General features: G+C 47.2%; 105 protein-coding genes, 4 pseudogenes and 2 riboswitches. Of the genes and pseudogenes, 35 read left to right on the top strand and 74 right to left on the bottom strand.

Annotation, left to right across the window (positions count from 1 at the left end):
* From VB077_RS10225 to nifV, 20 genes and pseudogenes are all read right to left on the bottom strand, one after another.
* Positions 1-413, bottom strand: a pseudogene (locus VB077_RS10225) (type II secretion system protein E); the annotation flags it as partial.
* Positions 410-1,222: an AAA family ATPase gene (locus VB077_RS10220; RefSeq protein WP_323415124.1), complete on the bottom strand. Its 813-nt coding sequence runs from the start codon at positions 1,220-1,222 to the stop codon at positions 410-412. The pseudogene VB077_RS10225 and the gene VB077_RS10220, both read right to left, overlap by 4 nt.
* Complete coding sequence (cpaB, locus tag VB077_RS10215) at positions 1,223-2,047, bottom strand: Flp pilus assembly protein CpaB (protein ID WP_323415123.1); 825 nt, start codon at positions 2,045-2,047, stop codon at positions 1,223-1,225.
* 13 nt (positions 2,048-2,060) lie between these two features.
* Complete coding sequence (locus VB077_RS10210) at positions 2,061-2,504, bottom strand: prepilin peptidase (protein ID WP_323415122.1); 444 nt, start codon at positions 2,502-2,504, stop codon at positions 2,061-2,063.
* On the bottom strand, positions 2,494-2,724 hold the full coding sequence (locus VB077_RS10205) for a DUF6133 family protein (RefSeq protein WP_323415121.1): 231 nt from the start codon (positions 2,722-2,724) through the stop codon (positions 2,494-2,496). Before VB077_RS10205 ends, VB077_RS10210 begins: the two co-directional genes overlap by 11 nt.
* A 47-nt stretch (positions 2,725-2,771) precedes the next feature.
* Positions 2,772-3,101: a hypothetical protein gene (locus tag VB077_RS10200; RefSeq protein ID WP_323415120.1), complete on the bottom strand. Its 330-nt coding sequence runs from the start codon at positions 3,099-3,101 to the stop codon at positions 2,772-2,774.
* A 175-nt stretch (positions 3,102-3,276) separates the two neighbouring features.
* Positions 3,277-3,834: a YodL domain-containing protein gene (locus VB077_RS10195; RefSeq protein ID WP_323415119.1), complete on the bottom strand. Its 558-nt coding sequence runs from the start codon at positions 3,832-3,834 to the stop codon at positions 3,277-3,279.
* Positions 3,835-3,867: 33 nt separating this feature from the next.
* Positions 3,868-7,941, bottom strand: a complete 4,074-nt coding sequence (locus VB077_RS10190) for an S-layer homology domain-containing protein (RefSeq protein ID WP_323415118.1) — start codon at positions 7,939-7,941, stop codon at positions 3,868-3,870.
* 82 nt (positions 7,942-8,023) lie between these two features.
* Positions 8,024-8,611 carry a hypothetical protein gene (locus VB077_RS10185; RefSeq protein ID WP_323415117.1) on the bottom strand — a complete coding sequence of 196 codons (588 nt, stop codon included), beginning with the start codon at positions 8,609-8,611 and terminating at the stop codon, positions 8,024-8,026.
* Positions 8,604-8,900, bottom strand: coding sequence for an AbrB family transcriptional regulator (locus VB077_RS10180; RefSeq protein WP_323415116.1), 297 nt, complete (start codon positions 8,898-8,900; stop codon positions 8,604-8,606). Before VB077_RS10180 ends, VB077_RS10185 begins: the two co-directional genes overlap by 8 nt.
* Entirely contained in the window at positions 8,897-9,355 is a 459-nt protein-coding gene (locus tag VB077_RS10175) for a hypothetical protein (RefSeq protein ID WP_323415115.1), read from the bottom strand. Before VB077_RS10175 ends, VB077_RS10180 begins: the two co-directional genes overlap by 4 nt.
* Positions 9,356-9,393: 38 nt before the next feature.
* Entirely contained in the window at positions 9,394-10,329 is a 936-nt protein-coding gene (locus VB077_RS10170) for a DNA adenine methylase (RefSeq protein WP_323415114.1), read from the bottom strand.
* A gap of 4 nt (positions 10,330-10,333) precedes the next feature.
* Entirely contained in the window at positions 10,334-10,537 is a 204-nt protein-coding gene (locus tag VB077_RS10165) for a hypothetical protein (RefSeq protein ID WP_323415113.1), read from the bottom strand.
* A 172-nt stretch (positions 10,538-10,709) separates the two neighbouring features.
* Entirely contained in the window at positions 10,710-11,216 is a 507-nt protein-coding gene (locus tag VB077_RS10160; protein WP_323415112.1) for a hypothetical protein, read from the bottom strand.
* 359 nt (positions 11,217-11,575) lie between these two features.
* Entirely contained in the window at positions 11,576-12,265 is a 690-nt protein-coding gene (locus VB077_RS10155) for a hypothetical protein (RefSeq protein WP_323415111.1), read from the bottom strand.
* 281 nt (positions 12,266-12,546) lie between these two features.
* Entirely contained in the window at positions 12,547-13,914 is a 1,368-nt protein-coding gene (gene rlmD / locus VB077_RS10150; RefSeq protein WP_323415110.1) for a 23S rRNA (uracil(1939)-C(5))-methyltransferase RlmD, read from the bottom strand.
* Positions 13,915-14,105: 191 nt separating this feature from the next.
* Positions 14,106-14,813: a CPBP family intramembrane glutamic endopeptidase gene (locus tag VB077_RS10145; protein ID WP_323415109.1), complete on the bottom strand. Its 708-nt coding sequence runs from the start codon at positions 14,811-14,813 to the stop codon at positions 14,106-14,108.
* Between the two features lie 134 nt (positions 14,814-14,947).
* Complete coding sequence (locus VB077_RS10140; protein WP_323415108.1) at positions 14,948-16,117, bottom strand: aminotransferase class V-fold PLP-dependent enzyme; 1,170 nt, start codon at positions 16,115-16,117, stop codon at positions 14,948-14,950.
* Positions 16,118-16,332: 215 nt separating this feature from the next.
* Positions 16,333-17,139 carry a formate dehydrogenase accessory sulfurtransferase FdhD gene (gene fdhD, locus VB077_RS10135; protein WP_323415107.1) on the bottom strand — a complete coding sequence of 269 codons (807 nt, stop codon included), beginning with the start codon at positions 17,137-17,139 and terminating at the stop codon, positions 16,333-16,335.
* Between the two features lie 182 nt (positions 17,140-17,321).
* Positions 17,322-18,455, bottom strand: coding sequence for a homocitrate synthase (gene nifV, locus VB077_RS10130; RefSeq protein ID WP_323415106.1), 1,134 nt, complete (start codon positions 18,453-18,455; stop codon positions 17,322-17,324).
* A 392-nt stretch (positions 18,456-18,847) separates the two neighbouring features.
* Between nifV and VB077_RS10125 the strand changes: the two genes are divergently transcribed.
* The 7 genes from VB077_RS10125 to VB077_RS10095 all read left to right on the top strand — a co-directional run bounded on the left by VB077_RS10125 (position 18,848) and on the right by VB077_RS10095 (position 26,637).
* Positions 18,848-19,660, top strand: coding sequence for a methyltetrahydrofolate cobalamin methyltransferase (locus VB077_RS10125; protein ID WP_323415105.1), 813 nt, complete (start codon positions 18,848-18,850; stop codon positions 19,658-19,660).
* A 49-nt stretch (positions 19,661-19,709) separates the two neighbouring features.
* Entirely contained in the window at positions 19,710-20,348 is a 639-nt protein-coding gene (locus VB077_RS10120) for a cobalamin B12-binding domain-containing protein (RefSeq protein WP_323415104.1), read from the top strand.
* Between the two features lies 1 nt (position 20,349).
* Complete coding sequence (locus tag VB077_RS10115) at positions 20,350-21,711, top strand: uroporphyrinogen decarboxylase family protein (RefSeq protein WP_323415103.1); 1,362 nt, start codon at positions 20,350-20,352, stop codon at positions 21,709-21,711.
* Positions 21,712-21,854: 143 nt separating this feature from the next.
* Positions 21,855-23,249, top strand: coding sequence for an MFS transporter (locus VB077_RS10110; RefSeq protein WP_323415102.1), 1,395 nt, complete (start codon positions 21,855-21,857; stop codon positions 23,247-23,249).
* A 147-nt stretch (positions 23,250-23,396) separates the two neighbouring features.
* On the top strand, positions 23,397-24,077 hold the full coding sequence (locus VB077_RS10105; protein ID WP_323415101.1) for a cobalamin B12-binding domain-containing protein: 681 nt from the start codon (positions 23,397-23,399) through the stop codon (positions 24,075-24,077).
* Positions 24,070-24,780 (top strand): GntR family transcriptional regulator, encoded by a 711-nt coding sequence (locus tag VB077_RS10100; protein ID WP_323415100.1) that lies wholly within the window; start codon positions 24,070-24,072, stop codon positions 24,778-24,780. The genes VB077_RS10105 and VB077_RS10100 overlap by 8 nt, the downstream gene beginning before the upstream one ends.
* Before the next feature lie 72 nt (positions 24,781-24,852).
* On the top strand, positions 24,853-26,637 hold the full coding sequence (locus tag VB077_RS10095; RefSeq protein ID WP_323415099.1) for an ASKHA domain-containing protein: 1,785 nt from the start codon (positions 24,853-24,855) through the stop codon (positions 26,635-26,637).
* A gap of 98 nt (positions 26,638-26,735) precedes the next feature.
* Here VB077_RS10095 and gatB read toward each other — a convergent pair whose 3' ends face one another.
* The 6 genes from gatB to pcrA form a co-directional block, all read right to left on the bottom strand.
* On the bottom strand, positions 26,736-28,190 hold the full coding sequence (gene gatB, locus VB077_RS10090) for an Asp-tRNA(Asn)/Glu-tRNA(Gln) amidotransferase subunit GatB (RefSeq protein ID WP_323415098.1): 1,455 nt from the start codon (positions 28,188-28,190) through the stop codon (positions 26,736-26,738).
* A 1-nt stretch (position 28,191) separates the two neighbouring features.
* Positions 28,192-29,667: an Asp-tRNA(Asn)/Glu-tRNA(Gln) amidotransferase subunit GatA gene (gene gatA / locus VB077_RS10085; protein WP_323415097.1), complete on the bottom strand. Its 1,476-nt coding sequence runs from the start codon at positions 29,665-29,667 to the stop codon at positions 28,192-28,194.
* An 81-nt stretch (positions 29,668-29,748) separates the two neighbouring features.
* Positions 29,749-30,033: an Asp-tRNA(Asn)/Glu-tRNA(Gln) amidotransferase subunit GatC gene (gene gatC / locus VB077_RS10080; protein ID WP_323415096.1), complete on the bottom strand. Its 285-nt coding sequence runs from the start codon at positions 30,031-30,033 to the stop codon at positions 29,749-29,751.
* A 109-nt stretch (positions 30,034-30,142) separates the two neighbouring features.
* On the bottom strand, positions 30,143-32,146 hold the full coding sequence (gene ligA / locus VB077_RS10075) for an NAD-dependent DNA ligase LigA (RefSeq protein ID WP_323415095.1): 2,004 nt from the start codon (positions 32,144-32,146) through the stop codon (positions 30,143-30,145).
* A gap of 36 nt (positions 32,147-32,182) precedes the next feature.
* A complete protein-coding gene (locus VB077_RS10070; RefSeq protein ID WP_323415094.1) occupies positions 32,183-33,817 on the bottom strand; it encodes a putative manganese-dependent inorganic diphosphatase in 1,635 nt (544 codons plus the stop codon).
* A 31-nt stretch (positions 33,818-33,848) separates the two neighbouring features.
* Positions 33,849-36,128: a DNA helicase PcrA gene (gene pcrA, locus VB077_RS10065; RefSeq protein WP_323415093.1), complete on the bottom strand. Its 2,280-nt coding sequence runs from the start codon at positions 36,126-36,128 to the stop codon at positions 33,849-33,851.
* Between the two features lie 198 nt (positions 36,129-36,326).
* Between pcrA and VB077_RS10060 the strand changes: the two genes are divergently transcribed.
* Both VB077_RS10060 and VB077_RS10055 read left to right on the top strand, forming a co-directional pair.
* Positions 36,327-36,971 (top strand): C40 family peptidase, encoded by a 645-nt coding sequence (locus tag VB077_RS10060; protein ID WP_323415092.1) that lies wholly within the window; start codon positions 36,327-36,329, stop codon positions 36,969-36,971.
* An 80-nt stretch (positions 36,972-37,051) separates the two neighbouring features.
* Positions 37,052-38,836 (top strand): carbon starvation protein A, encoded by a 1,785-nt coding sequence (locus VB077_RS10055; RefSeq protein WP_323415091.1) that lies wholly within the window; start codon positions 37,052-37,054, stop codon positions 38,834-38,836.
* 34 nt (positions 38,837-38,870) lie between these two features.
* Here the strand turns inward: VB077_RS10055 and VB077_RS16625 are convergent.
* The 7 genes and pseudogenes from VB077_RS16625 to VB077_RS10030 all read right to left on the bottom strand — a co-directional run.
* A pseudogene (locus VB077_RS16625) lies at positions 38,871-39,185 on the bottom strand (CZB domain-containing protein); the annotation flags it as partial.
* Positions 39,186-39,452: 267 nt separating this feature from the next.
* Positions 39,453-39,881, bottom strand: a pseudogene (locus tag VB077_RS16620) (methyl-accepting chemotaxis protein); the annotation flags it as partial.
* A gap of 306 nt (positions 39,882-40,187) precedes the next feature.
* Positions 40,188-40,922: pseudogene (locus VB077_RS16615) on the bottom strand (HAMP domain-containing protein); the annotation flags it as partial.
* A gap of 25 nt (positions 40,923-40,947) precedes the next feature.
* The gene (locus VB077_RS10045) at positions 40,948-41,250 is read right to left on the bottom strand and encodes an STAS domain-containing protein (RefSeq protein WP_323415089.1); all 303 of its coding nucleotides are present in this window, start codon (positions 41,248-41,250) and stop codon (positions 40,948-40,950) included.
* A 28-nt stretch (positions 41,251-41,278) separates the two neighbouring features.
* The gene (locus VB077_RS10040; protein ID WP_323415088.1) at positions 41,279-41,716 is read right to left on the bottom strand and encodes an ATP-binding protein; all 438 of its coding nucleotides are present in this window, start codon (positions 41,714-41,716) and stop codon (positions 41,279-41,281) included.
* 17 nt (positions 41,717-41,733) lie between these two features.
* A complete protein-coding gene (locus VB077_RS10035; RefSeq protein WP_323415087.1) occupies positions 41,734-42,834 on the bottom strand; it encodes a SpoIIE family protein phosphatase in 1,101 nt (366 codons plus the stop codon).
* 120 nt (positions 42,835-42,954) lie between these two features.
* A complete protein-coding gene (locus VB077_RS10030; protein ID WP_323415086.1) occupies positions 42,955-43,206 on the bottom strand; it encodes a hypothetical protein in 252 nt (83 codons plus the stop codon).
* 164 nt (positions 43,207-43,370) lie between these two features.
* Between VB077_RS10030 and VB077_RS10025 the strand changes: the two genes are divergently transcribed.
* A complete protein-coding gene (locus VB077_RS10025) occupies positions 43,371-45,491 on the top strand; it encodes a TaqI-like C-terminal specificity domain-containing protein (RefSeq protein ID WP_323415085.1) in 2,121 nt (706 codons plus the stop codon).
* A 20-nt stretch (positions 45,492-45,511) separates the two neighbouring features.
* Here VB077_RS10025 and hisIE read toward each other — a convergent pair whose 3' ends face one another.
* From hisIE to VB077_RS09975, 10 genes are all read right to left on the bottom strand, one after another.
* Positions 45,512-46,228 (bottom strand): bifunctional phosphoribosyl-AMP cyclohydrolase/phosphoribosyl-ATP diphosphatase HisIE, encoded by a 717-nt coding sequence (gene hisIE / locus VB077_RS10020; protein WP_323415084.1) that lies wholly within the window; start codon positions 46,226-46,228, stop codon positions 45,512-45,514.
* A 21-nt stretch (positions 46,229-46,249) separates the two neighbouring features.
* Complete coding sequence (hisF, locus tag VB077_RS10015; RefSeq protein ID WP_323415083.1) at positions 46,250-47,008, bottom strand: imidazole glycerol phosphate synthase subunit HisF; 759 nt, start codon at positions 47,006-47,008, stop codon at positions 46,250-46,252.
* A 5-nt stretch (positions 47,009-47,013) separates the two neighbouring features.
* Entirely contained in the window at positions 47,014-47,745 is a 732-nt protein-coding gene (hisA, locus tag VB077_RS10010; RefSeq protein ID WP_323415082.1) for a 1-(5-phosphoribosyl)-5-[(5-phosphoribosylamino)methylideneamino]imidazole-4-carboxamide isomerase, read from the bottom strand.
* Positions 47,723-48,352: an imidazole glycerol phosphate synthase subunit HisH gene (gene hisH, locus VB077_RS10005; RefSeq protein WP_323415081.1), complete on the bottom strand. Its 630-nt coding sequence runs from the start codon at positions 48,350-48,352 to the stop codon at positions 47,723-47,725. The genes hisA and hisH overlap by 23 nt, the downstream gene beginning before the upstream one ends.
* Positions 48,353-48,441: 89 nt before the next feature.
* Complete coding sequence (gene hisB, locus VB077_RS10000; RefSeq protein ID WP_323415134.1) at positions 48,442-49,032, bottom strand: imidazoleglycerol-phosphate dehydratase HisB; 591 nt, start codon at positions 49,030-49,032, stop codon at positions 48,442-48,444.
* Positions 49,033-49,046: 14 nt separating this feature from the next.
* Complete coding sequence (hisD, locus tag VB077_RS09995) at positions 49,047-50,324, bottom strand: histidinol dehydrogenase (RefSeq protein ID WP_323415080.1); 1,278 nt, start codon at positions 50,322-50,324, stop codon at positions 49,047-49,049.
* Between the two features lie 20 nt (positions 50,325-50,344).
* The gene (gene hisG, locus VB077_RS09990; RefSeq protein ID WP_323415079.1) at positions 50,345-51,013 is read right to left on the bottom strand and encodes an ATP phosphoribosyltransferase; all 669 of its coding nucleotides are present in this window, start codon (positions 51,011-51,013) and stop codon (positions 50,345-50,347) included.
* Between the two features lie 227 nt (positions 51,014-51,240).
* Complete coding sequence (locus VB077_RS09985) at positions 51,241-52,320, bottom strand: 6-phosphofructokinase (protein WP_323415078.1); 1,080 nt, start codon at positions 52,318-52,320, stop codon at positions 51,241-51,243.
* 24 nt (positions 52,321-52,344) lie between these two features.
* Entirely contained in the window at positions 52,345-53,493 is a 1,149-nt protein-coding gene (gene hisZ / locus VB077_RS09980; protein ID WP_323415077.1) for an ATP phosphoribosyltransferase regulatory subunit, read from the bottom strand.
* Positions 53,493-53,858 carry a YerC/YecD family TrpR-related protein gene (locus tag VB077_RS09975; RefSeq protein ID WP_323415076.1) on the bottom strand — a complete coding sequence of 122 codons (366 nt, stop codon included), beginning with the start codon at positions 53,856-53,858 and terminating at the stop codon, positions 53,493-53,495. The genes hisZ and VB077_RS09975 overlap by 1 nt, the downstream gene beginning before the upstream one ends.
* A gap of 157 nt (positions 53,859-54,015) precedes the next feature.
* A riboswitch (SAM riboswitch) is annotated at positions 54,016-54,114 on the top strand.
* A 68-nt stretch (positions 54,115-54,182) separates the two neighbouring features.
* Here VB077_RS09975 and VB077_RS09970 point away from each other — a divergent pair.
* The 4 genes from VB077_RS09970 to VB077_RS09955 all read left to right on the top strand — a co-directional run bounded on the left by VB077_RS09970 (position 54,183) and on the right by VB077_RS09955 (position 57,799).
* Positions 54,183-55,208: a methionine ABC transporter ATP-binding protein gene (locus tag VB077_RS09970; protein WP_323415075.1), complete on the top strand. Its 1,026-nt coding sequence runs from the start codon at positions 54,183-54,185 to the stop codon at positions 55,206-55,208.
* On the top strand, positions 55,198-55,887 hold the full coding sequence (locus VB077_RS09965) for a methionine ABC transporter permease (RefSeq protein ID WP_323415074.1): 690 nt from the start codon (positions 55,198-55,200) through the stop codon (positions 55,885-55,887). Before VB077_RS09970 ends, VB077_RS09965 begins: the two co-directional genes overlap by 11 nt.
* 139 nt (positions 55,888-56,026) lie before the next feature.
* Complete coding sequence (locus VB077_RS09960) at positions 56,027-56,878, top strand: MetQ/NlpA family ABC transporter substrate-binding protein (protein ID WP_323415073.1); 852 nt, start codon at positions 56,027-56,029, stop codon at positions 56,876-56,878.
* A 219-nt stretch (positions 56,879-57,097) separates the two neighbouring features.
* The gene (locus VB077_RS09955) at positions 57,098-57,799 is read left to right on the top strand and encodes a hypothetical protein (protein ID WP_323415072.1); all 702 of its coding nucleotides are present in this window, start codon (positions 57,098-57,100) and stop codon (positions 57,797-57,799) included.
* Between the two features lie 6 nt (positions 57,800-57,805).
* Here the strand turns inward: VB077_RS09955 and VB077_RS09950 are convergent, their stop codons facing one another.
* The 5 genes from VB077_RS09950 to VB077_RS09930 form a co-directional block, all read right to left on the bottom strand.
* Positions 57,806-59,032 carry an MFS transporter gene (locus tag VB077_RS09950; RefSeq protein WP_323415071.1) on the bottom strand — a complete coding sequence of 409 codons (1,227 nt, stop codon included), beginning with the start codon at positions 59,030-59,032 and terminating at the stop codon, positions 57,806-57,808.
* 33 nt (positions 59,033-59,065) lie between these two features.
* Entirely contained in the window at positions 59,066-59,608 is a 543-nt protein-coding gene (locus VB077_RS09945) for a Chromate resistance protein ChrB (protein ID WP_323415070.1), read from the bottom strand.
* Positions 59,609-59,822: 214 nt separating this feature from the next.
* Positions 59,823-60,752 carry a 3'-5' exoribonuclease YhaM family protein gene (locus VB077_RS09940; RefSeq protein ID WP_323415069.1) on the bottom strand — a complete coding sequence of 310 codons (930 nt, stop codon included), beginning with the start codon at positions 60,750-60,752 and terminating at the stop codon, positions 59,823-59,825.
* Between the two features lie 95 nt (positions 60,753-60,847).
* A complete protein-coding gene (locus VB077_RS09935) occupies positions 60,848-61,831 on the bottom strand; it encodes a helix-turn-helix transcriptional regulator (protein ID WP_323415068.1) in 984 nt (327 codons plus the stop codon).
* Positions 61,809-63,011: a WYL domain-containing protein gene (locus tag VB077_RS09930; protein WP_323415067.1), complete on the bottom strand. Its 1,203-nt coding sequence runs from the start codon at positions 63,009-63,011 to the stop codon at positions 61,809-61,811. The genes VB077_RS09935 and VB077_RS09930 overlap by 23 nt, the downstream gene beginning before the upstream one ends.
* A gap of 42 nt (positions 63,012-63,053) precedes the next feature.
* Here VB077_RS09930 and VB077_RS09925 point away from each other — a divergent pair, with 42 nt between their 5' ends.
* Positions 63,054-63,377: a CC/Se motif family (seleno)protein gene (locus VB077_RS09925; protein ID WP_323415066.1), complete on the top strand. Its 324-nt coding sequence runs from the start codon at positions 63,054-63,056 to the stop codon at positions 63,375-63,377.
* A 97-nt stretch (positions 63,378-63,474) separates the two neighbouring features.
* On the opposite strand, the gene VB077_RS09920 is transcribed toward VB077_RS09925, so the two are convergent.
* The 17 genes from VB077_RS09920 to VB077_RS09840 all read right to left on the bottom strand — a co-directional run bounded on the left by VB077_RS09920 (position 63,475) and on the right by VB077_RS09840 (position 79,921).
* On the bottom strand, positions 63,475-64,029 hold the full coding sequence (locus VB077_RS09920) for a manganese catalase family protein (RefSeq protein ID WP_323415065.1): 555 nt from the start codon (positions 64,027-64,029) through the stop codon (positions 63,475-63,477).
* Positions 64,030-64,240: 211 nt separating this feature from the next.
* Positions 64,241-64,738, bottom strand: a complete 498-nt coding sequence (locus VB077_RS09915) for a DUF4829 domain-containing protein (RefSeq protein WP_323415064.1) — start codon at positions 64,736-64,738, stop codon at positions 64,241-64,243.
* Positions 64,739-64,868: 130 nt separating this feature from the next.
* Positions 64,869-65,165 (bottom strand): hypothetical protein, encoded by a 297-nt coding sequence (locus VB077_RS09910; protein ID WP_323415063.1) that lies wholly within the window; start codon positions 65,163-65,165, stop codon positions 64,869-64,871.
* A gap of 67 nt (positions 65,166-65,232) precedes the next feature.
* Entirely contained in the window at positions 65,233-65,475 is a 243-nt protein-coding gene (locus VB077_RS09905) for a hypothetical protein (protein WP_323415062.1), read from the bottom strand.
* A gap of 12 nt (positions 65,476-65,487) precedes the next feature.
* Entirely contained in the window at positions 65,488-66,309 is an 822-nt protein-coding gene (locus tag VB077_RS09900; RefSeq protein WP_323415061.1) for a transposase, read from the bottom strand.
* Positions 66,310-66,465: 156 nt separating this feature from the next.
* On the bottom strand, positions 66,466-66,858 hold the full coding sequence (locus VB077_RS09895) for an amidase domain-containing protein (RefSeq protein WP_323415060.1): 393 nt from the start codon (positions 66,856-66,858) through the stop codon (positions 66,466-66,468).
* A gap of 558 nt (positions 66,859-67,416) precedes the next feature.
* Positions 67,417-68,679 carry a phosphoribosylamine--glycine ligase gene (purD, locus tag VB077_RS09890; protein ID WP_323415133.1) on the bottom strand — a complete coding sequence of 421 codons (1,263 nt, stop codon included), beginning with the start codon at positions 68,677-68,679 and terminating at the stop codon, positions 67,417-67,419.
* 35 nt (positions 68,680-68,714) lie between these two features.
* Positions 68,715-70,274 (bottom strand): bifunctional phosphoribosylaminoimidazolecarboxamide formyltransferase/IMP cyclohydrolase, encoded by a 1,560-nt coding sequence (purH, locus tag VB077_RS09885; RefSeq protein ID WP_323415132.1) that lies wholly within the window; start codon positions 70,272-70,274, stop codon positions 68,715-68,717.
* A 28-nt stretch (positions 70,275-70,302) separates the two neighbouring features.
* Positions 70,303-70,890, bottom strand: coding sequence for a phosphoribosylglycinamide formyltransferase (gene purN / locus VB077_RS09880; RefSeq protein WP_323415059.1), 588 nt, complete (start codon positions 70,888-70,890; stop codon positions 70,303-70,305).
* Positions 70,887-71,903 (bottom strand): phosphoribosylformylglycinamidine cyclo-ligase, encoded by a 1,017-nt coding sequence (gene purM, locus VB077_RS09875; protein WP_323415058.1) that lies wholly within the window; start codon positions 71,901-71,903, stop codon positions 70,887-70,889. Before purM ends, purN begins: the two co-directional genes overlap by 4 nt.
* A 28-nt stretch (positions 71,904-71,931) precedes the next feature.
* Positions 71,932-73,338 carry an amidophosphoribosyltransferase gene (purF, locus tag VB077_RS09870; RefSeq protein ID WP_323415057.1) on the bottom strand — a complete coding sequence of 469 codons (1,407 nt, stop codon included), beginning with the start codon at positions 73,336-73,338 and terminating at the stop codon, positions 71,932-71,934.
* 38 nt (positions 73,339-73,376) lie between these two features.
* Positions 73,377-74,090: a phosphoribosylaminoimidazolesuccinocarboxamide synthase gene (gene purC, locus VB077_RS09865; RefSeq protein ID WP_323415056.1), complete on the bottom strand. Its 714-nt coding sequence runs from the start codon at positions 74,088-74,090 to the stop codon at positions 73,377-73,379.
* A 29-nt stretch (positions 74,091-74,119) separates the two neighbouring features.
* Positions 74,120-75,415, bottom strand: a complete 1,296-nt coding sequence (gene purB, locus VB077_RS09860; protein WP_323415055.1) for an adenylosuccinate lyase — start codon at positions 75,413-75,415, stop codon at positions 74,120-74,122.
* 60 nt (positions 75,416-75,475) lie between these two features.
* Positions 75,476-75,967: a 5-(carboxyamino)imidazole ribonucleotide mutase gene (gene purE / locus VB077_RS09855; protein WP_323415054.1), complete on the bottom strand. Its 492-nt coding sequence runs from the start codon at positions 75,965-75,967 to the stop codon at positions 75,476-75,478.
* A 205-nt stretch (positions 75,968-76,172) separates the two neighbouring features.
* Positions 76,173-76,274: riboswitch (purine riboswitch) on the bottom strand.
* Between the two features lie 112 nt (positions 76,275-76,386).
* Positions 76,387-77,718, bottom strand: a complete 1,332-nt coding sequence (locus tag VB077_RS09850; protein ID WP_323415053.1) for an ATP-binding protein — start codon at positions 77,716-77,718, stop codon at positions 76,387-76,389.
* A 425-nt stretch (positions 77,719-78,143) separates the two neighbouring features.
* On the bottom strand, positions 78,144-78,566 hold the full coding sequence (locus VB077_RS09845) for a hypothetical protein (protein ID WP_323415052.1): 423 nt from the start codon (positions 78,564-78,566) through the stop codon (positions 78,144-78,146).
* A gap of 389 nt (positions 78,567-78,955) precedes the next feature.
* Positions 78,956-79,921 carry a potassium channel family protein gene (locus tag VB077_RS09840; protein ID WP_323415051.1) on the bottom strand — a complete coding sequence of 322 codons (966 nt, stop codon included), beginning with the start codon at positions 79,919-79,921 and terminating at the stop codon, positions 78,956-78,958.
* A gap of 136 nt (positions 79,922-80,057) precedes the next feature.
* Here VB077_RS09840 and VB077_RS09835 point away from each other — a divergent pair, with 136 nt between their 5' ends.
* Both VB077_RS09835 and VB077_RS09830 read left to right on the top strand, forming a co-directional pair.
* The gene (locus VB077_RS09835; protein WP_323415131.1) at positions 80,058-80,168 is read left to right on the top strand and encodes a MerR family DNA-binding transcriptional regulator; all 111 of its coding nucleotides are present in this window, start codon (positions 80,058-80,060) and stop codon (positions 80,166-80,168) included.
* 12 nt (positions 80,169-80,180) lie between these two features.
* Positions 80,181-80,675 carry a MerR family transcriptional regulator gene (locus VB077_RS09830; protein ID WP_323415050.1) on the top strand — a complete coding sequence of 165 codons (495 nt, stop codon included), beginning with the start codon at positions 80,181-80,183 and terminating at the stop codon, positions 80,673-80,675.
* Positions 80,676-80,764: 89 nt separating this feature from the next.
* Here the strand turns inward: VB077_RS09830 and VB077_RS09825 are convergent, their stop codons facing one another.
* The 9 genes from VB077_RS09825 to VB077_RS09785 all read right to left on the bottom strand — a co-directional run bounded on the left by VB077_RS09825 (position 80,765) and on the right by VB077_RS09785 (position 87,366).
* A complete protein-coding gene (locus VB077_RS09825) occupies positions 80,765-81,193 on the bottom strand; it encodes a VOC family protein (RefSeq protein WP_323415049.1) in 429 nt (142 codons plus the stop codon).
* A 333-nt stretch (positions 81,194-81,526) separates the two neighbouring features.
* Positions 81,527-82,027, bottom strand: coding sequence for a GNAT family N-acetyltransferase (locus VB077_RS09820; protein WP_323415048.1), 501 nt, complete (start codon positions 82,025-82,027; stop codon positions 81,527-81,529).
* A 499-nt stretch (positions 82,028-82,526) separates the two neighbouring features.
* Positions 82,527-82,814, bottom strand: coding sequence for a type II toxin-antitoxin system Phd/YefM family antitoxin (locus tag VB077_RS09815; RefSeq protein WP_323415047.1), 288 nt, complete (start codon positions 82,812-82,814; stop codon positions 82,527-82,529).
* 92 nt (positions 82,815-82,906) lie between these two features.
* Complete coding sequence (locus VB077_RS09810) at positions 82,907-84,028, bottom strand: hypothetical protein (protein ID WP_323415046.1); 1,122 nt, start codon at positions 84,026-84,028, stop codon at positions 82,907-82,909.
* Positions 84,029-84,640: 612 nt separating this feature from the next.
* On the bottom strand, positions 84,641-85,726 hold the full coding sequence (locus tag VB077_RS09805; RefSeq protein WP_323415045.1) for a site-specific integrase: 1,086 nt from the start codon (positions 85,724-85,726) through the stop codon (positions 84,641-84,643).
* 80 nt (positions 85,727-85,806) lie between these two features.
* A complete protein-coding gene (locus VB077_RS09800) occupies positions 85,807-86,049 on the bottom strand; it encodes a TM2 domain-containing protein (RefSeq protein ID WP_323415044.1) in 243 nt (80 codons plus the stop codon).
* A gap of 27 nt (positions 86,050-86,076) precedes the next feature.
* A complete protein-coding gene (locus VB077_RS09795) occupies positions 86,077-86,694 on the bottom strand; it encodes a hypothetical protein (RefSeq protein WP_323415043.1) in 618 nt (205 codons plus the stop codon).
* Positions 86,695-86,706: 12 nt separating this feature from the next.
* Positions 86,707-86,931 carry a hypothetical protein gene (locus VB077_RS09790; protein WP_323415042.1) on the bottom strand — a complete coding sequence of 75 codons (225 nt, stop codon included), beginning with the start codon at positions 86,929-86,931 and terminating at the stop codon, positions 86,707-86,709.
* Positions 86,932-86,958: 27 nt separating this feature from the next.
* Positions 86,959-87,366: a helix-turn-helix domain-containing protein gene (locus tag VB077_RS09785; protein ID WP_323415041.1), complete on the bottom strand. Its 408-nt coding sequence runs from the start codon at positions 87,364-87,366 to the stop codon at positions 86,959-86,961.
* 164 nt (positions 87,367-87,530) lie between these two features.
* Here VB077_RS09785 and VB077_RS09780 point away from each other — a divergent pair, with 164 nt between their 5' ends.
* The 18 genes from VB077_RS09780 (at position 87,531) to VB077_RS09695 (ending at position 101,388) form a co-directional block, all read left to right on the top strand.
* Complete coding sequence (locus VB077_RS09780) at positions 87,531-87,743, top strand: DUF3873 family protein (protein WP_323415040.1); 213 nt, start codon at positions 87,531-87,533, stop codon at positions 87,741-87,743.
* Between the two features lie 3 nt (positions 87,744-87,746).
* On the top strand, positions 87,747-87,971 hold the full coding sequence (locus tag VB077_RS09775) for a hypothetical protein (RefSeq protein WP_323415039.1): 225 nt from the start codon (positions 87,747-87,749) through the stop codon (positions 87,969-87,971).
* Between the two features lie 409 nt (positions 87,972-88,380).
* Positions 88,381-88,662, top strand: coding sequence for a hypothetical protein (locus VB077_RS09770; protein WP_323415038.1), 282 nt, complete (start codon positions 88,381-88,383; stop codon positions 88,660-88,662).
* A gap of 252 nt (positions 88,663-88,914) precedes the next feature.
* Complete coding sequence (locus VB077_RS09765; protein ID WP_323415037.1) at positions 88,915-89,706, top strand: DUF6273 domain-containing protein; 792 nt, start codon at positions 88,915-88,917, stop codon at positions 89,704-89,706.
* Positions 89,707-89,831: 125 nt separating this feature from the next.
* On the top strand, positions 89,832-90,401 hold the full coding sequence (locus VB077_RS09760; protein WP_323415036.1) for a hypothetical protein: 570 nt from the start codon (positions 89,832-89,834) through the stop codon (positions 90,399-90,401).
* Positions 90,401-91,411 (top strand): hypothetical protein, encoded by a 1,011-nt coding sequence (locus VB077_RS09755; protein WP_323415035.1) that lies wholly within the window; start codon positions 90,401-90,403, stop codon positions 91,409-91,411. The genes VB077_RS09760 and VB077_RS09755 overlap by 1 nt, the downstream gene beginning before the upstream one ends.
* Position 91,412: 1 nt before the next feature.
* Entirely contained in the window at positions 91,413-91,727 is a 315-nt protein-coding gene (locus VB077_RS09750; protein ID WP_323415034.1) for a hypothetical protein, read from the top strand.
* The gene (locus VB077_RS09745; protein ID WP_323415033.1) at positions 91,724-95,518 is read left to right on the top strand and encodes a metallophosphoesterase; all 3,795 of its coding nucleotides are present in this window, start codon (positions 91,724-91,726) and stop codon (positions 95,516-95,518) included. Before VB077_RS09750 ends, VB077_RS09745 begins: the two co-directional genes overlap by 4 nt.
* A 17-nt stretch (positions 95,519-95,535) precedes the next feature.
* Positions 95,536-96,327, top strand: coding sequence for a DUF6291 domain-containing protein (locus VB077_RS09740; protein WP_323415032.1), 792 nt, complete (start codon positions 95,536-95,538; stop codon positions 96,325-96,327).
* Positions 96,212-97,264 carry an ATP-binding protein gene (locus VB077_RS09735; RefSeq protein WP_323415031.1) on the top strand — a complete coding sequence of 351 codons (1,053 nt, stop codon included), beginning with the start codon at positions 96,212-96,214 and terminating at the stop codon, positions 97,262-97,264. Before VB077_RS09740 ends, VB077_RS09735 begins: the two co-directional genes overlap by 116 nt.
* On the top strand, positions 97,261-97,836 hold the full coding sequence (locus VB077_RS09730) for a hypothetical protein (RefSeq protein ID WP_323415030.1): 576 nt from the start codon (positions 97,261-97,263) through the stop codon (positions 97,834-97,836). Before VB077_RS09735 ends, VB077_RS09730 begins: the two co-directional genes overlap by 4 nt.
* A complete protein-coding gene (locus VB077_RS09725) occupies positions 97,833-98,780 on the top strand; it encodes a site-specific DNA-methyltransferase (RefSeq protein WP_323415029.1) in 948 nt (315 codons plus the stop codon). Before VB077_RS09730 ends, VB077_RS09725 begins: the two co-directional genes overlap by 4 nt.
* Positions 98,768-99,463, top strand: a complete 696-nt coding sequence (locus VB077_RS09720) for a hypothetical protein (protein WP_323415028.1) — start codon at positions 98,768-98,770, stop codon at positions 99,461-99,463. The genes VB077_RS09725 and VB077_RS09720 overlap by 13 nt, the downstream gene beginning before the upstream one ends.
* Positions 99,460-99,843: a hypothetical protein gene (locus tag VB077_RS09715; RefSeq protein ID WP_323415027.1), complete on the top strand. Its 384-nt coding sequence runs from the start codon at positions 99,460-99,462 to the stop codon at positions 99,841-99,843. Before VB077_RS09720 ends, VB077_RS09715 begins: the two co-directional genes overlap by 4 nt.
* Positions 99,844-99,858: 15 nt before the next feature.
* Positions 99,859-100,212, top strand: a complete 354-nt coding sequence (locus tag VB077_RS09710; protein WP_323415026.1) for an HNH endonuclease signature motif containing protein — start codon at positions 99,859-99,861, stop codon at positions 100,210-100,212.
* Entirely contained in the window at positions 100,209-100,547 is a 339-nt protein-coding gene (locus tag VB077_RS09705) for a hypothetical protein (RefSeq protein ID WP_323415025.1), read from the top strand. The genes VB077_RS09710 and VB077_RS09705 overlap by 4 nt, the downstream gene beginning before the upstream one ends.
* Before the next feature lie 14 nt (positions 100,548-100,561).
* Positions 100,562-101,005, top strand: coding sequence for a hypothetical protein (locus VB077_RS09700; RefSeq protein ID WP_323415024.1), 444 nt, complete (start codon positions 100,562-100,564; stop codon positions 101,003-101,005).
* Between the two features lie 2 nt (positions 101,006-101,007).
* A complete protein-coding gene (locus tag VB077_RS09695; protein WP_323415023.1) occupies positions 101,008-101,388 on the top strand; it encodes an ABC transporter ATPase in 381 nt (126 codons plus the stop codon).
* Positions 101,389-101,390 lie beyond the last annotated feature (2 nt).

Genomic DNA, 101,390 nt, shown 5'->3' with positions numbered 1-101,390 from the left:
CCGCTGCTGTACTGCACCTCAATATCATTCCAGGCGTTGACGTCAATTTCCTCAATTCCGGCTCCGAAGATATATTTTGTCAGGAACGAAAACTCCGCCATCTCGGTGTACAGGGCATCTACCAGCTGCTCTTGTGACATGCAGCTAACTGCAATTCGGTAATCCTGAACATACTTGGTGATATACCGTTTGATCTGCGCCTTGACTTCCTCCGTACCGCCGTCGGTAATCAGCGCGGCATATTTGCTGGAGATGTATTCCTGCACCTCATGAAGCACAGGGCCGAACTCCCTGGAATCCCCATCTGATGAAAAAAACAGGCTTTGATTTCCTGTCATGCTGACTATATTTGGTTGATCACTTATCTGCGGTATGATATTGAATGCATCACGCTCATGGGTTTTCCTGCTCATACGCCGAACACCTCCTTTGATATTTTCGCAATCTCTTTTCTGAATAGGCGGCTGTCCTTGAGCATCAGTTCTCCCAGCAGGTTCCCCGAAAGAGCCAGATTCTCCAGCTCGTCTGAATGGGGAAGCCTGAAAGCTACGCCACCCAGCACCTGCTCAATATGCTCTCCGGCCTGATTTGATTTGATGTTGGAAGCCACCTTGTACTGCTTGTCGGCGTCCCATTTCTGATCCTTCAGGAGCGGAAGCTGACTGGATAGGTAGCTGACAGACTTTAGATCACAGTTCACCAGTCGGAGAACCGAATCAGCCTCCAGCAGCGAAACCGCCGACAGGATGTCGTGGGCGATGGCGCTGCCGCAGTCGATAATGATATACGGCGCAATGTCCCTCAGATGGTCAATCAGCTCGACTGCCAGCTCCTGGGAGTACGGCGGGTAAGTAAACACATTCTCACCCTTAAGCATGCCGATGATGGTCAGGTGATCCAGCTTCTTGTGAGTGACACAGTTCTGCTTAATGAGCAGATCCGTCACATGAGTGGCGGCGAGGATGCTGCCGAGGGATCGCTCGCACTCGAGATCGCCGGGCGGACAGATGCAGGGTAGCATAGGCGCGGTCATATCGCACAGCAGCAAGGCAACGTTCTTTTTCTGATCCGCCAGATATTTGGCAAGGCGCACACTCACAGTGGTCTTTCCGCTGCCGGGGCTACCCCAAACCGCCAGCACCTGCACATCCTGTTCTGGTTCCTCCGGCACAGGCTCCTGATGCTTACGGGAGAAGATGCTCCCTTTTATAAGGTTAAGCATTTATTCTCCCTCGCTTTCCGGTGCGGTGTTTATAGGCTCAGAGGCAGTACCCTGCGGTATCGGCTGCATAGCTTGCCCCTTTTGCTCCGCAGGCTTCGGATACAGGGCTTCTATCACCTTGTCCTGAGGATCGGTGAATTTAGTGCCGTTTTCCTTGGAACCCCTGTAAACAAGGGATAGATGGAGCTTGCCGTCCGCCTCCAGCTCCGCGAGGATTTTCGCCTGCTCCGGTGAAACCAGCAGGGTGACGGTGGCAGGAAGCTGCTTTTCGTCGTCATCCTCAGTCTGCTCACCGGTGTCAGTATCGAAGCCCGTGCTGGCGGTCACGCCGATGACCTCCACATAGGTCAGCTCCGGCGGGATTACGGTGGAGCCCTGCTTTTTATAGTCAGGCGCGATGACCGACACGATGTCGCCAGAGATCAGCTTACCGGACAAACCTCCGGCAAAGTTTTTGATGCTCACGGAGATAGCCTGCTTATCGCCGCTTAAGTTATACAGGTAGGCGTTCTCCGATGCCGGTGTATCCGACAGCTTTGCCGAGAGAATATAGTCGCCGGGCACCAGATCCGCTACAGCATATTTGCCGAGGACACTGTCCTGCTGCTTTATGACATCCTCCGGCAGGTTGTATTCCCCTACCTCCACGGTCTGAAACATATCCTTGGTAATGGCATCTCCGGCTTTAATTTCCTTGACTACCCGGACAACGCTTGCTTTCTGTGAAACGCTCTGATTAAACAGGGGCGTGAGCGCAAAGCAGATGACTAAAGAAAGCACGATGCAGATTACACCCAGCACCGTGCGGTTTTTTAGAAAGCTCATAAAATGTTCCTCCTTATAATAAAAAGTAGGCTGCAAGGCAGCCGAGTGAAAGAAAGGGCGCGAGAGGATATGACTTTCGAGCATCCCTCCCGCACAGCTTTTGGATTATTGTATTGACTGCATGTAAAACCAAAAGGGTGGTTAAGCCAATGACGGCGGCCGCTATGCTTTTGCTAAAGCCAAGCACCAGCCCTGCCGTCGCCATGAGCTTGATATCCCCACCGCCCATGCCGCCCAGAGCAAGGGCGGCAAGAAAAAATAGCGCAGAGGCGAAAAGCCCGGCCAGCTTCACCGATTCAAAGGCAAGCAGCCCGGTCATGGCAACTCCCAGGCATAGGCTGTCGGGGATGATCTGCTTTCGGATGTCGAAGACAGAGGCCGCTAACAGCAGAACAGCAAAAAAGCCACCCTGTACAAGCGGCATCAACTGAATCAAAGCGTCCAGCTTAGCCCCCATAGTTGAACATATCCTGTATGCGCTGCTTAAGCGTGGGGAGAACTGTTTCGCCGAACAGGGCGTAGAGTCCGCCGAGAACGAGGGCACCGATGACTACTGATATCAGAATTTTAATTGCGGTATCCACGAAGCCTTCCCCGCACTGGGAGCGGAGAAGGGTCTGAGCCATGATGACTTTTTCCGTGATCTTAGCGTTTACCTTGTTTACGGACTTTTTCATTGTGATTTACCTCCAAATTCATATTTTTATTAATAATGTAAAACGATCTACATACCGCCCATGAGCAAGGAGCCGCTTTGCTCCTGCACTTCTTCCAAAGCGGGTTTGTCGGCTACTGCGCTTTGCTCAAGGGGTTTTTGTTTGTCCGGTTTATCTTCCCTCCTTCTTTGCTGCTGCTTATAGGTAAAGGCGGGTGGAATGCCTTCCAGGTTTTTGCACCGCTTGACCTTGTATCTTTCATTGTCCTCTTTGTAGAGGTAATACCAATCCTCATCGAAGCTGTATACTCCCGCCACACCTGTAGCCATTCCATCCCTGTAAATAAGCTGATACTTAAAAAGAGGATTGGGATCGCACTCTACTCTGATCAGATCCAATTTCAGCTCGACTTCCTTCGTGTTTATCACCTCCGTTTGGGCAGCAAAAAACACCGGTGGTTTATGCCGGTGTTAAGTTCCCCGTGAAATTTATCCATTTTGTATTCCTGTGCTTCATCCGCATGAAGAAAGCCCTGGAATTAAAAAACAGGCTTCCGGCTGCAGATGATGTGTCTTACAGACTCATTGTCGGACCTTGGTAGAACTCCTGCTCCGGAGGCTGGAAGGAAATTTCCTTAAAGCCGAAGCGGTCCACATAGTGAAAGGTGCTGCCCGAACTGTCATACAGCTCCACCACATCCGACATGGAGAGGCTATGCCCCTCATAGCCGGTCGGGTGGCTGAGGTTGAATTTGGCGAAGAGTTCATCCAGATTGTTCGTTTCCACTTCTCCGTCATAGACCGCCTGGTAGTTATTTGGGTCAGGCTCTCCAAAACGCTCAAGAAGCTCGTCATACCCGATGAATTTCATCATGACGTCCGCTTCCGGCTTGAGCTGCCAGATGCGGCAGCTTTTGAGGAGCCGACCGCCGCTTTCCGGGTCAATATTACCTTTTGCCAATCCTTCATGGACGCCGTCTCTCCACTCCGCCTCCAATCCCTGCTTTGCAAGATACGATTGGAGCTGCTCGGTTTTAAACAGCGGATCGACTATAGCCTTACCCTTTTCGATATAACCCGCCTTGTTACCGTAGTATTGGATGAGCTTGCCTCTGATCTGAACAGCGTTCATAGAACCTCCTTTCCCGGCATTGGGCTTGCCGTATTATTCAAAATAGAAGTTGACGGAATAAGTGATGTTCGACTTGTTGTACATACAGTCGTGGTTGGTGTAATAGTAGAACTCCAGCTGGCTGTAGATGCCCGGCGACAGACTGCGGCTGAAGGTGATGCCATTGGTGGTTGTGCCGTAGTCCAGCTGGTCCCACCGTCCTGTCAGCTTGTTATAGCCGCGCACTCTGCCATAGTCGTTGCCGGAATGTCCGGAAACGGGCGGCACTGTAAATGTATAGCTGGTAATAGTCGCCCCTGCAATTCCTTGTTCAAGAATCACCGATTCAGGGCCAGTCAGCGTCATGCCGCCGCCTCTGTTCGGATCGGCCACAAAGAATACAATAGCTGTCCAGGGCGATTCGGCTCCATTGGAGTCAACAGCTTTCACGCGGACAACATTTTTGCCCAACGGATAGGAAGTGCTGGTCTGTGCAGGACGGCCTTCCCAAACATAGGTGATTGCATCGCCATCAGGATCGGAACTGGATGCTGTGATGGTGATTGCTACGCCGGGAGCGATGCTGTTGCCGTCAGGGGTACGGGTAATCACCGGCGTTGTGGGAGCAGAGTTCGCTACAGTAAAGGTGATATCCGTCCAGTCGGAATACATCCCCCATACGTCCTTTGCCCTGACCTTTACGGTATGGGTACCCACGGGATAATAGCTGTCTGCTGTTCTGCCGGAGTATTCAAGAGTTACGGAATCTCCGTCCGAATCGCTGGCAGAGGCCGAAAGGTTGACCAACAGCTTGCCGTTTTGCGCTGTCCTTGTAACCGTTGCGCTTCCGGTGGGTTTGTTCGGCGCGGTGTTGGTGATGGTGATGCTCTGGGAATAGGTAAAGGTTCTGCCTTCACTGTCTGTCGTGCTTGCGGTCAGGACATAGCTGCCGGGCACGCTGATAGAAATGGTGCCGCCACTGTTTGACAAGGTTCCGGAATAGGACGCCGTGCTTCCGTCTTTGGTCAGCGACCATACAAGGCTTCTGCCCTCCAGTCCGGATACGGCCGGCAGGGACACATTAATATTGCCGCCGATGTGAATAGAGGACGGGACGGTGAACGGGAAGCTGGCGATCGGCTTGACTGTTGCTGTGTTGGAAGCAAAGGTGAATTCCCTGCCGTTCACATCCGTCGCCTCGGCGATCAGCTTCACAGCCATGGTTTTATTCGTGCTGATTTCAACATTGCCGCCGTCTGCTCCGACCGAGCCTGTCGCATATTGATCATAAGGTTTTGGCTGACCGCCATCCACAGAAAGAAGCCAAGCTATTTTAGTTACGTCAAGCTCAGCGCCGGATGCAGTCACAGCAATGGAATCCCCGCTGTAGCTGAAAGACGGGAGTTCGATGGACATCTGCGGGATGGGATAAACCGTGAAGCTTCTGCTCCGGACAAAGGTTCGGCCGGTAGGATCCGTCATGGTCAGGGCCAGCTCGTACTGTCCCTTTCCAAGGAAGGTAAGGATGCCGCCAGCTTTAGTCAAAGTACCTGCTGCATACTCGGAGTAAGGTTCAGCACCGCCGTCATCCTTGATAACAATCCAGCTTGCGGTGAGGTTTTCCAGATCCGTTCCGCTGACGCTGACTGTTCCGGCTTCACCCACGTACCAAACTTGCGGCAGTTCGAGAGAAATTGACGGGATCGGGCAGACCGTAGTGGAAACACTGTAGGAGAACTCCCTGCCCAGCGCGTCCGTCATGGAGGCGGTTAAGGTGTAATCTCCGGTTTGCGTGAAGCGAATTTTCCCGCCGTAGGCATTGAGGCTTCCCTCCATAACGTCGGAAAGCTCAGCCGTCTTGCCGTCTTTGGTGAGTGTCCATTCCACCGGCAGCACGTTGTTGTTGCCGCGAGTCCTTAAATCAATGATGCGGTCGGTATGCGTGGCTTCCGGGAGCTCAAAGGAAATGCTCAGCACCGCCAGGACTTCAATCCTTCCGCCGTTCTCGAACAGGAATACCCGCCCTGTTTCGTCGGTGATTCTTGCGATCAGTTCGTAGGTTCCGGCATGCTTGAAGCGTATGGAGCCGCCGCTGTTGCCCAGTGAGCCGTCGATATATGTGTCCCAATCTTGGAATCCGAAGCCGTTCTCCAACAGCCACTCCACATTCAGCCCATTAAGCTCCGAGGTTTCCGTAAGCACCTTGACAGCAGTATCGGTGTGTGCGGTTTCCGGCAGAGTATAGGAGATGCTCGGAACCGGATAGACCTTGACCGGTGCGGTGTAACTGTAGGTTCTTCCTGCGGGATCGGTGAAGGCTGCTTTAAGAACATACTCTCCTTTATTAATGAAGCGAATGTAGCCGCCCTCGTTGGTCAGCTCGCCCTGAAACGCATCGGCAAGGGCAACGTCCTTGCCGTCCTTCATCAGCGACCACTGAATTACGGCGTTGCCGAGGTTTTCAAAGCGGGTTTCCACACGGACAGTTTTATCGGTATGGGTGATTTCCGGTACATAGAAGCCGATAGAACCTACCGGATAAATCGTAATTGTCTTGGAGGCTTCAAAGGCTCTGCCGGTTTCATCGGTGAGCGTTCCGGTGAGCATATATACGCCCTTGTCCTTGAAGCGGATGGTACCGCCTTCATCTGTGAGGCTGCCTTCTGCTTCATCAGCGAGCACTGCTGCTTCACCATTCTTGGCAAGGTTCCAAGTCACGCTTAGTCCATCAGATTCTATCAGCACAGTTTTGACTTCAAGAGTTTTATCCGTATGAGAAGCTGCCGGCAGGTCAATGGAAATTCCGATCACAGGATAGACCCTGGTACTTTCACTATGAGTGAAAACACGTCCGGTATCGTCGGTTATGGATGCTGTCAGTGTATATTCACCCTTGTTCCTGAACACGAAGGTGCCGCCCTCATTCCCGAGCGTTCCTTCCAAAATGTCAGCAGGCTGGACGGTTTCACCATCCTTCGCTGCTGTCCATGTAATGTCGTGACCGTAGAGCTTATCCAAAAGGAAAGTAAGCGTTATTGATTTGTCTGTACGGGTGGTTTCAGGCAGGTCAAAGCTCAGGTCAATAACCGGATATACCTTGATCTGCTTGGACAGTTCAGTTTCTTTTCCTCTGGCGTTCTTGGCTATGGCGGTCAGCGTATACTGCCCGTCCTCCTTAAATTGAATGGTGCCGCCCTCCAGACCGAGACTGCCGCTGACTGCGTCCACCAGCTCCATAGGCTGCTGGGAGCCGTCGACGGCTGTTTTAGTCAGCGTCCAGGTGTAGCTTTTCATGTACTTCCAGATGGGCATCACCTTAATTTCGCTGTCGGTATGAGAAGTTTCAGGAAGCTCAAACCGCACCTGTGCAGGCGGGTAATATGAGCCGCCACCCGAACCGCCTCCCAGATTGCCTGGCGTTGGCGTTGGCGTAGGAGTCGGTGTAGGAGTTGGGGCTGGCTTACCTTCACCCGGATTCGCCGGTGCGGGCACTGGCTGCTGCGTGGGGTCAGGCACAGGACTCGGTGTCGGTGCGCCCGGAGTCTGTGATGGTGCAGCTGGCGTTGGTTCAGTCGGCTTCGGCGTGACCTTGTCGATCATATCCTCTGCGTCGCCCTTGGTAACCGGATCGTTGGGATGGATTTTATTGTCATCCGTATCCCCGATGATTCCATCCTCGCGGCCGATGATGACAAAGCCCTTGTCCTTATCCTTTATGTCCGCCTGATCTTTATAACCGCTGTGCCCCTCAGTGTTTTCCGCTTCCTCGTCCTTGCCCTCCGCTCTCACCAGCATCTTGATGATTTCTGCGCGGGTGATGGGATCATCTGGGCGGAAGCCGTCAGGGTAATCGGCAGGGTCGATAATTCCTGCGTTAATAAGCGCCTCAATGTTTTTCTCCGACCAGTGGCCGTCGATGTCAGAAAAGCTGGGCGGGTCTTTTTCCGTGTTTGAGCTATCTAGCGGAATATCCCTCACCAGGATGGCGGCAAATTCTCCGCGTGTGATGATTTCGCCTTGGCCAATGAACTTTTCCGGGTGCAGGCGGTACGCTGTGTAGATACCGCCGCACACCAGGAGAAGGAGAACAATGGCAAGTATGCCGATGAGTTTTTCTTTCTGTTTCATGGTTTTTCAGTCCTTTCTTTAAATTTTTTTAACGAAAAAACCGGAATCACAATCTGACTCCGGTCTTAAGTCCTTATTATTTTCATAGCTTCAGCTCCATTCCGCCCTGCTCCTGCTGCCCTTTGAAGAAGGTTTCCAAGACCTCCGGCGACGGATGAATAAGCTTTCCGTCAATCATTTCAAATACGCAGAAGTCATCCCGGTCGCAGATCATCACACGGTGCTGGTAGTCCTTCTGCATCTCGATGTAGTCCTGCACCTCCTTAGTGCTGCACAGCCACACGCCGGAGGTATATCTTCCATCCGGCAGAAAGCAATAGCCGCTGTACTGAGGCTCATGGCTTTTCAGATCCAACGCATCAGCCGGACGGATCTGCGAGAGCTGGAGCCGGGCGTGGTCAGACAGAATCTCCGGCTTTGCAATGCCAAGCACGTCGCTTCTGTTCCAGCGGACTTTCTCTCCGTCCGCAAGTGAAACTGTGAAAACGGACCGTCCGATGGGATTGGGATTGCTGCCGTTTCCTCCAGTGCAGTAGCATAGCTGATGCTTTGCGTTCCGATGTTCTGCAGACAAGGAGGAAGTCCGGAGTAAAATAACTTTGCCGTTGATGGGCATGTCATATCCGGTTTGCAAACAGTCCTCTTGTGTGAATAACTCTTTCTCAGTCAAGGCGAATCGGCCCCTTTCTTTTTTCGATTATGTCCAGCAGCTTTGCGGCGATGGATATCAATGTTTCCTCCGGCATATCGCGGATGGCGGCACGCACAAATGCTTCTACAGCCTCCGGAGACTGGTCGCCGATCTCAATAAGATCAACCTTTTTTGCCGTTATGACACCCTGCAGGATTCCGAGGCGCACGATATCTCCATGCTCCATTTCGGCAGCAGTACGAAGTGCCTTTGGAATCAATACACGCCCCTTGTCATCTACGATTTTATAAATGGGCTTTGTTTTCATACGAAGTATCCCTCCTTTCTCATAACGTCACGAACGGTGCTGGGGTCTATGCCAAGATCCTCGAAGAGCCCACGCAGCTCGTCCGGCAGACGATCAAGGATATCCGACGGAACGATGACAATGGCACCCTCGGCACTAATTACATCCAAGTCGCTGTCTAATGGGATGTCCGCAGACTCCAGCAGTTCGTGGGGTATATGCAGTTCGTCCTCCGGAAGCTCATAATCCAGAGAGAATTTCTCATCATCCTTCTGCAATTCAAAGAGAGGGACGGCAATCTCCACTCCCTGGGATGTGATAAGAACCAGAGGGCAGTGGTGATTTACTTCCTCCTGTACCATCATGGTGTAGCATATCTCATCCCCAGGCTTCAGCCCAGCATTGCCTACGGCTTCTGAAGAAAGGACAATCTGGCCATTTTTGTCTACATAAGACTTGATTTTAATGATTTTCATTAGGTTGTTCCTCCTTTTTATTAACCCCCGTGATGGGGTTATAGTTGTGGGTCAAGTAACAGTTCGGAGTCGAAGAGATTCATCTGGGACGGCATGTCCTGCAGCCTCTCGCCGGTGTCGTAGTTAGAGATCAGGACTTCAGCATATTCGCTGCCGTTGTCATAGCGCTGGGCAAGGTTGTTGATTCGGCTGACCGCTTCAATGTTAAAGACCTTGTACAGCTCTCGAATGAATTCGCAGTCGTTATAGCTGACTAACCATTTACCCTGGCAGGATGCAAGAGTGTCCCGCAAACGGTAGTGATCGTCTTTCTTAAATTCCACGGCGTAGTGCCCTTCCGTCTGATAATATGGCGGGTCGCAATAGATGAAGGCATTTTCACGGTCATACTGCTTAATCAGAGCTTCAAAGTCCTTGTTCTCAATGACCGTATCCTTGAGCCTCCGGCTGCCTTGCCAGAGAAGGTGAAAGGTTTTCCGGATATCGAAGGGCTGGCATCCGTAGCTGGTGCAGCCGCTTCCGTAGCTTAACCGGATGAGACGGTAAAAGGCAGCGGCGCGTTTGACATCGTTCATCTGAGCATTTTCAAGAAGGACCGGCTTGATTTCTTCAAACTGCGGTTCGCTGAGAACCCTTTGTGCGATATCCAGTTCCTCTTGCAGATACTCGTTTGTGAATTCCTCCTTCTCCAGATATTTTTTTAGGACATTAAATTCATCCCGTCCATTTAGCGGAAAGAAATTCAGCTCCTTAAGCAGAGCAAAGGGGCGGTCGCGGACGCAGCGGAACAGATTTGCCAGGTCGGAATTAAAATCGTTGTAGACCTCCATAGCGGCGTCCGGAGACCGTCCGAACAGCACCCAGCCTCCGCCGCCGAAGACCTCAATGTACCGTCCGAATTCCTTAGGCATACGCTGATAGATCATATCCCGCAGAGCCTTTTTGCCGCCCACCCAACTGATAATGCTGTTCAATATATCACCTCCCTTTGCCCCGGCGGCTGATTTTCTCAACGTCGGTTCTCATGCAGGAGCCGTCGGTACTCCAGCAGATAAAGCCGACGCTGGGATAAGGACAGCCGACACAGCGAGCGGTATCTTCAGGCAGAGGCAGGGAATGCTTTGCAGGTGGAGCGTTTTCTTCGGCCCCCGTTTTTTCTTTTGGTGTTACATCATGCTTCATGGTTCAGCTCCTTTCTTTAGAAAAACAAAAAAGGCGCTGCCTTTTTGTAAAGACAACGCCTTCTCGTTCTTTTATTTAGTTGTATTGCTCACAGCAATCTGCTGCAACAAAAAAAGCGCCCTCCAGCTTCATAAGAAACCAAAGAGCGCTATTTGTCCGTTCACTAATTTCTTCATCCCATCACCTGACCTCCGTATCCGAGATCAGGTGAGCTGTTTTTCATATCCTGCTCAAGCTTAAGGGAGTAATTTTCATGATTCCAAAAGCTGACGTAAATCTCTCCGTCAGAAGTTTTGATAGGACGTTGCTCGAACCCTTCGCCGTAACCATCAGAGTTTTGCCCACACACATAATCTATAAGCACAGCAACTTCTTCGCCGGAAAGAGACTCCTTTAGCCCGGCGGTCATGACTCCCCACAGCTCTCCGTCGACGATTTCCACCGAGGGGTAAAGGCTATACACCTTTTCATTTAGAACTTCGTCGTGAATATACTCAGCAAGACCACTGTTATTTTCGAAGTGCCGGTTCTCTTTTGCAATAGCAGCGAGGATTGCATCCTCATAATCTACAGCCTCTGCGGGTGTAATTTCCATCGGATTGTCCTCCAGTCCATATTCACCCTGGGAGTAGGTTATGATCTTCAACGGGAAAAAGATACGCATTGTTTCGTTTGCCATTTTGATTTCCTCCATTCTTTTTTGCGCTACCCAGGCAATAAAAAAAGAGACTATGTTTCTCAAAAAAGAAAAATGTAGCCTCATGTACTTCTGCCTGGCGGCAGCTTTATAAAATTGTATTGGGGTTATATAAAACTAAAGGCATCAAGATTTATCATCCCAATGCCTTTAGTTTCACATTTAAAGAATCTTACGCACTAACGGCCTGCATACAAAAATTCTTTTTCACTTATATATCTCTTATCTTAGTGAAGTAGATTTGCTGAGCAACCCGTTACGAATACTACCCTTGTATGCTTTGTTCTACGCCGTGGAAACCACTATTCAGAGAGCGGTAGTATGTCGTTCCCAGAAAAAGCTTACACATTCCACTTCCTCCCATTTAAATGCAATTCCAATTCCATTTCTAAATCATGGTTTTGGGTCAGTTCGAATACTCTTGACTCAATGCAATCTATGGATTGCGGCTTTATGCGGCCTTTAGTATTATTGATAGACAAGCAAAATTCTTTGATGATCGCATTCTCTATATATGTTGTTACTTTTTTCGCTTGCTCACCATTTTGTATGCTGTCAATTTTGTAGTAGCGAAAATCAAAATCATCAAGAATATTATTTGGTGTAGCAGTAGATAGTTGTATCCAATTCTGACTTGCAAATGCTCGGCGATAGTCACTCGAACACACGCCAGTGTCTCTCATACGGTAGCATAATTCATCTTCCGAGAGTTTGTTCAGTATTGTTTTTAAGTCATCACATACCGTAGGTAAAACTTTATTCAATGTGGAGTTGGGGCCAAAACCAACCCGCTCACCACGCAAGGTGATTGTCTCTATGTGCCTCAACCAGCGATCATCAAAAATATTATTGCGCCTAAAAGGTTGGTATTTCCCAAAATAAACAGGGCTGTCTTTAAAGCTAATCAGATAAACACCAGGGCCATTAGCCCTATCGTCTTTAATTGTGCTTTTGAACTTTAGATTAAATGGATACCCCCATCTTTTACTGAAGGAGACATGAATAGCATCATAGATGTTAATTGTTGGCATACCTTAATTTCCTCCTCTTGACTATTGTCAACTGAAGCTATTGTACATTTTCCTACGCATATGCAACTATGCGACAATTCAAATTATATCATTGTACTCTTTTAGCTTTCTATCTATATTTATAAATGCTCCACTCGGTGGATGGTACCCAATGTTATCATCAAAATCCTCAATGTCATCTATAAAAACCCCTAAAAAAACGGGTCCAAAAATGCATTTTTTTGACCCGTTTTTTGCTAAATTTTTGCTCCCAAAACGCTATATATGGTGTCCAAACCGTCTTATTTGTCCTTTTGACCACTATACGTCATCATTATTATACTCTCAACGTGCGCCGTCCACGGGAACATATCGACAGGCTGCACCCGCCTCACTCGATATCCCTCTTCTTGGAGTTTTCCCACATCCCGCGCTAACGTTCCGGGATCGCAGGATATATAAACAATTCGCTCAGGCTTAGCTTCTTTTAGACGGTTAAGCACCCTCGCGTGAACTCCCGCGCGTGGGGGATCCAGAACGACAACATCGGGTTTCTCCGTAATTTGCTGGAGGATATCTTCTACTTTTCCCTGCAAAAACTCAACATTTGAGATATTGTTCTGATCAGCGTTGATTCTTGCAGCCTCAACTGCATAAGGATTCTCTTCGATTCCCCATACTTTATCTGCTTTTTGAGCCAGGGCTAAGGTTATCGTTCCGATGCCGCAGTAGAGATCCCAAACGCGGCTTTGTTTCGTAATTTCGGCCCAATCCAAAGCAGTGGAATAGAGCTTTTGCGTCTGGAGGGGATTAACCTGTAGAAAGGCAAGCGGCGATAATTTATAGGTTAATCCGAGAATTTCTTCGCTTAAAAATTCCTGACCCCACCATAACTCCGGAATACCTCGCTTATCGATGCCCCATACCGATTGGATTTTTGGGTCATCACTCAGTAATTCTCCCAGGAACTGTATAGCCTCTGTAGGGATATCCGACTTTGTCAGGGAGTCGAAAATAACCATCCCTTCCCCTTTTGAGTTTTCTCTAAACGTAATATTTCGGATTTGCTGTAATCCATCTAAAGTCGATACATTCCCCAAACCCTCTCTAATTTTGCGAATCCACCCATTCATGGATTCGCTAACCAGTAAACAATCCGGGAACTCAACAGTCTTCCGGCTTTTTTTTTGGTAATAACCCAACTCACCAACAGCCGTCCGATGCAGCCGAACCTTATTCCGATAACGCCAAGGCTCATCCATTCCGATCGTCGTATACACATCTACATATTCTAAATCAATCTTACCAATCCGTTCTAATGTATCCCTAACCCAGCGTTCTTTCCACTTTAGTGTCTCCGCATAGCTTAAATGCTGTAATTGACACCCCCCGCATATGTCAAAAACACGACAGGGAGGATTCACCCTCTCCTTCGCATTATTTTCAAGGGATAAAAGTTGTGCTCTCTGCCACGATTTCCTCTTTTCTGTGAGAAGCACCTGACCTCTCTCCCCCGGCAGCATTCCGGGAATGAAGGTAGCCCTTCCTTCTCCGTCATAGCCTACGCCGGAACCGTCCGTGGAGAGTCTAAGGCACTCAATCTCAAACGTTTCTTTCTTTTCATTTTTGCTGTTTATATTTCCCACACTATTTTTAGAGTTTTTATTCATTTCCTATTCCAAACCCTTCCGAATATTTCACTCGATCACTCAATCACACACTTAATCACACAATCAATCACATAATTACTTAGTTATTTATTACTTAACGTTTCTTACGGGATCGTTAAAAGGTTAATCCCCCTGGGAAAAAGCTTATCAATAAAATCGTATTAAATCGTTCAAGAATTAATCGAACCCTACTAACACTGAACCCAAAGTGCCAGTGCCATTAAGATATTCCATGTTCCATGTGCAATAATCGAAGTCCAAAGGCTTGAAGACTTTTCATAGAGCCATGTTAGAACAATTCCCCCGATCAATAGAGGAATAAAGCGAATAATATCCGAATGCAAAACTGCAAAAAAGCCGGCACATAGAAGAATTCCCTTACCTTTACCAAACGCATGACGCAGCGGAGGATATATGAGTCCCCTAAAGAACGCTTCCTCTTTTATCGGAGCGAGTACACCTCCTAAAAAGATCAGAAGCAGAACCTGCCAACTGTAGTTTGACCCCGTGACCGCCAAAGTAAAACTCTGGGGTGCAGGATTACCCAACAGGTTAGCCAGAAAATTTCCAAGAAGACCCACCGCAAAAAATAGAAATACGCCCATCAATAACCCTAAGATAATATACTTTAATTTCGGCCGGACAAATCCTAAATCCCGGAAGGAGCCATGAATTAACTTCATAAATATCCAGAGAAGGCTAAGATATAGGATAACCTCTCCGATCCCTACCGTTAAAAAATGCAGAAAGCCTTGCATATGATCTAAGTTTTGCGGCGTCTTCAACCACCCTAAAAGCAGTTCAATCAGTAAAATTATTAATAACAAAAAAAGCCCTTGCCAAATATTCCAGCGAGGATTTTTGGGCGGGACCTTTATTTTATTCTTTTCATTCTTCATATTTTCCCTCGTATTCAAGGTTTGTTCAATTAGACAAAAACATCTCTTAAGATAATATTTTAACGGACTAAAGCAAACATGTCTAGGGGGTATCCCACTCTACCAGGGGTTAGCTCACTCTCACAGAGGATCTCTCACTCTCCGGCAATAGCGGAAATCGCCGCAAGACATTGATCCACTTCTTCCATTGTATTGAAGTACCCAAAGCTCAATCGCACTGTTCCATGCTTGAACGTGCCAAGCGTTCTATGGGCATCCGGAGCACAGTGAAGACCCGGACGTGCTGCAATATCATACATTTTATCCAGCAAAAAAGAGACATCCGCGGGTTCTTTGCCCGTAATATTGAAGGAAACGACCGGAGCCCTTTCCATACCGCGTGGAGGGCCATAAATAATTACGCCCGGAATTTCTTCTAAACCCATCAATAGATGCTCGGTTAACATCCTTTCTTTACGTCTTATGATCTCAAGACCTTCTTGAAAAATATAATTTATTCCTGCTCCTAAACCGGCAATCCCCGGTGTATTAAGCGTTCCGCTTTCATACCGATCAGGGCAAAGGTCAGGTTGGGTAAGAAATTCAGAATTCCCTCCCGTTCCTCCTTCTTCCAGTGGTACTAAACTTAAATTCTCTCTTAAATATAATCCACCCGTTCCTTGCGGCCCCAATAATCCTTTATGTCCCGGAAAAGCCAGTAAATCAATTTCCATGGCTTGAACGTCAATAGGAAGGGTTCCTGCGCTCTGAGCAGCATCCACCATAAAAACAATCCCCTTATCCCGTGCTATTTTTCCGATCTCGCGGATAGGGTTAATAACACCGGTTACATTGGAGGCGTGGTTTAGAATAATGAGCCGGGTATTGCTTAGAACAGCCTCTTCTACTTGAGCTGGAAGAATTCCTTGGCTCAGCGAAACGGGTAGCTTCGTAACTTCAATCCCTTGCTCGCGCATACGTTCTAGGGGACGCGCCACTGAATTATGTTCAAACGTGCCGGTGATGACATGATCCCCCGGCTTTAGAAGTCCTTTGATTCCCAAGTTCAGGGCTTCGGTTGCATTTGACGTAAAAATGACCTGTGAAGGCTCAGGAATATTGAATAATTGAGCAATAAGACCGCGCGTTTCGTTAATAATTCGTCCGGCCATTAAAGCCATATGATGTCCGGAGCGGCCGGGATTAGCCCCTTTTTTCCGCATGCATTGATCAACGGCTTGATAAACAGCCTCGGGTTTTGGCCAGGTCGTAGCTGCATTGTCTAAATAAATCAGAGTCCTACCCCTTTCATCGTTCTTTCGCATATTTCATTTTGTCTGTTTTAATCTATTCGACTCACTTTTTCGAAGTGAACTCGTTCAGCTAAAGCTGAACATCGAGACTTCGGTGGGGGACTCTACCTCCTTCGCCGCCAAAGTGTTTCTATTGGGGAAGGCGGCTCGGCGATAGTCTCCACTGGAGACTATCGTCACCGAAGCAGAGTACGGGGGACCCACTCCCACTTATAGAAGTGGGAGTCTTACGATTGGATCAAAATCCGTTCGGGATGGGTATATATATTCATACTGTTTTGCCGGGCAAACCCGATCACGGTTATTCCCAGCTCATTGGCAAGCGTAAGCGCTAAAGCGGATGGAGCAGAAACCCCCATTAAAATAGGACACCCCATTTTACCGGCTTTGATGACAATTTCAGAGGACATTCTTCCGCTAAAAGCAATGACTTTTTGCGATAGATCCATCTTCTTTGTGAACGCATAACCATACAATTTATCAAGTACGTTATGCCGCCCAATATCAAAAGCAAAGTATTCAAGATGACCGGCTGAAGCCAAAACAGCCCCATGTACCCCACCCGTTTGATGAAACAGCTCCGACTTTTCGTCAAGCAGCTTCATATAATGGATAACTTCACGAGAGGTGACTTGCATCGGACTTTCAATTTTTTGGACTAAGCGGGCATCATTGGCATAGTAAAAGGAACTTCTTCCTTTCCCGCAACAGGATGTCAAATAGCGTTTTAGATACATGGCTTCACCCAAATTGTTTTTGACACTGGTCTCGGCCCAAGCCAGCCCTTCTTTGTTATCTATTGAAAGTTTCGTCAGTTGTTCAGGCTTGTTGATAATCCCTTCCGAACACAGCAAGCCGGTTACCAATTCCTTCTCTTGCCCGGGGGAACAGACTACCGTTACAAACTCCTCGTCATTGAGATAGACGGTGAGTGCTTGTTCAACAACAACCTTCTCCTTAACCCTTTGCATATTTAATCCATCGATTTTGATGGCTTCGATTTCTACGGCATCTGTTTTTGAAAAACCTTCCATTTTGTTACCCCCTCGGCTGCACGTATACACTCACAAGGTATTCGCCTAACTTCTTTTAAATCCTGCAAATATTCCCACTGTTTTACAATGCTCACTAATTCCCCTATTCTAATTTTATACCCCGGCACTACTAAAAAATCCTGAACTATTGCTAGTCCAGGATTTTTCTTAATTAAACACTTTTATTTTTGCTGACGCTTCATTTCATTATAAATATACACAAGTTCTTTATCGAATAGAGAGCGTTTCATGTCAACAGACAATGCCCGAACCCGCTTAAGGATTTCCGCGGCTTCATCATTATCGATTTCCTTGCCGTATTCACGAAACTTCGCTTTAATTGAGGCCGTTCCTGAGTGCTTACCAATCACAATCTGACGTTCCAAGCCCACTTCTTCCGGTTGAAAAACCTCATAGGTCAGAGGGTTCTTCAAAGCACCATCAGCATGAATACCCGACTCATGGGCAAACATATTGCTTCCCACGATAGCCTTCCATACGGGAAGTTGTCGGCCGGAAGCACGGGCAACAAACTCGGATACTTCCACAAAACGCTTTGTCGCAAAATTTAAGTCGATACCCAGCAGATGTTTAAGGGCCATGACAACTTCCTCCAAAGCCGCGTTGCCTGCCCTTTCACCCAGTCCGTTCACAGTGACCCCAACATGAGTCGCACCAGCCTTAACCCCTGCAAGGGCATTCGCAGTAGCCATACCAAAGTCGTTATGGGTATGCATTTCAACATCAATCTCTGCCCTCTTGATCAATTCCGTAATCCTATCATAGGTCGTGAACGGATCAAGAATACCGACGGTATCACAATAACGCAGGCGGTCAGCTCCTGCCTTTTTCGCTTCCCGTGCAAACTGGACTAAGAAATCCATATCAGTACGTGAAGCATCTTCGGCATTAACCGAAATATATACCCCATTTTGCTTCGCGAACTCCGTTGCTTTAATCATCCGTTCGAGCACATCTTCCCGAGTCGTTCTTAGTTTATGTTCAATATGAATATCTGAAGTGGAGATTGAAATAGCTACGGCATCACATCCGCAGTCCAAAGATTTTTGGATATCTTTAATAACTGCCCGGTTCCACCCCATAATACTCGCATTAAGCCCTAATTTTGCAATTTCTTTGATAACGCGCTGTTCATCCCCACCCATCACAGGAATTCCAGCCTCGATCTGCTGCACTCCCAAATCATCCAACATACGGGCGATCATCAATTTCTCCTGGTTAGAGAAAACCACACCCGCGGTTTGTTCTCCATCCCTTAGGGTTGTATCCACTATTGTTAAATGCTTCTTAACCATTCCTATTAGCCTCTCTTCCACCGATAAAAAAAATTTTAATATCAGCTAAATGATACCACAAATTCATCTTAAGTATAACCTATTATACCACAGGTCTTCCGTATATTTATACATTGTAATGAATTATAATTTAAAGAATTTAACACTTCTTTTCAATCAACTCTTAGTTTGATGAGAAAGAAGCGTTATTTCTGAATTATATTACATTATTAGATATTCAAAATTCCGATTAACACTACTGCTGATCTAATCGTTCCCCTCGCAAATTATTGACAACGATCCACAAGCGTTTTCCGAATATTCATTATTGAAGAAAATATTTAATTATGTTAGAATTTTAATATAACATGTATAGACAGGTACGTACTTATACAAAGAAAGGAGTTGATGAATTGATCATCATCGGAGAAAAGATCAATGGAACGATTCCGAGTGTCAAAAAGGCCATCGAAGAAAGAGACGAAGCATTTATTCATAATCTTGCCGAAAGACAAAGCGAAGCAGGCGCGAACTATATCGATGTCTGCGCCAGTACCGCACCTGAAGTTGAAGTCGAGACACTCAAATGGCTGATGGACATTGTCCAGGAAGCAACGGATACCCCTTTATGCATTGACAGCCCCAATCCCAAGGCCATAGAAGCAGTCTTTCCCTATGCCCAAAGGCCGGGATTGATTAACTCAGTCTCCTTAGAGGGCGACAAATGCGAAATCATTTTCCCAATGATTCAAGGAACTCCCTGGCAAACGATTGCCCTTACCTGCGATAATAACGGTATTCCCAAAGATGTTCAAACCCGGGTCGATATTGCCAAAGTCTTGGTTGAGAAAGCCCAACAATATCATATTACCCCGGAGCGAATCCATATCGACCCCTTAGTCATTGCCCTATCCGCAGACAATGATTCCTTACTCAAATTTGCCGAGGCAACCCGCCAAATCAAAGAACTCTATCCCACCATTAACATTACCTCCGGTTTAAGCAATATTTCGTTTGGGATGCCTTTACGGAAAGTCGTGAATCAGAACTTCTTAACTTTAGCGATGTTTGCCGGTATGAATTCTGCGATCTTAGATCCTTTGAACAGAGATTTGGCCGCCACCCTTTTAGCAACGGAGGCTTTATTAGGACGCGACAAGTATTGCCGCAATTATGCCAATGCCTATCGCAAGCATAAGATTGGTCCGCTGAAAGAAACCGTATAAAAAGTTATTTTCTTGAACCCCATAAACTTATTTTTAGGGAGGAATCAACATGCTCGATTTACAAGCCCTGACCCAAGCTGTTGGCGATCTTGACGAACCGACTGTCCTCGAATTAGTTAAAAATTTTATGGCGACTCATCCCGGCGGCGAAGAAGCTCAGCAAGTCGTTACAGCCTGCCAAAAAGGGATGGGAATTGTCGGTAACTTGTTCGAAAAAAATGAGTATTTTGTGGGCGATTTAATTTTTGCCGGAGAAATCTTAACTCAAACTATCGATCTCTTACGGCCTGCCTTAGCGGGAGCCGCTTCTCAAAAAGTAGGAACGATCATTATCGGGACGGTTCAAGGCGATTTGCATGATATCGGCAAGAATATCTTTGCGGGTATGGCGGAGGCCGCAAGTTTTGAAGTCGTTGATTTAGGAATCGATGTGAAACCGGAGGCTTTTGTAGAGAAAATCAAAGAGGTAAAGCCGCAAATTGTCGGCTTAAGCGGTGTCCTGACCCTTTCACTGGATTCGATGCGAAACATTGTGAATGAGCTCACCAATGCCGGCCTGCGCGAGCGTGTCAAAGTGATTATTGGTGGCAACCCAGTAAGTGAAGCGGCCTGCCAACAAATCGGGGCGGACGCTTTTACAACGAATGCGGCGGAAGGCGTTAAAATTTGTCAAAGGTGGGTGAAATAAGATGGCAGATGTGAAAGCATTGCAAGCTGAAAGAACCCAAATCTTCCATGATGTCCACGATAATAAAATTCCGAAACGCGTGCCTGTGAACCTTAGTTTACCGTTAGAACCTTTAGCTGGGTACGGCGGAATTGATCTTGTCGAAGCGCAATGGGATGTTTCCAAATGTGAACCGGCCTTAGATAAGCTTTGCCGGAATTTCTATTCGGATATCTGCCCCGGTGGAACCTCTCTCAGATATCCCGGTTATTATACCCCCCTTGAATCCCAATCCTTCGTTATGGGGTCAAATGGAACCTTCCAACACCCCGAAGTTGTCGGGATGCTGCCGGAAGAGTATGATGACCTCATTGAAAATCCCTATAACTGCTTGCTGGAAAAGGTCATTCCCCGACAATACAAAGCTTTAAAACTCGACGATCCTATCAATATGATGCTCAGCTTTACGAAGGCAGTTCTCGGTTACAACGCCCATATGGCAGAACAAGGTGTCCTTGTCAGCAAGTATACCGAAAAATATGGTTATTACTCAACCAGTCGTTATGGCGGCGGTTTCACGGAGGCACCGTTTGACTTTTTAGCGGACCAATTAAGAAGCTTTAAAGGGATTAGCATGGACGTCCGAAGAATGCCGGAGAAAGTCGCGGAAGCTTGCGAGGCGCTTTACCCTATTACTTTGAAAAAAGGAATGCCGAAAGTTGTTTCCAATTATGCATCAGTCTTTATCCCCTTGCACATGCCCACCTTTATGCGGGAAAAAGATTTTGCCAAACTTTGGTGGCCCAGCTTTAAGCGGATGGTTGAAGAATATGCCTCCCTGGGAATTCACAGCCGCATTTTCTGTGAAGACAACTGGGATCGTTATCTCGATTACTTATATGAGCTGCCGACAGATACAATTATGATGTTTGAATATGGGACACCGAAGTTGATCAAGGAGAAATTAGGAAAGAAACACATCATTACGGGTTTATTCCCAGTCACCATGCTGAAAACCCACTCGAAACAGGAATGTGTGGATTATACGAAACAATTGCTTGATATTCTGGCTCCGGGCGGAAAATTCATCTTCAGTTTGGATAAAAATCCGATCTCCATCGGCGATGTCAATATGGACACCTTTAATGCGGTTGCGGAAACCGTTCGGGATTACGGCGTCTACGGCAACGCAGGAGAAACGGCAGGACTGCAGTTTAACAAAGAGGACTACCGTCCATCGCCTTCGCGAAAACTGGAAAGCAAATACTATAACACTTGGGAGCAATATAAAGAATCCCATCCGGGAGTCTCTGATTTTGGTGAAGCAAAACTTCAAGGCTTTGAAGACAGCTTATTCCAATTTCTGATGTTCCTTCTCCTATAAGAAGATCCACTAACGATACCTTAAACTCCGGATAGAGGGTAACATCATACTAGCCTATGGTTGTTACCCTCTATTTTAATCGGGGCAGTCTCACTCATCTTGGGAATTACTAGAAATTAACTAGTAAACAAGGAGGAATTTCAATGGCTAGGAAACCTTTGACCTCTACGGTTAAAAGACTTTACGGCATCGGCGACATGGGCTTCACAATCATGACCAGTGTCGAAACCGTTTTATGGGTATTCTTCTTAACCAACGTTGCTAAATTCTCCCTGCCCATGGTTGCATTGATCGGAACGATAACCAGCTTAGTTGATGCCGCTTTATCCCCTTTCTATGGCGCAATCATCAGTGGATCCAAAGGCTTCAAATGGGGTAAAAATCGTTCCTGGTTGATTATCTCTCCCCCGTTCGTCGTCGTTCTCTTTATGTTCCAGTTCACTAGAATTGGGCCGGAACCGATTGCCGCAGCAATCATTTGCGCCGGCTTCATCCTCAGCCATATCATTTGGAACCTGGCCTGGGTCGCCAACGTTTCGCTTATCTCAATCATGGGTTCCACCCCGGATGAGCGCGCTCTCTTGTCCTCACGCCGCGGCGCATGGAACGCTCTATCCGGTGTCTTCTTCTCCTATATCGGTATGCCCCTCGCCTTATACCTGGGAAGTACGCTCTCCAATCCCATCCTGGGTTTTACCTTGGAAGCGGGACTTATGGCTTTGGTGATGCAGGTCACGTACTTTATTCACTTTAAAATTTCCGACGGCTATGAGCCGACGGGAGATGAAATGCAAAATACGGCATCAGATGCTCCCAAGGCAGAGAAAGTTCCTGTTAGCATCATGCTGAAGAGCGCTTTCCAGAATCCGCCCCTGATTGCCCTTTTACTGAGTGACTTCTGTCGGTACATGGTTAATTTCATTATGTTAGCTGCAGCTGCCTATTACTTTACCTATGTCGCACAGAATATGGCTCTCCTCCCAGTCTACTTGCTCATCGGAGCTATCGCCCAGGTCGTCGGTGCCTATATGGCCGGTATGATAGCTAAAGCCTTATCCACTCGCACGGCTTCGATCGTCGGCCTTTTTGCTATGGCTGCATCCCTGATCATCTGCAAATTTGTTGCCTATAACATCATCCTGTTCTTTATCTTTGTCTGTCTTGCCCGATTCTTCCTTGGACTTTTATACTCCACCCTGGTCGCCCTCTACTCCGATGTCGTAACGTACGGAGAATGGAGGACCGGACAAAATGCGAATTCTTTTATTATGGGTCTGATGAATATATCGCTGAAAGTAGCAATTATATCGCGCAGCGCCGTAATCCCGTTTGTGCTGGCAGCCGCGGGCTTTGTCGCAGGAGCCGACCCCGCTACCGCCTCTATGCAGCTTAAGGATGCAGTCAATAACGTATTCCTGCTTATTCCGGGCCTTGTAGCTTTAGTCGGTGGATTGATCCTTACCGTAGGCTACCGCCTGACCCGTGAAAAACTGGAATACTATCAAAAGGAAATTGACGCCAGAAAAGTAAGTATCTAAACTCAAAATTGCAGTCAAACCCAATCATTTGCCCCACAAAGCGTTCAAAGATTGCCGAACTTATTGTCCCTATCGGCTAAATATTTTGTATAATAAGAAAAAGGGTCCAATGGTTGCTTGAAGCATTTTGATTTGCTGGAGGGACATATGATTGATCAAAAAAATACGGAAGAAATAATTGTTAACCTCATTGCCGATTTAGAGGAAGAATCCGCGCTTAAGCGTATAAGGGAAGCGCTTGCTGCAGGAATGAGTCCGCTTCATCTCCTTGAAGCTGTTTCCAAGGGAATGGTGAAGGTCGGAAAACTTTATGAGGAAAAGGAGTATTACATTGCGGATCTGATAATGGCCGGAATTATCTTTAAAGAAGTGTTGCAATTAGATCAGATGCAATCTCACTTCCGGAATATATCCGCCAGCAGGCAGGGTAAAGTGATCCTTGGGACGGTTAAAGGGGATATTCACGATATCGGCAAAGATATCCTGAAAGGGATGTTAGAAGCCAATGGTTTCGAGGTGCTTGATTTGGGTGTTGACGTTCCCCGTGAAGTTTTTGTGGCGCGGTTTGAGGAACATCAGCCGGATATTGTCGGACTCAGCGGTGTCCTAACAAGCAGCATCGATTCCATGAAAGAAACCGTGGATGCCTTTATCCGTTCCGGGAATCGCGATAAGGTCAGGATCATTTTAGGAGGAAGTCATCTTACGGAAGAAGCTTGCCAATACATCGGCGCAGACGGCTATGCCCGCGATGTTTCGGTGGGAGTAAAAACGTGTAAGGAATGGATGCTCTCCGGTAAGCGAAAGGGAGTATCGAACCATGACTAACCTTCCGCTTTACCTCCGCATCTTCGAAGAGATAAAAAGAAAAATCGACATTGCCGAATTAAAACCGGGCGATATCCTTCCCCCAGAATCCGCACTACAACAACAATATGGAGCCAGCCGAGCAACAGTTCGAAACGGACTGGCCCTTTTGTTTAACGAAGGATACATTTTTTCCATTCCCGGGAAAGGGAACTTTGTCCAATCCCCTCAATTTAACACGTATACCGTCTATTATGATGAAATGAGAAACTTGATCAGCAGTGTGGATAACACGAAACTGCTCGAAGTCGATATTATTTCCCCTGAAGATTACTTAGCCAATCTTTTGCAGATGAGTAAATCCCGTAGTGTTATTATGATTCGGCGCTTGTTCTTTAACGAGGGAGAACCCATTGCTTATGACATAAAATACTTACCCTATGTTAAGGGAATGCCGATCGTCGAGAAGGAAATTGAACAAGCCACTTTGCCGGAAATGATGTCGAAAGACATCTCCCCCTTTTCCATTCATCGTCAAATCTCTATTTATGCACAATTAGCCGACAATACCATCAAACAACAACTTCAGGTCAAAGATTGCCAAGAACCCTTAGCCATTTTGGTAGTTGAACAAAAACTATTGGGTATCGACAAAAAACCCATCGGTTTTGGCATCACATATTTTAAAGGCGACCATATCCGACTAGAAGGAAAAAACCAATAATAGCGCATTACCAGACCTATTCGTAAGACCAAGGCGATTCAATAAATATCCGAAACAGAGGTGTAATTGGGGATGGCCAAAGTAACCTTTCTCCCGGCAAACAAGAGTGTTGAGGTTCCGAATGGAAGTACCATTTCCCAAGCTGCCGTAGCCGCAGGGATAGCCATCGAAAGTACCTGCGGAGGACGGGGAACGTGTGGTAAATGCAAGGTGCAAATTTTGAGTGATGCAGAGCGATCGGCCGGTTGGGTTTTAGCTTGTCAGTATCGGGTTCATGAGGATTTAACCGTAACACTCAGCGAATCGAAAGATGCCTATAAACGTAAAACCAGACTAGAACAACTGAACTCCATTGTCCTTTCCCCCTGTATCCATAAATATCTGCTTCAGCTCAGCAAACCAAGCGTTAAGGACCAAATTCCGGACTGGGAACGATTGGTGGAAGCTCTCCCCGATCCCAACGTATGCTTTAATATGCAGATTGCTCGCAATCTGCCGAAAATTCTTCGTCAGTCCGATTTTCAAGTGACGGCGGTTCTGGACGGCCATACCATCTTAGCAGTGGAACCCGGCGATACCCGCAGCCGCTGCTTTGGAGCAGCGATTGACATTGGGACAACGACAATGGTCGTCTATCTTTTGGATTTAAATAACGGCCAAGTCATCGACATCGGCGCCGTTACCAATCCGCAGCGTGTCTTTGGTGCCGATGTAATTTCCCGTATTTCTTATGCGGCTCAGGGGGCGGAGCCGCTTCGCCAGCTTCAGGATCGTGTGATTGATGGACTTAACGGCATTATCGCTCACCTTTGTCAAGCCCAAGCCATTGATTCAAAGGAGATATACCACGCAGTGGTCGTGGGCAATACCACCATGAGTCATCTCTTTCTGGGGATCGACCCCACCTATCTGGCACCGGCCCCGTTTATTCCGGTCTTTCGAAAAGCTGTAGAGGTTGAAGCTCGGGAATTGGGGCTTAATATTCTTGACACCGCTCCGGTCGTCGTTTTACCCAATATCGCCGGGTATGTAGGGGCGGACACGGTAGGAGTCATGTTGTCCGCAAAAATTGATCTGCTGCCGGGATTCACCTTAGCCCTGGATATTGGTACCAACGGAGAAATGATTTTAGCCGGTCAGGGCCGAATTCTCACCTGTTCCACCGCAGCCGGACCCGCTTTCGAAGGGGCGGAAATCAAACACGGCATGCGAGCAGCGGATGGAGCCATCGAAGGTATTAATATCACCGATGATGTCCAATACGTAGTGATCGGCGACACTAAGCCACATGGAATCTGCGGGTCGGGTTTAATCGATGCTATTGCCGAAATAGCCGCCTCCGGGGTCATTAATGCAGCCGGACGCTTGGCGATAAGAGCCAAGGATTGCGAAAAATTACCCCCCTTGCTGCAAAAGCGCCTACGCCAAACGGAACAGGGAGGCGAATTTGTCATAGCCTGGGCTCAGGAAACAGAGACCGGTGAAGACATCGTCCTTACCCAAAAAGATATCCGCGAACTTCAGCTTGCCAAAGGCGCGATAAGTGCCGGAGTCGAGATATTAATGACTGAGATGGGGATTCAAAAAGAACAGCTGGATCGCGTTTTGCTCGCGGGGGCTTTCGGTAACTATATTAAAAAGGAAAGCGCCCTGAGAATCGGTCTTCTTCCTCCTCTGCCGATTGAAAAGATTTCAGCTATCGGCAATGCGGCCGGCGACGGGGCTAAAATGGCCTTGCTTTCAACGGAAGAAAGAGAACGGGCGTCCGTTTTGGCGGATCGGGCTGAGCACCTCGAATTATCGGCGCGGATGGATTTTCAAGAGCAATTTATCAAGGCGCTGTCGTTCCCTAGATAAAAATACCGGGTCGTTCAGCCTTTCACATTAAAAAATAACGCTTCTTTCCAATCAACTCTTAGTTTGATAGAAAGAAGCGTTATTTTTTTAGGATTAGTCTACTGCTGATCTAATCGTTCCCGTAGTAAATTATTGACCACACCGGGATTTGCCTGACCCTTCGTCGCTTTCATTGTCTGGCCAACAAGGAAGCCGATCGCTTGTTTTTTACCGGCTTTGTAATCTTCCACAGATTGAGGATTTTTAGCGATCACATCATCGACGATTTTGAGCAAGGCCCCTTCATCACTGATTTGAGCCAGACCTTTTTCCTGAATGATAACATCGGGGTCTTTCCCGGAAGCAAACATCTCTTCAATAACCGCTTTCCCGATTTTACCGCTGATTGCCCCTTTATCAATGAGTCCCAGAAGAGCGGCCAGCTGCAGAGGTTTAACCGGAGATTCCTCCACACTGAGTCCTTGGGCATTCAGGAGACGGGTATATTCTCCCATGATCCAGTTCGCCAGGTTTTTAGCATCTGTATAACCTTTCAAAGCTTCATCAAAAAAGTCCGAAAGTGCTTTATCGCTGGTAATAACACCTGCATCATAATCTGATAAGTCAAGCGATTTAAGCCGTTCTCTTCGCGCCGCAGGAAGCTCGGGCAATGTTTTGCGAACATTCTCGACCCATTCCCGATCAATAATAAGCGGCGGCAAATCCGGTTCCGGGAAGTAACGGTAGTCATGCGCTTCTTCTTTGGAACGAAGGGATAAGGTGATTCCGCGGCCTTCATCCCATGTTAACGTCTCTTGGATGACTTCTTCCCCATCGTCCAAAAGTTCGGCCTGGCGGCTGATCTCATATTCCAGACAGCGCCGGACGGAGCTGAACGAATTTAAGTTCTTCGACTCTGTGCGGGTTCCGAACTCCTTTTGACCGCGCGGTCTCAGGGAAACATTGATATCAAAACGGACTGAGCCTTGTTCCATGCGGCAGTCAGACACTTCCGTATATTGCATGATCTTTACCAATTCTTCAAGGAAAGCCAAAACTTCGGGAATCGAGCGCATATCTGGCTCGGACACGATCTCCAGAAGCGGCACTCCTGTCCGGTTATAGTCTACTGAAGATTCATTGGAGGTTGAAATCGTTTCCCCGCTGTGCACAAGCTTGCCTGCATCATCTTCCATATGCGCACGGGTAATCCCAATCTTTTTCTTTTCGCCCTCGATCTCAATCTCGACCCAACCGCTTTTGCAAATCGGCAAATCAAATTGGGAGATCTGATAATTCTTCGGTGAATCCGGGTAGAAATAGTTCTTCCGATCAAACTTCGAAAACTCAGCAATTTCACAATTCAAGGCTAATCCCGCTTTAATCGCCAGATTGACGACATCCCGATTGAGTACGGGCAACGCTCCCGGCAAAGCCATACAGACCGGGCAGACATGCGTATTTTGTTCGCCGCCGAATTCGGTACTGCAATTGCAGAAAATCTTCGTTTTAGTCGCTAACTCAACATGGGTCTCAACCCCGCAGACCATTTCATAACGATCCAGTATACTCATCTTAACGTGCGCCTCCTTTGATCAAACTCGGTTTCCGCGTATGGAAATCCGTATTTTGTTCAAATGCATGGGCAACACGATAAAGAGTTCCTTCGGCGAAAGGACGGCCCATCAGCTGCATTCCGACCGGCATTCCATCCACAAAGCCGGCGGGAAGAGAAAGTGAAGGAATACCCGCAAGGTTAATCGGAACAGTGCAGACATCCGATAAATACATCGTTAACGGGTCTCCTGATTTCTCCCCAATTTTAAAGGCTGTCGTCGGTGCTGTCGGTGAAAGCAGCACATCAAAGCGGTCAAATGCCTGATTAAAGTCATTTTGGATCAGGGTTCTGACCTTTTGGGCTTTTAAATAGTAGGCATCATAATATCCTGCACTTAACGCATAAGTTCCCAGCATAATCCGGGCTTTAACCTCGGAACCAAACGCTTCCGACCGGGTCTTCTTAAACAAGCTTAATACATCTTCCGTGTTTTCGGCGCGATAGCCATAACGCACTCCGTCATAACGGGCAAGATTTGAACTTGCCTCAGCTGTTGCAATTAAATAGTAAGCAGGCATGGCATATTCCGTATGCGGAAGAGAGCATTCTTCAACAATAGCCCCCAAACCCTCAAGCGTTGCCAAAGCCTCGTGCAGCACTGTCTTGACGCCCTCGTCTAAGCCCTTCGCAAAATACTCCTTGGGTACACCGATGCGCAGTCCTTTGATATCTTTATTAAGGAATTCGGCATAATTAGGAATTTCAAAGGGGACAGAGGTCGAATCCCGGTGATCATGGCCGACGATCTCCCGAAGAACCCGAGCATTATCCTCAACCGTTTTGGTAATCGGTCCAATTTGATCCAGTGAAGAAGCATAAGCAATTAAACCATAGCGGGATACGGCACCATAGGTTGGCTTAAGACCGACGACGCCGCAAAAGGATGATGGCTGACGGATCGACCCGCCGGTATCTGACCCTAAGGTATAAACGGCTTCCTCCGCAGCAACTGCAGCCGCCGAACCTCCGGAAGATCCCCCGGGAACCCGCTCCAAATCCCAAGGATTATGCGTTGCAAAAAAGCCGGAATTTTCCGTAGATGAGCCCATCGCAAACTCATCCATATTCAATTTGCCCAGCAAAATTGCTCCCGCAGATTTAAGCTTTTCGACAGCTGTCGCACTATAAGGTGGGACAAAATTCTCAAGCATTTTTGAAGAACACGTGGTTCGAATCCCTTCTGTGCAAAGGTTATCCTTAAGCGCCATCGGAATTCCTTCTAAGGCGCCGATTTCTTCGCCCCGGGCAATCTTTTCATCAACCTGGGCAGCCCGGCCTAATGCCACATCCTCGGTAACCTGAAGAAAGGCTTGGACTTCCGGATCGATATGTTTAATTCGCTGAAGCATCGTTTGAGCAAGCTCAACCGCGCTGATTCTCTTAGTGACTAAGAGCTCATGTAATTCCCCAATGGATTGGGATGTGATCTCCATGCTTAGCTGTTCTCCCTTCTGCATCTCTGATCATTCTTATTTTCTTGCTCTTTCTATTAAGAGACTTATCCTCGCATTGGATTAAACGATACGGGGAACCTTGAAAAAACCATCCTCCGCTACAGGAGCATTGGCCAGCACCTTTTCCCGTGCAAAAGAAGGTTTGACTTGATCCTCGCGGACAATATTATGAAGCGGCACGGCATAGGCCGTAGGTTTGATATCATCCGTATTCAGCTGATCGAGCATCGCCGCATAATCGAGGATTGAATTAAGCTGTACTGTATAGCCGGCGACTTCTTCTTCGGAAAGTTCTAAACGTGCCAACATCGCAACATGTTCTACTTGTTGACGCGAAATTTTCATTAAAATCACCCTCCTTTGGCAAAATAATCAAATTTACTATAACAAATCCGATTAATAGGGGCAAGTCCCCTCAGACTTCGAAAAACAGGATAAAGAAAAACCCGTAAAATTAAATCGGTTTAGAGGGAATAAGTTGGGTAAATTCTTCTTCACTGAGTACGGGAATACCGAGTTCCCTCGCTTTAGCCATTTTTGAGCCGGCCTTATCGCCGGCGACCACAAAGGCCGTCTTTTTGCTGACACTGCCGGCAGCCTTTCCGCCGTATGCTTCAATTAAAGCTTCAATGCCTTGGCGATCATAATTTTTTAAGGAACCGGTAACCACAATGCTTTTCCCGGCAAAAATTTGCGGATGGGTTGTTTCCTCAGCTGTCATTTTGACATTCGCCTCACGCAGCTTGGTCAGAAAACGCTGCGAACTTTCTTGCCGGAAAAAGCGGACAATACTTTGCGCCATAGTAGGACCGATATCGGAAATACTTTGCAGCTCCTCCAATTCCGCTTGTTCGAGGGCCTCCATACTGCGGAACTGCCGGGCAAGAATTTTCCCGGCTTTTGCTCCGACATGCCGAATTCCTAAGGCAAAGATCAGCTGGGCCAAATCCCTTCCCTTGCTGTCATCAATGGCTTGAAGCAGGTTTTCTGCCGATTTTTTACCCATGCGTTCAAGCTTAATTAAGTCGTCAAATTTTAAGGTATAAAGATCTGACGCATCATGGATCAGTTTGGCCTCTAATAGCTGCACAATAACAGCCGGACCTAATCCGTCGATATTCATGGCATCCCGCGAAACAAAGTGGATGATCGCTTCCCGTTGCTGGGCAGGACAAGAAATGCTTGTACAGCGGTGAGCCGCTTCGCCCTCTTCGCGGATAATCGGGCCCCGGCAATCGGGACAATGCTCAGGCATCTCAAAAATCTGCTCCGCGCCTGTCCGTTTTTCCGGCAATGAGCGAACGACTTCGGGAATGACATCTCCCGCTTTTTGCAAGAGAACATGGTCACCGATTCGGATATCCTTAGCGCGGATATTATCGATATTATGTAGGGTTGCGCGACTGACAGTTGAACCTGCCACTAAAACCGGAGTTAAATTCGCCGTAGGGGTAAGCACCCCTGTCCTCCCAACACGAACTTCAATACTTTCAACCACCGTTTCTACCTGCTCGGCCGGAAACTTATAGGCAATCGCCCAGCGCGGGCTTTTCGCCGTGAATCCCAGTTCGCGTTGCTGGGCTATATCATTGACTTTAATCACTAATCCGTCGATATCATAGGAAAAACCATGGCGTTTTTCAGCCATCTCTTCACAGTAGGTGATGACCTCCTCGATTGAGCTGAAAATCCGGAATTCAGGATTTACGAGAAAACCTTGCTCTTTCAAATAGTTAAGAACCTCGATCTGTGAAGCTAATTCCGTACCTTCAGGAGTAAGAACCTGATAGGCAAAATAGCTGAGTCGGCGCTCTGCCGTAATTCTGGAATCTTGTTGGCGTAAAGAGCCTGCCGCAGCATTGCGTGGATTTGCAAAGGTTGATAAACCCGCTTCCTCCCGCTCCCGGTTCAACTGAACAAAAGAGGCTTTCGGCATATATCCTTCGCCGCGGACATCTAAACGCGAAAGGGGTTTGCGCAGACGCAGCGGAATCGATGTGATCGTTCTTGCATTTGCTGTGATTTCCTCACCGACTTCACCATCGCCGCGTGTTGCGCCGCGTACCAACACACCGTCTTCATAGGTAAGAGCGAGGGTAAGTCCGTCAATTTTAAGCTCAATCACGTACTCCGCTTGCGGAGCAACCATTCGGACCCGCCTGTCAAACTCCCGTAAATCACCCTCATTAAAAGCATTATCTAAGCTGAGCAACGCTTCGGCATGGCGAACCTTCGGAAATTCCTTAGCGACATATCCCCCGACTCTTTGGGAGGGTGAATCCGGGGTTTTCCATTCCGAGTGGGCTTTTTCAAGCGCGAGCAGTTCCTGCATTAAAGCATCATATTCAGCATCTGTTAACACAGGTTGATCCAGTCCGTAATATTGATAATTCGCTTTTTCAATCTGCTCTTTAAGCTTTTGCAGATGTTGAAATGTTTGATGCTGCTCATCGGCCATTGATTGTTCTCCCCCTCTTGATTCTCATCCTATATTTTAACCCAAAAAATACTTGGTTAACGGCGGAACCACTTGTTTTTTCCGTGAGAGAACACCGGGGAGGAATACGCGATTTTGATTGAGGGGTTCATTAAATGCCTTGGCGACTTCTTCAGGGCTATCGCCTGCAATCCAAAGATCCGTATTTTCCTCAAGCAAATCCGTAATCATCAAAAGAAGATAACGCAGTCCTTTCTCGTTGCGTACTGCTTCGAGTTTTTGGTTTAATTCTTCGCGCAGTTTTTCGAGACCCTCCAAGCCCATTACGCTGACTTGACCGATTCCGACTTTATAGTCACTCACCGAGAATTCTTTCAGATCTTCTTCGATCAATTCTTCAACCTTACGATCCGCCAGATTAGATGAGGATTTAAACATTTGTACGCCGAATTCCTTGGCATTGACACCGGCAATCTTTTCAAGATAAGCGGCAATCTCTTTATCAGTCTCCGTACAGGTCGGGGATTTAAAGATGACCGTATCTGAAAGAATAGCCGCGAGCATGATGCCCGCAATTTCTTTTTCGGGTTCAATCCCAAGTTCGCGATAACGTTTCGCGACAATAGTACAAGTTGATCCCACAGGTTCATTACGGAAGCTGATCGGATCTGAAGTCTGAATTCCACCCACCCGGTGATGATCAACGACTTCGAGAACCTGAGCCTGGTCGGCGCCATTAACGGCTTGACCCCATTCATTATGGTCGACAAGAATAAGTTTCTTGCGACTGAGTTTTAATAAATCATAACGGCTAATGAGACCCACAACCCGTTCCTGCTCATCCAATACCGGATAGTTCCGGTAACGCGTTTCCAGCATTTTTTGGCGGACTTCGGAAATTAAGTCATCTTCCTGGAAGGTGACAACTCCCTCTGTTTTCATGATACTTCGTACCGGTGCACTCATGGGGAGGAGGCGGGCAGCCGTAAACGTATCTGAGGGTACCGAAATCACGATGACACTTTTTTCACGAGCCACATCCTCTAAATCCGGATACAAGGTGGCCCCGCCGGTTAAAATGAGGGCTGAAACACCGCAGCGAAGCGCGCTTTCTTGGGTCGTTTTCCTATCGCCGACCAAAACAATACTGCCCGGTTTAATAAAGTTTTCAAACGTTTTATAATGCATTGCCCCTACGTAGACACATCCATGAAGCAGCTGGTCCTCAGAACCGAGCAAGAGTTTTCCTTTAAGGGTTTCAATTACATTTTTCGCGGCAATATGAAGATCATCAAAATCTAAATCACCCATGTTTTCAATATATGAACCCGAAAGATCACCGACTGAAATCATACCCAGCATCCGTCCGTTTTCTTCCACAATCGGCAGCGTCTTTTGGTTATTGGTTTTCATGGTCTGCCAGGCCTTCAGCAAAGGCGTCTTTGGATTAACGGTAGGGATAGGACCATTAAGCATATCCTTAACACGAAGGTTGACATCGGCCAAGTATTCCGGAGCCGGCACGTGAAATGCATTGAGGACATATTCTGTCTCCCGATTCACTTTTCCTGCCCGGCAAGCCATGACATTGTCATTACCCATCCGTTGTTTAAGGCGTGCAAACGAAATTGCCGCACAAATCGAATCCGTATCCGGATTTCTGTGTCCTACCACATAAACATGTTCACTCACTGAATCAACTTTCCCTTCCAAAATAAATATACTACAGCTTAGTCAGCTTCGCATATTCTGCAATCAGTTTTTTTATCTGTCCGCCAAACACAATCGAGATTTCCGCCTGGCCTCCTTCTCCTTTAATGGAGACAATAATTCCCTTGCCGAATTTTGCATGTTCCACTTTTTCACCGACATGATAATCAAAATCATCAGGCGATCGCACAGGGCTGCCAACCTTGCGATCCCACGTTTCCCATGTCGAACGTCCCCCGGAATTAGAAATTCCTCCTCTGCCTGCCGAAGGCAGAGGCTTTTTCATGCGTGTCGGCGGGAGATCAATCGGATCATGTTCGACCAGAAGTTGTGGCGGGATTTCCTCCATGAATTCCGAGGGCCGATTATATTGCGTTCTGCCATAAAGCATTCGCTGTTCGGCATAAGTGAGATATAGTTTCTCCCTGGCACGCGTGATTGCGACATAGCATAAGCGGCGTTCCTCTGCCAGCAGTGTAGGGTCCATCATTGAACGGCTGCTGGGGAAGATTCCTTCCTCCATGCCCGCAAGGAAAACCACCGGGAACTCCAGCCCTTTGGCACTATGTATCGTCATCAAGGCCACCGATTCATCTGCAGGATCAAGGGAGTCAATCTCGGCCACCAAAGAAACTTGCTCCAGGAAACCCGATATTCCAGGAACAATATATTCTTCCTCGTCATTTTCGTTTTCGCCTTCGGCGTTATCTTCGTCCTGATTCAACGCTTTTTCATCATATTCAGCTGTTACTGATAAAAACTCATGCAGATTTTCAAGACGAGCTTGGGCTTCCGGCGATTGATCTGCATTAAGAATATCCCAATATCCTGTTCGTTTTAGAACCTCTTCGACTAAATGGGTCACTGAGCTTTCCTCAAGGGCAAGCTGTCTAAGTTCTTGCATGAGGTGGGCAAACGCTAACAAAGGTTTTTTAGCCCGTGTGGTTAAGTCCGGAATATAGTCCGCTTCCATAATAGCGTCCAGAACAGGCATCCCCTGTTCATTGGCATATTCAAGGATCTTCGCCAAAGTGCTTTCACCCAAACCCCGTTTCGGTACGTTAAGGATACGGGAAAAAGCCACCTGATCGGAAGGGTTATAAAGAACACGCAAATAGGCCAGTGTATCTTTAATCTCCATACGTTCATAGAATTTCAATCCTGAAAAAATTCGGTAGGGAATCCCCTGCTTCATAAAGCGTTCTTCAATTACCCGCGATTGGGCATTGGTCCGGTAGAGGATAGTAAAATCATTATATTTGCGGCCTTCCACATCCCGCAACCGTTGAATCCGCTCCGCAATATAACGGGCTTCATCACGCTCACTTTCGGCCATATAGTAAACGAGCGGGTTTCCTTCGCCATTTTCTGTCCAAAGCGATTTTTCTTTACGTTCCGTATTATTGCGCACCACGGAATTAGCGGCTTCGAGGATATGCTTCGTCGAGCGATAATTCTGCTCGAGCTTTATGACTTTTGCTTCGGGATAATCCCGTTCAAATTCTAAAATATTTTGCACATCCGCTCCCCGGAACATATAAATGGACTGGTCATCATCTCCGACAACGCAAAGATTTCGATTTTTCTTTGCCAGAAGATTGACCAAGGCATATTGGGCATGGTTCGTATCCTGGTACTCATCCACCAAAATATAGCGGAATTTATCTTGGTAGTAGGCCAGAACCTCCGGATTCTCTCGGAAAAGCCGTACAGTCAGCATAATAATATCGTCAAAGTCTAAGGCATTATTTCCTTTAATCTTTTTTTGATAAAGATCGTAGACCTTCTCAACCTTTTGCTCGAAATAATCCGTAGCGTGCTGCGAAAATTCTTCAGGAGTCAGCAGCTTATTCTTCGCATCACTAATCGCTCCGCCGATCGCTCGGGGGGCTAATTTTTTCTCATCATAGTTTAATTCTTTCATACATGATTTGATCAGAGCTTGTTGATCACTGGTATCATAAATGACAAAACTGCGCGTATAACCCGGCAAATGTTCAATCTCACTCCGTAAAATGCGGACACAAGCAGAGTGGAACGTTGCTACCCAAAGTCCTCGCCCTTCGCTTCCCACTAAAGTTCCAACCCGATCGCGCATTTCCTGGGCCGCTTTATTGGTAAAAGTAATTGCAAGAATGTTCCAGGGATCTACCCCTTGCGCCATAAGATGAGCAATTCTGTAGGTCAGAACTCGCGTTTTGCCGGAACCTGCTCCTGCTAAAATCAATAAAGGACCGTCCCGGTGTTCGACGGCCTGACGCTGAACCGGGTTTAAATCATCTAACCGATACATTCTCCCACTCCACCTCACTTATTCGACTTATTATTATATCATAAGTTCGGCTGGACGAGGAGTTCCTTCTTGTTACAAAAATCATCTTTCTCTATATAATTCCAGTAATGCCAACAACTTTGACTATATATCACGGTTGTCTGACCTTATAATGAACATAGCTTGTACAAATTATTACAGAAAGAAAGGAATTAGCCCATGAAAAAAAGACTAATTTTTATTATTATAATGCTCCTGTTAAACGTTCTTATGATCACACCAGCGGCCCAAGCCTCAACGCTCCTTAAGACAGGTAACTCCGGGTCCTCGGTTCAAGCGTTGCAAACCGATCTTAAAACACTGGGATTTTTCTCAGGATCTATTGACGGGATTTATGGAGTTAAAACGAAGGAAGCGGTTATCGCTTTCCAGCAAAATAATCACCTCCAGGCGGACGGGATTTGTGGTTCCGCAACCCTAAAGTCCATATCCCGTGCCCTTAAGACTAAACAGATTCTTTCGACTGCTTACAAATATAGTGGAACACCTTATGTGTGGGGCGGAACTTCACCTTCCGGTTTTGATTGTTCGGGATTTACCCAATATGTGTTTGCCAAAAACGGAGTCAGCCTTCCCAGAGTCAGTCGGGACCAATATAACAAAGGAACTTCCGTCGCCTTTAACGCTTTGCGGCCCGGAGACTTGATCTTTTTCAACCTTTCATCCGGCGGAAAAATCAGTCACGTTGCCATTTATATCGGTAATAATCAGTTTATTGGTGCGACATCCTCGAAGGGCGTTCGAGTTTTAAGCCTTACTTCCTACTGGAAAAATGCTTATGTTGGGGCAAAACGCATTTATTAGAAATCACAATCCTTGTTGTTTCTATGGTATAAAGTGTCATCAAATTCTTCATACTAAGCCAAGAATAGGAGGTATGAAGAATGAATGCAATTTGGCTTGTTATCGCAGCAATTCTCTTTTTAACCCTGGGTTATCGTCTCTACGGTGCGTTTATTGCCGCCAAAATCTTGGCCCTGGATGACAGCCGCAAGACCCCTGCGGTAATACATGATGATGATCGGGATTACGTCCCGACAAATAAATGGATTCTATTCGGACACCATTTTGCGGCTATTGCCGGTGCTGGCCCTTTAATCGGGCCGACTCTTGCCGCTCAATATGGTTACATGCCCGGTGTCCTTTGGATCCTTATCGGTTCGGTCCTTGCCGGGGCCGTTCATGACATGGTTATCCTTTTTGCCTCGGTACGCCACGATGGATTGTCTATTTCCGAGATTGCCAAAGATGAACTCGGTCCTGCCGCCGGCCTAGTCTCTTCTTTTGCGGTTCTTTTTATTTTGATCATCACTATGGCCGGATTGGCCTTAGCTGTCGTCAATGCCCTCTTTAACAGTCCCTGGGGTACATTTACGGTGGGTGTCACCATTCCTATTGCTCTCTTTGTAGGCATTTATCTTCGCTGGCTGCGAATCGGCAGAATCGCTGAGGCAACTGTTATTGGGGTGGCTTTAATCTTTCTCGGAGTCATTCTCGGGCCTATGGTTGAGCAATCCTTTTTCGCTCCCTATTTTACATATTCACATCATCAACTGGCGATTATCCTTGCCGTCTATGGCTTTGCGGCGGCTACTCTCCCTGTCTGGCTCCTTCTTGCCCCGCGTGACTACCTCAGTACCTATTTAAAAATAGGCGTTATCGGGGCTTTAGCTATCGGGATTATCTTTATTCGGCCTGAGTTGAGAATGCCTGCCTTTACACCGTTTGTCAATGGCGGCGGTCCTATTATTCCGGGTCCGGTCTGGCCGTTTATGTTCATTACGATCGCCTGCGGTGCTCTGTCAGGGTTTCATGCGATTATTGGAACCGGAACCACTCCAAAGATGATCCACTATGAACGGGACATCCTGCCGATTGGCTTCGGAGCCATGGTTGTCGAAGGATTTGTGGCTCTGATGGCACTCATTGCCGCATCCAGCTTACATCCCGCCGATTATTTCGCGATCAATACGGCACCCGCTGTTTTTCAGAAGCTAGGCATGACCATTCAGGAACTCCCCCAGCTTTCCGCACTTGTCGGTGAGAGTGTGGCGGGTCGAGCCGGAGGTGCTGTCTCCTTAGGTGTAGGAATGGCTGATATTTTCAGCAAAATTCCTTTCCTGGCCTCCATTTCCAAATACCTTTACCATTTTGTAATCATGTTTGAAGCCCTCTTCATTCTCACAACCATTGATGCCGGTACACGCGTCGGCCGCTATTTATTACAGGAATTGGGCGGCAAAGTATATAAACCCTTAGGCCGAGTAAACTGGTTTCCGGGAATGATTGTCACCAGTGCGTTAATTTCATTAACCTGGGGATATCTCGTCTATAACGGAGATATTTCAACCATCTGGCCTTTATTCGGGGTAGCGAATCAGTTACTTGCAGGTATGGCCTTAGCCATTGGTACGACCTTAATTTTTAGAATGGGAAAAGCTCAATATGCCTGGACAACGATCCTTCCCTTTATATTTGTCACGGTTACAACCCTTGTTGCCGGATACCAAAACATTGTAATTTACTATCTTCCCGTCGGTAAAAACCTTTTAGCCGTTTTGACCGGGATGATGATGATCTTAGTGTCGATCATCCTCGTTATTGCAATTCGCAGATGGTTTGAGCTGATGCGCGGGAATTCGACTCCAGATCTTGACCCTCAAAGCTAAAGTAGGGGCCGTTGCATTGCAACGGCCCCTACTTTTATGCTTTAGCTTGCATCTCTTCTTTTTCGATTAGGCTGTTTAAGCATTTAATGACTTTACCTGACTGGTGATCTAATTTTTTAAGGCATTTTCGAGCCTTTGTAATATCGCCTTGCCGAAATGCGCTCGCCGCTTCATAAGCCATTTCATGAACTAAACGATGCGGTTCATCCATCGCTTTGAATTCCGCTAATTCCTTATAGAGATTCTCTTCCGCGTTATACCATTTTCCCAGCCGACACATCTTGTGCGAGGTAACTTCTTCAGGGGATACTTGTTCAATCCCTTTAAGCATATTCACAATGCGTGACTTCCAAAGAAGGTGATCTGTTTTTGCTTTTTCGAGAATATCCTTATTGGTTAGCTTGTCCTTAGTAATTTTAAAATGATCTACATCGCTATTAAGCTCCTGGGCCATGACTGCGGTTTCTTGAACGCTCGTAGCCACAGTTTCCATGGAAGCATTGATTTCTTCCGTGGAAGCAGCTACTACCTGCGCCTGTGCGGAAGTTCCCTCGATTACACTTGCAACAGTGTTAATCAATTGGACAATCTTATCGGAGCTTGCTACCTCCGAATCTGTGACCTCAACGCTGTATTGAACATCCTTAGCCGTATTTTGCACTGCCTCATAAATGTTGTTCAACGCCTCTCCGGCTCGGTTCATAATCTGAACACCGATTTCAACTTCCTCACGGCTGTCTTTGGTGGATTGAACCGCTGCATTGACCCCGATGAGCACTTTTTGAACTAAGCCTGACGCATCTTTAGCCCCTTGGGTCGAAAGTTCGGCTAATTTACGAACCTCCTCAGCCACGACAGCAAACCCTCTTCCGGATTCTCCCGCGCGGGCTGCTTCAATGGCTGCGTTGAGAGCTAAGAGATTGGTCTGATCGGCAAGCCCTGTGATTGTTTCGGTAATTGAATCAATCTGTTGGGAAAGTTCACTTAGGGTTGCCATTAACTCTTCTGTTTCAAGCGTCTTCGTGCGAATCGTGGCCATTCTGCCCACAGCATCTTCGACGGTCTTTTTCCCGCTTTCTGCTGTTTCCAAGGTCGTTTGAGAGCTCGCAGCAGCGGATTGACTTTGCTTCCTGGCAATTTGTGTTAATGATGAAAGTTCAAGCAAGACCTGAGAAGCCTCAACGATTGATTTAGTTCCTTGGTCAGCATCATTTGCTACCTTTTGCATACTCCCGCTGACCTCGCCCACAGAAACGGTGACCTCTTCACTCGTTGCCGCAAGCTGCTGAGAAGAGGCTGCCAAATTACTTGAAACATCCCTAGCCTGTTTCACGAGTTCCGCTAATCGTGACACCATCACATTAAAGGCCGCGTTTAAGTCTCCGAATTCATCGTTTGATTTAACTTCCGCAACAACCGCGAGATCTCCTAACCCAGCCCTGCTCATGGTTTCCTGCAATTGATTGATTTCGCGGATGATCCAGCGGGAAAGAGCTAAGCCGATAAAAAGGGCCGCGATTATTGCCAAAATACTTCCAACTAGGGTATCCCGGCTTGCCCTGTTGATATTGTTGAAGATTCCTTGTTGGTTCACCTGCAAAGTATCGCTTTGCCTTTGATTAAATCCTTCAAGCAGAACTACAAGCGGTTCAAACATGTTTTGCCCAGAAACCCCCAGGGCAGTTCCCGGTGTACTTTGGATAATCTTTTCATTGCCTTGCGTATAGTTCTTTAACATGTCTTTGAACTTCCGGAGATCCTGTTGATCAGCCGGTGTAAGGTCAAGGTTGTTTAAATTTGCAAGGGTTTGATTCATCTTCTCTAAATCTGCCTGGTAAGCGTCAATCAAAGGTTTACGCTCATCAACCGTTTGAGCATTGCTGATTCGAATCATATTATCATCCGCACTGTGGATACCTATCATCAAATCCTTGGACAAGGTTAAAATATTTGAGTGGTTAATTACCTCATCAACGGCTAAATTGACTTTGCTATGAAAATAGGAGCTTACTGATAATGCTGCGATAAAAATTATGATAATTCCAAAATACCCGCCAAGAATACGAAACCGAACCGATTGTTTCACGGACTGTCACCTTCTTCCTAATACCCTAATCCATTTCAAATACCTTATTGAGACGAGTCATAAGGAAAAGATCCTTAACAACTCCCTGCAAGCCTCTAATCACAACACCCCCTCCATTTTCGATGGCACGTTTATGAATAGCAACCAAAACACCCAGCCCTGAACTATCGATATATATCGCCTTATGCATATCTATAATAAAGCGACGATGTCCCTGGTCGATCAATTCGAGAAGCTTTTCCCTAAGCTGTGCCGCATCTTCAACAAATATCTTGCCCTCTACAATCACCAAGACCTCTTGTTGGTTAACACTGATTTCAAATGACATATTTGCTCCTCCTCGTATAATTACTTATTCAATGACTGATATTTTTTAGTAAAGAAACTGCATTTCCTTTAGCATTATAGTGTACGTGGTCCATAACCTGCTCTATTATAAACAAACCGCGGCCGGATTCCCCCCATTGCCAATCCCTATTATCCTCACATTCACGTGAAGGAAACTTTGACAAAAGTCTTTCCGTACAGAAACCACCCCCGGCATCCTTAACGCGAACAAAGAAGTACTGGGAATCCAACAGGAAGAGACTAAACGTAACCGCAGGCACTGTAGATTGTCCGGAAGCCGCTCTAAAAGCATTATTGAGCGCTTCGTTGATGGCGATTTCAACCATGGTTATTTCATCACCGGACAATTCTATTAATGCTTGCTCAATACATCGGTGAACGTCTTCGCGCTTCGTGCGATATTCTTGTTCTGTCGCAAATGTACACCGCATTAGTTTTTGACGCATATTATTTCTCCTCTTCCCTATTTTGGGCGTGTAAAGCTTAATGCAGTAGCATCATCCGCTAAATTTTTGCGAAAGAATGATGAATTTAATACTTCCATAAGGCTTGTGATATCCATAGTTAACGGAATCTTTTTCTCCTGCAGCTGATCCATAAAGCCATCCGTTAAAAAAATAGCTCCGTCCCCGGGCCCAAACGGACATTGATGTTCCTCATATTTTTCCTGTGCGGATATGCCTAAATAGAGCCCCGGTTGACCCACCGTTCTTATTCCCGATTCTTGCCCGGTTGAAAGCAAGAAATGATTAATTCCCGCCATACAGTACGTTAATGTTCCCCGCAAAAGATCGATATTAAAAAGGATCACCCCCGCAAAGAAATCATCAGGTAAGATGGCGATGCTTTCATGGTTCAACCATTCCATTTTTTCGGCCAGAGAAATATTTTTGGAGACGACATACCGAAAAATGGCCCTTAATGCAGACACTTGCAAAGAGGTCACAATTCCATGCCCCATGACATCAAAGAGAAACCCCTTGAAGATTTGATCTTCCTCATCCCAACGATAATCATAAGAGTCTCCGCTGAGGTAATCATAAGGAAGAAATATGCTCTTCATCTTCAATTGCTCATGGACAAAGTCCGGTCGCAAAATGTTCTTCTGAATCCTGCCCCCTAATTCCACCTCTTTGCGTCGCTTCATATCCGCTGTAATATCACTAAAAATCGCAAAATAGTGGGTTATTTCAGACTTTGAGTTATAAACCGCATGAATTGCTAACGCCTCGGGAAAGATCTCCCCGTTCTTGCGTTTATTCCAAATCTCACCCTGCCATTGGCCATTTTGACTAAGATCCTGCCACATCTTGCGATAGAAGTCATGTTTGTGTCGACCTGATTTAAGTATGCGCGGGTTTTTACCTAAAACTTCCTCAAATGTATAACCCGTCATTTGCGTAAATGCAGGGTTAACAAACTCAATTCTTCCGTTTGCATCAGTCATGCAAATTCCTTCTTGGGCCGCCTCGAAAACACGTGAAGCCACCTCAATCACTGCATCGGGGCAATATCCCGTCTCAAAGCACAAACTCACAGGGTATCGATGACTTTCATTTTCCATATGATGCCTCCACAAGTAAGATATTAGAATTGACTTCAACCTAATTATGATTCTATGCTTATTTATACAATCCTGCCTAAAACTATATAATTTCATAAAAACTTCTATTTTTACTTTTTATTAAATTTGCTTCAATAAACTGTACCTCTCCAGGGCCTCATCTTCATCAATAAACCATAGAAACCCATAATCCGCTTGTTCACTGTTAAAGGTACGAATCAGTCCTCCTTCTAAAACCCCCTTTCCCCAAGCCACAAAGAACTGGGCAGGAGAATTCACGGGGTTTACCCCGGTGCCAAAGTAAATAGGGACACCCTTTACTTCGCTTTTCTCCAGAATATTAGCGCGTGTCATGCCGCAGGGATTACCCATTTTTTTATCTTCTCCTCTCATCTACTTTTATTCATTTCTTCATAATTGTTTCTCAGTACACCGGAATTTTCCTGCCATATCCTGTCTTCTTTTTAGAAGGAATCATATTTTTAATGTCGAATTTACGAGGAACAAGAACCCACTTTATCTAAGAGGAGAACTTCATGACTCTGAATAATAAAAACGATAGCTCCGGCCAAAAGACTCCCAAGTTTATCCATATAAACGAAGCTGCGTCTCTCTTATCCATCTCTACCGCAACTGTTAGGAATTGGATTAAGTCAGGTAAAATTCGTGCTCTAGCCGAAGGCCGCTCCCTTGTATTTGACGAAGATGAGATTCTAAGCCTAAAAAGGGAAATAGAATCCGGGGCTTCACCCCGCCTTAAAAGCAGGCGCAATAAAAAAGCAATTGAAGGGACATATATCCCTGCCGAATATGTCAAGTCAGAAGAATATCAAAATTATGCCGAAGAAATCCTTCGGATTGTTAATCGATCATCGATAGAAATAAACTTCCCACTGATTTTATTAGAAGTCGCCTTAGGTTTATTCGTTTGCCGTAGACGGTTGGAAGTTCCCCCCCAATTCAAGGAACTCAGCTTGAGCGAACTTGCAGGTGAGGGAAAGCTTAACCTGGGAAGCAGTGCGGGCCTTTTTCTGGCTCTTTATGATTTTCGCCAAAAATCTTCCGAAGCCCAATTGAAGATTCTCCGTGAAATTCACCGACTTGATTTATCATTTATTTCTGGAGAGGACTTGCTTGGGTTACTTTATATGTCTTTATCCAACCTGAACCATCGCAAAACAAATGGAAGTTATTACACGCCTTCTACCCTCGTGGACTCTCTCGTCGACAAAAGTCTCAAATCTTTGTCGGAAACCGCTTTGCCTAAAATGATCGATCCTTGCTGCGGATCAGGAAACTTTCTTATTAAGCTCTTTTTAGCGCTAAGATCTCAGCTCTTAAATGATGGACTAAGTATGGAGGAAGCGGAAACACGTTTACTGCAAGAGGGCTTATTTGCATACGATCTTGATCAGACTGCCGTTACCTTAGCCAAGATTAATCTTGAGTTATTACGGGAAACCCCCGAGACCCCCGCGGTCTATCATATCGAATGCCGCAATACTTTGGAAAACTATGGTGATCTCTTTGCTCAAAATGATCGTGGAAATTTCGATCTGGTTATCGGCAATCCTCCGTGGGGTTATAGCTATACAGCGGAAGAAATTAACCTGCTTAAAGAGAAATTCACCACCGCACAGGCTTCACTTGAATCCTTTTGTTTATTTTTAGAGTATGGGCTCAGCCTCTTAAAACCCAATGGCATTCTCAGCTATGTTCTTCCCGAGGCCTTGCTGAATGTCCGGCTTCATAGCCCAATCCGCAGGCTCATCCTGGAAACCACTGAAATCCTCGATATTGAGTTGCTGGGGCAACAATTTTCCAAAGTCTTTACCCCAACCATTACCCTTATCGTCAGGAACCCCGAACATCCCGTCCGCAGTGATCATGAAATTCTCGTCTCTGCCGAAGACAGAATTCAATCAATTCCCCAACGGCGCTTTTATGAAAATAATATGTATATTTTTAATGTGAAAGCTTCAAACCTCGATGATCAAGTTATCGAGCATATGAAATCCCTCCCCGGCATTCAGTTTTTGAAAGGGAATGCCGACTTCGCACTGGGCATCGTCACAGGCAATAATAAGGATTGGATTCTCCCCAAGCCCTCTCCCAACGCTGAGCCTATTCTCAAAGGCAATGATCTTTTTAAATACAACTTTTACCCCAGTGAAAACTATATCGTCTTTGAACCTCAGAAATTTCAACAAGTTGCCCCCGAAACACTCTATCGTGCCCCCGAAAAATTACTGTATCGATTCATCAACCAAAATTTAGTTTTTACCTACGATAACCGACAAACCCTATCCCTTAACAGTGCAAATGTCTTGATTCCGCAGTTGCCGGGATACGCCATAAAATATATCCTTGCTGTTTTAAATTCGCGGGCTGCCCAGTTCTTCCATTCGATCACTTTTTCTTCGATCAAAGTCTTGCGCAAGCATATCGAATCGATTCCTATTCCCCCTTGTGACATAAAAAAACAACATGTCATTGTCAAACATGTTGATATGCTGCTGGCCGCCGCTGATAATACCGTTCGGGCAGACCTCTATGAAAAAATCGATGCACTGGTCATGGAACTTTACAACCTAAATTTTCAGCAACGCAGCTTAATTCTAGAAAAATTTGCCGAAGTAAAATTTCTATCAAGGTGAGAACGCTTTTAACGATCTTTTCAATTGGACAAGGTATAATCTTTCTCATGTTTCTTATTTTGACGGCCCAAAAGCTCTTGCGAAATCTCTTTTAAATCCACGCCTCGATCTTCAAGCATAACCAAAAGGTGGTAGAACAAATCTGAAACCTCACTACGAATTTCCACGGGATCATTGTTCTTGGCGGCAATAATCGATTCAGCGCTTTCCTCCCCGACTTTCTTAAGGATTTTGTCAATCCCTTTTGCAAAAAGATAAGTTGTATACGCCCCCTCCGGGCGCTCCAAATTGCGCGTATGAATCACTTGGGCTAACATTTCCAGGGTTTGACCCAGAGGGATATCCGCACGGACTTCAGGTTCGCCCACTGTTCTAAATGCAGCGCTCCGCTCATCCTCAACTTTATAATGAAAACAACTGAAGTAATTTTCATGACAAGCCATTCCCGTTTGTTTCACGGTCAACAGAACTGCATCCTGATCACAGTCAAACTTGATATCGATCACTTCCTGAGTATGACCTGAGGTTTCTCCTTTTCTCCATAAAGACTGACGGCTGCGGCTATAATACCATGATTGCTTTTCGCTCAAAGTCCGGCGCAAGGATTCTTCATTCATATAAGCAAGCATCAGGACTTCACGGGTTTCAACATCCTGAACTACAGCGGGAACCAGTCCGTCCGCATTCCACTTTATTTTTTGAAGGATAGGAAAACTTTCCCTACTTTCACTCATCATTCTTCCTCCATTTCTTCATATTTACCAACGCACAGGTATTTTTCGCTCTTCTAAATAGCGTTTTGTTTCGGCAATGCTATACTCCCGATAATGAAAAATCGAGGCCGCTAAAGCCGCATCTGCTTCACCGGCTGTTAGGCCCTCGGCAATATGCCCCAGGTTTCCTACCCCGCCGCTGGCAATTACCGGCAGCGAAACGGCTCGGCTTACCGCTCGGGTCAATTCCAAGTCATAACCGTTTTTCGTACCGTCACGATCCATAGAGGTCAGCAGAATCTCACCTGCCCCGAGCTGTTCCACTTCTTGGACCCACTCCAGAACATCCTTGCCGGTTGCTGTCCGTCCTCCGTGGATGAACACTTCCCAACCGCCTGCTTCCTTTTGACGCGCATCGACCGCTACAACGATACATTGGCTTCCGAAGGCATGTGCACCTTCTTTAATAATGTTGGGATTTTGGACGGCAGAAGTATTAAGCGACACTTTATCCGCACCTGCGCGCAAAACCCGGCGAATATCTTCAAGCGTACGCAGGCCTCCCCCAATCGTAAACGGGATAAAGACTTGCTCCGCAGTGCGGCGCACAACATCAATCATGGTTTCGCGTCCCTCAGAAGAGGCCGTAATATCTAAAAAAACGAGCTCATCCGCTCCTTCATGGTCATAGAGCGCGGCTAATTCTACGGGATCTCCCGCATCGCGTAAGTTGATAAAGTTTGTCCCTTTAACAACCTTTCCTTTGTGCACATCCAGGCACGGTATTATTCTTTTGGCCAGCATGTACTTCACCTCCCCAGGATTTTTAATGCCTCAGGCAAGGTAAAAGCCCCCGCATAAAGGGCTTTCCCGACAATGGCACCTTCAATCGATACTCCGTTGGCGGCTTGCGCCTGCAGCTTCTGCAAATCCTCAAGGCAAGAAACTCCGCCCGAAGCGATAATTTGCAGCCGGCTTACCCGAGCTAATTGAACTGTGCTGTCAATATTCGGTCCCTGCAGCATTCCATCCCGCGCGATGTCTGTGAAAATAATCCGCCGGACACCCGCCTCTTTCATCTTCAAGGCTAAATCGATGGCCTTCATTTCTGTTGTCTCAGCCCATCCCTGGACTGCTACTTGGCCATTTTTAGCGTCAATACCGACAATAATCTTCTCCCCGTAACGTTTGACCGCTTCGGCCACCAATTGCGGATTTCGCACTGCGACGGTTCCGAGGATGACCCGAGCCACTCCTAAATCCAGCAATTCCTTGATTCTCTCGAGTGTACGGATTCCTCCCCCAACCTGAACCTTGAGATCAACCTTGTCAACCACTTCACGAATCACACCATCATTCACCGGTTTCCCTGCGAATGCTCCGTTTAAATCCACCATATGAAGATATTCGGCGCCCTCAGCCCTAAAGCGCTGCGCAACTTCGAGGGGATTTTCCGCATAGACCGTGGAATCCTCCATCCGGCCCTGCAACAGGCGAACGGCTTTGCCTTCTTTTAAATCAATGGCCGGAAACACGATCATTTTTACTCACCCACCTTCCGAAGTTTTCGAGCAGTTTTAAGCCCCAGGGGCTTGATTTTTCCGGATGGAATTGCGCTCCCCAAACATTATCGCGACCGACTAAAGCGGGAAAGCGGACGCCGTATTCACAGCTTCCCGCGATATCCTCGGGACGTTTGGGAACGGCATAGTACGAATGCACAAAATAGAAGAAGGATTCATCCGGGATTCCTTCCCATAAAAATGAAGAATTTTCCTGATGGACATTATTCCAGCCCATATGCGGTATCTTTCGTCCTTCGGGAAAGCGCACGACACGACCGGGCAAAAGTCCCAGACCCTGATGTTCTCCATGTTCCTCTCCGACTTCGAAAAGCACCTGCATGCCTAGGCATATTCCTAAAAAAGGGCGGCCCGCAGCGGCATATTGACGCAAAGGTTCAACCCATCCTTGCTCATTTAAAGCCACCATCGCATCGGCAAAAGCCCCCACACCGGGCAAAATGATTCCATCGACATCCTTAAGCTCTGCTCTATCGGCTATAATTTTTGCGGGAAATTCAAGCCGAAGCAAGGCTTTTTCAACACTTCGCAAATTGCCTCGTCCATAATCGATAATCCCAATCACTTATTCGCACCTCCTAACCCATGAGCCGGCTTCAATCCGGCTCCGCCTCTTCAAAATCATGATTCTCTGCACGCTTACTACTCCTTAGCCTATAAAACGCCTTTAGTTGATAAAACACCTTGAAAACGAGGATTTAGACGAACCGCCAGACCTAAGGCCCGTCCTGCCCCTTTAAAAACAGCTTCCATAATATGATGACGATTCTTGCCTGTCAGCAGATGGATATGCAGCGTTATTCCGGCATTAACGGCCAGAGCACGAAAAAATTCTTCCGCCATCTCGACCGGAAAATCCCCAATCATCCCATCCGGACATTCAACATTCCAAACAAGATAAGGGCGATTCGAAAGATCAAGCGCGACCTGAACTAAAGCTTCATCCATCGGCAAAAGGGTATCCCCCACACGTTCAATCCCTTGACGTTCACCCAAGGCCTTTTGCAAAGCTTGTCCCAAGACAATCCCGCAATCCTCAATCGTATGATGCGAATCGACCTGCAGATCCCCTTTGGCCTGGACCTCTAAATCAAAATAGCCGAAACGGCTCAAGGAAATGAGCATATGGTCAAAAAAGCCGATACCTGTCGCAACTTGGGCTTCACCGCTGCCATCCAGATTAACCCTGACTTTAATTTGTGTTTCCCGGGTTTTTCGTTCGAGAGTTGCTTCCCGCATTTGCATCCCTTCCTCGTTCATCATTTCCTTCTTGCTTCCACAGCCCGGGCATGGGCCTCCAAGCCTTCCCGGCGGGCAAAGTGTGCAATCGAATCGGCATCTCGTTTTAATGCTTCTTCAGAATAATTGATGACACTCATTTTCTTCATAAATGTGTCTACATTCAGGGGCGAGTAAAAACGCGCTGTGCCCCCTGTCGGTAAAACGTGATTCGGGCCGGCAAAATAGTCACCCACAGGCTCCGGTGAAAAACGCCCAAGGAATACCGCCCCGGCATTTCTAACCTTCCCTAACCATCGAAACGGTTCTGCCACGACGAGTTCAAAATGTTCCGGAGCAATTTGATTGGCTAAAGATAACCCTTCCTCTAAATCTTGAACCAATATTGCCGCTCCGTAGTTTTCCCAGGAACTGCGGGCAATATCTTCACGCGGCAGATCAGCGAGCTGTCGTTCTACTTCCTCAATGGTCCGCTCTAACAGTGTCCGGTCAGGAGACACCAGAATTGCCGAAGCGAGGCGATCATGCTCGGCTTGGGACAGCAAATCTGCGGCAAGCTCTTTCGGACGTGCCGAGTCATCTGCCAAGACAAGAATTTCACTTGGACCGGCCAGCATATCAATATCGACCGTTCCGAAAACCTGCTTTTTCGCCAGAGTTACGTAGATATTGCCGGGACCCGTTATTTTATCCACAGGAGCGATTTCCTTTGTTCCATAGGCTAAAGCCGCGATTGCCTGCGCACCGCCTACTTTATAAATTTCGGTAACTCCCGCTTCGGCAGCCGCAACCAAAACCTCGGGCAGAAGCGAACCATCCGAGCGCGGAGGGCTCACCATGACGATTTCTTCAACGCCGGCAACTACAGCAGGCAAAGCGTTCATCAGAACGGACGAAGGGTATGCAGCCGTGCCGCCGGGCACATAAATTCCTACTCTCTTTAAAGGAAGAATAAGTTGACCGAGGATAGATCCATCCTCTTGCGTATCAAACCAGGAGGGACGTTTCTGTTTTTCGTGAAACGAAAGAATATTCGCTTTCGCTTGGCGAACCGTTGCCAGAAACGCTTCATCAACTTGGCTGTATGCTTTTTTTGTTTCAGCAGGGCTTACTTTTAATCCTGATTCACGCAGATTAACTTTATCCAGTGTTTCCGTCAAACGGTAGAGGGCTTCATCCCCTTCTTGGCGAACGCTTTCCAAAATGTCGCTTACCCGTTGTTCGAGCTCTGCAGCATTGCCATAGGATTTACGGGTTAAACGCTCTAAATTCATATTCTCTAATTTTTCAACCTTCATTACCGGAAATCCTCCAATCATTATTTTACAGCGACGATCTCACGAAGTTTTTCAGTTAAATCATTGATCCGTTGGTATTTCATGCGATAGGCCACTCGGTTGGCAATCAAGCGGGTTGTTGCTTCCAGAATCGGGGCCACTTCGACAAGGTGATTTTGACGCAACGTTGTGCCGGTAGAAACAATATCGACAATCATTTCGGCAAGATTTACACGGGGTGCCAACTCAATATTGCCATGAAGCTTAATCGGAACGACTTGCATACCCTTTTGCCGGAAAAACTCTTCGGTTACCCGCGGGAATTTCGTGGCGACCCGCTGATGATTGAGGACATTTAAGTCAAACATGCCATCCGGCAATCGCGGCGGAACGCTTTCCTCAGGCATCGCAACAACAAATCGGCAATACCCGAATTTGAGATCGAGGAGTTCGGCGACATCTTTATTTTCCTCTAAAAGCGTATCCTTACCGACAAAACCAATATCAGCCGCTCCATGTTCTACATAGGTCGGGATATCGGTTGGACGGCAAATAATAATTTGTGCTTCAGACCCTTTTAAAGAAAAAAGCAGTTTCCGTGATTCCTCACTAACCTCGCCGCATTCGATCCCTGCCTTCGTTAAAACCTCCAAAGAATCCGTCAGTAATTTCCCCTTGGGGAGAGCTATTGTTAAAAAGCCTCTGGACATACTCTATCTCCTCTCCGTCTATAATTAACTATCCAAAGTATTTCTCAAGGTTAAGGTATTAGTCCTTTTTCTACACTATTGTCCCTTGTTGATTTGCTTTATCGTTTTACCTCGTTAAATTGTTAATTCGTTATGAATGTATTATAGCAGTCTTGTTTTAAAGTAACAACCATAATCTTTAGAAAAAAAAGGCTTGAATCCGAAAGATTACGGATCCAAGCCTTTTTTTAATCCCCCATCATGATCCCAAGCTTCCGGGCAGCATTTAAAACCGGTTCATCGGGACTCACTTTTTTCAATTTATTAACCGCTTCTGCCAAAGGAACCCGGACGATTTTCTGACCCTGCAGAGCAACCATAGTTCCAAAATCACCGTCAAGGGCTGCTTCGACCGCAGCTACTCCGTAACGGGTGGCAAGCACCCGGTCGGCAGCATTGGGGGATCCGCCTCGTTGCAGATGACCTAGTACCGTAACCCGGGTTTCCATTCCCGTCAAGGTTTCAAGATCTTCGCCAAGTTTTGCCCCGATCCCTCCAAGCTTGATGGGATCGATTCGACCCGGCATTTTCCGTTCCACCACCATTTCACCGCCTAATGGTGCAGCACCCTCGGCAACGACAATAATACTGAACTTCTTACCCAAATCCGCTCTTTTCTTGACAGCTGCCGCAACCCTGGATAATTCGTACGGAATTTCCGGTATCAGAATAACATCCGCACCCCCTGCCACACCGGCATAAAGAGCAATCCAGCCCGCATAGCGGCCCATCACTTCTAAAATCATGACCCGATGATGCGATTCAGCTGTTGTGTGCAATCGGTCAAGGGCGTCCTGCGCTGTGGACACAGCGGTTTGGAACCCGAAAGTTACATCTGTAGCCATGAGATCATTATCAATGGTCTTGGGAATTCCGATAACCGGGAGTCCTTTCTTCGCAAATTCCAAAGCAATGCTTAAACTCCCGTCACCCCCAATGGCGAGAAGTGCTTCAACACCAATCCCTTGAAGTTGGGAAATAACATCGTCCGAACGGTCTACCGGTTGGATCTGACCGTCAACTAAGGTCGAATAAGCAAAAGGATTATCGCGGTTCGTCGTTCCTAAAAGAGTTCCCCCGCGCGGAAGAATTCCGGAAACATCGGACAGGTTCAACAGACGATACTCTTCTTCGACCGCCCCCCGAAAACCATCCCGAATTCCGATCACCTCAATTCCCTCTTGGTAACCGCTTTTTACGATTGCCCGAATTACGGCATTCAGACCCGGGCAATCTCCTCCACCGGTAAGAACGGCTAATTTATGCATTCCATTCCCTTCTTTCATAGAGTTTTACTCTATTCGCTTAATTTGAGCAATCCCCTTGCGTTGTGCCAGCATCTCCGCTTCGGCCGGACTTAGATCGATACCCATCTCAGCCTGCGTGCCCTGTCCCCGAAGTTTCTGGACCGCTTGGATGACCTCAGTGATATTATCACCATACACTAAAACCGTTGGATTGGGTTTAGCTTTGGGATTCATCCGCTCCGCTAAAGCTCCGAGGTTCATAGCAAAACCCGTTGCCGGCAAAGCATAACCAAACTCACCATAAAGTGCATCATAACGCCCGCCTTCGATAACGGGATAACCGATATCGCGGACATATCCTTCGAAAACGGCACCTGTATAATACGTAAAACCGCGAAGAATCCCGAGGTCTAAGGCTACATACTCCTGAACTTTAAAATCCCGTAAGTATTCATAAACCATTTTGAGGGAAGCCACAGCATCTTGTAAGGACGGGCTTTGGCTCCATTCTAAAACTTCTTCAAGCATCTCTGCTTGGCCATGGAAATGCGGTATCTTTAAAAGAATCTTCCTTGCCGAATCGGGAAATTCGCTTTGCTCGACGAGTCGTTCAATACCAACCAAATCTTTATGGGCTAAAAGTTCCTCATAGTTAAGCCGAAACTCTGAGTCAATCTTTAATTCGTCCATAATCCCCGAAAAAATACCCATATGCCCAAGATTGAATTGGAAATCATTCAGTCCCAGTTCACGCAACGATTCAACCGCCAGAGCAATGACCTCGGCATCTGCTAAAGGATTAGCTGAACCCATAAGTTCAACTCCGGCTTGCCGGTACTCCCGATTGCGATTGGATACGGTCCGGTAAATATCGGCCGAGTAACATAATCTCAAAGGCAGCTCAGATCCTTTTAAACGCGAGCTGACCATACGGGCAATCGGCGTGGTAAGCTCCGGACGAAGAACAAGGACATGCCCTTGGCGATCAAAAAATTTATAAAATTGATCCCCTTTTTCTTCATCCGGCTGCAAACATGCACCATATTCTAAAGCAGGTGTTGAGACTTTTTGATAGGCCCATAGCTTAAACAAAGTAACAATTTTCTGTTCCACTTGATCTTGGATAGCCATCTCTTCGGGTAAAAGATCCCGCATTCCTGTGGGTATTCTTAATCCTAAGGAAGAACGATTCATTAAAACTTCTCCTTTTCCTCTAATCTTTTAAGAATGAGTTGATAACCATCAGCACCAAAATACAAACACCGCTTAACCCTGCTGATCGTCGCCGTACTGGCCCCCGTTTGATGGGCAATCGTCGTATAGGTTACATTCTTCTCCAAAAGCTTAGCCACTTCTAAGCGTTGGGCTAAAGCTTTAATCTCCGCAATTGTTGCGATATCCTGAAAAAAACGATAACATTCTTCCTTATTCTTCAATAACAAAATAGCTTCAAACAGTTCATCATTTAAAGGATCGCGCAGGCGGCGATCAACCCCTTCTAAAGATTTCCCAGCCTCAGCCTCTTTATCTTCTTGAGACGGTTTATTACCCTCGTCCACAAGACATCATCTCCTTATTCTTCTTCACTTTAATTTATTAAAGTATTGAGGTGTTGTCAAGGAAGTTATAAAAAAAGTACTTGCTAAAATCTCATTTTCTGTGTAGAATAGTTTTATTCTATTCTTGTTTAAACCACTTTAATTCAATTGAATAACACTCTTATCCAGAGTAGGTGGAGGGACTGGCCCGATGAAACCCGGCAACCGGCAGAAATGTACGGTGCTAACTCCTGCAGGAATAACTGGGAGATGAGAGGAAATCCGAATGTTAACTTCGCGGGATTCCTCCGTGAAGTTTTTGTTTGCTCAAAAGGAGGGAAATCATTGATTAAGATTGAGCATTTAAGTAAAACCTATACTTCCCATAAGGGAAATGTCGTCGCTCTCGAAGATATCTCTCTTGAGATCGCCCAAGGAGCTATTTACGGCATCATTGGACTCAGCGGTGCGGGAAAAAGTACTCTTGTACGCTGCCTGAATCGTTTAGAAGAACCGACCGGCGGTCAGATTTTGATCGATGGTCAGGATATTACAAAACTTTCCGGGAAAGCGCTTCGCGAAACCCGGCAGACGATCGGGATGATTTTTCAGCACTTCCATTTGCTTCAATCCAGAACGGTAGGCGAAAATATTGCCTTTCCCCTTGAAATCGCCGGATATAAGAAAAATAAGATCAAACCTCGGGTTGAAGAACTCCTTCAACTGGTCGGGCTGGCCGATAAAGCCGATGCCTACCCTTCTCAATTAAGCGGCGGTCAAAAACAGCGGGTAGGAATTGCCCGGGCCCTTGCAACCCGCCCCAAAGTCCTTCTCTGTGACGAAGCAACCTCAGCCTTGGACCCCCAAACAACGGTCTCCATCCTCAACCTATTACGCGATATTAACCAACAGTTTGGACTGACGATCGTTATAATTACCCATGAGATGAAAGTCATTAAAGAAATCTGTTCTGACGTGGCGGTTATTGACGCCTCTAAAATTGTCGAAAACGGTCCGGTTGAACAAGTCTTTATCCAACCCCAATCCGCGATTGCCAAAGAATTTATTTCCAGTGTCTTCCCCAATGAATTACCGGGTGACCTTCTCCGGGAACTGGCAACCCACGCGGATTCGGAAATTATTCGGATTCACTTTCTCGGTTCGCGGGCTTCAGATCCCATTATTGCCGATTTGATGAAGGATTGTCAGGTCCGCGCCAATATCCTCTATGGAAGCATTGACCACCTGCGCTCAACACTGTTTGGCACACTAACACTCGAGCTTCAAGGTTCAAAAGAACAACTTGCCAAGGCTCACACTTATCTTGACGAACGCGGGCTAAAAATGGAGGTGATCCAAAATGGGATTTGATTGGTCTATTATGGCAACTCCCGGCTATTGGCCGAATATGGTTCACGTCTTAACCCCGGCTCTTTTAGAAACGCTTTATATGGTTATCGTTTCAACCGTACTTGCCTATATTATCGGGGTTCCCCTCGGCGTCATCCTTGTCATTTCATCACCGGGACACATTCTTCCTACTCCTTGGGTTGAACGCATTCTGGGAACGATCGTTAATATTTTCCGTTCTGTTCCGTTTATCATTTTACTCGTATTCCTTATTCCTTTTACACGGAAGCTTATCGGTACTTCGATTGGAACAACAGCGGCCATTGTCCCGCTTGTCATTTCCTCGGCACCCTTTGTCGCCCGGATGGTCGAAAGCTCCTTAAAGGAAGTCCCTTATGGGGTAATTGAGGCGGCACTTTCGATGGGAGCTTCACCTTGGCAAATCATCTACAAGGTTCTTCTCCCTGAAGCTAAGGCTTCCCTGATTCTTGGCTTTGCGATCACCACAATCAGCGTAATCGGCTATACTGCCATGGCCGGAGCTGTCGGCGGCGGCGGTTTAGGAGCCTTAGCCATTGATTATGGCTACAATCGTTTCCGAACCGATGTTATGCTGATTACCGTTATTCTGCTTGTTCTTATCGTTCAAGGCATCCAATCGATCGGTACCTCTTTTGCTCGAAAATTAACGAGTCATTAATCTCCAAGCTCCAGTTTAATTGTTTCCGTTTTCGCCAATCGTGCTTCTTGAGCTGATGGGCCCGTTATCTCAAGTGCTTGAATATAATCATATAGAAATGAACCATGTCAGTCATTGATATGAAGTAGGAGGTATTAACATGTTTAAATCCAAACGCCGTCTGGCAACACTTATCCTCGGTTCTCTCGTCTCCCTTTCCCTTCTGGTCACCGGTTGCGGTAACAATACAGCGAGCAACGCGGGAAATACAGCTTCTTCCGGTAATCTGACTGTCCTAAAAGTTGGAGCGAGTGCGAAACCCCATGCCGAAATTCTTGAGCATATCAAACCGGAACTCGCTAAACAAGGCATCGACCTTCAGATTCAAGTCTATAACGATTATGTAATACCCAATACTGCGCTTGATGCCGGTGAAATTGATGCTAACTTCTTCCAGCATAAACCCTATCTTGATACCTTTTGTAAAGACCGGAACCTGAAACTTGTTTCCCTCGGCCAAGTCCACCTTGAACCCATGGGGCTCTATTCAAAGAAAGCGGCTAAAGTCGATGAACTTCCCAGCGGGAATACCATTGCCATTCCCAATGACCCCTCAAACAGCGGTCGTGCCTTAGCCGTACTTGAAAAAGCGGAATTGATTAAACTCAAAGACGGCGTAGGGGTTAACGGAACAGTTCAAGATATCGTAAGCAATCCTAAGAATTTTAAAATTACGATGATTGATGCCGCACAGCTTCCCCGCGTATTGGACGATCCCAAAACTGCCGGTGCTGTTATTAATACCAACTTTGCTCTTGAAGGCGGTTTAAATCCTAAAGATGCCCTCACCATTGAAGTGGCAAAGGATAATCCCTATTCCAACATTATCGCGGTTAAAGAAAATCGCAAAGATGATCCTAATCTGCAAAAGCTGATGCAGGCTCTTAGAAGTGATGATGTTAAGAAATTCATTGAAGACAAATATCAAGGATCAGTTCTTCCTTCATTCTAATCCGACCAAAAATGGATATGCGCAAAACCTATGGTCGTGTAGTTTCGGGTCTTTTTCAATAATCCATAATTATGTGCGTACAAAAATGAGGCTGTTTTGCGACAGCCTCATTTTTATTGCCGAAGTCTGTTCATTTCCTCGTATTACCAGCGCAAGGCAGGGATAGAACCGCAATGTTCCCATACACTAAGTGCAAATATTTAAGCAAGGGAGGATCTTATGAATTCCTTCGAACGAAAGATTCAAACCCGCTTACGCCTTCATCCGGAGCGCCTGCGCTTGCTCTTAGCCCTGCCCACCGAGGAAACCGTTGAGACGCTCAGTCATTATCATATCTTTGAGTCTAAAAATGCATACCTGGGTCAGCTTCTGGCTTCCCTGTTCCCGCAATGGGAAGTCCTAGCCTGTGATGGCCATACGGCCTTGGGGAAACTCCTCCGACTCTTTGAGAATTCGCCCATCAGTCCCATCCGGCATGAAGATCAATTTATACGTTCCAATCTTCTCCGTCTTCGGATTTTAGCAGAAACTTCGGGGCCCTTTCCGTTTTCTCCTTTATCGATCCAGGAAAACTTGCTGACATTTCTATCGGGCTCCGAGATTCTTGCCGATTTGCCACAGTTTGAGGTGATTTCTTTTTCTCCCGCCGAAATCGCACCCCTAACCCCTGAGCTTGAGCGCTATAAATTAAGTCCGATCAGCCGGCGTTACGTTCAAAATCTCTTTTATCGCGAACGCCAAGAGGCAATTTTCTCAGTACTGGCCTATCTGACTAAAAACTATCCCTTGCTGGGAACATGCCGCCAAGCGTATGCTGTGATGCTTTCCTTAGATGAAATCGATAAGTGGAACCGGCACCCCTTCTGCCTCCGTCTTCTTGCCAATCGTTTTTGGGAGTATCGCACACAGGAGATCCTCTGAGCTGCATTAACCCATTTTCGTTCTCAATGCCCTTTTTCCTCGCCCATAAAAAATCATCATAAGTACGGCTGCAACGAGAGCCAGAGCGGCACCAAAATAGAATGGAGCTTGATTATTAACTTGATCATAAAGGAAACCTGCAATCAGACTCGCCGGCAGAAGCGTTATTCCGACAATACAATTGTACAATCCAAGACCGGTACCTCTTTTGCTCTTATCGATTATGTCTGAAACCAGGGCTTTTTGAATGCCATCCGTCGCCGCGCTGTAAAGGCCGTAGCAAGCAAACAGAAGAATAACTATAGCAGGGCTGCTTGTCTTTCCAAAACCAAAATAGATCATCGCATAAAGAAGATAACCGAAAATGATCAGTCTTTCACGCCCTATTTTATCGGATAACATACCTGCAGGAATCGCAAAAAGCACTGAAACGGCATTAAAAAGAAGATAGATCATGGGAATATAAGGATCAGCGATCCCTATATCGCTGGCTTTGATCAAAAGCAGAGCATCTGTTGAATTGCCCAGAGTAAAAATAAAGATTATGGCCAGGAACGCATAATAGCGAGGTGAAAAATCCTTTAAAGAAATTTTGCCCAGGCGTTCTGATTTATCTCTTTTTCTCTCTTTTACAAAAAAGATGACCGAAGCTAAACCTAATAAACCCGGAATAGCAGCCAAGAGAAATACTTTACGGTATTCTCCGGGAAAAAGCATCAATACCCCGGTGGCTAAGAGAGGGCCCAGAATCGCTCCGCTATTATCCATCGCCTTATGAAACCCAAAGTTTTTCCCTTTATTGCCGGGATCTGACGAACCTGCAACTAAGCTGTCTCTCGGGGCTGTTCTAATTCCCTTACCGACTCGTTCCGTAAATCTGACGATCAGCACTTGCAGTGGAGTTGTCACGAAGGCAAATAAGGGCGAAAGGACTGCCGTAAATGCATAACCAATGATCATGAAGGGCTTGTTCTTCCCAATTTTGTCGCTCCACCAACCTGACAACGCTTTGAGAACAGACGCCGTACTTTCGGCAATTCCTTCAATCAATGAAAGTTCGGTTTTCGTAGCACCGAGAGTTACGAGAAACAAAGGCATTATTGCATAGATCATCTTGGTTGTTGTATCCGTCAAAAAGCTTGTCAATCCGACAAAGAAAATATTCCGTTCAATTCCCCATATCTTTTGGGGTTCTTTTTTCCCCTTCGTGTTCTCCTCCATATTCCCTTTCATGTTCTCCTCCCCCTTCGCCCTCTCCTTAACTGTCTACTCAGTATCTTCGTTATGTTGAAATACGAGCTCACTGTACTTTTCAAAGACTTCGTTAATTTGTTCCCGTTTTTCCCTTGCACGCTCTCTCTCGGAAGCATGGAAGAGATCCCTAGCTTCAATCTTATTAAGCCAGGATATCAGTTTCTGCAGCTCCTCTTCCTCTTCGTCAAGCTCAGCGAAGGTAAACTTTTGGATCCTGATTTCTTTTTCTATTTCCTTAAGGTATTTCTCACATTCATTGATAAATTCCCTATACTCTTCATCCCGAATCGAATTAAACTTGGCGCTGATTCTTTCTTCATGACTTTCATTCAGACATACGCTTTCCATCAAAAGAACTTCCCCGCTCTTACCTTCTATATCTTCGGCTATACTTACTAAAGCAGAGTAGTTTTTTTCACTATAGGGCAATATCCACATGGATTGATGAAAATTCACGGCACCCAGCTTTTTTAATCCGCGCCAGGCAGCAACCCGATATCTTGAAGGTTCAGTCGGTAAATTATAATTTAAGACAAGCCACTTTCCTTTTTCCACGGAAATCCTCCTATACGTTCCCTATAGTTATAATAGTTATAATAGTTATAACTATTGTAATAGTCGTTACATACATATTATCACTCTGTAACACCCGTTACAATACTAAATGTAAAAAAAGAAAAGCACGGAAAGACTGCTTTGATCGAATCATCCGCAGGTCTTTTGTGCTTTCTCCTCTTAGTCGTATAAATATTGAGCGGTAAAGGAATCCCTATTTCAGATAAAGATAACGTTCCATACTGGGGAGATAAGGAGACCATTCTGAATCGGGATAACCTTCTTTGGCATGACGGAATTGCCAAAGTTCGGCCTCCATTGCGTCGGCGTAATGAACCAGCAAGGCTTCCATTATTTTCGGACGCTTTGGCGACTGCCATTCATAGCGTCCATGATGGCTCGCCAGGATATGCATCAGCTTGGTCTTCAGTTCTGCCGGAAAACCGAGAATCATGTCTATCTCACGCGTAATCATCTGAATGCCGATGACAATATGTCCCAGCAACCGCCCTTCTGTTGTCACGTCAATGCCCCGGGCATATTTATATTCATCGATTTTCCCTAAATCATGAAGCAAAGCCCCAGTAATCGTCAGATCACGGTTTACTTCCGGATAATGAGCCGCAAGCGCAGCGGCAAGCTCCGCCACTTCCACACTATGCTCCCACAACCCTCTTAAATAAGCCTGATGAATCTTGCGGGCCGCTGGGCAGCTTCGGTAAGCATCACCAATTTTCGGATCATCGAGAATCTGATGGATCAATAAACTTAAATACGGATCTTTCACCTCTTCAATCAAGGTTTTGAGCCGTTTCTCTAACTCTGCAGCGGATACAGGAGAAGCCTGTAAAAGCTCTGTCAGATCAATTTTATCCTCAGGCACAGGTTGAAGAGCCTCAATCGTCAACTCAAGGTTTCCCCTGAATTCATTAACCTGACCTTTCAATTCGAAAACATCAAATTCTTGGAGCCAATGGTTCATTTGGAGTGTCATCTCCCAAACCTTTCCTCCGATACTGCCTGTGCGATCCTGACAGGTCAAAATAAGATAGCTGCCGGGTTTATTGCGGAAGGAAGCTTCCTTCCAATCCGTAATCAAAAAGGTCCCCTGGAATCGTTCTCCTGCCTTTAGATCTTGTATCATTTTCGTTCCCCTTTATTCACTCTTTATTTATGTATTTATTTATTCACTTGTCTTTCCTTAAGTCCCAACGCTTTCACTCCGTTGTTAAGTATACACTAAGAATACAGTTCAAGGGCCTCACTCACCCGCTCCCGAATTTTGGCGCGAAGTTCCGGCGGTTCTAAAACCTCAGCGGAAGAACCAAACCCTAAGAGCCATGTTATAAATTCATTTTCACCGATAATTAAATCCTCCATGATCCATGTGTTCTCTTGCTCTTGTTTGATCACGCAAGAAGATCGATGGGCGACATCCTTTTTAAGTTTAACCAAAGTATGTGACCGATCATAAAACCGAACTTTTACAGTCATAGGGTCCCCAAACTCCATTCCCCAACGCGGAGCCAGCCATGTATTAAGATTAAAACCCTCAGGACGTTCAAATCCTTCATTAAGCCTGGATATCTCTTTCATTTTAAGTAAATGATAGCTTTTGATAATCTGATCATGCCGTGCTGTAAGATACCAGCATCTTAAGCGGGAATAATAAACAAGCCCTAAGGGCTCAACCACTACGCTTTTTTCACCATATGTAAACCGGATTTTTTGCTTTTGCAGAATTGCGTTTTTTAAAGGCAAAAAAAGCTCAGGCGTAATCAATTCCAAAGGTGTCAAATTTCCTTTTATCAAACGATAGTTCCCTTCCCCCTCAAAATTAAGGGATGCCAGAAGTTTTTGCTTCAATATTTCCTTTTCCGTGCTCTCCGCCGCAAGCAGATTCAAAGTATCCACTATTGCCAAAGCTTCCCCAATATTGATATGAAAGAGTGATTTATGGGAATTGGATTGGAGCAAATACCATTTCACATGAGGTTCAAAAAGCGTGTTTTCATGATCAAAACGCCCATCATCTCCTTGCTCATCATGATCGGTATAGATCGGCAGCCGAACTTCAAGGGAAGTCAGCATGGTGCGTAAATCCTGTTGAATTGTGGACAGTGGAACTGTACACGCTTTAGCTAAATCAGCCACAGAAATGCCCTGTGCAGAATGAGCGCTCAGCAATGCTATTATTTTTTCAATGCGTTCCACTGAAGTCATTTTGCTCCTCCTTTGAATACATTTCAAGCATCCGGGCCCATTCCCCGCGCATTTTATCCCGTAATTCCGGCGGCTCTAAAACTTCGGCACTGCTCCCGAATCCCCTCAGCCAAACCGCAATCTCCTCGATTCCATCAACATCTTCCGTAAGGATCAGGCCATCCTCATCCTCTTCAATTGAGCAGTGTTCCCGGTCCCGCAATTCTTCACGAACCCTCTGAAGCGTGGCATACTTCCGGTAGAATCGGACTTTGACTTTTGTCGGGGCACTGCACCGATAAATTCCCCAACTGGATTCGTAATACGCTTTTAAATCGAAATCTGTTTTGCGCTCAAAATATTCTTCTTCGAGGTCAAGGTGCAGTATTTGGTCGACGACGTAGGTTCGTATTCCGTTCTTTGATTCCGCTGTCAAATACCATTTATCCAAAACCCAGTAATAAACTATACCTAATGGATGAAGTTTTATTTCCCGGGCTGCATCTTCGCGCTCGCGTCGATAAAGAATTCGAATGACCCGGTGGGCCCGGGCAGCTTGCTCCAGTGCATTACAAATATGAATTCTACGCATATTATGACTTGGCGTGCGGCCTTGCACAAAAACGGTCTCCATTTCTTCATCTTGGGGAAGGGACACATTTAACTTTGCTTCTAAGGCAGGAATAATTCCGGGCAGGGGGCTTAACGCTTTTGTCAGCTTCAATGCTTCATAAAAAATCTGTTTTTCACGTTCATTAAGCTGCAAAGGAGGTAAAATTCCCGTTGGATTTAAGCGGTATTCATTTCCTTGACGAGTAACCAACCCTTTAACGACCAAATCCTTAACCATTCGTTCCACTGTTTTTTCCCCGGTCTCGCCTTCCGCTCCGGAATGAATCCGCTTCTCTATTTCTGTGATGCTCAAACCTTTCCTGAATCGTTGCAAAAGCTCTAAAATCTCCATCTGGCGCAGTGCCGCATCCTTAAGCGGAATCAGTTCATTCCAGCCGGGGCTGCCTAGAAAAAGTCCTTTTTCATTATCTTCCGCAAACACATATTCTTTCTGGTTAAGCTCTTCGATATCGCGGTTTAGCGTAGCTTCACCCGTCATAAATCGCTGGGCAAGATCTTTTCGCGTATGCTGCCAAGGTTCTTTCGCAATGAGTTTAATCAGCTCTGTTTGACGCTTTAATTTATTCAAGGCGATTCCCTCATTCCCCATAATCATCTCGGGAGGTATAAAATGGATTTAGAAACTCACATACAAAAACCGATGATTTCCTTAAAGTTTACACCGGAGGCCAAAGACTTTTTGTTTCAGAAGAAGGTGGATTCGATACACATCATCTCCATGGATCTTGATGCATGTTGTATTCCCGTCGTTTCCCCTCCTGCAGTGCGCCGGGGCGCTCCGCATAACTCGGAAAGATTTATCACCATGGATGCAGACGGGATAACCGTCTACTATGATCGTTGCCTTCCAAAACGTGCGGAAATCATAATCGAGCTTTCAGTGGTAGGTTTTTTCAAAAACTTACGGGTTGCTAATTGGCGCATTAAATTCTAAACCTAAATCTTAGTTTATCAAAAAAGTCAAACTCTTACAAAATAAATAAGGCACTTAGGTCAAATTGAAAACCTAAGTGCCCTTCTATTATGATTCATTATTCCAATACCTGAAGGCTTATCTTATAGTCATAAATAAGCTGATTATACAGACCATTGGCTGCTCCCTTTATCATCAACTTTCGAGAGCGGTCGATAAGCGATTGATGAATTTCCTCTCTCCGCGCCAAAAAACGAAGGATCTTCTGAATTTCCGGATCTTCTGTTCTGTCTATACTTTTTTCATAAAAGATTTGGGATCTTAACTCTAAATCCATATCGCTTTTTAAAAGCTTAAGGGAATCTGTACCCTGCTCTATATATTCCAACTTCCAAGCTTCTCCGCGTCTATTGACATAATACCCCAATTCTCCACCCAGCTTGTGGATCAATGTGCTCAATACTTCAAGGTGAGCAAGCTCTTCCGCAATAATAAGCCCATATAATTCACGCACATAACGGTTTGAAATATTGGTCTGATGGCTTAAGTACTGCGTTATTTGGCTTAGTTCACCATCCCGCCCGGCATAATGTTCAAGAAGAAATTGAGCAAACTTGGGATCGGGCCTAGCAACATGAATGGGATAGAAAAAACGTTTTCGGTAATTATACATGCCGAATCCCTCCCTTAGTTCGCCATCCTGCCTACATTATATGAAGGGCAATAGAAAAGCGCCACCTCAATCTCACTGTTCAGTGAAAATCAGTGGCGCTCTATATTTACTGTTATTAACTCAACTTTCGCACCCCGGATGTGCGATAAGGCCTCGATATAACTTCGTGCTCTAAATTTCCTTACAAGTGTTTATTATCTAAAACAAGGAATCATTCTCCCCAATCATGTATCAGCCACGAAGATTTTTCTGTTTCTTTAATTAAAATATAATCCCAGTCTTTCTTGTCAGCTCCTTCGGTAAAAGTTACATGAAGACACATAGATTTATATGGATCTTTTCCGTAATTGGATTTATAACTACTTGGAGGAATATTTGCATTAAGGTATTTACCTGGATACTCAATAGTATCAATTTCAAGGGTAGTACCAAGGTTGTCTTTATGATAAACTCCTTGCTGATATTTCGACAACGTTCTATTCAAATTCTCCAAATTCCTGCTTTTTAAGGCATTATAGTAATCTCTAATCACTTGTTTTCCTTCATTAATATCTTCCATTGTGATTTTTTGACTAGGAACAGGTGTCGTAGGCGATGACCCATTTATATTTTCAGTATTTCTTTGAAATCGAGAACATCCAATTACGCTAAAAGATCCAATCAGCAACATGAATAAAATAAATAATAGACTTTTTCTAATTATTATCACCCCTTTCAAGAAAATAAAAAACAAAACAGAATTACGAACATATTAATATTAAAGTTTCGCACCCCAAAAGTCCTTTTTAGTTAGACCTTTTGAGAAGCTACTTGTAATCTGTTTCTGTATTTTTTACCGCTTAACTGACTCTATCGAGGGATTTTAGCTGATTAGTTAAAAAGGAATTCTCGAAAAGTCCTTTTATGTACTGATATTCCACGGAATCTTTAAATTCCAAAACGTTAACCATGCCTGACTCAGCAATGCTGGCAATCACCACTTGCAGCAACTCCTCAAATAATTCCCAGAGGCGTTCCGCCAGGTTCTTTTCGATCAGTTCATCCTTGATTTCAACAAATAACCCATCCAAGGATTCGTAAGCATTTATTCTACGAAAATAGGAGAGCAGGATATAGAGAAGATAGCAGGTTGTCACATGAGCAATCTGTGCATCAAAGTCCCGAGACTAGCAAGTCCTTAATTTTAGGTATTGTTTCGCTTCCTTAAAAAATACTTCGATGCCAACGGATGCTATAAATCTCCATCATGCTCAAAAAGCTAAGAGATGTTTCCATCGAAAGAAATAGCCGCCATTCTTTTTGATAGGGAAAACGGCAAAAATACAGTTTGACTTCCCCAATCTCTTCGTAATTCACAAGGACTTCAAAGTAACGAGTATTGCGCTTACGGCATCGTTTTTCTTTGCTCTCGTTTTTTAATGTTACGAGAAGCTGCTTGGCATTCATGGAGTTCCCTTGTTAGATATAATTTCGCTTGTCTTTCCGGACTCCACAGATAATGTGCATTGGCTTTTTGCCCATTCCACGGACGGTTTGAATAAATCCTTTGCTACTGAACCAACTATCCACTAGGACATAGTTGGCCCGGAGCCCTTTCCTATAGGCCCTCTTTAGCATGTTAAGGCCATTTGTAATTTTATCAGTGTGACATTCCCGGACTCGTTTCGCCCCAGCGGATTGGGGAGTCCGTTGTTTGCGATACTGTTCTCTACGGTGTCTGGCCTTCTTTAACCGTTTTTCTGCATGGAGGCTGAAATCTAGAGGGTTAAAGCTTTTACCGTCAAATAAGCCGAGGGTTAGGTTCTTAAAGCCCAACTTGCTTCCCTGTTTTCCCGAAACATGATCGTGTACTAAAGAAATCTGCTCAATTTTTCGGCCGGTTTTGGCTTCCGTTGTATCATCCAGTATGAAAGCTGAATGAGCTTCAATTTTCTTCTCAGAGTTTACTAAACACTGAAATTGTTTCGCAACGGCCAGTAATAACGCCCTCCACGGCATTCTTTCATTGTTTTTCAAACGATAGAGATTGTCCTTTTTCATAGCTGATACGTGTTGAAACCCACTTTTGTAGAAAGCATTAACACTTTTCAATAGCATCAGTGGAAGCATAAGCATGAGATTAACTATCTCAGAAGCGCTATAGCCCTCCTGTTTTTGAAATCCAACCTTGCGGCAAATGGTTTTGAACTTGAAGGTCTTCATCACATTTAATATAATAGTGTCAATCGAATAGCCATGAGTATGAAGGACGTTTTCAATTTCTTTGATAGACTTCCGCATGATTACACCTCGTTTTTTGGTTGATTTGGCTGATACTTAATTATACCAAAAACCCTGTGTTCATGCGGATTTTCATTGTTTTTAAACTAAGTTTTTGCCCGTTTTATCGGGTGCGAAACTTAAGTTAATATGTTCGTAATTCCATTTTGTTATTAATTAGCTGCTAAAAGTGGCACTATTAAAAGACATTTTTCTTAAATAACAACTATTCCCACCACTTGATGTAATGAGTTCCCAGAGATTTCTATTGTACAAATCACCCGAGTGTTGAGATACCAACACTTCGTAATAATACTGCGTCGAAGAATCTAAACTATACGTGACAAATACAGAATGAGTATAATCGCCAGTGCTACCGGCTCTCTTTTGTATTACGTCTCCATAATATATGCTACTCGGAGAAAGGTTATAATAAGGTTGATCATTATTTGTTCCTGTTGCTTTTGGACCATTTCCAGTATTTGTAGTAGCATAGTTCCAAAGATTCATAACACTTTCCCAATTAGGTACACCTCCACCAGTACCAGCTTGCCATATATTGTTAACCATTCTTACCCTATTGTTAATATTGTTTCTGGTTTGTTATAAGAGCCTCGGAATTAAACCTCCAGCCTCGTTATAAATTATCGGGAATTTAGGATATATAATAAATCTGGTACTGCCTAGATTATCGACAGTGCAGAAACTACATTCGATTTTGATGATACTGCAGATAGATACGGAAAAGCCTCACGTCTCAAAAAAGAACGTGAGACTTTTTGTGTTCTGCAACTCATGAAAGAAATACTAAATCTTGGATAAAATGCCTCAAGCCACCATAACTGAATAGACAAATGCCAATACAACCATTGCCTAATAACCCGAGGCAAAACTGTAGAAAGTCCAGAAAAGCCTTGTAAAGGTGAGAGGAGAAACATGCTAAGTACATCCTAAGGGCTATTATTATCAAGGATTCCGCATGCTTACTCTTGGTTGGAATAGTTGGTTTACTTACGCTCCCTTAATTAAAGCGATTACCCGGCGCGGCTTGGATGTCATCGGTATGGTTAAAGCGACCAATCAACGTTATTTACATAACGGTAAGGCGATTTTGGCTCTGAAACGAGTTCACTTTAAGCCTTTTATCCCGATATCACGTCGATATTGTGCTTGCGGAAAGTCGATTTGCTCGACAAGATGATACGCAGCCTGGCGAGCTTTAGTTAAATCTTCTGCCTTGGCACTCACGCCCAGTACTCTCCCCCCGGCGTTAACCAGCTGTCCCTCGTTCGCAGCCGCGGTTCCGGCATGAAAAATCGCCTTATTATGTTGCTCAAAGGAAGGCAAATGAATGGGAATTCCTTTCGTATAGGCTTGGGGGTATCCGGGCGAAGCCAACACAACACACACAGCCGTATCCTTGCTCCATTCCAATTGGATATCTTGGAGTGTCCCTTCCGTGCATGCCCAAAGAACAGGCAGAAGATCTGATTTCATTCTCAGCATCACCACTTGGGTCTCCGGATCTCCAAAACGGGCATTAAATTCAAGCACTTTAGGTCCTTCGGGAGTAAACATAAGCCCTACAAAAAGTACGCCTTGAAACATTTCATCGCGTTCTTGCATAACCTCAAGTGTTGGGCGGACAACCTCTTGCATAATTTGTGCCTCGACTTCGGGGGTCCAGAAGGGCGGCGGACTATAGGTTCCCATTCCACCCGTATTGAGTCCCTGATCCCCATCTAAAGCCCGTTTATGATCTTGTACAGGTACCATGGGCAGAGCGGTTTTTCCATCCGTAAAGCAAAGCAAGCTAACTTCCTGTCCTGTTAAATATTCCTCGACAACCAGCGTTTTTCCCGAAGCCTTGAAGGCCCCTTCCATAATTTCATCCACAGCCTCTAACGCTGTATCCTGATCCTCCGCTATAATTACGCCTTTACCTGCCGCTAAACCGTCCGCTTTTAAAACACAAGGCGCTCCAATTTGCCGAATATAAGCTTTCGCCTTTTGGGCGTCCTGAAAAACTTCCCAGCCCGCTGTTGGGACGTTTGCTTTATGCATAATTTCCTTGGCAAAGGACTTGCTGCCCTCTAAACGGGCCGCTGCACGGCTTGGACCAAAGATTCTCAGCCCCTTCTTTTGAAACGCATCAACGATCCCCAGCGTCAACGGCTCTTCCGGTCCAACCACCGTTAAATCGATTGCTTTTTCTTCGGCAAACGCTAACAAAGCGGGAATGTCATTCGCTTTAATATTAACATTCCATCCCAACGTCCCCGCATTACCCGGTGCAACATAAATCTGCTCCACATCGGGACTTTGAGCAAGCTTCCAAGCCAGAGCATGTTCTCTGCCGCCGCTGCCTACGACTAAGATCTTCTTGCCGATATCAGACACCCTCCTTCTTTAAAATTACTAGCGCTTTAATGTTGGAAATGTCGCCGATGGGTATACACCATGATCAGGTTTAGACGATTGGCAACTTCGAGTACCTCTTGATCCCGAATTGAACCTCCGGGCTGAACGACGGCACGAATACCGGCTTTAGCCGCTTCTTCCAAAGAATCCGGGAATGGGAAAAAGGCATCGGAAGCAAGATAAGAACCCTGTGCTTTTTCTCCGGCCTGTTCCATCGCGATTTTTACGGAACCGACCCGATTCATCTGCCCGGCTCCTACGCCAAGAGTTTGGCCGTTTTTCGTTAGGACAATAGCATTGGACTTGACATGTTTAACGACTTGCCAAGCAAATTCAAGCTCAAGTAAATCCTCAGCCGTCGGTTTTTGCTCGGTAACAACCTCCCATTCCGGAGTAGGGGTTGTCCCTAAATCTTCTTCCTGAACCAGCAATCCCCCTTGAATTGTGCGGATTTTCCATCCCTTTTCGGTGGTTGCTTTAGATCCTTTCGCTTTTCCGATAACGACAAGTCGAAGATTCTTTTTATTCTTAAATATCTCTTTTGCTTCCGGGCTGAACTCCGGAGCCACAATAACCTCATAGAAACGTTCATGGACAAGTTGAGCACACTCGGCGTCAACCACGCGATTGAAAGCTAAAATTCCGCCATAAGCTGACACCGGATCAGCTTCCAGGGCCCGTTCATAGGATTCCAGCGGGGTTTTGCCAATCGCTGTTCCACAAGGATTTGTATGTTTAATAATGACACAAGCGGGTTCATTAAACTCTTGTACGAGTGACCAGGCAGCCTCCATATCAACCCAGTTGTTATAAGAAAGTTCCTTGCCTTGAAGCTGGACTCCACCAGCCAAAGTTCCTTCGGAATCGGCATTACGGTAGAAAGCGGCCTTTTGCTGCGGATTTTCTCCGTAACGCAGTTCTTGAGCCTTCTCAACTGCAAATCTCAGGGTTTGAGGAAAGACACTGGTCTCACCCTTTTCTTGAGATTGTTGCTTTTCAAGATAATCAGCAATCGCTTTATCATAATCTGCCGTATGTGCAAAAGCTTCCGTCGCGAGCCGCTTACGCAGCGCATAAGGAATCTCGCCCTCTTGGCGCAAGGTTTCCAAAACTTCCGAATAACGCTTTGGATTGACGACAATCGCAACCCGTTCCTGATTTTTGGCAGCGGCACGAACCATTGTCGGTCCGCCGATATCGATATTTTCTATCGCATCTTCAAAGGTGACATCGGGTTTGGCAATCGTTTCCCTGAAAGGATAAAGATTGACGACCACGAGATCAATAAGGCCAATCCCATTCTCTTCTAATTGTTTATGGTGCTCCGCAGTATCCCGAGCTAAAATTCCGGCATGAATATTCGGATGAAGTGTCTTGACCCGACCATCAAGGATCTCCGGAAAGCCTGTTATTTCAGTGACATAACGTACGGGGATACCCGCTTCTTTCAACGTCTTGAACGTGCCTCCCGTCGATATGATCTCATAGCCAAGTTCTGTTAATCCTTTTCCGAGTTCAATAATCCCTGTTTTATCGGAAACACTAATTACCGCACGTTTCATTATTATTCCTTCCCCCGCAATTTCAAATATTTTACTTCTTTTTATCGTACTTGATTTGACCGGCAGTTATAAGCCGAAGCGCTTCCGGGTAAAGTTTATGTTCAACCTTCAAGATTCTTTCGGCTAAAGTCTCTTCCGTATCGCCCGGTTCAACGGGAACCGCTTCTTGCAATATAATGGGTCCGCTGTCTAAACCTTCATCCACAAAATGAACGGTACATCCCGAAACCTTGACCCCATACTCAAGAGCCTGCCGTTGGGCATGAAGGCCCGGGAAAGAAGGAAGCAAAGAAGGATGAATATTTAAAACCGGACAATTCAGTTCCTTGAGAAAGTGAGGACTTAGAACCCGCATAAACCCTGCGAGAACCAAAAGGTCTACTCCGCTTTCTTGCAGCCATTCCAGAATCGCCTGTTCTTGCTCTTTCCTTGAGGAATAATCCTTCAGCGGAAAAGCACGCTGGGGAATATGGGCATCTTCGGCTCGCTTCAAGGCCATCGCATCAGCATGATCTGAGCCTACTGCAACAAACTCAGCGGAGAATCTTCCCTCTTGCCAGGCTTTAATCAGCGCCTGGAGATTGCTTCCCCGGCCTGAAGCTAAAACTCCGATTTTCACACGTATTCGACCCCTTTCCCAGGGATCACTTCCCCAATTACATAGCTCTTTTCTCCCAAGCTTTGAAGTTGATCCTGAACCGACTCAACCTGATCCGGATGAACGATCAAGACAAAGCCGATTCCCATATTGAATGTCCGCCGCATTTCTGCATCTTCAACTTCACCCAAGCGTTGAAGAAGCGTAAACAGGGCCGGGACATTCCAGGAAGAAGTATTGATCCGTAAACCCAATCCTTCGGAAAGCACACGAGGGATATTTTCCGTCAATCCGCCGCCGGTAATATGGGCCATACCGAGAATCTGCTGTTTAGCAAGAAGCTGCAAAACAGTCTTGACATAAATCCGCGTCGGTCGAAGAAGCGCTTCACCCAAAGGTTCCCCCAGCTCCGGGAAAACCGTATCCATAGCATAAGGAGCAAAAACCTTGCGAATTAAAGAGTAGCCATTGCTATGAAACCCTGAGGAAGGAAGTCCGATCAAAACATCCCCTGCCTGTATCTTTGATCCGTCAATCAAATCTTCACGGTTAACAGCGCCTACCGAAAAACCGGCGATATCGTACTCATCTTCAGGATAAAAGCCCGGCATTTCAGCCGTTTCGCCGCCGATCAAGGCGCATCCCGCTAATTCACAGCCTTTAGCAACCCCGCTCACTATATTGGCAACACGCTCCGGATCGAGTTTGCCGACCGCCAAATAATCCAGGAAGAAAAGCGGCTCCGCACCTTGTACCAAAATATCATTAACACACATTGCCACTGCATCCTGCCCAATCGTATCATGACGATCCAGTTGAAATGCCAGTCTTAGTTTTGTTCCAACCCCATCCGTTCCCGAAACCAAAACCGGGTTTGAAAATTTCTTAAGATCTAGGGCAAACAGCCCTCCAAAACCGCCTAATCCCCCTAAAACCTCCGGGCGCATCGTTCGTTTAACCACAGGTTTCATTAACTCAACTGCAGTACCTCCTGCCTCAATATCCACCCCGGAATCGCGGTAGGTATAACCCATTCCAAGTTCCTCCTTCGAAGCTCCAATTTTAATAGACTTCTAAATTAAGTTTGCCGCTCCTCTCGGAGGGAACGGAAGCCGGATAATCGCCATTAAAGCACGCTAAACAAACCGAAGTTCCTCCTAGAGCCCGAATCAACCCTTCGGGAGTAAGATAATGCAGGGAATCTGCTCCGATAAACTCCCGAATGCCTTCATTGTCAAGTTGAGTCGCAATCAATTTTTCACGTTCAGCCGTGTCAATCCCGTAATAACAGGGGTAGGTTACCGGGGGTGAACTAATTAAGAGGTGTACCTCAGTAGCTCCTGCTTTGCGAACTAAATCGACAAGCCTTGAGCTCGTTGTTCCACGGACAATCGAATCATCAATCATGATAACCCGTTTTCCCTTTAAAATGCCGGCATTGGCATTCAGTTTGAGACGTACTGCTATTTCCCGCATTTCTTGTGTGGGTTGAATAAATGTCCGGCCAACATAACGGTTTTTGAGAAGTCCCTGTTGGAACGGAATGTCCGATTCCTCCGAATAACCCAGAGCAGCTGCCATTCCCGAATCCGGAACGGGAATGACAATGTCCGCATCGACGGGGAACTCCCGCGCTAATTCAATACCCATCCGTCTTCTGCTTTCCGTGACATTGATCTGATCAATCGTGCTGTCCGGCCTGGCGAAATAGATATATTCAAAGGAGCATCCGGCAAATTTTCGAGCAGGCAGTCCTTGCCGCGCATGTAAACCTTCTTCATCAATCGTAATGATTTCACCGGGTTTAACATCGCGGACAAATTCAGCCCCAATCGTATCTAAAGCACAGCTTTCCGACGCTAAACAGTACCGACCTCCCACCTGGCCGATACAAAGCGGTCTCAATCCATAGGGATCGCGTACTCCAACGAGTTTATTTTCAGCAAGGATTACTAAGGCGTATGCTCCCTGCAGGTCCAGCATGGTTTTTATGATGGAGTCCTCTAAATTTCCGCGGCGATAGCGGGCAATCAACTTTACGATAATTTCACTGTCGATGGTCGTTTGAAAAACAACGCCATCTTTCCCCAGTTCTTCCCGCAATTCAAGCGCATTGGTCAAATTGCCATTGTGAGCTAAGGCCATCATGCCTTGTTGATAATAAACAACCAGAGGCTGAGCATTCGCAACCAAGCTCGAACCGGTTGTCGAATAGCGAACATGTCCGATTGCCATTTTCCCGCTCAAATTCTCAATCTGATGCGCCGAGAAAACTTCGGAGACGAGTCCCATCCCTTTGTACACATCGATTTTACGGCCATTAGACACGGCAATGCCCGCACTTTCTTGACCTCTATGCTGCAATGCATACAGTGCATAATAAGTGAGTCGGGCTACCTCCAACTCAGGCGCATAAATACCAAAAACTCCGCACTCTTCCTTTGGTTTGTCATCTCCCGGTTCCCGCACGCCAAAACCCCCTTAATCCCATTGCATACTTGTTAAGCTTAAACGAGAACCCCGCTCACACGGCGGTAAACTTCGATATAGGCTTCTTCGACTTGGCCCAAATCACGACGGAAGCGGTCTTTATCCAGTTTTTCCTTCGTTTCTTTATCCCAGAAACGGCAAGTATCCGGTGAAATTTCATCGCCAAGGAGAATTTTCCCATCGGCAAGACCAAATTCGAGTTTGAAATCAACTAAAATGATATTCGCTTTGTCCATAATCTTTTGCAGCAATTCGTTGATTTTAAGTCCATAAGCCTGCACTTCTGCCAATTGCTCGGAAGTGGCCCATCCCATGGCCAAAGCATGAGACTCATTGACAAATGGATCTCCGAGAGCATCATCTTTATAATAGAGTTCGACTACAGGGCGTGAAAGAACTAAACCTTCCTCAGCGCCTAAACGTTTAGCCAAACTTCCGGCCGCAATATTACGAACCACAACTTCTAAAGGCAGCATTTGAAGTTTTTTTACAAGCATCTCACGATCGTTAAGTAATTCAATAAAATGGGTGGGTATACCGGCTTTTTCTAATTCTTTAAATAAGAGAGCCGAAAGCTTATTATTGATAACGCCTTTTTCTTCGATTTGGCCCTTTTTCTCACCATTAAATGCTGTGGCATCATCTTTATATTGGACAAGATATTGATCGGCTTGGTCTGTGATAAATACTCTTTTTGCTTTTCCCTCATATAACATTTCCCGTTTTTCCATTGTTATTATTCTCCTTTCAAATTCGCAAGTTAGAGAAGCCCGACGCGTTTGAAAATTGTATCAACATGTTTCGTATGATAAGAGTAATCAAACAGGTCTGCAATCTCTTGATCAGTCAGGTATTGCTCGATCTCCGGATCATTGGAAACTAAATTTATAAAGGGTTCTTTTGTTTCCCAGGCTTGTAAAGCATTACGCTGCACCCAGGCATAAGCCGTTTCCCTGCTCATTCCTTTTTCAATAAGAGCCAACATTACGCGTTGGGAGAAAATAAGACCGACAACCTTTTCGACATTAGCCAGCATTTGATCAGGGAATACTCGCAAACCTTCAATTAGTCCCGTCATCTTCTGGAGCATATAGTCAAGGGCAATCGTGCTGTCCGGAAGAATCACGCGTTCGGCGGAGGAATGAGAAATATCCCGTTCATGCCAAAGGGCAACATTCTCCAGGGCTGTCTGTGCATTGCCGCGGATAACCCTGGCTAAGCCGCAAATCCGTTCTGCAGTAATCGGATTTTTCTTGTGAGGCATTGCTGAGGAACCTTTTTGTCCTTTGGCAAAGGGTTCTTCGACCTCATGAACATCTGTCCTTTGCAGATTTCTGATTTCAGTGGCTATTTTATCCAGGGTAGCAGCAATACCGGCTAAAGTCGTCACATAAAAGGCATGACGGTCGCGTTGTAAAACTTGCGTGGAAATCGGCGCCGGATTTAGACCCAGTGATTTACAAACCCATTCTTCGACTTCCGGTTCGACATTGGCAAACGTCCCCACTGCGCCGGAGATTTTACCGACCCTGATCTCCTCACGGGCAAACACCAAGCGTTTCCGTTGACGTTTTATTTCTTCATACCAGAGCGCAAATTTCAGTCCCATGGTGATCGGTTCCGCATGAATACCATGGGTCCTGCCCATCATCAAGGTATCCTTATGTTCCAAAGCCCGTTTAGCCAAAGCCGCTTCAAGCTTGTCCATTTTACCCAGAAGAATATCGCTTGCTTCAACCATTTGTAAAGAAAGTGCGGTATCCAGAACATCAGAGGAAGTCAGTCCCAGATGGACGTATTTTGCCTCATCTCCTATGTTCTCTGCCATATTTGTCAAAAAGGCAAGAACATCATGATGTGTCGTCAATTCAATTTCTTGAACCCTTTCCCATGAAAAAGCTGCTTTTTCACGGATAACCTTAACCGCTTCCTCCGGAATTCTTCCTAATTGGGCCCAACCTTCGCAAGCCGCGATTTCGATTTTCTTCCAGAGTTCCAGACGATGTTCATCTGTCCAAACTTGGCCCATTTCTGGGAGTGTATAACGTTCAATCACTTCTTAAAGCCCCTTCTTTTCATTTTCCTTATCATTACCCGAATAAGACACTTTCAAATATTATTTAATTTTTTCCTGGATAGCCTGATCTTTTGTCTCAATTTCCGCAGCCATCTTTTGGCGATACGCTTTAAGCGCCTCTTTCAAACGGGAATCAGTCTGTGCCAAGATTTGAATGGCTAGCAATCCCGCATTTTTCCCGGCATTAATCCCAACGGTAGCTACCGGTATTCCCGGGGGCATTTGCACAATTGCATAAAGTGCATCAACACCGTCAAGAGCCCCACTCTTAATCGGAAGCCCAATCACCGGTAACGTCGTAGCAGCAGCTACAACGCCGGGCAGATGAGCTGCCATTCCGGCGGCGGCAATTAAAACCCGGCCTCCTTGCCCTTCAAATGATTTAACCCAGTTTAAGGTTCTCTCTAAAGTTCGGTGAGCTGAAGAAACTTTGACTTCAAAAGGGACCTCAAATTCCTTAAGGACTTTAATAGTTGCTTCAACAACAGCAAAATCTGAATCGCTCCCCATGATAACGCCAACCGAGTTCATACCATCACTCCTTTAATGATAATAAAATAAGAAAGCCCAGCTGATAATTCCACAATACTTTTGAAAACAATGCTTTTCAAAAAAAGAGTGAGTGAAACTATCCGCCTGGGCTTTTATCCCTTCGGTGTAACCCGCATACAGGGGTTCTGTGCCGCTAGGTAAAGACTAAGGTTATACTTTCTGAGAGTATCATAAATCTTCTTGCCCTAGGCACACTTTCGCTCATAGTCAGGCTATTTACGGCAACCCGGTAGAAACTTGCGGACCATATCTCCGCGATTATATGAACGTATATGAAATTATGTGTTCAACTAACCTGAATTCATTCTATCCTAGATTAAGTTAAAGGTCAACGAAAAAATCGAACATTTTATATCTTTCTTGTTCTAATGTTCGAGATTTCCCGGGCGTTCAAATTATCAGAACATAGATTTAAAGTGCACTTCAAATGATGACCCTTCAGCACTCGATTTAATTTGAAGTTTGGCATTATGTCGTTCCACAATGCTATTGCAAACCACCAAGCCCAGTCCCGTTCCTGTTTCCTTTGTGGTAAAAAAGGGAGTCCCCAGTTTTTCTAATACTTCGGGAGGGATTCCTGAACCTTCATCTGCGACAAGGAGAATTACCTCGTCACCTTCTTGATAGGTCTTTATCGTTAAGCAGCCGCCCTCGGCCATAGCTTCTATCCCATTTCTCGAAAGATTTAATAAGACTTGATCAATTTCCTGTTCATTGAGTAATGTATCCGGAACTTTTCTAAGATCAATGAACAACTTCATATTCCGATGGATAACATCTGCTTCAAGGAGAGGCAGGATAGAAGTAACAACCTTCTCAAGATTTCCCCGCTCCATAACCGTCTCTTTATCTCGGCTGATCGATAAGAACTTCTCAATTATAGTATTTGCTCTGTCCGTTTCATTGATCATAATATTAAAGAATTCAACGCTATCGGGATGATTGGGTTTGTCTTTCAATAATTGGAGAAATCCTTTAATGGATGTCAGCGGATTTCGAACTTCATGAACAACTGTGGCGGTCATTTTATCGATTAAATTCAACCGTTCCAATTTCTGTATCGTTTGCATTGATTCTTCAAGTTTAGTCGTTCGTTCTTGAATAACATCTTCAAGATTATAGCAATATAATTTAATTTTTAAAAACACTTTTGAGAAATAAATGGATAAAAAGTTCCCTAAAATAACAGCTGAGGTTCCATAGATATAATGTGACCGAAGAACATAGATATCGTTTTGAGACATCGTTATATAGATTAAAAAAGCGATGTAGGATTGCCCATATATCAAAACCGAATATTTCGGACTTTGGTAGAAAAATGCAGCCAATAAAAAACACCAAATAATATACCCGCTGATTTGTCCATGAATATATTGATTCGTCCAGCCGGAAACCAATGCACCCATGTTAATGCCAAAAAGAAGAAAACTATAAATATAAAATTGCTGTATACGGCGATGCGTACTCATAATATTTTTAAGAAATATGTATCCTAAAATATAGCATATCATTCCGACCCCAAAGACAATATGATGGTAAAATAATAACTTATACCCGGGTTTACTTATCCATAACCCATTTTTAAAGTTTAGAAAATCAATAATAATTAATCCGAACGTAAATAACGCCAAAATAATAGAAAGTTTATAAACGGCTTTCGAATTATTAGTATTCAATTGATTCTGAGCTGTTGTTCTATATTTATCTAGACAATACTGATCTGTCTCCAAATTTTGTCCTCACCTCTTTAATCAAAATAAAAATAATTAAAAAACCAGAATCTCTAAAACGATTCTGGTCAAAGACCCTTGCAATTATCCTACCTGCAACATGCTCATTTTATTATTCGCAAACAAATTCATCTGCAGTGTAGAAACCAGTTACCGTTTCATGAGTTTGCTAGTCAAGGAAATAAGATACGTCCGCTATATATATTTAATCTTTTAATATATCTATTCTCTATTTTAAAAGGCTCTAATTATAATTTTCTTTTCTTAATAAATATTATAAAAAGCACAAGGTAGCAAGTCAACCGATTTCAAGAACTTTTTCGTTGAATTTGTGATATATTGTAATTTATTATCGAAATTGATCTCTAAATTAAAATAAATAAAAGGGATACACAATTCATCTTGTGATCCCTTTACTTACCTTATTATTCACATCTAAAACCCTTACCCACTGCCATATCTACGAATTCCTTCTTTGTACAATTAACTTTTACATTATAGTTATATAAATTTTTAAAGTGGGTATTTTTATTCTCCGTAATATTGACTTCCCATTGATAACCTGCCGTATCTGCAAACGTTAATAATCTCGCAAGATATTCCAGGCTAACGTTGACCAAGCCCTTTGGCGATACACACTCATCATGGCTTGTCGTAAAATTATTAATGATCTGAATCTCCGCATCCTCAGGTATACTACCGGCCTTCTCTTTATATTTTGCTAAAAGATCAGCAAATATTTCTTCATAACTCTCTTTTTCACGCTTACAAAGCTCTCTTATACCGCCATCTTTACCTGCTGAAGTAAATCTTTGAATGAGTTCTAATTCATGACATGTTACTGACATAAACATGACCTCCTTAATTCAGCAAATTTAAAAATAGATACACAAATTTTACAACCTTTATTACTAAAGTCACTGTTTTTGCTATTTCTACTACTACTGCTTCTGCTATTGTTCTTGTTATTTCTTTCACTTTTATAATATAATAAAACCTCTTTTTCGTCAAACTTTTTTGATATCTCTTTAAATCCGTCATCTGTCATTTATCCTTAATCGTTGCTTCTAGAATAGCTTTGCTTCAGCAGGTAACAAACACCCTGGCCCGTCATTTTTAGGCGAATTTACGAACTTTGAGACCTTATAAGCCTTCATTAAATCTGCAGGCACTCGCTAAACATTATGGGCAGCAATACGGCCGCAAAAATAATTGTCTTAGCGGAACACGACGCATGTTAACTTAGCTTGGACTTTTTTATCTCTCCCTCAATGAGTTTTTGAACTGCCACGATCAAAAATGGAACAAATAAACAGGTTATTAAATATCCTGTAAGCATCTCAATCTGTGCTATCTGCTTAATTTGAGGGGCAATTGGGGTAATATCACCATACCCAACCGTAAAAATAGTTACACAACTGAAGTATAACGTATCAATACTATTCACTAAATTATAATTATCACTAGTGTTTGAGAATCCCCGTTCTATAAGTGTATGATCTATTGACTTACCTTTTGCATCATAGGTATCTATAAAAATCTTATCCCCTAATGGTCCATAAACATTAATATCACCGCAAACCCTAACCTCTTCTTTTAACAATAACTCGCCTTTATTATCATATTTACTTAAATAATAAGCCCGTATTGCCTGGCTATCTTGAAATTCTTCAATTTGTATATTTTCTGGTTTATCCTCAAGAACATTAACAGCATAGTATCCATAATATTTGTCCTCATAAGCGGAGTAGATTCCTGCGAAAGAATAAATTACTGTGAAAATTAAAAAGACGAAGGCCAAAATCGGATATAGAAATCTAATTTTATAAATTAGAAGATTGAAATAGTAATTAATTCTTAATATGAATTTCTCCTTTATAGGCAAATTAAGCCGGTATAATTTTATCGAAACTATTATGATATTAACAACAAAAGCCAATAAAAGGACAAGAAAAAGATTAAGTTTTTTTATCATAAAATAACCCGTAAATGCCGAAGCGTCAAGAAAAATATCCCCAAAATCAACCAGTAAAAGACCGTATATTAAGAAACCAACAGATGCAATTGATAACGTAGTAAAGTTTAATCCTATTAACAAAATGACTAAACTTATTGTTTTTAAAACCACAGCATCAACTGGAAGAACGATTACAATTAAACATACAAGTAAGAAGATATTTAGGATATTAACTTTAAACTTCAATTCTAAGCCTCCTCAACCTTAATTCAAAAAAAGCTTGAACCTAACACTACGTGAGGTTTTATACTATAATCGCCGGCAACAATAAACTAAAACCGTTAACGGAGGATTCAACAAAGAATATTGGAAGGTAGGCGAAATCTCAAAACAAACCGGATTATCAGTAAGGACTCTTCACCATTATGATACTATTGGTCTTTTCTCCCCTTCTCAACATTCGGAAAGCGGTCACCGTTTGTACACGAGTTAGGATATCGTACGATTGCAGCAGATTGCATCGCTGCGTAACTTGGGTTTTTCACTCGATGACATTAGTAACATTCTCTATAAAAAGGGGCTATCCCTTTTCGACGTTGTTCAAATACGTTTGGAGAAAATCAAAAAACAGGGAAAATTTCTCGGCCCCGAAAAAATTAAAGCGGTAGAAAGTGAATGGCCTCAACTAATCGCGAGGGTTAGAGCAGAAATGGAGAAAGTCACTCCGCCTACTTCGGATGAAGTACAGACATTGACCAAACGATGGGAAGAACTAATACATTACAAAGGCCATGCTGTAATAAAAACTGAGGACCATACCTCATTCCGAGGTATGGTCTATTTTCTGCTGTTCAATGAAGTTGGATGCGGAATATGTCCCCATCAAGAACTTCCGGGAGATGATTACTACATCCCAACCAGAGCGATGATGCTTATTAAAAATAAATCAAGCATCCTAACTTTTTTACACACACTTATCGCTCTCCCACATAAAATTTAATCTCAGAACCTGCACCCTATAATTACTAGCCCCAGACTCCAGATCACGGCTACTTGGACTAATCCCTCGAGACTAAACTGCCGCTACCATTAAATATTATCCATTGCAATTTCTCTTTCTCCTATATTCTGAGCAAATCTTAATAGGTACCCATCTGGATCCATAATTAAGAACTCTTTCTGTCCTAATAATTTATTATTCGCCCTGTACCAATTTTCTTCCAATTCTATTTTAATTGGATAGTCATGCACTTCAACATTTGTGTACAATTTATCTATGTTATTTACTACTATTTGAAAATTAATTCCTCTTCCGAATGGATATATTAAATTTCCTGTCTCCCAATTTCCATTTCTCTCTTCAATCATAATTTGAGAATCTTCTAGTGAGAGCATAGCGAATTTATTTTCTTTTCGCTCGTACTCTAATTCAAACGAAAGAATATTTAAGTAAAAGTAAAGACTCCTACTTATATCTGAAACAGTTAATTCAGGTATTAACGTATTAAGTCTAACCACAATAAAATTCCCCCATACCGTGGTATTACTGAACTCAGATGAACAGAGCTACAAAACCCTTCCTTGAAATCCGCGCATGGACGCGCGGATTTTGTGTACGATTTCGGATAACGTCCCGCAGGTTCCCGTTGCGCCTTAACCGCATTCATCTTCTCTAAGTGGCGAGAACGTGCTGTTATCCGATGCCGTACGCCCCCAGATCTAGAAGCCGCCATGGACAGCGGCCCCTTGAATTCCGTACCAATTTAGTACGCTATATCGGAATAGTGTGCGTATCTAATTCTACAGTTCTTAAATCCTCTAATAAGGATTTGGCATAAATTTTTTATACAATTAATTTAAACCAACTATTTTACTTCTTCGTTCCATTAAAACTACATCATGCCAAACTCCATTACCTGTCTTAGCTACCCTTTCTTTAAAACCAATTTCTCTAAAGCCACATTTTTTGTGTATGGATATACTTGGAATGTTTTCTCTTATGATTGCTGAATACAAAGTCCAAATACCATTTTCTTCTGATAGTTTTATTAGATTTTTAAGTAAAATTGTTCCTATGCCTTGTCCTCTATATTTTTTACCTATATAGATACTAACCTCAACTACACCTGCATAACAATCTCTGCTTGAAGTAGGGCTTAATGCTCCCCAACCCAATACAGCATTTCCTGAACGTACAACTAATCTACAAGAACTAATATGACCTTTATCCCAATTTTCCCAAGTAGGTGCTTCAGTCTGAAATGTTGCTATATTTGAGTTTATTCCTTCTAAATAAATTGCTTTCACCTGTTCCCAATCTAACGATTTCATCAATTCAATTTTGTGTTTCATTGTTGTCCTCCATTATTAAATTTCTAAACTTTGAAATACATTTTTGTTAAATTGGAGTGAATGTTGCTACGCAATATGCTACAAATGCGCAATAGTTACCACTAATCCCCAATCCGCGCATGGACGCGCGGCCTTTGTACGATTTCGGATAACATTCAATTATATGTCTTCTCCTTACTGGGATAAATATCCTTCTGAGTCTATAAATGTATTTATATGACAAAGGAGGAACGGCTGTTGCGAAGTATACTCGCAATACCCGTTCCTCCTGCTGAAAAGCGTCGAGCGTTCCTTTATTTTGGACAAAAACAGGCTTCAGAAAATATTAGTACGTTTTTAGTACGCCTGTTTTCACTCATTTTTATATTTTCTGTGGTATCAATTATATCACTTTATAATCTTTGTTAAATCCATTGCTACCTTTGGTGCTTTTAAATGGTCTGCAATATAATTTGTAATATCAGTTAAATCCTTTCTTGCCAAAGACAGGTATCTAATTTCATACATTATCAGAGTCCACCCTGTTAGAAAGTTTTGCCCTTAATTCGTCAAAAACTTCTTTATGGGAATATCTCTTATCAGTTGTTTTGGCTTCCAATTCAGCTTCCTTCAGCTTGAAATATACTTCACTTTCAAACATTTTACGTTCATAAGTTTCCATGCTCATTACAACCATATCCCCATAACCATTCTTGGTCAAGAATACAGGTTCGGCAGTTTCATGGACAAACCTTGAAATATCAGCAAAATTATTTCTCAAATCTGAAACTGGTCTGATATGAGGCATTATACTCACCCCTTAATTAGTTTAGCGTAATTTTATCATAATTATGCTAAACTAACAACCGTAGAGCAAAGCTACTACCGTCCCCTCCATTCCTAGTTAATAATAAACATTCCAGTATATGTTTGAATATTATTATTCTCATTTGTTCGAAGTAAGAACAGGTAATATCCCTTATCCATTGGCATTATGATCTGCCCCTTCTCATCGATGTTTACTACATCAAAGCTGTCCTGACCGGGTTCACTTTCAACCTTCTCCTTAGTTACTTTCAGTATACGACAATCCATGAGCGCTCTCTTGAATGGATACTTCACTGCAACTGTCTCACCGATTGAAAAGCTCGCAATTCCTCTATAATTGTCAGAAAGGTACAATGGCTTAATATCCTGAGGTAGAATAAATGAGTCCAAAAAGCTCATATGCCCTGCTGGCCGTAAAAAAAGAGCATTTCGATTGCCATTCAGATCGGTTTTACCTTCAAGGCAAATTTCGCCTTCCTTATATCCTTGATCCCATTCGATAGGAGTGAGCATAGGTGTGTATGTAAAAGCAAAAGAATTATAGACCTCTGCCTTGTTCGACTTAAGATAATCAGGCATATAATCGATACTACGCTCGATAAGCATCTTCGAAATAGACTTCTTTTCTCTATTGCCAAAGATAAAAACAAAATCCTCCGGTATATCCCTACCTTCGACAGGCATTATATACCCTTGAGGGTTGTCAAATTTTCGACTGTCTTTCTCCAAAGGTTTGATTGGTTCGACAACTTTTTTGTTTGTCAACACACTAACTATTTTATTAGAAAAAATAGCCTCTACCTTTTCAGCAGGAATCAGACTAGCTTGGCATTGACGTGATTCCACTCCCGCAAGTCCGAAATATATGGAATGCCCTTTAAACTGTGTATAATTGAGAGTCCAACAATAGCTGCCCTGTGTGAGGTATGTAACCTTGTAGTTATCATCAACAAAGTGAAGCTCTGGATAATGTTCTCCATCCATAATCTTTTCAGCAAGAACGAGCGTACCACCTTCAAAAGAAATTTGATCGTATATTATAATAGGCTCAGTGGTATTTTCGTAAAATTCCACGATTGCATCAGTAATTGTCCTTTTACCATCATTAACTTCTATAGATGGAGACCGTTCTAAAGAACAGCCTTCTAGTAAAATCAAAATGCATATGGATACTAACAAGACAAATTTCTTCACAAAACATTTCCCTCCACTTTATATACTTTAATTCATACCCAAAATACTATGCACTCTACTTCTCATTATTCATCATAACAATTTACCGTAGTAGTGACTCAGCTTGGCTTTTCTTTATACCCCGACGTAAACATAGGCTTCAGAGTCCATCCCGAGTAAAATCCCGCCATGGACGGCGGACGGTCCTGCTGGAAATGTCAGATTACATGTAATTAATGAATCACGTTCCTATATCCCCAAATACTAAGGTATTCCCGAACTAGGTTCGTCTATTTTACTTTATATGTCTTCTTCCTGCTGGGATAAATATCCTTCTGAGTCTATAAAAGTATTTATATGACAAAGGAGGAACGGCTGTTGCGATGTATACTCGCAATACCCGTTCCTCCTGCTGAAAAGCGTCGAGCGTTCCATTATTTTAAACAAAAAGCAACCCCGAAAGTCTTTATTTCCAAGACTCTCGGGGTTCATTGCTTCTACTCCCACTCTACCGTGGCACTTAGACACCACGGCTTAAACGGCGTTTTTCCGTGTTTTGCTTTACACATATTCCACGTCATGGTACTAAAAACGCCTCCCTTTTTCCCGGCGCGGTACCAAAATCGTACCACGCTATTCATCCTCTCCCCCATCTTCAGGAGGAGGCGGAGCCATCAACTCGTCAAGCCGCTGGACGGTGTCGTCGTGGCGGTTCGGGTAAAGATGCCCGTAGGTTCGGAGCGTGGTCTCGACATCCTCGTGCCCCAGACGCTCCGAAACGAGCAGGATGGGAACCCCCATCTCGATGAGGAGCGAGGCGTGGGAGTGCCGGAGGTCATGAAGCCGGATGTACTCCACGCCGGACGCGGCGCACCCCTTACGCATGGCATGATGAAAATACTCCTTTGTGTAGGGAAACAGGCGATCACCGGGCGCGTAGTCATAGAGGCGCGGAATATAATCCTGCACTGCCTGAAGCACAGTGGCAGGAACGGGAACCGTCCTCTTGCTCTTGGGCGTTTTTGGCTCCGATATGGTCGGAATGCCCTTCACCTGCTGAAAATTCTTCGTGATGGACACCGTGCCGCGTGTGAAGTCGAAGTCTGCCTCGGTCAGCGCAAGCAGCTCACCGATGCGCATACCCGTCCAGAACAACAGAAGGAACCCGACACGGGCCGGCCACCGCTCCACACACTCGATGAACTGCTCGAATTGCTCATGTGTCCAGAACTTCATCGTATCCGCGTCCTTCTTTCCCATCGACCCAGCCGCGTGGCAAGGATTAGACCCCAGTTTATAATACCGCACCGCGTAATTCATCACGGCGACCAGCTGGTTATTGATGGACTTCAGGTAGGTCGGCGCGTAGCCCTTCGCCAGAAGACCAGACTGCCACTTCCGCACGTGGGCGGGTGTTATCTCGTTGACGGGCAGGTCTTGGAAGAACGGCATGATGTGCGTGTTCATTATCCACTCTTTCGACTGGCGCGTTGTTTCGCGGAGCCGACCCTCCATGTCGTCGTTGTAGAGAGCTACCAGCGAGGCGAACGACATATCCGGCGAACGCTGCGTCTTGGCGAGGAACTCGCGCTCGTATTCCTGCGCGTCCTTTTTGCGCTCGAAGCCGCGCTTCTTTTTCCGGCGTTTCGCACCCGTCCAGTCAGTGTAATAGAACAGAGCATACCACGTCCCGCGCTCATCGTCTTTATAAACAGGCACAACAGCACCTCCCTTCATCGAGCATTAAGATACCAGCCCCGCCCACTTCGGCGGGGCTTTTTTTTGCGTTCAGCCCTCGGCTACTTCCGCAAGGGCGCGCCCGCGCTGTCAACAAAGCCGCCCCCGGCAATTTTGAAAACGTCGGCAATCGTGCCGATGAGGAAAAAGCCCAAGGTGAACAGATAGAGCAGCCCCTTCCCAATGCGCCCCACATAGAAGTAGTGGAGACCAGCAAAGCAGAAGAACCCCAGACAGCAGAGAATGAGAGCCGTCTTCTTGCTCTTTTCGCTTTTGACCGTTACGTAATTAACCTCTTGTCCCATAATGACACCCCTTTCATTTATTGAACGTTACAGGGCGGCGATACCGCCCTTAGATTTTTCCAGCTTCCATTTCAGGAGGGCAATGGTTAAATCCTCCCCCGACAGCCCCGACCCGCCACCGGAGGACAGAAAAGCATCCATGTCGTCCTGATTTGCCCCAGTCCCTACAACAAGGCAGGTGAGGCAAAAACCTGCATCGTTTACGGCGGGATTAGCCCAGCACCCCTTGCAGGCACCCGGCTCTGCTGATGATAACTTATACAAACGCTTCCAATTCCCGAAATGCGGTATCCCGACCTTTTTATCGAATTTACGCTTCTCGTTTTGCTCACGAATAACTAAAGCGAAAGCATTTGCTTTTTCCGCGAGGTAGCTCGCCCACTCGTCGAAAGACCGCCCGCTCGGGTACTTACAGAAACCCGCATCAACAAAACGACGGAACTCTGTAATAAGACCCATCCCGAATAGGCATCGGTCGTAACAGGTAACCGCATTCTTCGCTCGCTCGATGACTGCAAGCGTGTCCTCGATTTGCCCCTTCAACATTTTGTAGGTATCGCCGCACGGATTGCACACGCCCTTATACCTACGATTGTCTGGCAATCTCGTGCCGCAGACCTCGCACTTTTTAGAGAACAGACCCACGGCGCACACCTCCTATCGAACGAACCGCTGGAACTCATCCGGCAGCTTGCCATCGGCACCGAGGCGAATCATCGCTTCCAGCGCGTCGCGCATCATTATGTATTCAGGCTCCTCCATGATGACGAACGCCCCAGCCTTGTCACAGTCCACGCGGATAATATCGCCGGAAAGAACCACCCCCGGCAAGGTGTGAGCCTCCGCCGAAAATTCCCCAACGGTCATGTTTTTAATCGCCATTTTCATACCCTCCCCAATCAACATAAATTAGATTGCCTTGCCATGCGATGACGCGTGGCTTTCGTCTTTTTTCTCGCCCCTTTCAGGGGCTTCACTGGAGCAGGTCGCAGAGAGCGCGTCGACCGCCGTCCGCACCTGCTGATATACCATATCGCGGAGCGCATCACTCGGCAGGTCGCGGAACAGACCGAGAAGACTGACCTCCTGTTCGGAAAGACCGCTCACACTCTGCCGCTCATTAGAGCGACCGAGCAGGTAGTCGACAGACACACCGAAATAATCCGCGAGACGCAAGATGTTTTCAAAGGAGGGCTTTTTCTCGTTTCTGCACCACGAACCAAAAAGGCTGTCAGAGACCCCTATATCCCCTGCTACCTTTGAGTTATTAGCCTTTTTCTCGTCACGCAGGGCACAAAGCCGCTCCGCAAAAGCCATAGATACACCTCCTAAAAATAATTCCGCTCAAAAGTGCGGAAACCTATTGACATTTCCGCTCAAAGGAGCGATAATAACGATACAACCAAACAATGAAAGCGGACAAGCACCGCCCAGCCAAGACAGACGAACTGCCCGATGGCAGCCAGAAAGGAGCTACTACCATGACCAAGATGACAGTAAACGGCGTAACCACCACCAAGACCCCCGGACAGGAGCAATACGAATCCTTCACCCGCAAGGTCGGTCGGCAAACGAAAAAATACGTGCAATACGACTACCGCCACACAGACGGCGAATTGTTCTCCTGCATAAAGCCCACGCTCGACGCTTGCAGAGCCGCCCGCGACGCATGGCTCGAAGCAAAGGAGGCGTAACCGATGTTCATCATCACGACCCAATGCCCGACCTTTGGGCGTGGATATTTCCTCGGCTTCGACCGAGAGGAACGGGCGCACTTCCAATCCTGCAACGACCACCGCGTCAAGACCTACAAGACCCGGCGCGGAGCCGAAAAGCAACTTCGGCGCATCCTTGCCACCAGCGGCACCCTCGCCGAGGGTGAGACCTTCAGCATAGAGAGCGCGTCCACGCTACCCGCCTGACGATGGCTGACTGGGCATCAGCCGAAACCGCCGCCCCACGGCGGTCGCGGGAACCCAAGGCTCCCGGACATACTCCGCCATTTAGATATTATATCACAAACAATCGTCGCAAACAATGGAAACCCAAAAATTCACACCCAATTCACATGAAAGGAGGTGGAAACACCATGCGCTACGGGAAAACCGAGTGGGGACTTTCCCTGAAGATGTTCACACAGAGGTACGGGATTACCCTCAAACAGGTAGCTGCCGCCGCAGAAGTACCGTACCCCACGCTTCTGCAGGTCATCATCGGCAAGACCCCCGGCTACAACGTCGTACCGAAAGTTGACGCTTTCGTGGCGGACTATGTCGCCAAAAACGACCCGACCATGAACATGGCTGTGCGACCCTTTGAGGAGGTGAACCTATGCAAGCAACCCGCACAAACCGAACGACAGACATCCGAAACGCCGCGCTCCAGCGCGAACTCCGCGCCCTGTACGTCGAGGACGTAATGGAGATACTCGGCGTCGGACAGAGCAAAGCCTACCAGATTATGCGCCGCATCAACAAAGAACTGGAGGCGGAGGGCTTCGAGACCATCGCCGGACGCGTGTCCGAGGCAAGGTTCCGCGAGAAATTCTACTGCGGCGCGGAAAGGAGCGTGACCCATGAAAAACGACAGCCACCGCGAGCGGCGCGGGCGTAACCGACAGACAACGCGCTCGTATGCGCGAGTGACGGCTCGGTTCACGGCAGTCATCCTCGCCGGAGCGATAATCGCCCGACTGGTGATGATGACCATCGACCTGATAGCCGCTCGGAACGGCCCACCCGGAGGCGAAATCACCCTTCCCATTTACGCAGTCATCCTCCCCACACTCGGCTGGTACCTGCGCGGGACATGGGACAAAGCCACGGGAACAGCCCCCAAATTCAAAACACGAAAGGAGCAACTCCAATGAAAACACTGCAAAACCTTCACATCGGCGCACGGTTCGCCGACAAAGCCCGCCCGAACGTCATCCTGCGCGTGGCAGGGCGCGACCTTCCCGGATATCCCGGCACCATCGGCGTGACGGACAACATCATCAAGCAGGGATGCTTCGATGCCCGCGAACGCGAGAACCCGAACCGCAACCGCGCAAACTGGGGCAACAATCACTACGCGCCCAGCAATGCCCGCCAATGGCTGAATGCAGACGGCAAGGACTGGTACAAGCCCCAGCACGACCACGACGCGCCGCCCATCGCCGACAACACCTACGACGGGGATAACCCCTACGCCAAAGACCCCGGCTTCCTGACGGAATTCTCGGAGGCATTCAAGGCCGCACTGACCGAGGCGACCATCCGCACCCGCGTCCCCATGAGCGAGGACATCGAGGAGACCCACGACAAGGTCTGGCTGATGAGCGCGACCGAGGTCGGCTTCGACGAGGACGGCAAGGTGGGCGTATTCTTCCCCCTTTTCGACGACTTCCGCATGAAAATCGCCGCGCCCAACGATGAGGCGGTCGAGACTGCCAGCTACCAGCCGGGCAACTTCAACCCTACCGAGGGCTGGCCGTATTGGCTGCGCTCCCCGTACGCCGCGTACTCGCGCAGCGTGCGCCTCGTGTACACGGACGGGAGCGAGACGTACGACAACGCGGCCTACGGCTACTACGGACTGCGCCCCGCTTTGCTCCTGAAATCTGAAATCTCGGTATCTGATGAGCCAGACGAGCGCGGCGTGTACATCATCGGGTAGAAAGGAGGAACCCATGCTTTATAGACCATGCCCAGTCTGCGGCTCAAACCTCGACCCCGGCGAGAGGTGCGACTGCACCGACCAACCTAACAATGAAATTATATCAAGAAAGGGAGTGATGAAGAATGTCAGCCACAGCAACAAAGACGGCTCCGACATACCTACGCGAGGCACGAATCGCGGCGGGATATGCGAGCCGAGACACGGCATCGATAGAAGTGCCGTACTCGCCTGAAACAATCGGGCGGCACGAGCGGGGCGACGTACCCGTTGCCCCAGAGGACGCGATGGTCTACGCCCGCAGCTACGGGCGCAGTGACATCCTCATCCGCTACTGCGCGGACTGCCCGGTAGGACGAGCAACAGGAAAGCAGGTCACAGACCGCGACCTCCCGTTTGCTACGCTGCGCTTAACCCAGAGGCTCCGCAAGGCGGCAAAAGACATCGCCGCCACACTGGAGGAAATAGCCGACGACGGCATCGTGGACGAGGGCGAGCGTCCGGTATTTAACACCGCTCTCGCCTCCCTCGAAGAACTGGGCGAGACCATCACCGACATCGTACTTTTTGCGGCGGCACATGGAATAGAAAAAGCCCGCCCTGCAAACGCAGAGGCGAGCCTTCAAACACACCAATATTCTATCACGGACGTGCCGCCCTGTCAATCCCGAAACATACGAGAGGAGGCGCGATAATGAACGAGCGCATAGTGGATACCGTTGTCCAACTGAATAACTACCCCAAGGACAAGTACAACGTCCTTATCCCTGTCACCTCCATGCAGGTGATGAGCAATATGCAGCGCATCATGGTCAACGAGGTACGCCTCGACACCACCGTCGACCAGAACGGCAACGGACGCGACATCTACAAGGAGAAATCCTCCGGCAAATTCGCCATCACAAAGGTCGGAGGGATGAAACTCGCCGCCGCCGCGAACATCAGCATCGTGTCGAGCGAGAGCGTCCAGCCCGACGTTTGCCTGAAGTGCATCGAGATGACCAAGGCAACAGGCAAGGCGCAACCCTGCGGGGCTTGCCCCCACGCCTACGACGTGAAGTACATCGTGACAATCCGGGTGCCGGAACCGAGCGGCGGCTTCAGGCTGATAGCCAAAGATAAGGAAATCGACTGCTCAATGGAAAAAGCAACGATGTCCGAGGCGCAATATAAGAGGTTTCTACCCCACAGAGCGAGCATCGCAGAGAGCAAAGCCCTCATGCGGTGCATTCGCGACGCACTCGGCCTCGCACCAACCTACACCCAGCAGGAACTCGCAAAGCCCTTCGTGATAGCCCACGTCGTGCCGAACCTCGACGCGCCGGAAATCCGCGAACGGCTGGCGAGCGGCTACCTCCAGAGCATGGGGCTTCTGTTTGAGACTCCCAGCGGGCAGAAAGCCGCCCTCCCTGCGAGCGTGGCACCGCCCCAGAAGCCACCCGCGCTTCCTGAAGCAGAGCCAGACGACGGCTACTGCGAGAGTGACTACCCTCCCGATGAGGAGGACGTCGATGAACCCCTGCCTTGGGAAACGCCCCAACGCGATGGCATATGGTGCGAAGAATGCGGAGGGGAAATCACGGAGACCACAGGACGCAACGGCAGGAAGTGGACGGCGGAAGCCATCAAGGGATACAGCGAGAAGAACTTCGGACGCTGCCTCTGCCCCTCCTGCCAGCAAACCATAAAAAAAGGAGGACGATAACATGGGACAGCTTCAAGAAAAGCATGGGATGACCCTGCTCGGCAATACACCGCCCGGCACCTGCCCGATGTGCGCCGTAGCGCATGACCCAGAGATGCCGCACAACCAACAGAGCCTCGCCTACCAGTATAAGTTTTACGACCAGCATGGACGGTTCCCAACATGGGCGGACGCGATGGCGCACTGCTCGGACGAGGTCAAGGCGCAATGGCGCGAAGCCCTCGCAGAACACGGCATCATCGTCGGCGAGGAGCCGCAAGCCGAGGGCGAGGAAATCGAGATAACCATCACAATCGGAGAGGAGGACGCACAATGAAGATACTTCACACCGCAGACATTCATCTTGGAGACCTGAACGGCCCCGTACGCGACGGCAAGAACGCACGGCGACAGGACACCCTCCAGTGCATGATAGAAATCGCAAACGCGGCAACGCGCGAAGCCGCGACAGGAAAGCCCGTGAACGTCGCAATCATAGCGGGTGACCTTTTCAACAGGAGCCGCGTCTGGGCGGACACCGCCCTCGAAGACATCACCGATGCGATAAACGAACTCCTCCGCCCGCTTTGCCGGGTGAGCGAGCAGGTGGTGCTTCTGTTCGGCACCGAGAACCACGACAACCCCCGCGCATTTGAGGTCATCGCCCAGACCACCAAGGGCGAGGCGAACCTCCACATTTACACCCAGCCCGGCGTGTACACCCTCGGAACGAGCGAGGGCGAGGTGCAAATCCTCGCCCTGCCCGGATTCGACAAAGGGCGGCTCCGGGCATTTATGCCAGACATGGACAAGGAGATGGAGAACCGCAACGCCACCGCGCTCATTAACGACGTTCTCCTCGGGCTTAGCACTAAACTCGACAAAACAATACCGAGCATCCTTGTCGCCCACTACACCGTAGCGGGAAGCGAAGCGGAGAGCGGCTCGACGTTCCTCGCAGGGCAGGATGTGGTACTCCTGCCCCAGACCATCGACGCAACGGGCGTAACGCTTGCGACACTCGGGCACATTCACAAACCACAAAAACTGAACTGCAAGACCCCCGCCTTTTACTGCGGCTCACCAAACCAGCTGACGTTCAACGATGAGCAGGACACGCACGGCTTCTACATCCACCGCATCGACGGGGCGGCGGTCACCTCGGAACGACACGCAACCCCAGAGCGGCGGCATAAGACGGTCAGGCTCCAGCAGGATGACATCGGCTTCTTTATTGCCGAAGGAAAACTCCCCGGCATCATACCATCCATGACCGATGCAATCGTCCGCGTCAGATACACGGCGACCGCCGAGCAGGACAAAGCCCTGAACAAAGCGGCACTACAGAAGCACCTGCTCGACAGTGGAGCATTCCACGTCGCAGAGATACTCGCCGAGGATTTAGACGACGGTGTGAGCGCATACGAGGAAGTCAGCGACGACACCCCCGCCGCCTCCCTTCGCCGCTACCTCGACATGGCGGGAACCGACAGCGCGGACAGCGCACGTCTTGAAGAACTCGCCACCCCACTCATCCGCAAGGCGGACGATGGACGCGAAGCAGACCGGCACACTGGAGCCTTTATCCCCAAACGGATAGAGGTCAGGAACTACCGCAGCTATACGACCGCCGCCTTTGACTTCGCAGACATCCGCATGGCGATGGTCAACGGACAGAACGGCGTAGGAAAAAGCAGCCTTTTCATGGATGCGATAGCCGACTGCCTCTTTGAGGAGAGCCGCGATGGGCAAATCGGCGGATGGCTCCGCGAGGGCGAAAAGAGCGGCGCGGTCACCTTTGAATTCGAGATGGGCGGCATAGAGTACCGCGTCGTCAGAACCCGCACCAAGAGCGGCAAAGGGACGCTGGCATTCAACAGGCGCGGCGAGAGCGGCGACTGGGAAGACTGCGGCGACAGCACCATGAAGCTGACACAAGCAAAAATCGAGCAGACCCTCGGCATGGATTGCCAGACCTTCTGCTCCATCGCCCTGATACGGCAGGATGCCTACGGGCTTTTCCTTGAAGCGGACAGCGACCGCCGCATGGAAGTCCTCTCCGCCCTCCTCAACCTCGGCGTATACGTTCGGCTGGAGGAACTGGCGAAAGCCGAAGCGAGCGAACAAAGGAAACGCATCGCCCAGACCAAAGACCGCATGACCGTCCTCGCCGACCAGATAGCCGCCAAGGACGCACTCGAAAGCGAAGACGCGGCTCTTGCTGAAAGCCTCGGCAGCCTCGCCGCCGACCTGCAGGTAGTCGATGAGAGCATCACCGCCGCCCAGCGGGAAGAAGCCCTCCGGCAAGAGGTGACCCGGCAAGCGCAGGAAAAGACCGACGAGGCGGCAAAGCTCACGGCAGAAGCCAATCGCAAGGCTAACGACCTCGCAACCCTCCGCGCCCAGCAAGAGGAAGCCAATACCCTCGCCAACATGACCCCTTCCGCAGAGAAAGCGACAAGCGCGGTCACAGCGGCACGGGGAATGCTTGACATACTCGCACCTGCTGAAGCTGACCTGAAGAACATCAACGAGCGACGCTCCGCCCTGCTCTCCACCGCGAGCAACACCGATAACGGGCTGAAAGCCATCGCACAGGCGCGGCAGACCCACCAAGCCACCCTCGCCCGCAAGGACGAGATAGAGGCGGCAGTCAAGCGGCTCGACGAACTCACCGCCGAACGCGCGAAACTGGATGAGCGGACGGCGCAGTTTAACGAAGCGGTTCAAAAAGTCCACACCCTCGAACTGGCGAGGAAGGACTTCATCGCCGAGAGCCGGACGCGCATCAACGCGCTTACAGCACAGATAGACACCGCAACAAAGAAAGCCGCCATCCTTCGGGACAGCGGATGCCCGATACCCGACAAGGCAACCTGCAACTTCCTCCGGGATGCAAAGGAAGCCAAGGACGGTCTCGCCGCACTGCAGGAAAGCCTCTCCAAGACGAGGGCTGCCGACCGCACGGAATATGAGCGCATCCAAAAGGACACCGAGGCGGCACAGGCGACCCTTGCCGCAACCCCAAACCCCAGAGAGGAAGCCGCCAATCTGACCCAAGAGGAAACCCGGCTAAAACCCATCGCGGCACTTGCACCCCGGCTGGCAGCGGCGGCGGCAAGCCTTGCCGAACTCGACAAGCAGGAGGCGGAACTCCTCACGACCCGCAAAGAGACCGAGGAAGCATTAAGGGAAATCGCCCTGAAAGCCGCCGACCTCGAAAAGCAAGCCGCAAAAGCTGCCGAACAGCGCGAGGTCATACGGACGAATGAACTTACCGCCGCCCTTCTTGCCAAATGCACGGCGGCAAAGGCGACCGTAGACGCGCTCACGGCTCGCATAGCAGAACTACAGACCGACATCGACGGCATCCACCTGAAAGCCGCCACAGCCGCGCAGGAGGCGCAGGGCATCCGAGACAGGATACCAACCGAGGCACCAGCCCTCGCCGCCCTCACAGAACGGCGCAGGACGCTTACAGAGGCGCAAAACAACGCCATCGCCGAGCGCGGAGGCATTAAGACCCGCCTCGAAGCGATAGCGGACGCACAGAGGCAGTACGATGAATACGCCGCCGAGGTCAAGGCTACAGCACGGAGCCTAAACGACTACCAGACCCTCGCTCAAGCATTCGGCATCGACGGAATTCAATACATGATTATCCGGAGCATCGTCCCCGAAATCATGCACCGATCCAACGACATCCTCGCCGCCATGACGGGCGGACGGATGGCGGTCGACTTCAAGACCGAGCGCGAGCAAAAGAGCAACCAGAAAATCGTCAACAGCCTTGACGTTTGGATAACCAGCATCACGGGCGGGAGCCGCCCCTACAGCAGTCACAGTGGGGGCGAAAAGGTCAAGATAGCCCTCGCGGTCACCCTCGGGCTGGCCGACGTAAAAGCGCGGCGGGCTGGCGTTCAACTGGGGATGCTTTTCATCGACGAGCCGCCCTTCCTTGACGCAGACGGAACCGAGGCATATGCGGACGCGCTGACCAACATGGCGGCACGGAACCCCGGCATGAGGATACTGGCGATAAGCCACGACCCGACCATGAAAGCCCGCTTCCAGCAGAACATCATCGTGACAGCGGGCGAAAACGGCAGCGAAGTCACGATGGACTGAAAGGAGGCGCGGCTACCGTGGCAGACGACGAAAAAAGGGCGTTTACGTTCTTTCGCAGCTACTACGAAGCCGCCAAAGAACTGACCGACAAGCAAAGACTCGCCTTTTACGATGCCATCATCCAGTACGGCATCGACAGCGAGGAGATGGCATTAAGCGGTGTAGCAAAGGCGATGTTCGCCCTTGTCAAGCCAACCCTTGACAAAAGCCAAGCAAGAGCGGCGGCTGGTTCAAAGGGTGGTAAAAGCAAAGGCGAAGCAAACGACGAGCAAACGCCAAGCAAACCGCAAGCAAAACCCGAGCAAACCGCAAGCGATATATCTGAGGATAAGGATAAGGATTTAGGATTAAGGATTACTGATGTGGATGTGGATAAGGATGGGGATAAGGACACTCCCCCCTTACCCCCCACAGGGGGAAACGGCGCGGGAACGGTCGCCCCTCCCGCCCCTCCTCCATTCGACCAATTCTGGTCTGCTTATCCGAAAAAAGTCGGGAAAGAGGCGGCCCGCAAGGCGTGGAACAAAATCAAGCCCTCCGCCGCCCTTCTCCGCAAAATCCTCGACGCGATAGAAAGTGCCAAGCAGAGCGAGCAATGGCAACGCGAGAAGGGACGGTACATACCGAACCCCGCGACATGGCTCAATCAGGGGCGATGGGACGACGAATTAACGCCGGGAGGAGGTGATGACGGTGGGAAAACCTCAAACGCTGGAGGAGGTTATGGAAAACCTGCCGCTCCGCGCGAAGATTGGAGCAGCTTCAAGCCAAGCACTGGGTTTAAACGTTCAAGTCCTGACGGCGAGTGAGGCGGAGATTTACTTCGGCACCGAATACTACGCCGGAGCCAGCGTCCTCACTTCGGAGGAAATCCGGGAGCGCAAAATCCAAGGAGGAAGCCGCGCCCCAGAGCCGGTAACCTGCGAATTCTGCGGAAAGACGCTATATCACCTCGGCAGAATCGAACCACCCAGAGCGAACAGCCCCTACATACACGACAGGGAGCCGACCTGCTCTGGATGGTCAAAGGTACCACAGAGGTGCGACTGCCCGGAAGCGACAGAAGCATGGGCCGAGCGCGACGCGGAAGCCAAACGCCAGCAGGAGGAACGCGAACGCCGCGAACGAGAGGAATGGCACCGGGCGAAAGTAACGGAACTCCTCGAAAGGAGCGGCATCAAGCAACGCTTCATGCGCCGGACATTTGAGAACTTCGTGACCGACACCGCAGAGCGAAAACGCTCCTACGACACAGCCCGCGCCTATGCGGAGAACTTCGAGCGACACGCCGTAGAGGGTGGCGGACTTTACATCGAAGGGACGTTCGGCACTGGTAAGACCCACCTCGCCGCCGCCATTGCGCTCTACCTCATCGAGAAAGAATGGCGCGTGATATTTAAAACAGCCGACGACCTGTTCAGGGACATCAAGGAGACCTTCGACAAGGACGACGGCTCCGAGCGGAAGATACTGGCGCGGTACAAGGAATGCGACCTGCTCATCATCGACGACCTCGGTAAGGAGCAAGCCACAGACTGGACGACCGCCCAACTGTACGCGATACTCAACGACCGATACGAGAACCAAAAGCCAGTCATCATCACGACGAACTTCAACGAGGACGGACTGATAGCGATGGAATCGCCACGCAACGTCGGCGAACACAGGATACGCGCCATACTAAGCCGCCTCCATGAGACCACCACCGCCATGACGATGATAGGGCAGGATTGGAGGAGCAAATGAAACGATTACTTACAGCCACCGCCGCGTTTCTGATTTTGATGGCAGGAGCCGTCACCTTCGCGGCGTGGCCGACAGATAACAAGACCGTCGCGGTGCGGATGCCGGACGCAACCCAGACCCGCACCCAGACGCTCACCTACGCCTCGCCGCCTACGCCGTCACCCGCGAGCGCAACTCCCACACCAACGCCGGAAGCGACCCCAGAACCGCGCTACACCGAACGGGAGATCGAGATGCTCGCCAAGATGGTCTGGGGAGAGGCGCGGGGATGCACCCCTGCAGAACAGAGCCTCTGCGTGTGGACGGTGATAAACCGCCTCGAAGCCGGATGCTTCGGCGACACACTGGAGGAAGTGCTGACCACACCCCGCCAATTCGTCGGGTACAAGCCCAAGCACCCCGTCACCGACGAGATACGGACGGTCGTAGAAGATACTCTGGCAGCTTGGGAGAGCGGCGAAACCGCCCCCATCCTCCCGCCATATGCGGAAACGAGCGGGTACCTGTTCTTCACAGGGCGGAGAGGCGACGACGGGCAACTTCACAACTTTTTCAAGGAGGAATGGCGATGATTATCACAGCTGACGCGCTCGCCGGACTGCGGACGATAGAAACCGCATCCGTCGACGCTTGCATCACCAGCCCGCCATACTTCGGTTTACGCGACTATGGTGTGGACGGGCAGATAGGCACCGAGGCAACCCCTAATGAGTTTATCCAAAACCTCGTCGAGATATTCCGCGAGGTGCGCCGAACGCTCAAAGACGATGGCACCCTCTGGGTAGTCATCGGCGACAGTTACGCAGGGAGCGGAAAAGGACAGACCGCGAACGGTGGAGGCATCCAGGATGCTAAGAGAAGCAAGGTGCGCGGGATGACGCTCCCGACAGGCGCACTTGATAACGTGAAACCCAAAGACCTCATCGGGATACCGTGGCTCCTCGCTTTTGCGCTACGCTCGGACGGCTGGTACCTCCGACAAGACGTAATCTGGCAGAAGCCCAATGCCATGCCGGAAAGCGTCAAAGACCGATGCACACGGGCGCATGAGTACGTATTCATGCTGACCAAGTCCCGGAATTACTACTACGACGGCGACGCGGTCAAGGAACTGGCGGTCGATGGCGACCCACACCCGCCGCGCGGGAGCAAGGGCGTAGCCAGAGAGAATGCCGGGCGCAGGAAGCAGGACGGACACGGTAAGAGGTATGAGGGCTTCAACGCCCGATACCATAACGAAGACCACCCGCCCGTCACCACACGCAACAGGAGGAGCGTCTGGACGGTCACGACAAAGCCGTGCAAAGAGGCGCACTTCGCGGTCTTCCCGCCCGACCTTATCGAGCCTTGCGTCCTTGCAAGCAGCCGCCCCGGAGGGCTGGTAATAGACCCCTTCTGCGGAAGTGGAACGACGGGCATGGTCGCCCAGTACCACGGGCGCAGGTTCATCGGGATAGACATCAACCCTGAATACGTCGCCATCGCGGAGAGGAGGCTGGCAAAATGCGAAATGTAATCCTCGACCTCTGCGGCGGGACAGGAGCGTGGAGCCGCCCATACCGAGAAGCGGGATACGAAGTCGAACTGATAACCCTCCCTGCCTACGACGTGACGCGGGTGGAATTTGGAACCCATGCAATGCACTTCGAGCAGATGGACGTTCACTACCACGAGACCAACACGGTGCTATACAGCGACCTTGTCGGCATCCTTGCCGCCCCCCCATGTACCGAATTCAGCATCGCCAAGGGAGCGAGACCGCGAAACCTCGCGGCAGGCATGGAGACGGTCGCAGCTTGCATGAGGATAATCCAAGAGGTGCAACTCCACGCCCACCTCGACTTCTGGGCTTTGGAGAACCCGCGAGGACTGCTCCGCCGCTTCCTCGGAGTACCAAAGTACACCTTCGAGCAATGGCAATTCGGAGAAGACCGCGTCAAGGCGACCGACGTATGGGGATATTTCAACCCACCGACCCCGACCCACAAGGAAAAGCCCGCCCCTCGAACCAGCCGCAAGGGGCGCACACACGCGGCGGAATGGAGCCGATGCGAGTATCCTCCCGAATACGAGGACTACATCAAGCAGTTTCGCGGCGACGAACGCCGAGCGGCGGCAAGAGCAATAACCCCGGCAGGTTTTGCGGCCGCGTTCTTCAGGGCAAACAGCCGGACGCGTAAGGAGGTGGCAAACGCATGATTTTATACCATTTCTGCCCCGCCCACATGGTCGAGGGCATCAGGAAAAACGGACTGACGCTCGGGAAATTCCCGCTTCTGGGAGACGGGCACACGTCCTTCATAGACGACTGCCAATGGCTCACAGCCGACCCTGACCCAAAGAACCAAAGCTGGGCGACCAGTCACCTCATCCCATACAGCCGGACGGCGTACCGCCTGACCGTGGAGATACCGCCCAGCAGGGTGCGGAAACTCTACAGAGCATTGACCTTCGTGAAAGACCTGAAGCCCGAACACAGGGAAATCGTCGAGGGCTGGTCGGGAAGCGAAGACTGGTACATCTACAAAGGCAAAATACCGCCCAAATGGATAAAGAAATGCGAGCGCACGGGCGCGTGAAAGGAGGCGGAGCCAATGAAGCGCAGACAGCTGACGAAAGCCCAGCGGCGCGAAATTTACCAGAAGACAAACGGACATTGTGCCTACTGCGGGTGTGAACTGGAATACGAGCGGATGGCGGTCGACCACGTCATCCCACTCGCCCACGGCGGCGCAGACGAGATGGATAATATGCTCCCCTCCTGCCGCTCTTGCAATCACTACAAGGACACGCGGACGCTGGAGCATTTCAGAGAAGCGGTCGAGAAATTCCCCGCCGTCCTTAAGCGGGACAGCGTGACCTATCGCAACGCCGTCCGCTTCGGGCTGGTCAAACCTAACCCCCACAGGGTGACATTTTACTTCGAGAAACAGGAGGCGACAAAATGAAATACACAACCGACGAAAAGCCCATAGAAAAATCGTTCGACGAAGCGTGGAAAGAGCCGTTCAACTGCGAAACGTGCAGGTTCAGCAAGCTATATGTCCGCACTCGCGAGATGTTTGTAAAGCGCGAGGAGTGGTACAGGAACACCCTCGAAACAATCGCACAGATGGTGAATCCGGGCGGCGGAATGTGCGGGCGGCTTTATGACGCACTGCCGGAAATGCTCGAAACCCTGCTCGACAAGAGCGGATACAAGGCAAAGCTGAAAACCGAGGTCAGCCGTCTCACCAAGGAGAACGAGCGGCTGGCACTGGAAATTATCAGACTTCGCGGATAGGAGGAATACGAACTATGAACCACCCCAAAATCATCGCCGTCGATTTCGACGGATGCCTCGTAACAAACCGCTTCCCCGACATCGGGGAGCCGATACCAGAAACCCTCGCCGCGCTGAAGCGCGAGCAAGAGAACGGCGCAAAGGTCATCCTCTGGACGTGCCGCCGTGACGACCAGCTGACCGCCGCCACCGACTGGTGCGACCAGCAGGGCATCCACCTCGATGCGGTCAACCGAAACCTCCCCGAAATTGTGGAGGCATTCGGAGGCGACACAATCAAAGTTTTCGCCAACGAATACTGGGACGACCGGGCGGTAAAGATGCCCCCGCCAATGTGCGCCGATGCCCACAAATACCCAGACGGTACCTGCGCCGGATACCAGCGTAGTAATTACGACGATGAACCATGCGACAGGTGTAAGACCTGCCCGCAAAATGAATTTTATGAGGAGGAATAGCCATGAACAAACTTAGCACCATCCAGAAACGCGAGAACCTAAACACCGTCTATCAGACGGGCGACATCGGACCCGGAGGGGCGTATCACGACTACGTGATACGAAGCGGCAACACGCCCACCGAGAGAGATGCACCGGAACTCGAAATCGCAACCATCCAATTCCAAAAGGGCGCACGGAAAGACCCCGTCGCCCGCCATGGCGTCATCGATAGCGACCTGCTCGAAATCGTCCGCGACCGACTGAAACACTTCCAGCAGGGCGAATACGCCACGCGGGAAAACGCCTGTGCGCTGACCCACATCGAGGAAGCCCTCATGTGGATGAACCGACGCGTCGAAGACCGCATCGAACGGCGCGTACTCGGCACTTACGAAAAGTAAGG

Origin of the sequence: Desulfitobacterium sp. (genome assembly GCF_034927245.1) — a bacterium.
Taxonomy (GTDB): domain Bacteria; phylum Bacillota; class Desulfitobacteriia; order Desulfitobacteriales; family Desulfitobacteriaceae; genus Desulfitobacterium_A.
This window is presented reverse-complemented; position numbering and strand designations above follow the sequence as displayed.

Excerpts from the sequence above, each read along its gene's own strand:
- VB077_RS09765 (WP_323415037.1), top strand. The coding sequence starts at position 88,915 with ATGAAAACACTGCAAAACCTTCACATCGGCGCACGGTTCGCCGACAAA.
- VB077_RS10045 (WP_323415089.1), bottom strand. The coding sequence starts at position 41,250 with ATGTCATTTGAAATCAGTGTTAACCAACAAGAGGTCTTGGTGATTGTA.
- VB077_RS10190 (WP_323415118.1), bottom strand. The coding sequence starts at position 7,941 with ATGAAACAGAAAGAAAAACTCATCGGCATACTTGCCATTGTTCTCCTT.
- VB077_RS10040 (WP_323415088.1), bottom strand. The coding sequence starts at position 41,716 with ATGCGTCAAAAACTAATGCGGTGTACATTTGCGACAGAACAAGAATAT.
- VB077_RS10165 (WP_323415113.1), bottom strand. The coding sequence starts at position 10,537 with ATGAAGCATGATGTAACACCAAAAGAAAAAACGGGGGCCGAAGAAAAC.
- VB077_RS09785 (WP_323415041.1), bottom strand. The coding sequence starts at position 87,366 with ATGGCTTTTGCGGAGCGGCTTTGTGCCCTGCGTGACGAGAAAAAGGCT.
- VB077_RS09965 (WP_323415074.1), top strand. The coding sequence starts at position 55,198 with ATGGGATTTGATTGGTCTATTATGGCAACTCCCGGCTATTGGCCGAAT.
- VB077_RS09900 (WP_323415061.1), bottom strand. The coding sequence starts at position 66,309 with ATGCGGAAGTCTATCAAAGAAATTGAAAACGTCCTTCATACTCATGGC.
- VB077_RS10100 (WP_323415100.1), top strand. The coding sequence starts at position 24,070 with ATGACTAACCTTCCGCTTTACCTCCGCATCTTCGAAGAGATAAAAAGA.
- cpaB (WP_323415123.1), bottom strand. The coding sequence starts at position 2,047 with ATGAGCTTTCTAAAAAACCGCACGGTGCTGGGTGTAATCTGCATCGTG.
- nifV (WP_323415106.1), bottom strand. The coding sequence starts at position 18,455 with ATGGTTAAGAAGCATTTAACAATAGTGGATACAACCCTAAGGGATGGA.
- VB077_RS10155 (WP_323415111.1), bottom strand. The coding sequence starts at position 12,265 with ATGCCAACAATTAACATCTATGATGCTATTCATGTCTCCTTCAGTAAA.
- VB077_RS10195 (WP_323415119.1), bottom strand. The coding sequence starts at position 3,834 with ATGAACGCTGTTCAGATCAGAGGCAAGCTCATCCAATACTACGGTAAC.
- VB077_RS10140 (WP_323415108.1), bottom strand. The coding sequence starts at position 16,117 with ATGCGAAAGAACGATGAAAGGGGTAGGACTCTGATTTATTTAGACAAT.
- hisA (WP_323415082.1), bottom strand. The coding sequence starts at position 47,745 with ATGATCGTGTTTCCGGCCATTGATTTAAAAGAAGGCAAAGCCGTTCGC.
- hisZ (WP_323415077.1), bottom strand. The coding sequence starts at position 53,493 with ATGAATCGTTCTTCCTTAGGATTAAGAATACCCACAGGAATGCGGGAT.
- purM (WP_323415058.1), bottom strand. The coding sequence starts at position 71,903 with ATGGGTTATACCTACCGCGATTCCGGGGTGGATATTGAGGCAGGAGGT.
- VB077_RS10210 (WP_323415122.1), bottom strand. The coding sequence starts at position 2,504 with ATGGGGGCTAAGCTGGACGCTTTGATTCAGTTGATGCCGCTTGTACAG.
- VB077_RS09710 (WP_323415026.1), top strand. The coding sequence starts at position 99,859 with ATGAAGCGCAGACAGCTGACGAAAGCCCAGCGGCGCGAAATTTACCAG.
- hisG (WP_323415079.1), bottom strand. The coding sequence starts at position 51,013 with ATGTCCAGAGGCTTTTTAACAATAGCTCTCCCCAAGGGGAAATTACTG.
- VB077_RS10145 (WP_323415109.1), bottom strand. The coding sequence starts at position 14,813 with ATGAAGAATGAAAAGAATAAAATAAAGGTCCCGCCCAAAAATCCTCGC.
- VB077_RS10220 (WP_323415124.1), bottom strand. The coding sequence starts at position 1,222 with ATGCTTAACCTTATAAAAGGGAGCATCTTCTCCCGTAAGCATCAGGAG.
- VB077_RS10030 (WP_323415086.1), bottom strand. The coding sequence starts at position 43,206 with ATGGGTAATCCCTGCGGCATGACACGCGCTAATATTCTGGAGAAAAGC.
- VB077_RS10205 (WP_323415121.1), bottom strand. The coding sequence starts at position 2,724 with ATGAAAAAGTCCGTAAACAAGGTAAACGCTAAGATCACGGAAAAAGTC.
- VB077_RS09905 (WP_323415062.1), bottom strand. The coding sequence starts at position 65,475 with ATGAATGCCAAGCAGCTTCTCGTAACATTAAAAAACGAGAGCAAAGAA.
- purC (WP_323415056.1), bottom strand. The coding sequence starts at position 74,090 with ATGGAAAAACGGGAAATGTTATATGAGGGAAAAGCAAAAAGAGTATTT.
- fdhD (WP_323415107.1), bottom strand. The coding sequence starts at position 17,139 with ATGGAAGGTTTTTCAAAAACAGATGCCGTAGAAATCGAAGCCATCAAA.
- VB077_RS09845 (WP_323415052.1), bottom strand. The coding sequence starts at position 78,566 with ATGTCAGTAACATGTCATGAATTAGAACTCATTCAAAGATTTACTTCA.
- VB077_RS09790 (WP_323415042.1), bottom strand. The coding sequence starts at position 86,931 with ATGGCGATTAAAAACATGACCGTTGGGGAATTTTCGGCGGAGGCTCAC.
- VB077_RS09715 (WP_323415027.1), top strand. The coding sequence starts at position 99,460 with ATGATTTTATACCATTTCTGCCCCGCCCACATGGTCGAGGGCATCAGG.
- VB077_RS10120 (WP_323415104.1), top strand. The coding sequence starts at position 19,710 with ATGCTCGATTTACAAGCCCTGACCCAAGCTGTTGGCGATCTTGACGAA.
- VB077_RS10175 (WP_323415115.1), bottom strand. The coding sequence starts at position 9,355 with ATGAAAATCATTAAAATCAAGTCTTATGTAGACAAAAATGGCCAGATT.
- hisD (WP_323415080.1), bottom strand. The coding sequence starts at position 50,324 with ATGAAGGTTGAAAAATTAGAGAATATGAATTTAGAGCGTTTAACCCGT.
- VB077_RS09700 (WP_323415024.1), top strand. The coding sequence starts at position 100,562 with ATGAACCACCCCAAAATCATCGCCGTCGATTTCGACGGATGCCTCGTA.
- VB077_RS10115 (WP_323415103.1), top strand. The coding sequence starts at position 20,350 with ATGGCAGATGTGAAAGCATTGCAAGCTGAAAGAACCCAAATCTTCCAT.
- gatC (WP_323415096.1), bottom strand. The coding sequence starts at position 30,033 with ATGAAAATTTCGCGTCAACAAGTAGAACATGTTGCGATGTTGGCACGT.
- VB077_RS09730 (WP_323415030.1), top strand. The coding sequence starts at position 97,261 with ATGAAACGATTACTTACAGCCACCGCCGCGTTTCTGATTTTGATGGCA.
- VB077_RS09895 (WP_323415060.1), bottom strand. The coding sequence starts at position 66,858 with ATGGTTAACAATATATGGCAAGCTGGTACTGGTGGAGGTGTACCTAAT.
- VB077_RS09820 (WP_323415048.1), bottom strand. The coding sequence starts at position 82,027 with ATGAAACACAAAATTGAATTGATGAAATCGTTAGATTGGGAACAGGTG.
- VB077_RS09695 (WP_323415023.1), top strand. The coding sequence starts at position 101,008 with ATGAACAAACTTAGCACCATCCAGAAACGCGAGAACCTAAACACCGTC.
- VB077_RS10095 (WP_323415099.1), top strand. The coding sequence starts at position 24,853 with ATGGCCAAAGTAACCTTTCTCCCGGCAAACAAGAGTGTTGAGGTTCCG.
- hisB (WP_323415134.1), bottom strand. The coding sequence starts at position 49,032 with ATGCAAATGCGGGAAGCAACTCTCGAACGAAAAACCCGGGAAACACAA.
- hisIE (WP_323415084.1), bottom strand. The coding sequence starts at position 46,228 with ATGATGAGTGAAAGTAGGGAAAGTTTTCCTATCCTTCAAAAAATAAAG.
- VB077_RS09935 (WP_323415068.1), bottom strand. The coding sequence starts at position 61,831 with ATGACTTCAGTGGAACGCATTGAAAAAATAATAGCATTGCTGAGCGCT.
- VB077_RS09720 (WP_323415028.1), top strand. The coding sequence starts at position 98,768 with ATGCGAAATGTAATCCTCGACCTCTGCGGCGGGACAGGAGCGTGGAGC.
- VB077_RS09815 (WP_323415047.1), bottom strand. The coding sequence starts at position 82,814 with ATGCCTCATATCAGACCAGTTTCAGATTTGAGAAATAATTTTGCTGAT.
- VB077_RS10025 (WP_323415085.1), top strand. The coding sequence starts at position 43,371 with ATGACTCTGAATAATAAAAACGATAGCTCCGGCCAAAAGACTCCCAAG.
- VB077_RS09725 (WP_323415029.1), top strand. The coding sequence starts at position 97,833 with ATGATTATCACAGCTGACGCGCTCGCCGGACTGCGGACGATAGAAACC.
- VB077_RS10105 (WP_323415101.1), top strand. The coding sequence starts at position 23,397 with ATGATTGATCAAAAAAATACGGAAGAAATAATTGTTAACCTCATTGCC.
- VB077_RS10035 (WP_323415087.1), bottom strand. The coding sequence starts at position 42,834 with ATGGAAAATGAAAGTCATCGATACCCTGTGAGTTTGTGCTTTGAGACG.
- VB077_RS09780 (WP_323415040.1), top strand. The coding sequence starts at position 87,531 with ATGACCAAGATGACAGTAAACGGCGTAACCACCACCAAGACCCCCGGA.
- ligA (WP_323415095.1), bottom strand. The coding sequence starts at position 32,146 with ATGGCCGATGAGCAGCATCAAACATTTCAACATCTGCAAAAGCTTAAA.
- VB077_RS09950 (WP_323415071.1), bottom strand. The coding sequence starts at position 59,032 with ATGAAAGGGAATATGGAGGAGAACACGAAGGGGAAAAAAGAACCCCAA.
- VB077_RS09920 (WP_323415065.1), bottom strand. The coding sequence starts at position 64,029 with ATGTATAATTACCGAAAACGTTTTTTCTATCCCATTCATGTTGCTAGG.
- VB077_RS09960 (WP_323415073.1), top strand. The coding sequence starts at position 56,027 with ATGTTTAAATCCAAACGCCGTCTGGCAACACTTATCCTCGGTTCTCTC.
- purE (WP_323415054.1), bottom strand. The coding sequence starts at position 75,967 with ATGAACTCGGTTGGCGTTATCATGGGGAGCGATTCAGATTTTGCTGTT.
- VB077_RS10160 (WP_323415112.1), bottom strand. The coding sequence starts at position 11,216 with ATGGCAAACGAAACAATGCGTATCTTTTTCCCGTTGAAGATCATAACC.
- VB077_RS09750 (WP_323415034.1), top strand. The coding sequence starts at position 91,413 with ATGGGACAGCTTCAAGAAAAGCATGGGATGACCCTGCTCGGCAATACA.
- VB077_RS10110 (WP_323415102.1), top strand. The coding sequence starts at position 21,855 with ATGGCTAGGAAACCTTTGACCTCTACGGTTAAAAGACTTTACGGCATC.
- VB077_RS09760 (WP_323415036.1), top strand. The coding sequence starts at position 89,832 with ATGTCAGCCACAGCAACAAAGACGGCTCCGACATACCTACGCGAGGCA.
- gatA (WP_323415097.1), bottom strand. The coding sequence starts at position 29,667 with ATGGAGATCACATCCCAATCCATTGGGGAATTACATGAGCTCTTAGTC.
- VB077_RS09770 (WP_323415038.1), top strand. The coding sequence starts at position 88,381 with ATGCAAGCAACCCGCACAAACCGAACGACAGACATCCGAAACGCCGCG.
- VB077_RS10055 (WP_323415091.1), top strand. The coding sequence starts at position 37,052 with ATGAATGCAATTTGGCTTGTTATCGCAGCAATTCTCTTTTTAACCCTG.
- VB077_RS09940 (WP_323415069.1), bottom strand. The coding sequence starts at position 60,752 with ATGATACAAGATCTAAAGGCAGGAGAACGATTCCAGGGGACCTTTTTG.
- VB077_RS09745 (WP_323415033.1), top strand. The coding sequence starts at position 91,724 with ATGAAGATACTTCACACCGCAGACATTCATCTTGGAGACCTGAACGGC.
- rlmD (WP_323415110.1), bottom strand. The coding sequence starts at position 13,914 with ATGAATAAAAACTCTAAAAATAGTGTGGGAAATATAAACAGCAAAAAT.
- VB077_RS09955 (WP_323415072.1), top strand. The coding sequence starts at position 57,098 with ATGAATTCCTTCGAACGAAAGATTCAAACCCGCTTACGCCTTCATCCG.
- VB077_RS10180 (WP_323415116.1), bottom strand. The coding sequence starts at position 8,900 with ATGAAAACAAAGCCCATTTATAAAATCGTAGATGACAAGGGGCGTGTA.
- pcrA (WP_323415093.1), bottom strand. The coding sequence starts at position 36,128 with ATGTATCGGTTAGATGATTTAAACCCGGTTCAGCGTCAGGCCGTCGAA.
- VB077_RS09925 (WP_323415066.1), top strand. The coding sequence starts at position 63,054 with ATGGATTTAGAAACTCACATACAAAAACCGATGATTTCCTTAAAGTTT.
- VB077_RS10060 (WP_323415092.1), top strand. The coding sequence starts at position 36,327 with ATGAAAAAAAGACTAATTTTTATTATTATAATGCTCCTGTTAAACGTT.
- VB077_RS09775 (WP_323415039.1), top strand. The coding sequence starts at position 87,747 with ATGTTCATCATCACGACCCAATGCCCGACCTTTGGGCGTGGATATTTC.
- VB077_RS09755 (WP_323415035.1), top strand. The coding sequence starts at position 90,401 with ATGAACGAGCGCATAGTGGATACCGTTGTCCAACTGAATAACTACCCC.
- hisF (WP_323415083.1), bottom strand. The coding sequence starts at position 47,008 with ATGCTGGCCAAAAGAATAATACCGTGCCTGGATGTGCACAAAGGAAAG.
- VB077_RS09985 (WP_323415078.1), bottom strand. The coding sequence starts at position 52,320 with ATGCATAAATTAGCCGTTCTTACCGGTGGAGGAGATTGCCCGGGTCTG.
- VB077_RS09800 (WP_323415044.1), bottom strand. The coding sequence starts at position 86,049 with ATGGGACAAGAGGTTAATTACGTAACGGTCAAAAGCGAAAAGAGCAAG.
- VB077_RS09705 (WP_323415025.1), top strand. The coding sequence starts at position 100,209 with ATGAAATACACAACCGACGAAAAGCCCATAGAAAAATCGTTCGACGAA.
- gatB (WP_323415098.1), bottom strand. The coding sequence starts at position 28,190 with ATGAGTATACTGGATCGTTATGAAATGGTCTGCGGGGTTGAGACCCAT.